At 73.7% G+C, this 108,398-nt stretch carries 110 protein-coding genes and 3 pseudogenes (1 of these 113 running past the window's edge); 62 read left to right on the top strand and 51 right to left on the bottom strand.

The window, feature by feature from the left end; translation table 11 throughout:
* Window positions 1–311, top strand: partial view of a putative quinol monooxygenase gene (locus tag ACZ7MY_RS25985; protein ID WP_499605249.1) — the 3' portion only. The gene continues 28 nt to the left of window position 1, outside the view; only the last 311 of its 339 coding nucleotides appear in the window; its start codon lies beyond the left edge, outside the window; the stop codon is at window positions 309–311.
* Window positions 312–324: 13 nt separating this feature from the next.
* On the opposite strand, the gene ACZ7MY_RS25980 is transcribed toward ACZ7MY_RS25985, so the two are convergent.
* Window positions 325–1,119: an SDR family NAD(P)-dependent oxidoreductase gene (locus ACZ7MY_RS25980; RefSeq protein WP_499605247.1), complete on the bottom strand. Its 795-nt coding sequence runs from the start codon at window positions 1,117–1,119 to the stop codon at window positions 325–327.
* A gap of 193 nt (window positions 1,120–1,312) precedes the next feature.
* Here ACZ7MY_RS25980 and ACZ7MY_RS25975 point away from each other — a divergent pair, with 193 nt between their 5' ends.
* Together ACZ7MY_RS25975 and ACZ7MY_RS25970 are read left to right on the top strand one after the other, a co-directional pair.
* Window positions 1,313–1,705 (top strand): hypothetical protein, encoded by a 393-nt coding sequence (locus ACZ7MY_RS25975; protein ID WP_499605246.1) that lies wholly within the window; start codon window positions 1,313–1,315, stop codon window positions 1,703–1,705.
* 37 nt (window positions 1,706–1,742) lie between these two features.
* Window positions 1,743–2,606 carry an alpha/beta fold hydrolase gene (locus ACZ7MY_RS25970; protein ID WP_391579787.1) on the top strand — a complete coding sequence of 288 codons (864 nt, stop codon included), beginning with the start codon at window positions 1,743–1,745 and terminating at the stop codon, window positions 2,604–2,606.
* A 94-nt stretch (window positions 2,607–2,700) separates the two neighbouring features.
* On the opposite strand, the gene ACZ7MY_RS25965 is transcribed toward ACZ7MY_RS25970, so the two are convergent.
* Window positions 2,701–3,528 carry an aldo/keto reductase gene (locus ACZ7MY_RS25965; protein WP_499605244.1) on the bottom strand — a complete coding sequence of 276 codons (828 nt, stop codon included), beginning with the start codon at window positions 3,526–3,528 and terminating at the stop codon, window positions 2,701–2,703.
* 185 nt (window positions 3,529–3,713) lie between these two features.
* A complete protein-coding gene (locus tag ACZ7MY_RS25960; protein ID WP_499605242.1) occupies window positions 3,714–4,184 on the bottom strand; it encodes a MarR family winged helix-turn-helix transcriptional regulator in 471 nt (156 codons plus the stop codon).
* A 165-nt stretch (window positions 4,185–4,349) separates the two neighbouring features.
* Here ACZ7MY_RS25960 and ACZ7MY_RS25955 point away from each other — a divergent pair, with 165 nt between their 5' ends.
* Entirely contained in the window at window positions 4,350–5,564 is a 1,215-nt protein-coding gene (locus tag ACZ7MY_RS25955) for an MFS transporter (protein ID WP_499605240.1), read from the top strand.
* 138 nt (window positions 5,565–5,702) lie between these two features.
* On the opposite strand, the gene ACZ7MY_RS25950 is transcribed toward ACZ7MY_RS25955, so the two are convergent.
* From ACZ7MY_RS25950 to ACZ7MY_RS25930, 5 genes are all read right to left on the bottom strand, one after another.
* Entirely contained in the window at window positions 5,703–8,042 is a 2,340-nt protein-coding gene (locus ACZ7MY_RS25950) for a glycoside hydrolase family 65 protein (RefSeq protein WP_499605239.1), read from the bottom strand.
* Entirely contained in the window at window positions 8,039–8,782 is a 744-nt protein-coding gene (locus ACZ7MY_RS25945) for an HAD family hydrolase (protein WP_499605237.1), read from the bottom strand. The genes ACZ7MY_RS25950 and ACZ7MY_RS25945 overlap by 4 nt, the downstream gene beginning before the upstream one ends.
* Window positions 8,783–9,050: 268 nt before the next feature.
* Window positions 9,051–9,569 carry a YrhB domain-containing protein gene (locus ACZ7MY_RS25940; protein WP_499605235.1) on the bottom strand — a complete coding sequence of 173 codons (519 nt, stop codon included), beginning with the start codon at window positions 9,567–9,569 and terminating at the stop codon, window positions 9,051–9,053.
* Between the two features lie 50 nt (window positions 9,570–9,619).
* Complete coding sequence (locus ACZ7MY_RS25935) at window positions 9,620–10,174, bottom strand: SRPBCC family protein (protein WP_499605233.1); 555 nt, start codon at window positions 10,172–10,174, stop codon at window positions 9,620–9,622.
* A 182-nt stretch (window positions 10,175–10,356) separates the two neighbouring features.
* Window positions 10,357–10,998 (bottom strand): TetR family transcriptional regulator, encoded by a 642-nt coding sequence (locus ACZ7MY_RS25930; protein ID WP_499605231.1) that lies wholly within the window; start codon window positions 10,996–10,998, stop codon window positions 10,357–10,359.
* Window positions 10,999–11,133: 135 nt separating this feature from the next.
* Between ACZ7MY_RS25930 and ACZ7MY_RS25925 the strand changes: the two genes are divergently transcribed.
* Window positions 11,134–11,871 (top strand): SDR family NAD(P)-dependent oxidoreductase, encoded by a 738-nt coding sequence (locus ACZ7MY_RS25925; protein ID WP_499605229.1) that lies wholly within the window; start codon window positions 11,134–11,136, stop codon window positions 11,869–11,871.
* A gap of 100 nt (window positions 11,872–11,971) precedes the next feature.
* On the opposite strand, the gene ACZ7MY_RS25920 is transcribed toward ACZ7MY_RS25925, so the two are convergent.
* Entirely contained in the window at window positions 11,972–12,664 is a 693-nt protein-coding gene (locus ACZ7MY_RS25920; protein WP_499605227.1) for a FadR/GntR family transcriptional regulator, read from the bottom strand.
* A 196-nt stretch (window positions 12,665–12,860) separates the two neighbouring features.
* Between ACZ7MY_RS25920 and ACZ7MY_RS25915 the strand changes: the two genes are divergently transcribed.
* The 5 genes from ACZ7MY_RS25915 to ACZ7MY_RS25895 all read left to right on the top strand — a co-directional run bounded on the left by ACZ7MY_RS25915 (window position 12,861) and on the right by ACZ7MY_RS25895 (window position 17,961).
* Window positions 12,861–13,454 carry a hypothetical protein gene (locus ACZ7MY_RS25915; protein WP_499605225.1) on the top strand — a complete coding sequence of 198 codons (594 nt, stop codon included), beginning with the start codon at window positions 12,861–12,863 and terminating at the stop codon, window positions 13,452–13,454.
* A 2-nt stretch (window positions 13,455–13,456) separates the two neighbouring features.
* Window positions 13,457–14,182, top strand: coding sequence for a DUF5987 family protein (locus ACZ7MY_RS25910; protein ID WP_499605223.1), 726 nt, complete (start codon window positions 13,457–13,459; stop codon window positions 14,180–14,182).
* A complete protein-coding gene (locus tag ACZ7MY_RS25905) occupies window positions 14,179–15,828 on the top strand; it encodes an FAD-dependent oxidoreductase (RefSeq protein WP_499605221.1) in 1,650 nt (549 codons plus the stop codon). The genes ACZ7MY_RS25910 and ACZ7MY_RS25905 overlap by 4 nt, the downstream gene beginning before the upstream one ends.
* Window positions 15,829–15,861: 33 nt before the next feature.
* Complete coding sequence (locus ACZ7MY_RS25900) at window positions 15,862–16,809, top strand: MerR family transcriptional regulator (RefSeq protein WP_499605219.1); 948 nt, start codon at window positions 15,862–15,864, stop codon at window positions 16,807–16,809.
* A gap of 174 nt (window positions 16,810–16,983) precedes the next feature.
* Window positions 16,984–17,961: an ABC transporter permease gene (locus ACZ7MY_RS25895; protein ID WP_499605217.1), complete on the top strand. Its 978-nt coding sequence runs from the start codon at window positions 16,984–16,986 to the stop codon at window positions 17,959–17,961.
* A gap of 244 nt (window positions 17,962–18,205) precedes the next feature.
* On the opposite strand, the gene ACZ7MY_RS25890 is transcribed toward ACZ7MY_RS25895, so the two are convergent.
* Complete coding sequence (locus tag ACZ7MY_RS25890; protein WP_499605215.1) at window positions 18,206–19,000, bottom strand: SDR family NAD(P)-dependent oxidoreductase; 795 nt, start codon at window positions 18,998–19,000, stop codon at window positions 18,206–18,208.
* A gap of 55 nt (window positions 19,001–19,055) precedes the next feature.
* On the opposite strand from ACZ7MY_RS25890, the gene ACZ7MY_RS25885 reads away from it, so the two are divergent.
* Both ACZ7MY_RS25885 and ACZ7MY_RS25880 read left to right on the top strand, forming a co-directional pair.
* Window positions 19,056–20,462, top strand: a complete 1,407-nt coding sequence (locus ACZ7MY_RS25885) for an amidase (protein ID WP_499605213.1) — start codon at window positions 19,056–19,058, stop codon at window positions 20,460–20,462.
* Window positions 20,463–20,467: 5 nt separating this feature from the next.
* Window positions 20,468–21,037, top strand: a complete 570-nt coding sequence (locus tag ACZ7MY_RS25880; protein ID WP_499605211.1) for a TetR/AcrR family transcriptional regulator — start codon at window positions 20,468–20,470, stop codon at window positions 21,035–21,037.
* Window positions 21,038–21,279: 242 nt separating this feature from the next.
* On the opposite strand, the gene ACZ7MY_RS25875 is transcribed toward ACZ7MY_RS25880, so the two are convergent.
* The gene (locus tag ACZ7MY_RS25875) at window positions 21,280–21,840 is read right to left on the bottom strand and encodes an ester cyclase (protein ID WP_499605210.1); all 561 of its coding nucleotides are present in this window, start codon (window positions 21,838–21,840) and stop codon (window positions 21,280–21,282) included.
* A gap of 131 nt (window positions 21,841–21,971) precedes the next feature.
* Between ACZ7MY_RS25875 and ACZ7MY_RS25870 the strand changes: the two genes are divergently transcribed.
* The 4 genes from ACZ7MY_RS25870 (at window position 21,972) to ACZ7MY_RS25855 (ending at window position 23,993) form a co-directional block, all read left to right on the top strand.
* On the top strand, window positions 21,972–22,586 hold the full coding sequence (locus tag ACZ7MY_RS25870; RefSeq protein WP_499605208.1) for a TetR/AcrR family transcriptional regulator: 615 nt from the start codon (window positions 21,972–21,974) through the stop codon (window positions 22,584–22,586).
* Between the two features lie 148 nt (window positions 22,587–22,734).
* Window positions 22,735–23,004 carry a hypothetical protein gene (locus tag ACZ7MY_RS25865; RefSeq protein ID WP_499605207.1) on the top strand — a complete coding sequence of 90 codons (270 nt, stop codon included), beginning with the start codon at window positions 22,735–22,737 and terminating at the stop codon, window positions 23,002–23,004.
* Between the two features lie 215 nt (window positions 23,005–23,219).
* Window positions 23,220–23,366, top strand: coding sequence for a hypothetical protein (locus ACZ7MY_RS25860; RefSeq protein WP_499605205.1), 147 nt, complete (start codon window positions 23,220–23,222; stop codon window positions 23,364–23,366).
* A 48-nt stretch (window positions 23,367–23,414) separates the two neighbouring features.
* Complete coding sequence (locus tag ACZ7MY_RS25855) at window positions 23,415–23,993, top strand: chloramphenicol phosphotransferase CPT family protein (protein ID WP_499605204.1); 579 nt, start codon at window positions 23,415–23,417, stop codon at window positions 23,991–23,993.
* Here ACZ7MY_RS25855 and ACZ7MY_RS25850 read toward each other — a convergent pair.
* Both ACZ7MY_RS25850 and ACZ7MY_RS25845 read right to left on the bottom strand, forming a co-directional pair.
* On the bottom strand, window positions 23,983–24,825 hold the full coding sequence (locus tag ACZ7MY_RS25850) for a helix-turn-helix transcriptional regulator (protein WP_499605202.1): 843 nt from the start codon (window positions 24,823–24,825) through the stop codon (window positions 23,983–23,985). The two genes, ACZ7MY_RS25855 and ACZ7MY_RS25850, sit on opposite strands and share 11 nt — an antisense overlap.
* 238 nt (window positions 24,826–25,063) lie before the next feature.
* Window positions 25,064–25,456, bottom strand: a complete 393-nt coding sequence (locus ACZ7MY_RS25845; RefSeq protein WP_499605200.1) for an SRPBCC family protein — start codon at window positions 25,454–25,456, stop codon at window positions 25,064–25,066.
* Window positions 25,457–25,653: 197 nt separating this feature from the next.
* On the opposite strand from ACZ7MY_RS25845, the gene ACZ7MY_RS25840 reads away from it, so the two are divergent.
* Entirely contained in the window at window positions 25,654–26,634 is a 981-nt protein-coding gene (locus ACZ7MY_RS25840) for a D-cysteine desulfhydrase family protein (protein WP_499605198.1), read from the top strand.
* A 13-nt stretch (window positions 26,635–26,647) separates the two neighbouring features.
* On the opposite strand, the gene ACZ7MY_RS25835 is transcribed toward ACZ7MY_RS25840, so the two are convergent.
* Window positions 26,648–27,409 carry an alpha/beta hydrolase gene (locus ACZ7MY_RS25835; protein WP_499605196.1) on the bottom strand — a complete coding sequence of 254 codons (762 nt, stop codon included), beginning with the start codon at window positions 27,407–27,409 and terminating at the stop codon, window positions 26,648–26,650.
* On the bottom strand, window positions 27,406–28,593 hold the full coding sequence (locus tag ACZ7MY_RS25830) for an MFS transporter (RefSeq protein WP_499605194.1): 1,188 nt from the start codon (window positions 28,591–28,593) through the stop codon (window positions 27,406–27,408). Before ACZ7MY_RS25830 ends, ACZ7MY_RS25835 begins: the two co-directional genes overlap by 4 nt.
* Window positions 28,594–28,665: 72 nt before the next feature.
* Between ACZ7MY_RS25830 and ACZ7MY_RS25825 the strand changes: the two genes are divergently transcribed.
* On the top strand, window positions 28,666–29,424 hold the full coding sequence (locus ACZ7MY_RS25825) for a DeoR/GlpR family DNA-binding transcription regulator (RefSeq protein WP_499605192.1): 759 nt from the start codon (window positions 28,666–28,668) through the stop codon (window positions 29,422–29,424).
* A 4-nt stretch (window positions 29,425–29,428) separates the two neighbouring features.
* Window positions 29,429–30,028, top strand: a complete 600-nt coding sequence (locus ACZ7MY_RS25820) for an HAD family hydrolase (protein WP_499605190.1) — start codon at window positions 29,429–29,431, stop codon at window positions 30,026–30,028.
* Window positions 30,029–30,061: 33 nt separating this feature from the next.
* On the opposite strand, the gene ACZ7MY_RS25815 is transcribed toward ACZ7MY_RS25820, so the two are convergent.
* The 3 genes from ACZ7MY_RS25815 to ACZ7MY_RS25805 form a co-directional block, all read right to left on the bottom strand.
* On the bottom strand, window positions 30,062–30,499 hold the full coding sequence (locus ACZ7MY_RS25815) for a Fur family transcriptional regulator (protein WP_499605188.1): 438 nt from the start codon (window positions 30,497–30,499) through the stop codon (window positions 30,062–30,064).
* Window positions 30,500–30,577: 78 nt separating this feature from the next.
* A complete protein-coding gene (locus ACZ7MY_RS25810) occupies window positions 30,578–30,787 on the bottom strand; it encodes a DUF2180 family protein (protein WP_499605186.1) in 210 nt (69 codons plus the stop codon).
* Between the two features lie 145 nt (window positions 30,788–30,932).
* Window positions 30,933–31,559, bottom strand: a complete 627-nt coding sequence (locus ACZ7MY_RS25805) for a TetR/AcrR family transcriptional regulator (RefSeq protein ID WP_499605184.1) — start codon at window positions 31,557–31,559, stop codon at window positions 30,933–30,935.
* Window positions 31,560–31,729: 170 nt separating this feature from the next.
* On the opposite strand from ACZ7MY_RS25805, the gene ACZ7MY_RS25800 reads away from it, so the two are divergent.
* Complete coding sequence (locus tag ACZ7MY_RS25800; protein WP_499605182.1) at window positions 31,730–32,752, top strand: aldo/keto reductase; 1,023 nt, start codon at window positions 31,730–31,732, stop codon at window positions 32,750–32,752.
* Window positions 32,753–32,827: 75 nt separating this feature from the next.
* Here ACZ7MY_RS25800 and ACZ7MY_RS25795 read toward each other — a convergent pair whose 3' ends face one another.
* Window positions 32,828–33,316, bottom strand: a complete 489-nt coding sequence (locus ACZ7MY_RS25795; RefSeq protein ID WP_499605180.1) for a carboxymuconolactone decarboxylase family protein — start codon at window positions 33,314–33,316, stop codon at window positions 32,828–32,830.
* 125 nt (window positions 33,317–33,441) lie between these two features.
* Here ACZ7MY_RS25795 and ACZ7MY_RS25790 point away from each other — a divergent pair, with 125 nt between their 5' ends.
* A complete protein-coding gene (locus ACZ7MY_RS25790; RefSeq protein ID WP_499605178.1) occupies window positions 33,442–34,368 on the top strand; it encodes a pirin family protein in 927 nt (308 codons plus the stop codon).
* Between the two features lie 57 nt (window positions 34,369–34,425).
* Here ACZ7MY_RS25790 and ACZ7MY_RS25785 read toward each other — a convergent pair whose 3' ends face one another.
* Entirely contained in the window at window positions 34,426–35,277 is an 852-nt protein-coding gene (locus ACZ7MY_RS25785) for a formate/nitrite transporter family protein (RefSeq protein WP_499605176.1), read from the bottom strand.
* Window positions 35,278–35,798: 521 nt separating this feature from the next.
* Between ACZ7MY_RS25785 and ACZ7MY_RS25780 the strand changes: the two genes are divergently transcribed.
* Window positions 35,799–36,641, top strand: a complete 843-nt coding sequence (locus tag ACZ7MY_RS25780; RefSeq protein ID WP_499605174.1) for an IclR family transcriptional regulator domain-containing protein — start codon at window positions 35,799–35,801, stop codon at window positions 36,639–36,641.
* A gap of 45 nt (window positions 36,642–36,686) precedes the next feature.
* Here the strand turns inward: ACZ7MY_RS25780 and ACZ7MY_RS25775 are convergent, their stop codons facing one another.
* From ACZ7MY_RS25775 to ACZ7MY_RS25765, 3 genes are read right to left on the bottom strand one after another with little or no spacing between them, the layout of a single operon-like run.
* Window positions 36,687–37,544, bottom strand: coding sequence for a dioxygenase family protein (locus ACZ7MY_RS25775; protein WP_499605172.1), 858 nt, complete (start codon window positions 37,542–37,544; stop codon window positions 36,687–36,689).
* A gap of 2 nt (window positions 37,545–37,546) precedes the next feature.
* The gene (locus ACZ7MY_RS25770; RefSeq protein ID WP_499605170.1) at window positions 37,547–38,392 is read right to left on the bottom strand and encodes a citryl-CoA lyase; all 846 of its coding nucleotides are present in this window, start codon (window positions 38,390–38,392) and stop codon (window positions 37,547–37,549) included.
* A complete protein-coding gene (locus ACZ7MY_RS25765; protein ID WP_499605168.1) occupies window positions 38,385–39,575 on the bottom strand; it encodes a CaiB/BaiF CoA transferase family protein in 1,191 nt (396 codons plus the stop codon). Before ACZ7MY_RS25765 ends, ACZ7MY_RS25770 begins: the two co-directional genes overlap by 8 nt.
* Before the next feature lie 314 nt (window positions 39,576–39,889).
* On the opposite strand from ACZ7MY_RS25765, the gene ACZ7MY_RS25760 reads away from it, so the two are divergent.
* The 4 genes from ACZ7MY_RS25760 to ACZ7MY_RS25745 all read left to right on the top strand — a co-directional run bounded on the left by ACZ7MY_RS25760 (window position 39,890) and on the right by ACZ7MY_RS25745 (window position 44,859).
* A complete protein-coding gene (locus ACZ7MY_RS25760) occupies window positions 39,890–41,281 on the top strand; it encodes an amidohydrolase family protein (protein ID WP_499605166.1) in 1,392 nt (463 codons plus the stop codon).
* A 46-nt stretch (window positions 41,282–41,327) separates the two neighbouring features.
* Window positions 41,328–41,855, top strand: a complete 528-nt coding sequence (locus tag ACZ7MY_RS25755; protein ID WP_499605164.1) for a DoxX family protein — start codon at window positions 41,328–41,330, stop codon at window positions 41,853–41,855.
* A gap of 107 nt (window positions 41,856–41,962) precedes the next feature.
* On the top strand, window positions 41,963–43,180 hold the full coding sequence (locus tag ACZ7MY_RS25750) for a phospholipase D-like domain-containing protein (protein ID WP_499605162.1): 1,218 nt from the start codon (window positions 41,963–41,965) through the stop codon (window positions 43,178–43,180).
* 218 nt (window positions 43,181–43,398) lie between these two features.
* A complete protein-coding gene (locus ACZ7MY_RS25745) occupies window positions 43,399–44,859 on the top strand; it encodes an amidase family protein (protein ID WP_499605160.1) in 1,461 nt (486 codons plus the stop codon).
* Between the two features lie 103 nt (window positions 44,860–44,962).
* Here ACZ7MY_RS25745 and ACZ7MY_RS25740 read toward each other — a convergent pair.
* Window positions 44,963–45,419 (bottom strand): annotated as a pseudogene (locus ACZ7MY_RS25740) (ATP-binding cassette domain-containing protein); the annotation flags it as partial.
* A gap of 261 nt (window positions 45,420–45,680) precedes the next feature.
* Here ACZ7MY_RS25740 and ACZ7MY_RS25735 point away from each other — a divergent pair.
* Window positions 45,681–46,715, top strand: a complete 1,035-nt coding sequence (locus ACZ7MY_RS25735; protein ID WP_499605158.1) for a serine/threonine-protein kinase — start codon at window positions 45,681–45,683, stop codon at window positions 46,713–46,715.
* A 3-nt stretch (window positions 46,716–46,718) separates the two neighbouring features.
* Here the strand turns inward: ACZ7MY_RS25735 and ACZ7MY_RS25730 are convergent, their stop codons facing one another.
* Window positions 46,719–47,894, bottom strand: coding sequence for a right-handed parallel beta-helix repeat-containing protein (locus ACZ7MY_RS25730; protein ID WP_499605156.1), 1,176 nt, complete (start codon window positions 47,892–47,894; stop codon window positions 46,719–46,721).
* A 230-nt stretch (window positions 47,895–48,124) separates the two neighbouring features.
* On the opposite strand from ACZ7MY_RS25730, the gene ACZ7MY_RS25725 reads away from it, so the two are divergent.
* On the top strand, window positions 48,125–48,535 hold the full coding sequence (locus ACZ7MY_RS25725; RefSeq protein ID WP_499605154.1) for a DUF3662 domain-containing protein: 411 nt from the start codon (window positions 48,125–48,127) through the stop codon (window positions 48,533–48,535).
* A 34-nt stretch (window positions 48,536–48,569) separates the two neighbouring features.
* Here ACZ7MY_RS25725 and ACZ7MY_RS25720 read toward each other — a convergent pair whose 3' ends face one another.
* Together ACZ7MY_RS25720 and ACZ7MY_RS25715 are read right to left on the bottom strand one after the other, a co-directional pair.
* The gene (locus ACZ7MY_RS25720) at window positions 48,570–49,040 is read right to left on the bottom strand and encodes a winged helix-turn-helix transcriptional regulator (protein WP_499605153.1); all 471 of its coding nucleotides are present in this window, start codon (window positions 49,038–49,040) and stop codon (window positions 48,570–48,572) included.
* Window positions 49,041–49,123: 83 nt separating this feature from the next.
* Window positions 49,124–49,843 carry an SDR family oxidoreductase gene (locus ACZ7MY_RS25715; RefSeq protein ID WP_499605151.1) on the bottom strand — a complete coding sequence of 240 codons (720 nt, stop codon included), beginning with the start codon at window positions 49,841–49,843 and terminating at the stop codon, window positions 49,124–49,126.
* 122 nt (window positions 49,844–49,965) lie between these two features.
* Between ACZ7MY_RS25715 and ACZ7MY_RS25710 the strand changes: the two genes are divergently transcribed.
* The 5 genes from ACZ7MY_RS25710 to fdhD all read left to right on the top strand — a co-directional run bounded on the left by ACZ7MY_RS25710 (window position 49,966) and on the right by fdhD (window position 57,439).
* The gene (locus ACZ7MY_RS25710) at window positions 49,966–50,523 is read left to right on the top strand and encodes a GNAT family N-acetyltransferase (RefSeq protein WP_499605149.1); all 558 of its coding nucleotides are present in this window, start codon (window positions 49,966–49,968) and stop codon (window positions 50,521–50,523) included.
* Window positions 50,520–51,488: a WGR domain-containing protein gene (locus ACZ7MY_RS25705; protein ID WP_499605147.1), complete on the top strand. Its 969-nt coding sequence runs from the start codon at window positions 50,520–50,522 to the stop codon at window positions 51,486–51,488. Before ACZ7MY_RS25710 ends, ACZ7MY_RS25705 begins: the two co-directional genes overlap by 4 nt.
* Before the next feature lie 74 nt (window positions 51,489–51,562).
* On the top strand, window positions 51,563–53,938 hold the full coding sequence (locus tag ACZ7MY_RS25700; RefSeq protein WP_499605146.1) for a SpoIIE family protein phosphatase: 2,376 nt from the start codon (window positions 51,563–51,565) through the stop codon (window positions 53,936–53,938).
* Between the two features lie 379 nt (window positions 53,939–54,317).
* On the top strand, window positions 54,318–56,612 hold the full coding sequence (locus ACZ7MY_RS25695) for an FdhF/YdeP family oxidoreductase (RefSeq protein WP_499605144.1): 2,295 nt from the start codon (window positions 54,318–54,320) through the stop codon (window positions 56,610–56,612).
* Entirely contained in the window at window positions 56,600–57,439 is an 840-nt protein-coding gene (fdhD, locus tag ACZ7MY_RS25690) for a formate dehydrogenase accessory sulfurtransferase FdhD (protein WP_499605142.1), read from the top strand. Before ACZ7MY_RS25695 ends, fdhD begins: the two co-directional genes overlap by 13 nt.
* Window positions 57,440–57,548: 109 nt before the next feature.
* Here the strand turns inward: fdhD and ACZ7MY_RS25685 are convergent, their stop codons facing one another.
* The 8 genes from ACZ7MY_RS25685 to ACZ7MY_RS25650 form a co-directional block, all read right to left on the bottom strand.
* Window positions 57,549–58,475: a LysR family transcriptional regulator gene (locus ACZ7MY_RS25685; protein ID WP_499605140.1), complete on the bottom strand. Its 927-nt coding sequence runs from the start codon at window positions 58,473–58,475 to the stop codon at window positions 57,549–57,551.
* A gap of 215 nt (window positions 58,476–58,690) precedes the next feature.
* Complete coding sequence (locus ACZ7MY_RS25680; RefSeq protein ID WP_499605138.1) at window positions 58,691–60,349, bottom strand: glycoside hydrolase family 13 protein; 1,659 nt, start codon at window positions 60,347–60,349, stop codon at window positions 58,691–58,693.
* Window positions 60,346–61,542, bottom strand: coding sequence for a Gfo/Idh/MocA family protein (locus tag ACZ7MY_RS25675; RefSeq protein WP_499605137.1), 1,197 nt, complete (start codon window positions 61,540–61,542; stop codon window positions 60,346–60,348). The genes ACZ7MY_RS25680 and ACZ7MY_RS25675 overlap by 4 nt, the downstream gene beginning before the upstream one ends.
* Window positions 61,539–62,555: a glycoside hydrolase family 130 protein gene (locus ACZ7MY_RS25670; RefSeq protein WP_499605596.1), complete on the bottom strand. Its 1,017-nt coding sequence runs from the start codon at window positions 62,553–62,555 to the stop codon at window positions 61,539–61,541. The genes ACZ7MY_RS25675 and ACZ7MY_RS25670 overlap by 4 nt, the downstream gene beginning before the upstream one ends.
* A gap of 91 nt (window positions 62,556–62,646) precedes the next feature.
* Window positions 62,647–63,540 carry a carbohydrate ABC transporter permease gene (locus tag ACZ7MY_RS25665; RefSeq protein ID WP_499605135.1) on the bottom strand — a complete coding sequence of 298 codons (894 nt, stop codon included), beginning with the start codon at window positions 63,538–63,540 and terminating at the stop codon, window positions 62,647–62,649.
* A gap of 1 nt (window position 63,541) precedes the next feature.
* Window positions 63,542–64,504, bottom strand: a complete 963-nt coding sequence (locus tag ACZ7MY_RS25660; RefSeq protein ID WP_499605133.1) for a carbohydrate ABC transporter permease — start codon at window positions 64,502–64,504, stop codon at window positions 63,542–63,544.
* A 9-nt stretch (window positions 64,505–64,513) separates the two neighbouring features.
* On the bottom strand, window positions 64,514–65,785 hold the full coding sequence (locus ACZ7MY_RS25655) for an extracellular solute-binding protein (RefSeq protein WP_499605131.1): 1,272 nt from the start codon (window positions 65,783–65,785) through the stop codon (window positions 64,514–64,516).
* 154 nt (window positions 65,786–65,939) lie between these two features.
* A complete protein-coding gene (locus ACZ7MY_RS25650) occupies window positions 65,940–66,983 on the bottom strand; it encodes a LacI family DNA-binding transcriptional regulator (protein ID WP_499605129.1) in 1,044 nt (347 codons plus the stop codon).
* A gap of 436 nt (window positions 66,984–67,419) precedes the next feature.
* On the opposite strand from ACZ7MY_RS25650, the gene ACZ7MY_RS25645 reads away from it, so the two are divergent.
* From ACZ7MY_RS25645 to ACZ7MY_RS25635, 3 genes are all read left to right on the top strand, one after another.
* Window positions 67,420–67,989 (top strand): GNAT family N-acetyltransferase, encoded by a 570-nt coding sequence (locus tag ACZ7MY_RS25645; protein WP_499605127.1) that lies wholly within the window; start codon window positions 67,420–67,422, stop codon window positions 67,987–67,989.
* Between the two features lie 305 nt (window positions 67,990–68,294).
* The gene (locus tag ACZ7MY_RS25640) at window positions 68,295–68,948 is read left to right on the top strand and encodes a hypothetical protein (protein WP_499605125.1); all 654 of its coding nucleotides are present in this window, start codon (window positions 68,295–68,297) and stop codon (window positions 68,946–68,948) included.
* Between the two features lie 296 nt (window positions 68,949–69,244).
* A complete protein-coding gene (locus ACZ7MY_RS25635; RefSeq protein WP_499605123.1) occupies window positions 69,245–70,453 on the top strand; it encodes an acyltransferase family protein in 1,209 nt (402 codons plus the stop codon).
* Between the two features lie 25 nt (window positions 70,454–70,478).
* Here ACZ7MY_RS25635 and ACZ7MY_RS25630 read toward each other — a convergent pair whose 3' ends face one another.
* Both ACZ7MY_RS25630 and ACZ7MY_RS25625 read right to left on the bottom strand, forming a co-directional pair.
* Window positions 70,479–71,282 (bottom strand): class I SAM-dependent methyltransferase, encoded by an 804-nt coding sequence (locus ACZ7MY_RS25630; RefSeq protein ID WP_499605122.1) that lies wholly within the window; start codon window positions 71,280–71,282, stop codon window positions 70,479–70,481.
* Window positions 71,283–71,332: 50 nt separating this feature from the next.
* Window positions 71,333–72,088, bottom strand: coding sequence for an SDR family NAD(P)-dependent oxidoreductase (locus ACZ7MY_RS25625; protein ID WP_499605118.1), 756 nt, complete (start codon window positions 72,086–72,088; stop codon window positions 71,333–71,335).
* A 92-nt stretch (window positions 72,089–72,180) separates the two neighbouring features.
* Between ACZ7MY_RS25625 and ACZ7MY_RS25620 the strand changes: the two genes are divergently transcribed.
* A complete protein-coding gene (locus ACZ7MY_RS25620; RefSeq protein WP_499605116.1) occupies window positions 72,181–72,849 on the top strand; it encodes a TetR/AcrR family transcriptional regulator in 669 nt (222 codons plus the stop codon).
* A 16-nt stretch (window positions 72,850–72,865) separates the two neighbouring features.
* Here the strand turns inward: ACZ7MY_RS25620 and ACZ7MY_RS25615 are convergent, their stop codons facing one another.
* The 4 genes from ACZ7MY_RS25615 to ACZ7MY_RS25600 all read right to left on the bottom strand — a co-directional run bounded on the left by ACZ7MY_RS25615 (window position 72,866) and on the right by ACZ7MY_RS25600 (window position 75,385).
* A complete protein-coding gene (locus ACZ7MY_RS25615) occupies window positions 72,866–73,708 on the bottom strand; it encodes an aldo/keto reductase (protein ID WP_499605115.1) in 843 nt (280 codons plus the stop codon).
* Between the two features lie 78 nt (window positions 73,709–73,786).
* Window positions 73,787–74,608 carry a hypothetical protein gene (locus tag ACZ7MY_RS25610; RefSeq protein ID WP_499605114.1) on the bottom strand — a complete coding sequence of 274 codons (822 nt, stop codon included), beginning with the start codon at window positions 74,606–74,608 and terminating at the stop codon, window positions 73,787–73,789.
* Window positions 74,605–74,994 (bottom strand): TraR/DksA C4-type zinc finger protein, encoded by a 390-nt coding sequence (locus tag ACZ7MY_RS25605; protein ID WP_499605113.1) that lies wholly within the window; start codon window positions 74,992–74,994, stop codon window positions 74,605–74,607. The genes ACZ7MY_RS25610 and ACZ7MY_RS25605 overlap by 4 nt, the downstream gene beginning before the upstream one ends.
* A 28-nt stretch (window positions 74,995–75,022) precedes the next feature.
* Window positions 75,023–75,385 (bottom strand): TraR/DksA C4-type zinc finger protein, encoded by a 363-nt coding sequence (locus ACZ7MY_RS25600; protein WP_499605111.1) that lies wholly within the window; start codon window positions 75,383–75,385, stop codon window positions 75,023–75,025.
* A 341-nt stretch (window positions 75,386–75,726) separates the two neighbouring features.
* On the opposite strand from ACZ7MY_RS25600, the gene ACZ7MY_RS25595 reads away from it, so the two are divergent.
* From ACZ7MY_RS25595 to ACZ7MY_RS25570, 6 genes are all read left to right on the top strand, one after another.
* Window positions 75,727–76,683, top strand: a complete 957-nt coding sequence (locus tag ACZ7MY_RS25595; RefSeq protein WP_499605109.1) for a sensor histidine kinase — start codon at window positions 75,727–75,729, stop codon at window positions 76,681–76,683.
* A complete protein-coding gene (locus tag ACZ7MY_RS25590) occupies window positions 76,680–77,345 on the top strand; it encodes a response regulator (protein ID WP_499605107.1) in 666 nt (221 codons plus the stop codon). Before ACZ7MY_RS25595 ends, ACZ7MY_RS25590 begins: the two co-directional genes overlap by 4 nt.
* A gap of 57 nt (window positions 77,346–77,402) precedes the next feature.
* Complete coding sequence (locus ACZ7MY_RS25585) at window positions 77,403–77,828, top strand: hypothetical protein (RefSeq protein ID WP_499605105.1); 426 nt, start codon at window positions 77,403–77,405, stop codon at window positions 77,826–77,828.
* 78 nt (window positions 77,829–77,906) lie between these two features.
* Window positions 77,907–80,159 carry a protein translocase subunit SecD gene (secD, locus tag ACZ7MY_RS25580; RefSeq protein ID WP_499605103.1) on the top strand — a complete coding sequence of 751 codons (2,253 nt, stop codon included), beginning with the start codon at window positions 77,907–77,909 and terminating at the stop codon, window positions 80,157–80,159.
* A 112-nt stretch (window positions 80,160–80,271) separates the two neighbouring features.
* Window positions 80,272–81,096 carry an LLM class F420-dependent oxidoreductase gene (locus tag ACZ7MY_RS25575; RefSeq protein ID WP_499605101.1) on the top strand — a complete coding sequence of 275 codons (825 nt, stop codon included), beginning with the start codon at window positions 80,272–80,274 and terminating at the stop codon, window positions 81,094–81,096.
* 30 nt (window positions 81,097–81,126) lie between these two features.
* Window positions 81,127–81,567, top strand: coding sequence for a TIGR03668 family PPOX class F420-dependent oxidoreductase (locus ACZ7MY_RS25570; protein ID WP_499605099.1), 441 nt, complete (start codon window positions 81,127–81,129; stop codon window positions 81,565–81,567).
* Between the two features lie 200 nt (window positions 81,568–81,767).
* Here ACZ7MY_RS25570 and ACZ7MY_RS25565 read toward each other — a convergent pair whose 3' ends face one another.
* Both ACZ7MY_RS25565 and ACZ7MY_RS25560 read right to left on the bottom strand, forming a co-directional pair.
* The gene (locus ACZ7MY_RS25565) at window positions 81,768–84,275 is read right to left on the bottom strand and encodes an excinuclease ABC subunit UvrA (protein ID WP_499605097.1); all 2,508 of its coding nucleotides are present in this window, start codon (window positions 84,273–84,275) and stop codon (window positions 81,768–81,770) included.
* A gap of 148 nt (window positions 84,276–84,423) precedes the next feature.
* Window positions 84,424–85,299: a LysR family transcriptional regulator gene (locus ACZ7MY_RS25560; protein ID WP_499605095.1), complete on the bottom strand. Its 876-nt coding sequence runs from the start codon at window positions 85,297–85,299 to the stop codon at window positions 84,424–84,426.
* A 257-nt stretch (window positions 85,300–85,556) separates the two neighbouring features.
* On the opposite strand from ACZ7MY_RS25560, the gene ACZ7MY_RS25555 reads away from it, so the two are divergent.
* On the top strand, window positions 85,557–86,414 hold the full coding sequence (locus tag ACZ7MY_RS25555; RefSeq protein WP_499605093.1) for an aldo/keto reductase: 858 nt from the start codon (window positions 85,557–85,559) through the stop codon (window positions 86,412–86,414).
* Between the two features lie 58 nt (window positions 86,415–86,472).
* Here ACZ7MY_RS25555 and ACZ7MY_RS25550 read toward each other — a convergent pair whose 3' ends face one another.
* The gene (locus ACZ7MY_RS25550; protein WP_499605092.1) at window positions 86,473–87,240 is read right to left on the bottom strand and encodes an NPP1 family protein; all 768 of its coding nucleotides are present in this window, start codon (window positions 87,238–87,240) and stop codon (window positions 86,473–86,475) included.
* Window positions 87,241–87,728: 488 nt separating this feature from the next.
* Between ACZ7MY_RS25550 and ACZ7MY_RS25545 the strand changes: the two are divergent.
* From ACZ7MY_RS25545 to ACZ7MY_RS25535, 3 genes and pseudogenes are all read left to right on the top strand, one after another.
* Window positions 87,729–88,031, top strand: a pseudogene (locus tag ACZ7MY_RS25545) (VIT1/CCC1 transporter family protein); the annotation flags it as partial.
* A gap of 223 nt (window positions 88,032–88,254) precedes the next feature.
* The gene (locus ACZ7MY_RS25540; protein WP_499605090.1) at window positions 88,255–88,521 is read left to right on the top strand and encodes a VIT1/CCC1 transporter family protein; all 267 of its coding nucleotides are present in this window, start codon (window positions 88,255–88,257) and stop codon (window positions 88,519–88,521) included.
* A 93-nt stretch (window positions 88,522–88,614) separates the two neighbouring features.
* Window positions 88,615–89,487 (top strand): aldo/keto reductase, encoded by an 873-nt coding sequence (locus ACZ7MY_RS25535; RefSeq protein WP_499605088.1) that lies wholly within the window; start codon window positions 88,615–88,617, stop codon window positions 89,485–89,487.
* 65 nt (window positions 89,488–89,552) lie between these two features.
* Here the strand turns inward: ACZ7MY_RS25535 and ACZ7MY_RS25530 are convergent, their stop codons facing one another.
* The gene (locus tag ACZ7MY_RS25530; protein WP_499605087.1) at window positions 89,553–89,996 is read right to left on the bottom strand and encodes a hypothetical protein; all 444 of its coding nucleotides are present in this window, start codon (window positions 89,994–89,996) and stop codon (window positions 89,553–89,555) included.
* Window positions 89,997–90,063: 67 nt separating this feature from the next.
* Between ACZ7MY_RS25530 and ACZ7MY_RS25525 the strand changes: the two genes are divergently transcribed.
* Together ACZ7MY_RS25525 and ACZ7MY_RS25520 are read left to right on the top strand one after the other, a co-directional pair.
* Window positions 90,064–90,912 carry a DUF3626 domain-containing protein gene (locus ACZ7MY_RS25525; protein ID WP_499605086.1) on the top strand — a complete coding sequence of 283 codons (849 nt, stop codon included), beginning with the start codon at window positions 90,064–90,066 and terminating at the stop codon, window positions 90,910–90,912.
* Window positions 90,913–91,017: 105 nt separating this feature from the next.
* Entirely contained in the window at window positions 91,018–91,746 is a 729-nt protein-coding gene (locus ACZ7MY_RS25520; RefSeq protein WP_499605085.1) for an HAD family hydrolase, read from the top strand.
* A gap of 148 nt (window positions 91,747–91,894) precedes the next feature.
* On the opposite strand, the gene ACZ7MY_RS25515 is transcribed toward ACZ7MY_RS25520, so the two are convergent.
* Window positions 91,895–92,740: a patatin-like phospholipase family protein gene (locus ACZ7MY_RS25515; RefSeq protein ID WP_499605083.1), complete on the bottom strand. Its 846-nt coding sequence runs from the start codon at window positions 92,738–92,740 to the stop codon at window positions 91,895–91,897.
* 322 nt (window positions 92,741–93,062) lie between these two features.
* Between ACZ7MY_RS25515 and ACZ7MY_RS25510 the strand changes: the two genes are divergently transcribed.
* Window positions 93,063–93,350, top strand: a complete 288-nt coding sequence (locus ACZ7MY_RS25510; protein WP_499605082.1) for a DUF6480 family protein — start codon at window positions 93,063–93,065, stop codon at window positions 93,348–93,350.
* 26 nt (window positions 93,351–93,376) lie between these two features.
* Here ACZ7MY_RS25510 and ACZ7MY_RS25505 read toward each other — a convergent pair whose 3' ends face one another.
* Entirely contained in the window at window positions 93,377–94,315 is a 939-nt protein-coding gene (locus ACZ7MY_RS25505) for an ion transporter (RefSeq protein ID WP_499605081.1), read from the bottom strand.
* A gap of 426 nt (window positions 94,316–94,741) precedes the next feature.
* On the opposite strand from ACZ7MY_RS25505, the gene ACZ7MY_RS25500 reads away from it, so the two are divergent.
* A complete protein-coding gene (locus ACZ7MY_RS25500; protein ID WP_499605079.1) occupies window positions 94,742–95,008 on the top strand; it encodes a hypothetical protein in 267 nt (88 codons plus the stop codon).
* 273 nt (window positions 95,009–95,281) lie between these two features.
* Here the strand turns inward: ACZ7MY_RS25500 and ACZ7MY_RS25495 are convergent, their stop codons facing one another.
* Window positions 95,282–96,103, bottom strand: a complete 822-nt coding sequence (locus ACZ7MY_RS25495; protein ID WP_499605077.1) for an SAM-dependent methyltransferase — start codon at window positions 96,101–96,103, stop codon at window positions 95,282–95,284.
* An 82-nt stretch (window positions 96,104–96,185) separates the two neighbouring features.
* Window positions 96,186–97,094 carry a Sco1979 family transcriptional regulator gene (locus ACZ7MY_RS25490; RefSeq protein WP_499605075.1) on the bottom strand — a complete coding sequence of 303 codons (909 nt, stop codon included), beginning with the start codon at window positions 97,092–97,094 and terminating at the stop codon, window positions 96,186–96,188.
* A gap of 160 nt (window positions 97,095–97,254) precedes the next feature.
* Between ACZ7MY_RS25490 and lplAB the strand changes: the two genes are divergently transcribed.
* Together lplAB and ACZ7MY_RS25480 are read left to right on the top strand one after the other, a co-directional pair.
* The gene (gene lplAB / locus ACZ7MY_RS25485) at window positions 97,255–98,319 is read left to right on the top strand and encodes a lipoate-protein ligase LplAB (protein ID WP_499605073.1); all 1,065 of its coding nucleotides are present in this window, start codon (window positions 97,255–97,257) and stop codon (window positions 98,317–98,319) included.
* A 217-nt stretch (window positions 98,320–98,536) separates the two neighbouring features.
* Entirely contained in the window at window positions 98,537–98,773 is a 237-nt protein-coding gene (locus tag ACZ7MY_RS25480) for a DUF2180 family protein (protein ID WP_499605071.1), read from the top strand.
* Window positions 98,774–98,937: 164 nt separating this feature from the next.
* Here the strand turns inward: ACZ7MY_RS25480 and ACZ7MY_RS25475 are convergent, their stop codons facing one another.
* Complete coding sequence (locus ACZ7MY_RS25475) at window positions 98,938–99,099, bottom strand: hypothetical protein (protein WP_499605069.1); 162 nt, start codon at window positions 99,097–99,099, stop codon at window positions 98,938–98,940.
* Window positions 99,100–99,710: 611 nt separating this feature from the next.
* Between ACZ7MY_RS25475 and ACZ7MY_RS25470 the strand changes: the two genes are divergently transcribed.
* The 7 genes from ACZ7MY_RS25470 (at window position 99,711) to ACZ7MY_RS25440 (ending at window position 106,951) form a co-directional block, all read left to right on the top strand.
* Window positions 99,711–100,334, top strand: coding sequence for a MarR family winged helix-turn-helix transcriptional regulator (locus ACZ7MY_RS25470; RefSeq protein WP_499605067.1), 624 nt, complete (start codon window positions 99,711–99,713; stop codon window positions 100,332–100,334).
* Between the two features lie 206 nt (window positions 100,335–100,540).
* Complete coding sequence (locus ACZ7MY_RS25465) at window positions 100,541–102,838, top strand: LLM class flavin-dependent oxidoreductase (protein ID WP_499605065.1); 2,298 nt, start codon at window positions 100,541–100,543, stop codon at window positions 102,836–102,838.
* A 68-nt stretch (window positions 102,839–102,906) separates the two neighbouring features.
* Complete coding sequence (locus ACZ7MY_RS25460; RefSeq protein ID WP_499605064.1) at window positions 102,907–103,608, top strand: TetR/AcrR family transcriptional regulator; 702 nt, start codon at window positions 102,907–102,909, stop codon at window positions 103,606–103,608.
* Window positions 103,609–103,746: 138 nt separating this feature from the next.
* On the top strand, window positions 103,747–104,283 hold the full coding sequence (locus ACZ7MY_RS25455; protein ID WP_499605062.1) for a hypothetical protein: 537 nt from the start codon (window positions 103,747–103,749) through the stop codon (window positions 104,281–104,283).
* Between the two features lie 5 nt (window positions 104,284–104,288).
* Window positions 104,289–104,987: a DedA family protein gene (locus ACZ7MY_RS25450; RefSeq protein WP_499605060.1), complete on the top strand. Its 699-nt coding sequence runs from the start codon at window positions 104,289–104,291 to the stop codon at window positions 104,985–104,987.
* Window positions 104,988–105,069: 82 nt separating this feature from the next.
* Complete coding sequence (locus ACZ7MY_RS25445) at window positions 105,070–106,065, top strand: hypothetical protein (RefSeq protein ID WP_499605059.1); 996 nt, start codon at window positions 105,070–105,072, stop codon at window positions 106,063–106,065.
* 148 nt (window positions 106,066–106,213) lie between these two features.
* Window positions 106,214–106,951, top strand: coding sequence for a hypothetical protein (locus ACZ7MY_RS25440; RefSeq protein ID WP_499605057.1), 738 nt, complete (start codon window positions 106,214–106,216; stop codon window positions 106,949–106,951).
* 19 nt (window positions 106,952–106,970) lie between these two features.
* Here the strand turns inward: ACZ7MY_RS25440 and ACZ7MY_RS25435 are convergent, their stop codons facing one another.
* The gene (locus ACZ7MY_RS25435) at window positions 106,971–107,366 is read right to left on the bottom strand and encodes a DUF2267 domain-containing protein (protein WP_499605055.1); all 396 of its coding nucleotides are present in this window, start codon (window positions 107,364–107,366) and stop codon (window positions 106,971–106,973) included.
* A gap of 293 nt (window positions 107,367–107,659) precedes the next feature.
* On the opposite strand from ACZ7MY_RS25435, the gene ACZ7MY_RS25430 reads away from it, so the two are divergent.
* Both ACZ7MY_RS25430 and ACZ7MY_RS25425 read left to right on the top strand, forming a co-directional pair.
* Window positions 107,660–108,016, top strand: coding sequence for a DUF805 domain-containing protein (locus ACZ7MY_RS25430; RefSeq protein ID WP_499605053.1), 357 nt, complete (start codon window positions 107,660–107,662; stop codon window positions 108,014–108,016).
* Between the two features lie 107 nt (window positions 108,017–108,123).
* A pseudogene (locus ACZ7MY_RS25425) lies at window positions 108,124–108,398 on the top strand (hypothetical protein); the annotation flags it as partial.

Here is a 108,398-nt window from a genome sequence, read left to right as displayed (position 1 = left end):
CGCTGGACGACGCGCGACCCGGCCAGATCGTCGTGATCGCCCGCTGGACCCCCGCCCCCGGCAACCACGAGGCCGTCCGCGCCGCGCTCGCCGAGCTGGTCGGCGCCTCCCGGGCGGAGCCGGGCTGCCTGGGCTACCAGGCCTTCCGCCCCGACGGGAGCGAGCAGGGCGACATCGTGCTGGTCGAGCGGTACGCCGACCAGGAGGCCCTGGACGCCCACCGCGGCAGCGTCCACTTCCGCAGCCTGGCGCTTGAGCTGATCGTCCCGCTGCTCCGGGACCGTCACGTCGTCGTGACGACGGTCTCCTGAGCGGGAGGCGGTCTCAGGGGAGGATGGCGTCGACGTAGCCGCCGTCGACCCGCAGGGCGCCCCCGGTGGTGGCCGACGCCAGGTCGGAGCTGAGGTAGACCACCATGTTGGCGATCTCCTCCGGCTCGATCAGGCGCTGCAGCAGCGACTGCGGGCGGTGCTCGCGCATGAAGGCCCGCTGCGCCTCGTCCCAGGGGAGGCCGGGGTCCACCAGTTGGTGGACGAAGTCCTCGACGCCCGCCGTGTGCGTGGGGCCGGCGATCACCGAGTTGACGGTGACCCCGCTGCCGGCGGCCCTTTTGGCGAAGCCGCGGCCGAGGGCGAGCAGCGCGGTCTTGGACATGCCGTAGTGGATCATCTCGGCCGGCGTCACGACCGCGGAGTCGCTGGCGATGTACTGGACGCGGCCCCAGCCCCGTTCGAGCATCCGGGGCAGGTACATCCGTGTGAGGCGGGCCGCGGCGAGCACGTTGACCTCGAAGTAGCGGCGCCACTCGTCGTCGTCGATGTCGAGGGCGTCCACGGCCCCGTAGACGCCCAGGTTGTTGATGAGGACGTCCACGTCCGGGACCTGCTCGTACGCGCGGGCGGCGCCCTCCGGTGAGGCGACGTCGGCGCCGACGGCGAGGAAGTCGCCCTCCGGGACCTCGCCGCGCATCCGCGCGACGGCCTCGTCGACCCTTCCCTGGTCGCGGCCGTTGACCGCGACCCGGGCGCCCGCCCGTGCGAGGCCGGCGGCGATGGCCGCCCCGATGCCCTGCGTCGACCCCGTCACCAAGGCGGTCCGTCCGGTGAGATCGATGCGCATGTACCGCTCCTTCGGCTGTCCCGGTCTCCGGTGGACGGCCGTCGGCGCGACCGCCCACCTCCCAGCCTTCCCGCGCGGGGCCGTGGTGAGCGGTGGGCGCGCCGTGCGGGGGACGTTCCGGCGTGCCCGCGTCCGGCACCTACCTGACGGTGTGTTAGCTGGGGGCGATGATCGGCGTCAGTGAGGAGTGGACATGACGACGGCGACGGCGCAGGGGCCCGTGGAGGAGTTCCGCCGGCTCAGTGACGGCGACGCGGAGCTGCGGGCGCACGGGGCGTACTTCAGCTGCACCTATCTGCTGGACATGGAACGGCACACCTTCCTGGTGCGCATGCACCGCGGCCGGGTGGAGGACCTGGTCGTCGACCCCGAGCCGCTCACGGCCTACGACTTCGCCATCAGGGCCGGTGCGGCGACGTGGCGGGAGTTCTGCTCGCCGGTGCCGAAGCCGATGTACCACGGCATCTGGGCCGCCAGCTTCCAGCGGGACATGCGGCTCGAGGGCGACCTGCTGGTGCTCATGCAGAACCTGCGCTGCCTCACCCGCCAGCTGGAACTGCTCCGCCTCACCGGCCCGCTGGGCTGACCACCGCTCCGGCCCCGCGCCGCCGAAAGGACCCGTCATGAGCACCGCCTCCCGCATCTCGCCGGTGACCGGCCACTACGTCACGATCGACGTGGAGGACGTCCAGTACAAGGTCTTCTACCTGGAGAACGGCCAGGGTCAGCCGCTGGTGTGCCAGCACACCGCCGGCTGCCACAACCACCAGTGGCGCGGCCTCCTGGAGGACGAGGAGATCACCGCGAACCACCGCGTCATCGCCTACGACCTGGCGCGCCACGGCAAGTCGGACCCGCCGCTGAACAAGGAGTGGTGGAAGGAGGAGTACAAGCTCACCGCCGACCACTACGTCGCCTTCATCACCGCGTTCTGCGACGCGCTCGGCCTGGAGGACCCGATCTTCATGGGCTCCTCGTTCGGCGGGAACGTGGCCCTGCAACTGGCGTTGCGGCACCCGGACCGTTTCAAGGCGGTGATCCCGGTGGAGGGGGCCGACTACTCCCCGGGCTTCTACCTCGACTGGTGGCAGCACCCGCACGCCAACGCGGCGCAGGTCTGCGCCAGCGGGGTGTGGGACCTGATGGCCCCCCAGTCGCCCGACGCGGACCGCTGGGCGACCTGGTTCTACTACAGCCAGGGTTCCGAGGCGTTCAAGGGCGACCTGTACTTCTACTCCGTCGACCACGACCTGCGGGGCAGGCTGGGGGAGATCGACGGGGAGCGCTGCCCGGTCGTCATGCTCACCGGCGAGTACGACTACCTGACCACCCCCGCGGACGGTGCCCGGACCGCGGAGCAGATCCGCGGGGCCGAGTTCATCGAGATGAAGGAGATCGGGCACTTCCCGATGAGCGAGAACTACCCGCGCTTCGCCGGTTACCTCAAGCAGGCGCTGCGGCGGATCGAGGAGCGCACCGCCTCCTGAGCCGGGACGCCGGGACGCCAGGGGGCCGGCCCGCCGGGTCGCGGGGTGCGGCCCGCGGTCCGGCGGACGGGACGGCCCCACACGCCCCCGGCGGTCAGTTGAAGGAGGAGGGGTCCGGGCCGATGCGGGCGCCGGTGTCGAGGGCGGTGATCGCCGCGATGTCGGCGTCGGAGAGCGTGAAGTCGAAGACGTCGATGTTCTGGCGGATCCGCTCCGGGGTCACCGACTTGGGGATGACCACGTTGCCGATCTGCAGGTGCCAGCGCAGGATCACCTGGGCCGGGGTCCTGCCCAGGCGCCCGGCGATGCCGGTGACGACCGGGTCCTTCAGCAGGGCGCCCTGGGCGAGCGGGCTCCACGCCTCCGTGGCGATGCCGTGCCGGGCGTGGAAGGCGCGCAGCTCGGCCTGCTGGAGCCGGGGGTGCAGCTCCACCTGGTTGACGGCGGGGACGACGTCGCTGTCGTCGATCAGCCGCTGGAGGTGCTCGGGCTGGAAGTTCGAGACGCCGATGGCACGTGCGCGGCCCTCGGCGTGCAGCTTCTCGAAGGCCCGCCAGGTGTCGAGGTAGGTGTCGCGGGCGGGCGCGGGCCAGTGGATCAGGTAGAGGTCCACGTGGTCGAGGCCGAGCTTGGCGAGGGAGGCGTCGAAGGCGGCGAGGGTGCTGTCGTAGCCCTGGTCGGCGTTCCACAGCTTGGTGGTGACGAACAGTTCGTCGCGGGCGATGCCGGAGGCGGCGAGGGCCTGGCCGACGCCGGTCTCGTTGCCGTAGACGGCCGCGGTGTCGATGCTGCGGTAGCCGCTCTCCAGGGCCGAGGTGACGGCGGCCGCGGTGTCGGCGTCGGGGACCTGGAAGACGCCGAAGCCGAGCTGCGGCATGGCGACGCCGTTGTTGAGGGTGATGTCCGGGGTGGGGGTGGTCATGGTGCTGATCCTTTCGCGTCGCGGCCGGCGGCGGGCGCCGGTGCGAGTGCGGACGGGTGACGTCCCGGGAGGGGGCGGGTGACGCGCGCCCTTCCCGTGCTCCACGACCACGTTAATTGCGTACGCGGTTAATTGCAAACGCTGCATAACCTCGCACGCGGATGCCTGGCTCGCGGATACCCGGCTCAGGAAGCCGGGACCTTCGCGCCCTGCAGGTCCTCCACCGCCTTGGCCAGGGGTGCGAGCTCCGGGACGAGCGCCGCCTCGTCCATTGCCGCGCGCAGCGCCTCGTTGTTGGTCGGGCGGGCCTCCTCCAGCAGCTTGAGGCCGGCCTCGGTCACGTCCGTGTAGATGCCGCGCCGGTCGGTGGGGCAGAGGTACCGGGCCAGCAGGCCGCGGTCCTCCAGCCGGGTGACCAGGCGGGTCGTCGCCGACTGGCTGAGCACCACGGCGTCGGCGACCTGGCGCATCTGCAGGTGACCCCCCTCGCCGTCGTGCTGGCGGCTGAGGACGTCGAGCAGTGAGTACTCGCGCACGCTCAAATCGTGATGGGTCTGCAGCTGCTTCTCGATCCGCCCCTCGATCCGTCCGTGCAGCAGCGACAGGGCGTGCCACCCCTGGGCGAGGGCGGTCAGTGCCGGATCGGTGGCGGTCATCGAAGTCCCCTTCGTGCGGCGGCTGCGGGCGCGGTCACGGCTGTTCGCCCGTACTGGCCATGGTATGCCGCCGTCCGAAGATGTCCAGCGCTTGACGTTATAGCGCGTCTGCAATTATTGTGAGCGCTCGTTAGGTGCCACTGCAACATCTGGAAGGTCTCCGCCATGCCTCTCGCGCTCCTGGCCCTCGCCATCGGGGCTTTCGGTATCGGGACCACCGAATTCGTGATCATGGGCCTGCTGCCCGAGGTCGCCACCGACTTCGGGGTCTCCGTCCCCACCGCCGGCCTGCTCGTGACCGGCTACGGACTCGGCGTCATGATCGGCGCGCCGATCATGACCCTGCTCGGCACCAAGGTGTCCCGCAAGAACATGCTCATGCTGCTCATGGGCGTGTTCGTGCTCGGCAACCTGGTCTCCGCCCTGGCACCCGCCTTCGGCGTGATGATGGCCGGTCGCATCGTCGCGTCCTTCACCCATGGCGCCTTCTTCGGCATCGGCTCGGTCGTCGCCGCCGACCTGGTGGCCCCGGAGAAGAAGGCACGCGCGATCTCCATGATGTTCGCCGGCCTCACCGTGGCCAACGTCGTCGGTGTACCGCTCGGCACCTTCATCGGGCAGCACGCCGGATGGCGCGTGACCTTCTTCGTCGTCGCCGGCCTCGGGGTTGTCGGCCTGGCCGGTGTCCTCAAGCTGGTGCCCGACATGCCGAAGCCGCAGGGCGTACGCCTGCGCCACGAGCTGGGCGCCTTCCGCAACGTCCAGGTCCTGCTGGCCATGGCCATGACCGTGCTCGGCTTCGGTGGCGTCTTCGCGGCCATCACCTACATCGCGCCGATGATGACCGAGGTCACCGGCTTCGCCGACTCCTCCATCACCTGGCTGCTGGTGCTCTTCGGCGTCGGCATGGTCGTGGGCAACCTGATCGGCGGCAGGTACGCCGACCGCGCCCTGATGCCGATGCTCTACACGGCGCTGGGCGCCCTGGCCGCCGTACTGGCGCTGTTCGCCCTCACCGCGCACAACGAGTTCACCGCCGGTGCGACGATCTTCCTCATCGGCGCCCTGGGCTTCGCGACCGTCCCGCCGCTGCAGAAGCGGGTCCTGGACCAGGCGTCCGGCGCCCCCACCCTGGCCTCGGCCGTCAACATCGGGGCCTTCAACCTCGGCAACGCGCTCTCCGCCTGGCTGGGCGGCGTCGTGATCGCCGCGGGATTCGGCTACACCTCGCCGAACCTCGTCGGAGCGGTCCTGACCGCCTCCGCCCTCGTGCTCGCGGTCGTCTCCGCGGCGCTGGAGAAGGGCCGCGGCGGCCGGCCCAGCCGGGTCGTCACCGGGGCCGCGCCCGCCGAGGAGACCGCCCTCACCTCCCGGCACTGACCGCGACGGCCGGGACCTCCTGCACCACCGGTCCCGGCACCACTTCGGGGCGATGGCAGGCCCGGGTGACGCCGAACCCGCGCCGGGCCCCGGTCACGTGACCGGGGCCCGGCGCGCCGCGGACGGGCCGGCGCCGGGTCAGCGGTGCCGGGGGCTGCGGCCCGGGGGCTGCTCCGGAGCCGTGCGGCTGGGGAGGGTCGGCACCTTACGCGTCTGCGGGTGATCGACGGCCACGCTGAACAGGTCGTCGTAGTGACGCAGTTCCAGCGGCTCCCCCTCGAGGAGGGTGTACGTCGCGGCGGCGCCGGTGATCTCCACCTTCAGCCGCCGTCCGAGCACCTGCACCGTGAAGGCGAGCCGCCGCAGCTTCTCCGGCAGCCGCGGCGCGAAGGCGGCGCAGCCGTTCCGGTACCGCATCCCGCCGAAGCCGCCGACCAGGGCGGCCCAGGTGCCGGCGAGGGAGGCGATGTGCAGGCCGTCGCGGGTGTTGTTCTCCAGGTCGTGCAGATCCATCAGCGCCGCTTCGCCCAGGTAGTCGTAGGCGAGGCGCAGATGGCCGACCTCGGCGGCCATGATGGCCTGCGTCGACGCCGACAGGGACGAGTCCCGCACGGTCAGCGGCTCGTAGTAGGCGAAGTTGCGGGCCTTCTGCTCCTCGTCGAAGGCCTGCGGCTGCTTGACCATGGCCAGTACCAGGTCGGCCTGCTTGACCACCTGCCTGCGGTACAGGTCGAAGTAGGGGAAGTGCAGCATCAGGGGGTACTGGTCGGGCTGCGTGGTCGTGAAGTCCCACGCCTGGTGCCGCGTGAAGCCCGCCGACTGCTCGTGCACGCCGATCGCGCTGTCGTACGGCACGGTCATCGCCGCGGCCGCGTCGCGCCACGCCGCGGTCTCCTCGTCGTCGACGCCGAGGGCGGCGCCCTCCTTGGTGTGGCGCTCCACGATGTCGGCGGCGGCGCGCAGGTTCGCCTGCGCCATCAGGTTGGTGTAGATGTTGTCGTCCGCGATGGCGCTGTACTCGTCGGGCCCGGTGACCCCGTCGATGTGGAAGTTGCCGTGCGGGTCGTGGTGACCCAGCGAGTGCCACATGCGGGCGGTCTCCACCAGGATCTCCACGCCCGTCTCACGCTCGAAGTCCTCGTCGCCGGTCAGGGAGACGTAGCGGATGACGGCGTCGGCGATGTCCGCGTTGATGTGGAACGCGGCCGTTCCCGCCGGCCAGTAGCTGGAGCCCTCCGAGCCGTCGATGGTGCGCCAGGGGAAGGCGGCGCCCTCCAGGCCGAGCTGGCGGGCGCGCTCCCGGGCGGCGGGCAGTGTGGCCTGGCGCCAGCGCAGGGCCTCCGCGACGGACTCCGGTGAGGTGAGGGTGAGCAGCGGCAGGACGAAGGTCTCCGTGTCCCAGAAGGAGTGCCCGTCGTAGCCCGAGCCCGTCAGGCCCTTCGACGGGATCGCCCGCTGCTCGGCGCGCGCACCGGCCTGCAGGACGTGGAACATGGCGAAGCGGACCGCCTGCTGGATCTCGGCGTCGCCGTCGATCTCCACGTCCGCCCGCGACCAGAACGTGTCGAGGTAGTCGCGCTGCTCGTCGCACAGCCCCTGCCAGCCGGTGCTGCGGGCGCCCGCGAGGGCGGCCTCCACCTGGTCGCGTACGGCGGGCAGCGAGCGGACCTGGGACCAGCTGTAGGAGACCATCTTCTCCAGGCGCAGCTTCTCACCGGCCTTCAGCGAGCAGGTGACGGTGAGCCTGCTGGTGTCGTCGCCGCTCTCGCTGAAGCTCCGGGTGGACGGCGGGCCCTCCACCGCGTGGTCGGCCGCCACCGCGACCCGCAGCCCGGTGACCGAGGTGGTGTGCACCAGGCGCAGGCGGTTGTCCAGCGCGAGGTTCTCCTCCGGTTGCAGGGGGGAGTCCAGCACGGCGGAGACCCGGGGGTCGCCCGACGTCCTCGGCAGCTGCTCGTTGGCCACCAGCTCGGACTGGACGACCAGCCGCACGTCGTCCACGGCCTCGACCTCGTAGACGACGGCCGCGATGGACCGCTGGGTGAGGGAGACCAGACGGGTCGAGGTCACCCGGACGGAACAGCCCGCGGGGGAGGTCCATTCGCAGGTACGGCGCAGCTGCCCGGCGCGCAGGTCGAGGACGCGCTCGTGCGAGACGAGCCGCCCGTAGCGCACGTCGAAGGGCTCGTCGTTGACGAGCAGCCGGATGATCTTGCCGTTGGTGACGTTGATGACGGTCTGGCCGGCCTCCGGGTAGCCGTAGCCCGCCTCCGCGTACGGCAACGGGTGGCGCTCGTGGACACCGTTCAGGTAGGAGCCGGGCAGTCCGTGCGGCTCGCCCTCGTCGAGGTTGCCCCGCCAGCCGACGTGGCCGTTGGACAGGGCGAACACCGACTCGCTCTGGGCGAGCACCTCGAGGTCCAGCTCGGTCTCGCGGACGCACCACGGCTCGACCATGTAGGAGGAGTGGCTGATCACGCGTCCGCCTCCAGCAGCTCGGCGAGGTCCTGTACGACGATGTCCGCGCCGTGCGCGCGCAGCGCGTCGGCCTGGCCCACCCGGTCGACCCCCACGACGTAGCCGAAGTGGCCGGAGCGGCCGGCGTCCATGCCCGCCAGCGCGTCCTCGAAGACCACCGCCGCCTTCGCCTCCAGCCCGAACTCGCGCGCCGCCTCCAGGAAGGTGTCCGGGTGGGGTTTGCCCGGGAGCTTGCGTTCGGCGGCGACGACGCCGTCGATGCGGACGTCGAAGAGGTCCTCGATGCCGACCGAGACCAGCACGTCGCGGCAGTTGGCGCTGGACGACACCACGGCCGTCCGCAGGCCGGCGGCCCTTACGGCCTTGACGTAGCGGACGGAGCCCGGATAGGCCTCGACCCCCTCGGTGCGGATCTTCTCCAGCAGGATCTCGTTCTTGCGGTTGCCCACCCCGTGCACCGTCTCGCGCTCGGGCGGGTCGTCCGCGGAACCTTCGGGCAGCTCGATGCCGCGCGAGGCCAGGAAGGACCGTACGCCGTCCGCGCGCGGGCGGCCGTCGACGTACTCGTCGTAGTCGGACACCTTGTCGAAGGGGCGGAAGTCCGCGCCCTCCCGGCGGCGCAAGAAGTCGTCGAACACCTCCTTCCAGGCGGCGGCGTGCACGACCGCGGTCTTGGTCAGCACTCCGTCGAGATCGAACAGGCAGGCCCGGATGCCCTCCGGGAGACCGGTCTTCGTCATGCAACGCGCTTCCCCGCACCGGACCACCGGCATGCCTTCCACGGCCGCGGACCACCGGGACGCGGGAACAATCCGGGCCGAGACGCGGTTCCCTTTGATGCGGGTGCCGTGAGTGGGCCAGTGACCCCGGGCCTCATCATTCCGCCCGTGGGGACGATCGTCCGGCTGAAGCCCCACGGAGCCCCCTGCCGGGGGCGACCGCCACCACGGCCCCGCACCGCGATCGGCGCCGGTCAGGTTTCCCCCGTCCTGGCCGGCGTCCCGGTGTTCAGGCGGAGACGGCCTTGATCACGGGCTCCCGGTACGGCACGAGCGCTTTCGTGACGAGGGCCAGCGGTCGCCGGGGAGCGGCGCTGCCGGATTGAAGGGCCGTCACGTAGGCGAGGGCCTCGGCCGGGCCGAGCGCCGGTATCCGTTCGCGCAGCTCGACCATGGCGAACACACGGCCGCGGGCGGCCGCCGACGCGCGTATGCGGTCGTCCAGCTCGTCCACCGCCGTCCGCACGGGCAGTTTGCGGACGCGGGCCCGGTACTCGTCCTCCCATCCGCCCATGAGGTAGTCGACGGGGCCGATCGTGTGCATCCGGCCGTCGGCTCGGTCCACGAGGTAGGGGCCGTTGCCGGCCAGGAGGTGCCGCGAGTCGCCCGTCCTGACGTACTCCGCGGACTGGTACAGGACGACCCACACCAACTCGTGCTCCTCCGCCTCCACCACCGCCATCCGTCCCGGGAAGTGCAGGTCCAGGTGCTCCTGGACCTTCCGGACCGCGTCCTCGCGCTCGATCATGCGGTGAGCATCTCCCAACCGGGCCGGGCCGGGCCAGTCGTCCCTTCGTCCTAGGTCCCCGCCGGTTCGGTGCTCCGGCGCTTCTCGGTGCCCCGTTCCTCCTCACTGCTCGGGCCCTCCTCGCGGCCCCGGCCCTCCTCGGCGGCGGCCTTCAGCATGCGGAGTATCTCCTCGTGGCCCTCACGGAGCCGTGCACTGTCGTAGAAGAGCGTGAGCAGCGGCCCGGAGAGCGACTCCTCGATCGTGACGACCGTGCCGCCCCCTTCCGCCGGCGCCATCCGCATCCGGTCGATCGCCTTCATCCAGCCCATCGCCACGCCCGTCCAGGTCAGCTCCCGCTCGGGCTCGACCACGGCGAAGGTGGATGTGATGGGCGTCCCCCGCAGCTTCCAGCGGAAGCGCGCGTCGGGCTCGACGGCCCCGAGTTCGACGACGCGGGCGTCGGAGCGCCACGCGTCCCAGCCGTGCATGTCGCTGACGAGCCGCCACACCGCGGCGACCGGCGCGCCCACGTGCACCGAGCTCGTCGACCTGACCGGCGCCTGCTCGTCCAGCCGGCCCTTCTTGGCGTACTCCTCGTGCAGTTCCCGCAACGGCGGGCCCATACGGAAAAGCTTCGGCGTCATCATCGTCATCCCATCCGAGAGCATTGCTTCCTTGCGAGAGCAATGCTCTCTCTTTGGCATGGGTGCAGTCAAGACCCCTTTCGGGGCATGCGTCGGCGACCCCGGTGTCTCCCGGGGCTGGGGAAGGGGGTTCGGGTGTTGGGCTGGGGCGCGCGCGTGCGCTACGGCGCCGTCGTGGGCGCCGTCATCTCCAGGCGCGCGGGCGGCGGTTCCGGCAGGGGCCCGGCGTCGGTCGCGACCAGTCCGTCGAGGGCCAGTGCGAGGTAGCGGCGCCAGGCCTGGGGCTGTACGGGCAGCAGGGGTGCCGCGGTCTGGTGGATGCCGCCGAGCAGCAGGACGACGTCGGTGCCCGTGACGTCACCGCGCACGGCGCCACGCTCGCGCGCCCGGGCGGTGAGTGCCTCGGCGGCGTCGCAAAGCAGCGCGATGCGGTCCCGGACCTCGGCGTGCTGCAGCGAGGGGCGGCCGATCACCTCGCAGAACGCCCGGTCGGTGGCGAGCACCTCGACGCCGTCGGACATGAACTCCCGCAGCGCGGCCGCCGGGTCGGCGGCCTCGAGGAGGCGGTCGGCGGAGGCGATGAGCTGGTCGAGCAACTGGAGCATGATCGCCGCGAGGAGGTCCTCCTTCGAGGCGAAGTGCCGGAACACCGTGCCCTTGGCGAGGCCGGCCCGCTGGGCGATCTCCCCGATCGGCACGTCGACCCCGTGCTCGGCGAACGCCGCCGTCGCCGCCTCGAGCAGCTGGCGTCGATTGCGCACCATGTCCGCCCGTCGGCCCGGAGTGGCCGTCGTACCGCTCATGCCTGCCTCCTCCCAGGTGTGGAGCCTACCACCAACGTGACCGGGTGGTCAGGTTAGCTGTTACGCTCAACATGACCCGGCGGTCACCTTCCGCCCGGGTCGTGAACCACGCACACGAACACCTGGGAGAACAACGTGAACAGCACCCTGGAAGGCAAGGTCGTCCTCGTCACCGGTGCGTCCTCGGGCATCGGCCGGGCCACGGCCCTCGCCCTGTCGGAGGCCGGGGCCGCGGTCGCGGTCGGGGCCCGGCGGGCCGACCGGCTGAAGGACCTCGTGCGGGACGCCCCCGGCGACATGCTCGCCCTCGACCTGGACGTCACCGACCACCAGGCGGTGCGGGACGCGGTGGCGGCGACCGTCGAACGCTTCGGGGGCCTCGACATCCTGGTCAACAACGCGGGCGTCATGCTCAGCGGGCCGATCCTCGGCGCGGACACCGAGGAGTGGACGCGTATGGTCGGGACCAACCTGCTCGGCTCGATGTACGCGGTCCACTCCGCGCTGCCCCATCTACTGGAGCGCAAGGGGGCCGTGGTGCAGGTCTCCTCGACCTCGGGGCGTACGGCGACCGCCGCGAGCGGCGTCTACTCGGCCACCAAGTTCGGCGTCACCGCCTTCGCGGAGTCGCTCCGGCAGGAGGTCACCGAACAGGGCGTCCGGGTCGTGGTCGTCGAACCGGGCTTCGTCTCGACCGAGTTGACGTCCCACATCACGAACCCGGCCATCCAGGCCATGGCGAAGAGCATGGCCGAGTCCATGCGGACGCTCCAGCCCGAGGACGTCGCCGCCGCAGTCCTCTACGCGGTCACCCAGCCCGACCACGTCGCGGTCAACGAGATCCTGATCCGCCCTACCGACCAGGCCCGCTGACCCCGCCCCCCGGCCCGCCGCCCCCGAGCCCCGCCCGGCCCGCGCGGACCGGGGGCGTCGCCGGTGCCGCGACCTGCGAGCGGTCCGGCGGGCGGTGGGCTCAGGGCGCCTCCAGTGCCTCCAGCATGATGCGCTGCGTCTCGGCGAGGTACGCGCCGGCCGCCGTGCGGGCCGCGACCGCGTCGCCGTCGGCGACCGCCGTGACGAGGGGCTCCAGGCGGGCGGCCGCCTCGCCCGGGTCGCGGAAGGGCGCGACGAGGCGGGCGCGCAGCGGCAGGTAGGCGGCGAACAGGGTGTTGGTCAGCAGCACGTAGACGCGGTTGCCGGTGGCCTGGGCGAGGGCGCGGTGGACCTCGGCGTCGGCCAGCTGGACGGCGTCGGGCCCGCCGGCCGCGGCGACGGCCTCCAGGAGGGTGCGCAGCCGGGCCCGTTGCGGGGCGGTGGCCGCGGCGGCCGCGCGCTCGGCGATCAAGGCGCCCACGCCGGCCCGGACCTCGAAGATGTCCGCCAGCCACCCGGGGTTGTGCCGGACGAGCATGGGCAGCAGATCCGCGCCGCCGAGGCGCAGGAAGTCGCGGACGCGGGTGCCGACGCCGTGGCGGGTCTCCAGGAGCCCGGCCTGGGTGAGCCGGCCGAAGGCGTGCTTCACCGTCGTGCGGGTGACGCCGTAGCCCTCGGCCAGGCGCTGTTCGGGCGGCAGCAGGCTGCCGGCGGGGTGGGTGCCGCCCAGGATGTCCTCCTGCAGGCGGCGTTCCAGTACGTCGACGATGGTCTCGCGGGGCAGTGGCTCCACCGTGGTCGTCCCCTCTCGTGCGGTCCGGCCCAAGCCCACCCGGCGACGGGGCGGCGCGTCAACACACTCAGGCAGTGGATGAGCCACTCATTCAATGAGTCTGTGTGCAACCTCTTGCCCTGACGTCACGTCAGCGGCATCCTGCGTGGTGCCCAGGCCCCGTACGCCCCGTCCCCACGACCGCCGGAGCCCGCCCATGTCCCGCTTCCGCCGTCCCTCACGCCTGCTCACGTCCGCCGTGGCCGCCCTGCTCGCCGCGACCGCGGCCACCGCCGCCGCCACGCCGGCCTCCGCGAACGCCCCCGAGCCGTACACCGAGCCGCCGTTCTCCGCCGCCTGCGACTGGCACGCCTACGGGGAGGGCGAGACGCCCGACCCCTGGCTTTGGCTGTCCGACCCGGTGTGCGTGGAGTACTCCAAGCGCGACATCACCCTCGACAACGGCGGCGCCGTCCGCTTCCTGCTCGCCGAACCGGCCCGCTTCGCCCTCGCACTGCCCGTGTGCCGCTACTACCAGCGCGACCACTGGAGCGTGCAGTCCACCACCGGCGCGGTCCCGTACGTCTCCTGGGACGGCCGCTACTGGTTCGACAAGCGGGGCCGCCGGGCGGCGATGCTCCTGACGAACCTCAAGGTCGGCGGGGTCACCGCGGGCATCGGCGACCTGGTGGCCGCGCTGCGCCCGCACCTGCCCGAACTCGCCGACGTCCTCGAGGCCTACGGCGACGAGGCGGGCGAGACCGGCCTGTCCGTCACGCTGCCCTTCAGCCTGCTCTGCGCGGGACGGTGACGATGCCCCCCACCCCGAGCCCCTCCGGCACCCCGGACGCCGCCACCCCGGACGCCGCCACCCCGGACGCCGTCACCCCCGGCATCGACCGGCGCGTCCTGCTGCGCGGCCTGGCCGCCGCCGTCGCCGCGCTGCCCACGCTGGGCACGGCCGCGGCACCGCCCGCCGCGGCCGCCGCGCTCGGTTCCTGGCCGGTCTCCACCCTGGAGGCCTTCGCCGACACCCTCGTACCGGGGGAGCGGCGTTCGTCCTCCGACCGCGCCGTCGCCGGTGCGGCCCCCGGGCCGGGCGCCGTACAGGCCGGCGCGATCGCCCTCCTCACCTCGCCCGACCTCCCGCTGGGCCCGCTCCTGCCGGGCATCGCGGTACTGCTGGACGCCCGCGCCACCGCCTACGCGGTCAGCCGGCTCATCCTGCTCCCCGTCGACCGCCCGCCCTTCGTCGGCCTCTCCTTCGACCACCGCACGAACCTGGTCGCCGGGCTCTTCCAGGCGGACGACCTCGACCGCCCCGTCTGGCAACTGCTGGCCTTCCTCGTCGGCCTGGCCTTCGACACCGCGGCCCACCGCCACACCGCGCAGGCCCTCGCCGAAGGTCACCCCGGCCTGGTCTGGACGGGCTTCCCGCCGCCCGGCGCCGACGGTCTGTGGCGCTTCCCGTCCCACTCCTACGGCACGGCCCTCGCCGAGCCGCACCCGGCCACCACCCCCTCCGGGAGCCCCGCATGAGCCCCCAGACCACCGATGTCCTCGTGATCGGCAGTGGTTTCGGCGGCGCGATACCCGCCTACCACCTCGCCGCCGCGGGTGCCCGCGTCACCGTCCTCGAACGCGGACCGCGCCTGGCCACCGAGGACTTCACCCACGACCTCAACCTGGGCGCCTACCCCCGCATCGTCGACGTGATCAAGGGCGACGGCGTCTCGGTCGTCGCCGGCAACTGCGTGGGCGGCGGCAGCGTCGTCTACTTCGCCGCGTCACTGCGCGCGCCCTCCTTCGTCTTCGGCCGGCGCGACGCGGCCGGACGGCGGCTGTGGCCCGTCTCCCTCAGCCGCACCGCCCTCGACCCCTGGTACGAGCAGGTCGAGCAGGCGCTGCCGGTGACGAAGCTCGACTGGCCCGACGTCTCCTACGCGGGCGGTGTGCTGGCCGCCGCCTGCGACCGCGCCGGACACACCTGCAACCCGGTGCCCGTCGCCGTCGACCGGGCCCGCTGCACCGACTGCAACTGGATGCTCTCGGGCTGCCGCTTCGGCGCCAAACGCTCCATGCTGCTCAACTACCTCCCCGCCGCCGAGGCCCACGGCGCGGAGATCCGACCGCTGCACGAGGTCCAGCTGATCCGCCCCTCCACGGTCCCCGGCTACCGCTACGCCGTCGACCACACCACCGTCGACCCGGACGACTACACCTGCCCGACCGGCGTGGGCACCCTCCACACCAAGGTCCTGGTGCTGGCCGCGGGCGCCGTCGGCACCCCGGTCCTGCTGCAGCGCTCGGCACTCGCCCTCGGCGGAGTCCCGCCGGCCGTCGGCGGCTACTTCTCCGGCAACGGAGACCGGGTCAGCGTCGCGGAGATGGACGAGGGCAAGGTCCGCTCCCTGCTGGGGCTGTCGCGCAGCGCGACCGTGGCGTACGAGGCGCTGCACATCGGGATGCCGATCACCGCGGCGTCCTTCGACCGCCTCGACGCGAGCGCCCCGCAGTTCTCCCGCTTCACCCTCCAGCAGATCTACTTCCCGGCCGTCACCAACACCCTCGCCCAGACCGCCGGGCAGCGCTGGTCGGGCGTCGCCAAGAAGCAGATGCGAGCCCGCTGGCGCTCCTGGCTCACCGTGCTCGCCATGACCGAGGACGAGGCCGAGGGCAGCTTCGGCGTGCCGCCCCTCACCGGCAGTTTCACCCGGCTGGCCAACGGGCTGGGCCTGGGCAGCATGCGGTTCGCGCCGACGGCCGGCACCCGGCGCGGCTGGGCCGAGGCCGACGCCCACACCCGGGCGGTGCTGGAACGGGACGGCCTCGCCACCGTCCGTCCGTGGAGCGAGGACGTCGCGGGCACGGTGACCGCCCACCCCCTGGCCTCCTGCCGGCTCGGCGACGACGCCGCGATCTCCGCGCTGACCGATCTCAACGAGCTGCGCGGCCACCCCGGCCTGTTCGTGACGGACGGTTCCGCCGTCCCCACCTCCCTCACCGTCAACCCCTCGCTGACCATCGCGGCGCTCGCCGAACGGGCCTGCCCCGCCATCGCCGCCCGCTGCGCCCAGTACGGCGTCGCGGTGCGCTACGCGCCGAGCGACCCGCTCACCGGCGCGGCCGGCCGGGGCGAGGTCGCCGAGGCGGCACGGGCCGTCGCCGGCCGCGCGGGGGCTTGAGTCTCCCTCAGGGGGAGACGGAAGAGTGGGGGCGTGAACGGCGACGCGCACCACTCGATCGGTGACCTGGCCCGGCGTACCGGGCTGACGGTCAAGACCATCCGCTTCTACTCCGACCGGGGGATCGTGACGCCGGCCGGCCGCAGTCCGGCCGGCTACCGACGCTACGACGGTGCGGCCCTGGCCCGGCTGGAACTGGTGCGGACCCTGCGCGACCTGGGACTCGACCTCGCCACGATCCGGCGGGTCGTGGACCGGGAGCTGTCCCTGCCCGAGGCCGCGGCGGCCCACGCCGCGGCCTTGGAGGCACAGATCCGCACCCTGCGGCTGCGGCGCGCGGTGCTGACGGCCGTGGCCCGGCGCGGGTCCACCTCAAAGGAGACGGAACTCATGCACGAACTGGCCAGGCTGTCCGCGCAGGAACGCGGCCGGCTCGTCGACGACTTCCTCGACGCCGTGCTCGGCGCACCCGGCGGCGACCGTGCGGACGCCCCCGCGATCGCGGGCCTGCGCCGCACCCTCACCCCGGTGCTGCCCGACGACCCCCACCCTGACCAGGTCCAGGCCTGGGTGGAGCTGGCCGAACTCTCCCGGGACCCGGGGTTCCGGGCCGTCATGCGCCGGGCGGTCGAGGAGCACGCGGCCGACCGCGCCCGTACCGGGACCGCACTGCCGCGCCGGGACGTCGTCGCCTCGGCCGGCGAACGGGCCGGCGTCGCCGTGGCCGCCGGCGTCGACCCCGCCTCCGACCGGGCGCGTCCGGTCGTGGCGGCCGTCGCCGCGGAGTACGCCGGCCTCCTCGGCGCCGCGGACGGCGCCGAGCTCCGGGGACGGTTGCTGGGCCGGCTGCGGACCGCGTCCGACCCGCGCCGGGAGCGGTACGCCCGGCTCCTCGCGGTGATCAACGGCTGGCCCCCGCCGGTGAGCCGTGGGCCCGCCCTCGACTGGGCCGTGCGGGCCCTCGAGGCCGCCCCGGCCTGACCGTACGCCCCCGCGCCCGGCACGCCGGAGTCCAGGGGGCACGTTCCGTCAGGTCGCGGGGGTGCACCACCGGCAGTAGCTTGGGCGGCGGGTTCGCCCCCGCAGCCCAGGCCGTGCAGCGACGCAGCCCGGGGCGGGGCCCGGCCGTCCGGAGGGCGCGATGAGGGTATGCCGATGACTCACCCCTCCGGGTTGTCCCGTTTCCGGCCGGCCGTGATCATCGTCCTGCTCCTGGCGGTGGGCGCGGGGCTGTTCGCCGGCTCGTACAGCTTCGCCATGGCGCATCCGACACCGCACCACATCCCCATCGGCGTCGTGGACGACTCCCCGCAGCTGCAGAGGTTCGTGGCGGGGATGGACGCGGACCTGAGCACCGAGCTGGTGCAGCGGCGCTTCGCCACGCGCGCGGACGCCGTCGACGCCGTCGACCGCCAGCACGTGTTCGCCGTGGCGCAGACGAAACCCGGGGGCGGCTCGGTCTCGTTCGACCTGGTGCCGGCCGCGGGGGCCTCGGTGGCCCGCGTCCTGGCGGCGGCTGCCCCGACCGCTGCCCAGCAGGCCGGGGTGGGGCTCAGCCTGGGCAACCTCAAGCCCCTGCAGCCCGGCGACCCGCAGGGGCTCGCGATCTTCTACATCACCTTGGCCGCGGTCATCGTGGGCTTCCTCGGCGCGGTGCAGCTGACCGTGCACGCGACGCAGCTGAGACCGCTGGAGCGCTTCCTGACGGTCGTCGTGTACTCCGTGCTCGGCAGCCTCTCGATCGTGGCAACGGTGGACTGGGGCCTGCACGTGCTGCGGCTGCCCTTCCCGGAGTCCTGGGGGATCCTCACCCTCACGATGGTGACCTCGGGGCTGGTGTTCACGGCGTTCTACATGCTGTTCGGCAAGTGGGCCATCCTGCCGACGTGGCTGCTCATGGTGCTGCTGGGCAACCCGTCCTCGGGCGGCGCGGTCTCCTGGCTGCTCCTGCCCCAGCCGCTGGGCGCCGTCGGCCGCTGGCTGCCGCCCGGCGCGTCGGTGAACGCGCAGCACAACGCGATCTACTTCGAGGGCAACCAGTACGCCTTTCCGTACCTGGTGCTCATCGGGTGGGCGGTGGCGGCCGCCGCGGTCGCGTGGACCTTGCGCCGCCGCCGCTACCCGGACATGTGAAGCGCCCGGCCTCGCCGCGGCCGCGGGGCGGGTTTCGTGGGCTGTCGAGCTGTGGTGGCTGCCGCGGGGTGTCGGTGAACGCGCGGCGCGGGGCTGATGTGTTGCGCGGACGACCAGGACGCCGTCCGGAGATGTGGAACCCCTGCCCCGTCCCTGCCCCGGGGCGCCGTCGGTTCGCGCGGCACGTTGCAGGGCGTCGTCCGGGACACGGGGCCCGGGCGCGGGCCGTCCCCAGGACGGCCGCTCAGCGGCGGTGCCGCTGGGCCGTCACGATGTCCCGCGTCGCGCGGTCCGCCGATCCGCTGAGCCGCTGGACGCGGGCGGCGAACCCCGGGAACTGCCCGGCGACGGCGGTGAGCAGGCGCAGCTCGGGCGGGGCCACGTTCACCTCGCCGAGGTTGCGCTCGACGGCCCGCACGACCCCTGACGTGACCTGGCGCGGCGTCACCGTACGGGCCCCGGCGGGCGCCCTGGCGCCGGTGTCGGCGAACATGCCCGCGTCCCTGACGAATCCGGGCTGGACCAGTGACACCCCGACGCCGGTGCCGTGCAGGTCCTCGCGGAAGCCGTGGGCGAAGCCGCGCAGTCCGAACTTGGTCGCGTTGTACAGGGAGGTGGAGCGCGAGGCGGCCTTGCCCGAGAGGGAGCCGATGAGGACGATGTGGCCCCGCCCGGCCGCGACCATGGCCGGCGCCAGCAGCCGTGCGAGCAGGACCGGCGCGCGCAGGTTCACCATCAGGGCGCGGTCGAGCTCGTCGGGGGAGTAGTCCAGCAGTTCGCCGCTGCTCGGCAGGGCGGCGTTCGCCACGAGGACGTCGACGCCGGCGCACTCGGCGGCCAGCCGCTCCACGTCCGCCCGGTCCGCCAGGTCGGCGGGGACGGCCCTGGCGTCCAAGCCCTTCGTCAGGGGTTCGAGGACGTCGGCGCGGCGGCCGCTGAGGGTCAACCGGGCGCCCCTGGCGGCGAGTTCGCGAGCCATGTCCTGGCCGAGCCCACCCGTGGCACCGGTGAGCAGAACGGTTGCACCGGCGATGCGCATCCGTCTAACCTCCCGTCTCGTTCGTTCGAACGAACAATAGGGAGAGGGGGCGGCCGTGTCCACTGCCCGTACCGAGGGCCTGGCGGCACAGGCACGTGCGCTGCGCGAGGGCGATGTCACCGCGGCGGAACTGGTGCGCACGGCGCTCGAACGCGTCGCCGCCACCCAGCCGACCGTCAACGCCTTCCGCCGCGTCCGCGCCGAGGCGGCCCTCGCGGAGGCCGAGGAGGCCGACCGGCGGCTGGAGCGCGGCGAGCGGCTGCCGTTGCTGGGCGTCCCCGTCGCGATCAAGGACGACACGGACCTGGCGGGCGAGCCCACCGCGTTCGGCTGCGCCGGGGACTTCGCGGCCAGGCCGGAGGACGGCGAGGCGGTACGGCGCCTGCGCGCGGCCGGCGCGATCGTCGTCGGCAAGACCAACACCTGCGAGCTGGGGCAGTGGCCGTTCACCGAGGGCCCCGCCTTCGGTGCCACCCGCAACCCGTGGGACCTCGGGCACACGCCCGGCGGATCCTCCGGCGGGGCCGCGGCGGCGGTGGCCGCCGGGGTGGTGGCCGCGGCGCTCGGCTCGGACGGGGCGGGCTCGGTCCGCATCCCCGCGGCGTGGACCCGTCTGGTGGGCATCAAGCCGCAGCGCGGCCGGGTCTCCACGTGGCCGGACGCCGAGTCCTTCCACGGCCTGACCGTCAACGGCCCGCTCGCCCGCACCGTGGGCGACGCGGCGCTGCTGCTGGACGCCGCCGCCGGACAGCACCCGGGCGACCTCCACCGGCCGCCGGGCATAGCGGCGGTCGAGGCGGCCGGACGGGAACCGGGCCGGCTGCGGATCGCGGTGTCCTGGCGGCCCCCGTTCGTCGCCGCCCGCGCCCCGCTCCACCCGGCCGTGCGCCGCGCGGTCGGCGACCTGGCCGACGCGCTCGCCCGGCTCGGTCACGACGTGGAGGAGGCCGAGCCGCGCTACGGCCTGATCGGGCTCAGCTTCCTGCCCCGCGCGTTCGCCGGCATCAGCCAGTGGAGCGAACGCGTACCGGACCGCACGCTCCTCGATCCGCGCACGCTTGCCGCCTCCCGGAACGGGCGCCTGCTCGCCGGGGCCGCCCTGCGCCGGGCCCGCCGTGCGGAGGGCGGCCAGCACCGCCGGATCGGGGAGGTCTTCTCCCGCTTCGACGTGCTCCTCACCCCGGCCACCGCCACCCCGCCCCCGTCCGTCGGCGCCATCGCGGAGCTGTCCGGCCGGCGGACCGACCGGGCGGTGATCGCGGCCTGCCCGTACGCCTGGCCCTGGAACGTGCTCGGCTGGCCCGGCATCAGCGTCCCCGCGGGCTTCTGCGAGGGTCTGCCGGTGGGCGCCCAGCTCCTCGGGCCCGCCCACAGCGAGCCCCTGCTGATCTCGCTCGCGGCGCAACTGGAGGGCGATCAGCGCTGGTACGAGCAGCGGGCCCCCGCCGCGGTGACAGAATGACGGACATGCCCAACCCCGCCGGCACCCGCCAGAACATCATCAGCGCCGTCCTGCGGATCATCGGCCAGGACGGTGTCGCCGCGGTCACCAACCGGCGCATCGCCCAGGAGGCCGGGGTGTCCCTCGGCTCGGTCACCTACCACTTCGCCACGCAGCACGACCTGTTGCGGGAGAGCCTGCTGCACTTCGTGGAGGAGGAGACCGGCCGCTTCACCGAACTGGCCGCCCGGGGCCGGCAGGAGGGCCTGGACGTCAAGGGCGCCGCGGCGCTGGTCGGGCAGGTCGCCGAGGGGACGGGCTTCGACAGCACGCACCTCGCGCCCTTCGAGCTGTACGTCCAGGCCGGCCGCGACCCCGCGCTGCGGGAGGCCGCGGCCGAGTGCTTCGCCGCCTACGACCGCCTCGCCGCGTCCGTCCTGACCGGTCTCGGCGTTCCGGACGCCGAGGAGGCCGCCTCGACGGTGGTGGCCCTGGTCTTCGGCATGCAGATGCGCCGCCTGGCCACCGGCAGCTCCGCCGAGAGCCTGGTCGACGCGCTGCTCCTGCTCGCACGGGGTGCCTCGGGCCCCCGCTGAGCCGGGCCGCTGAGGCCGTCCCGCCGTGCGCCACGGCGGGTCCGGCAGCAGACGACGGGCCGGGGTCGCAGCGGGTTCACCGGGGTCGTGCCGCCCGGCACGGCCTGCCGGATCGCCGGCAGGGCCCGGGCAGCGCCCCGCCCCGGTCCCGCACCCCGCGGGCGGCCTCGCGCAGCACGTACCGGCGCCGGTCCCGCCACCCGTACCGGAGGGCGCCGGCCCGCCGGTACGCACCCGCGGCGTCAGCCGCGCGCCTGCCCGGCCGCCTCGGCGGCCAGCTTCGTGACCTCCTCGGCGGCCCGCTTGGCGCGTCCGGAGACCTTCCAGGCGACCATGCGCATGGCGACGGCCGGCGACGGGGGGAAGACGCCGAGCTGGCCCAGCATCGTCACGTCGTCGCGCAGCGCCTCGTGCCGGACGACCTTGCCGTCGCGGAGGTCGAGCAGGTGCACCTGCTCGAAGTCGACCTCGCGCCCCGTGGGCGGGATCGCCTGGTCGAGGACGCCGTCGCGGAAGCGCACGAACGGGCCGGTGTGCCGTCCCTGCATGCGCAGCCGGATCCAGACCTGGTCGTCGTTGCGGGCGATGCCCAGCACCGGGAAGCGCAGGTCGGCGAAGGCCGAGCGGAGCCACGCGCCGGAGGCGAGCGTGCCCGCCGGGCCGGGTATCGAGCAGGCCGCGGGCGAGACGGCCGCCTCGCGGTTGTGGTTGTCGGGTCCCACGACCTCGGCGGCCAGTGCCGCGTCACCCGTCTCCAGGATCCGGAAGAGCCCCTCGGCCAGGTCCTTGGCGTCCATCGCCATCGTTCCCATCTTTCGCCCGCCCGCCCCGCGGGCCGGTCTCGGCGGACGTGCGGGCCGCGCGTCCGATATTGAGGTTATAGAGGACCGATTGGATAGGTCAAAGCGGCATTGATGTCCCGTAGGATGCCGCCATGTCCACCAAGCGCGCTTACGTCTCCCCGCTCCGAGAACAGGCCGCGGCGCGCACGCGTGCGCTGATCCTCGAACAGGCCGAGCTGCTCTTCGCCGAGCGCGGCTACGGCCGGGTGACCGTCGCCGACATCGCGACGGCGGCCGGGGTCGCGTCGAAGACCGTCTTCGCCAGCGTCGGCAGCAAGTCGGACATCCTGGACCGGATCGTCGACAAGGCCGTCGTCCGCTCCGGATACGAGGAGGCCGTCGCGCGCATCCTGGCCCTGAGGACGCCCGAGGACGTCCTCAAGGCGCTCGCCGGCGGTACCCGGGCGGGCAACGAGAGCCAGTTCAAGGCGCACGAGGCGATTCGCAAGGCATTGCCCGTGCACGAGAACGGCGAGGCGCTGTGGGAAAGGGCGACGGCCGACTACCGGGCGGCGCTGTGCGCGGTGGCGCGGCATTTCCTGGAAGTCGGCGCCGCCGCGCCGCGGTACTCGCCCGAGGAGACCGCCGACCTGCTCTGGCTCTGGTTCGGCCCGACCGGCTGGCGGACGCTGGTGGTGGAGAACGGCTGGTCGTGGGACCGGGCCGAGGAAGTCCTGTACCGCACCGCCGCGTCCGCCCTCGGCTGACCCCGCCGCTTCCCGGTCGCCGCGGAATTCGGCGGGAGGGGCGTGATGAGACGTCATAAAACCGGCCGGGGTGTCACTCGTTAAGGCGATCCGTGGATTGACGGACGTTCACCGGGGAATGCGTTCTTCCGAAAGGGAGTGATTCTTCATGGATTTGAAGATTCGCAGGCTCGTTTTCGGTGCGGGAATGCTGGGCGTGGTGCTGGGCGCCGTGGTCGGGGCGCTCTCGGCGGGCACGCTCTACAGCGTCTTCGTCGGTGCGTTGCTGTGCGCCACGGCCGGTGTCGTCGCGGTCCTCTACTGGGGTGAGCACGGAGGTGCCCGGCGCCGCCGTGTCCGGTGGGCGCAGCGACCCGAGCAGATCCCGCACCCGCGGCGCTTCGGGCGGCTCGACGGCCCCGACGCCTTCCGCTACTGACCCGACGGGGCGTGGCGCCCGGGACCGGTGCGCGCGAGCGCCGGGTTCCCGGGCGCCCCCATACAACGCCCGAAGCGGGGAAGGCGGGCTTTCGACGCCGAAGTGGAGGTGCCCATGTCCCCCGTGTCCGACCGTGTCCACGACCGCCGCCATCCGTACGGCGGCCCCCTCGTCCCGTGCCGGCGAACGCCCCTTCCGCACACGGAGGATCTGCGATGATCGCCGCGTTGGTGCTCGGGCTGCCGGTGTTCCTGCTCGGGCTGATGCTCGTCCTGTCCGCGGTGGAGGACCGGCTCATCGCTCCTCCCCCCACCACCCAGCCGCCGGCGCGCCCCAACGCGCCCGGCACGCAGACGCCGTAGGGCGACCGCACGCCACTGCCGCGGCGGTCCGGCGGCGGAGGAGGCACGTTGCCCGGAGCCGACGCGGCGACCGGCGCCGGTTCCGGTGGCCTCATCGTCTTCCTCAACGGGACGTCCAGTTCCGGGAAGTCGAGCATCGCCGGGGAACTGCTGCTCACCCTGGACGGGACCTGGTTCCACCTGCCCGTGGACGCCTTCCACGCCATGCGGTCCCGTCGCGGGGTGACCGCGCAGGAGCTTCCGGGCGTGCTGCGGCGCACCTGGCGGGGCTTCCACCGGGCGGTCGCGGGCATGGCCGCCGGTGGCAACAACGTCGTGGTCGACCACGTGCTCAGCGAGCCGTGGCGGTTGCGGGACTGCCTGGGCCTGTTCCCGGCCAGGGACGTGGTCCTGGTCGGGGTGCACTGCTCGCTCGCGGAACTGCGGCGGCGGGAGCGGGAGCGCGGCGACCGTCCAGAGGGTCTGGCGGCCCGCCAGTTCGGGCTCGTCCACGCCCACGGCCACTACGACGTCGAGTGCGACACGACCGCTGCCCCGGCGGCGGAATGCGCCCGCCGCATCCTTGACTTCCTGCCCCGCAGGCCCTTCCCGACCGCGTTCGAGCGGCTGGCGGCCGTCAGCCGGTGAGGGCCTGGGTGCCGAGGACGGTGAGCAGCGCCAGGCGGTCGGCGTCCTCGGTGCCGGGCTCCGCGGTGTACACCATGATGCGCAGGTCGCTGCCCGTCACGGTGAGCACGTCGCAGTCGAGGGTCAACGGGCCCACGCGCGGGTGGTCGACGGTCTTGCGGGCCGCCTCGTGCCGGCCGACCGCGCCGGCGTCCCACAACTCGGCGAACCGGTCGCTGTGCGCGCGCAGGTCGGCGACGAGCCGGCGTACCCGCTCGTCGGCCGGGTAGCGGTCGGCGGCCGCGCGGAGGTCGGCGACGAGCGCCGACTCGAAGGCGGGCAGGTACTCCGGGGTGCGCCGGACCCGCCCGGGCTCGCCGACGAAGTGGTTCCAGACCCCGTTGCGCTCGTTGCCGCGCCGGCCGGACGGATCGCCCATCAGCGCCGCGTACGGCGGGTTGGCCACCAGCAGCGTCCAGGAGGCGTCGTAGACGGCGACCGGGGTCCCGGTCAGCCGGTCGAGCAGCCGCTGCACGCTGGGGGTGATGTACGCGGGGACGGCGTCCGGCCCCGGAGGCGCCAGGCCGGCCAGCTGGAACAGGTGCCCGCGCTCGTCGGGGGACAGCCGCAGGGCCCTGGCCAGGGCCTCCACGACCTGGGCGGACGGATGGGAGGCCCGGCCCTGTTCGAGCCGGGTGACGTAGTCGACGGAGATTCCCGCCAACTGGGCCACTTCCTCGCGGCGCAGCCCCGGGGCACGCCGGTGGCCGCCGACCGGCAGCCCCGCGGCCTCGGGCGCCACCCGTTCCCGCCACCGTCGCACCGCCCTGCCGAACTCCGTCGCCGCCGCCATGCCCCCAGTGTGCTGCGCCGGAGACGAGCGTGCCTGGTACCAGGAGGGCCAGGAGGGCCGCCGGTGCCGGATGCGGCGGCATACATTTGACTCAGTCCAAACTGGGTTCTACGTTGGGTCGAAGCGGAGGCAGGGCTTCCGGGCCCGCAGGGACGTGCGCGCACCCGGGCGCCGGCCCCTCGCTACGGCGGGACGGCCCGCGCCGACAGTTGGCCCCGGCGCGGGCCGCCCCGCCGACTCACTCGGTGGCCATGCGCGACAGACGGTGCAGGCTGTCGTCCAGCGCCCGGTCGACGACGTCCTCCGGGGGCGCGATGCCCTCGTCCGCGAACGACAGGTGGATGGTCACCTCACTGCTGCGTTCGCCGGTGCGGTCCACCTGCAGCCACCCCGCGTAACGGTCGTCCTCGCTGGTGCCCCACTCCAGCCGTTTGTGCGCGCGGTCGGCCCGGAAGAGCGCGGCGGCGTCGCGGCCGGTGTCGTCGTCGTGGACGGTGACGGCGGGCGGTTCCGCGGCGCGTACGTGCAGTTCGCCGGGCAGCCAGGACTCGATGCGGCCGAGGTCCTCCGCCCGGTCGAAGACGCGGTCCGCGGGGGCCGTCATGTTCATGGAGCGCTCAAACTCACTCACGGCGATCCTCCTCAGGGGGAGACGTCGAGTGGGGAGACTTCGAGTGTCCCTCCGGCCCGTGGCCGCAGCCACCGCGCGCCGTCCGTCCTCCCGGAGCGGCGGGCCGGACGGCGGCGCCCACCACGCAGCGCCCACAATGGAGTCCACCGGTGCCCGGAGCGCCGGCAACCACCGCACAGAACCTTGGAGCGCAGCCGATGCCCGGCAAGATCACGCTGTCCGCCTGGCCCACCCCCGTCGAGCCCGCGCCGAGGCTGGCCGCCGCCCTCGGCCTGGACGCGGACGACCTGTGGATCAAGCGCGACGACCTCATGGGCCTCGGCGGTGGCGGCAACAAGGTCCGCAAGCTCGAGTGGACCGTCGGCGAGGCGCTCGACGCGGGCGCGGACACCCTGGTGACGGTCGGTGCGGCGCAGAGCAACCACGCCCGCCTCACGGCCGCGGCCGGCGCCCGTCTCGGCCTCGACGTCGTGCTCGTCTTCCCCGGCGAGGAACCCGCGACCGGGTCCGGCACCGGCAACCTCGTCCTCGACGGGCTCTTCGGCGCCAGGGTCGTCTGGGCCGGGGAGGCCGAACCGGCCGGCCTCGCGGACGCGGCCGAGGAGGTCTGCGGGCACCTGCGCCGTGAGGGCGCGCTGCCCCACCTCATCCCCTTCGGTGGTTCCAGCGCCACCGGCGCCCGCGGCTACGTGGAGGGCGGCGAGGAGCTCCGCGCCCAACTGCCCGACGTCGACCATGTGGTGGTGGCCCTCGGCTCCGGCGGCACCATGGCCGGTCTGGTGGCCGCGCTGGGGGAGGAGAGGGTGCTCGGCGTCCACTGCGGCGCCGTGACCGGACCCGCCGCGATCGTCGCGGACCTCGCCGGTGCGGTCGCCCGGCGCGCCGTCGACCCGGAGGCGCTGCGCATCCGCACCGACCAGGTCGGCGCGGGCTACGCGACGCTCCACGCACCGGTCCTGGACGCGATGCGGACGGCGGCGGCCACCGAGGGCGTCGTCCTGGACCCCACCTACACCGGGCGCGCCATGGCGGGCCTGGCCGCCGCCGTGCGCGACGGGGACATCCGCCGCGGACAGCGCACGGTCTTCCTGCACACCGGGGGCCTGCCCGGGCTGTTCGGGCACGCCGAGGCCGTCCGTCGCTCGGTGGGCGCGCTGCGCCGGTACGAACGGAGCTGACGGGAACGGGAGTTCACGCCCCGTCGTGCAGGACGGCGTCGACGAACCGGCCGCGCGGCCCGGGGTTGCCGGTGAACCACAGGGCGAGCCGGTGATCGGCGTCCGGGTAGGTGAGCCGGGTGAAGCGCGCGCGGGAGCCCCCGAGCGCGGCCGCGACGGCCTCGGTGACGGCCGGCGGGATCACCTCGTCGGCGGCCGGTGTCGCCAGCACCGCGCGGCCGGACAGGGAGCGGAAGACGTCGAGGGCGGACGAGGTGCGCCAGCTCTCCGGCGTACGGATGATCTCGGTGAAGCCCGCCCCGAACGGCACGCTCCACGCCTCGGCCGCGTACACGGCCGGTGCGCACAGGCCCACGGACGCCACCCGGGCGCCGTAGTGCCGGACCAGGTCGGCGACGGTCTGCCCGCTCATGCTGAAGCCGATGACGGCCAGCCGGTGCCGGGGCGGGACGTGCCCGTCGACGACCGCCCGGGCCTGGAGGAAGCGCTGTCGCAGGCTGGACCGCGCGAGCAGGCCGGTGCTGTCGCCGTGTCCGGAGAAGTCGAGGGACAGCGCCTGGCGACCCCGGTCGGCGATGTCGCCGAGCAGTCCCGCCAGCCGCTGGCGGTCGCTGGTGCCGGCGCCGTGCAGGACGACGGCCGTCAGCGGTTCCCCGGGGCCCGCGTGCGCCGTGCCCGGGCGGACGGAGGAGCAACTCAGGGACTCGCCGTCGCAGTTCACGGTGAAGGACCCGGTCACCACGGTGTCCGAGACGGTGCGGTCGGTGCCGGTCATGCGGTCGGGACCTCCTGCCGTGCCGGGGCGGTGCGCGCGGGCGGGCGCAGGATGCCGGCCGCCGCGGCCGCGACGGCACAGCATGCCACGGGCAGCAGGAAGGTGACGTTGAGCGGCATGAGATGGGTCAGCGGCCCGATGACCGCGGGGCCCGCGAGCATGCCCAGGTAGCCGAGCCCCGCGACCCGGGAGACGTTGGCGCCCGCGGCCGCCGGATCGGCGTGGCCCGCCGCGCTGAACAACTGGGGCACGCAGCCCGACAGTCCGGCGCCGAAGACGGCCCAGCCGGCCACCGCCAGGGGCACCCAGGGCGACAGGGCCGCCGCCAGAAGCCCAGCCGCGGCCACCACGGCGCCGACCCGCAGGACGGCCGGCGGGCCGACGCGTGCCGCCAGGCGGTCCACGACGAAGCGGCCGGCCGTCATGGCGGTGGAGAAGGCCCCGTAGGCGAGCGCCGCGGTGGCGGCCGGCGCGTCCAGCACCGTGCTCAGGTGCAGGGTGCTCCAGTCGTTCGCGACGCCCTCGCACATCATGATCATCAGCGCGAGCACGGCGAGCGCCCAGATGCGCCGCGGCGTGCCCCGGCGTTCGGGCCGGCCGGTGTCCGCCGCCTCCTGGACACGGGCGGCGGGCCGCAGCAGGGCGGGTGCCGCCGCGGCCGCGACGACGACGCCCAGCGCGCCCACGACGCCCAGCGTTCCGGCCGGGCTCCAGCCCAGGCTCAGCGTGCGCGCGCCCACCAGCGCGGCCAGGACGCCGCCGATGGAGAAGGTGGCGTGGAAGGCCGACATGACGGGGCGTCCGTAGGCGTGCTCGACCTGGACGGCGTGCGCGTTCATGCTCACGTCCAGACTGCCGTTGCCGATGCCCAGCAGCAGCAGACCCGCCCCCAGGGTCCAGGCGTCTCCCGCGAGACCCGGCAGGACGAGGGTGGCGCTGCACAGCGCCGCGCTGACCGGTACGACCGCACGGGCGCCGAGGCGGTCGGTGAGCGGGCCGACGATCTGCATGCCCGCGAAGGCCCCCGCGCCGAGCAGCAGCAGGAGCCAGCCGAGCGTGGCGTGGCCGATCCCGGTGCGGTGCTCGATCTCGGGGATGTGCACGATCCACATCCCCAGCAGGAAGCCGTTGAGCACGAAATAGGCGAAGGTGGCCATCCGCGCGGCCCGAGGTGTTCTGTTCACGCAGCGAACATAGCGAACATATTTTGGTTTCGAAACCTTGCCTTTCGAACGTCGAAGCTGTTCAATGCGGTCATGGCTGGTACCGACCGACTCAGGCAGATCACCGAGGCCGTGCAGGAGGCGGGGCGCCTCGGCGTCGCCGAACTGGCCGCCCTCACCGGCGCCTCGGAGATGACCGTCCGCCGCGACCTGGAGGTCCTGGCCGCCCAGGGCGTCCTGGAGCGCTACCGCGGCGGTGCGCGGAGCCTGTTGCTGCGCGGCGAGGAGCCGCCTTTCGGGCTCAGGTCCCAGGAGGGGCAGGAGGCCAAGCGGCGCATCGCCGCCGAGGTCGCCGGGCTGATCGCCGACGGCGAGGCCGTCGTCCTGGACAGCGGTACGACCTGCCTGGAGGTGGCCCGGGCCCTCGAACCGCGCCGGTTGACGGTGATGCCGCTGTCCCTGCACTCCGTCAACGCCCTGACCGGCGCCCCGCACCTGACGCTGCTCGTCCCCGGCGGACGGCCACGCCCTGGCGAACTGGCCCTCACCGGCCCCCTGACCGAGGCCTCACTGGCCGCGCTGCGCTTCGACACCGCGGTGATCGGCTGCTGCGGGCTCAACGCCGCCAACGGCCTCACCGCCTACGACCTGGACGACGCCGCCGTGAAGCGCGCCGCGATCGCCTCGGCCCGCCGTGTCATCGCCGTGACGGAGGGCGACAAGCTCTCCCGCACCGCCCTCGCCTTCGTCGCCCCCGCCGGCGCGCTGCACGCCGTCGTCACGGACGACTCGGCCCCGCGGGACGCGGTCGGCGCGCTGTCCGCGGCGGGCGTCACGGTACGGCAGGTGTGACCGCGTGGCCGGCGCCGTGCTCTTCGACCTCTTCGGTGTCATCGCGCGTCCCCAGTCCGCGGAGGGCAGGGAACGGCTGGTCCGTACGGCGGGGGTGCCCGCGGCCGGCTTCTGGGACGCCTACTGGGGACTCCGCCCTCCCTACGACCGCGGGGAGTTGACCGGGCCCGCATACTGGGACGGGGTGGCGGCGGCCCTGGGCACCCGCTTCGACGCCCGGCGCACCGCGGCGCTCGTCGCCGCCGACGTCGACAGCTGGAGCGCGGTCGACCCCTCGATGGTCGCCCTCGTCGGGGAACTCGCCGCCCAAGGGCGTCGCATCGGGCTGCTCTCCAACATCCCCGAGGAACTCGCCGTCCACTACGAGACCCGCCACACCTGGCTGCGGCACTTCCGGGTGCGCGCCCTGTCCTGCCGCACCGGCCGCGCCAAACCCGACCCGGACGCCTACCACGGGTGCCGGGACGCCGTGGGCGGGGACCCCGCGCGCATCCTCTTCGTGGACGACCGCCCGGAGAACGTCCGCGCGGCGGAGGCGGCCGGCATGCGCGGCCACCTCTTCACCACCCCGGGCCGGCTCAGGGAGCGCCTGGCAGTGATGTGACGTCGCGTCAGGCAGCTGTGCCGATTGGGTCGTTCACGCCTCCGCGGTCGACTTCCGGCAGTCGGCGCACAGGCCCCACCAGGTGATCTCGGCCTCGTCGACGGTGAAGCCCTTGTCGTCCACGGGCTCCAGGCAGGGGGCCGCGCCGACCGTGCAGTCGACGTCCTCGACGCGGCCGCAGCCGCGGCACACCAGGTGGTGGTGGTTGTCACCGACTCGCAGTTCGTAGCGTGCGGCGGAGCCGGCGGGCTCGATGCACCGGACGAGTTGTGCCCGGGTCAGGTCGTCGAGCACGTTGTAGAGGCCCTGCTTGGACAGTCCACCCGCGCCCGGGGAGCCGACGTTGATCCGCGCCTCGAGTTCGGAGGCGGTGGAGTGGGGATGGCCCCGGAGGGCGCCGAGGATGGCGCGCCGCTGTGCCGTGCTGCGCAGCCCCTTGCTCTTGAGCAGGTCGCCCACTGACTGCTCCATGGCGGCGTCACGCTCCTTCGGCGGCTGCGCAAGAGATTTGACGAAGTCAATTCTAGTCGGGGTGCCGTACGGGCGCGCTCAGTCGGCGGTCTCGGCCGTGTGGCAGGTGGCGCAGACGACCCGGCGCGCGGGCAGCCGGCTGGTCGCCCGGCCGAGGCCCCTTGGCTGGTGGACGGGGAGGCGGACGACGCGGGAGTGGTCCGCGCAGGTGACCAGGCCGCAGCGGGTGCAGACGCCGATGCCCTCGCTGTCGTGGCGCGCCTCCTGGACGCAGTCGTAGCACTTCACGGGAGTTCGCTCCGGGTGGGTGGGGGAGGGGCGCGGCTCTCGTCGCCCCGCCCCTCGAACGTAAGGCCGAGAATTGACTGAGTCAAATCTCGGCCGACGTACGTTCCGGCGTGGGACCGGATGCGATCCGCCCCGCGGGCAGGGTTCAGGCCGGCGGGCGGCGGAAGGTGCCGTACCACTCCGACTCGGCGAGGTCCCGGGCGACCGCCTCGTCCCGGGCCGGGTCGCCCATCGCCACCTGGCGCGCGATGACCTGCTCACCGCCCCAGGCCAGCACCTGTGCGGCGGCCTCCGCGTCGACCCCCCGGTGGAGGCGGCCGGCCTCCTGCTCCTCCTCGATCAGCGTCGCGATGTGCCGGGTGAACCGGCCGAGCTCGCGCACCATCGCCTCGCGCATCTCGGCGTCGTAGCTCGCCACCTCCGCGATGGCGGCGAGCAGGGGGCCGCGCTCTCGGTAGTAGGCCAGCTGCTCCGCGTAGATCGACGCCAGGCCGTCGGGGCCGCCGTCCGGTCCGGTCGGCCGCCAGCCGCCGCCGATCCGGAACAGCCCTTCCTTCATGTGCGCGGTGAGCCGGATCAGCAGGTCGGTCTTGTCGCGGAAGCACAGGTAGAAGGTCGACCGCGCCACGCCCGCCTCCGCGGCGATGCGCTGGACGCCGAGCTCGGTGAAGGTGGCGCCCGCCTGGAGGAGCCGCTCGGTGGCGGCGAGTACCGCCGCCTCCGATTCCGCGCGGCGTCCGGTCTGGCGGGTCGGGCGGGTGATCGATGCCATGCGTGTTGCTCCTTGGTCGGCCGGACGTGCGTGGTCTCCGCCGCAGGTCACGGTAGTGCCTCGGACATGGTGTCCGACATCATGTCGTGCATACTGTCCGATGTGCCCCCGACGGTGCACCGCTGTCCGGACCGTGCGGCAGTGACACGCAAAGGCAAGGCGACGACGACATGCGCTACACGCGACTTGGCAACACCGGCCTCCTGGTGTCCCGGCTCGGCCTGGGCACCATGTCCTTCGGCGGGGGCGACCACGAGTTCTGGAAGAGGCTCGGCGGCCTCGGGGACACCGAGTCCGGCAAGATGCTCGACGCCGCGATCGACGCCGGCGTGAACCTGATCGACACCGCGAACATCTACTCCGACGGGGAGTCGGAGGAGGTGCTCGGGCGGATCCTCGGCGGCCGGCGCGACGACGTCGTCCTCGCCACGAAGGTCTTCGCGAGGATGGGCGCCGGCCCCAACGACATGGGCCTGTCCCGCGTCCACGTCATGCGCGAGCTGGAGGCCAGCCTGCGGCGGCTGGGCACCGACCGGATCGACCTCTACCAGATCCACAGCTTCGACCAGCTGACGCCGCTCGAGGAGACCCTCCGCACGCTCGACGACGCGGTGCGGCAGGGCAAAGTGCGCTACATCGGCGCCTCGAACCTCGCGGCCTGGCAGCTGATGAAGGCGCTGGGCATCTCGGCCGTGCACGACCTCGAGCGCTTCGTCTCCCTGCAGGCCTACTACTCCCTCGTCGGCCGGGACATCGAGCGCGAGGTCCTTCCCGCCGTCCGTGACCAGGACCTCGGGCTGCTGGTCTACAGCCCCCTCGCGGGCGGCTTCCTGAGCGGCAAGTTCCGCCGCGGCACCGAGCGCGACCTGTCGACGCGCTGGGGCCAGGCCTCGAACCCGCCGGTCGACGAGACGCGCGGCTACGACGTCGTCGACCGCCTCGACGAGATCGCCGGACGGCACGGCGCGACGGACGCCCAGGTGGCCCTCGCCTGGGTGATGCAGCAGCCCGGGGTCAGCAGCGTGCTGGTCGGCGCGAGCCGCATGGATCAGCTGCAGGCCAACCTCGCCGCGGCCGAGCTGACGCTCACCGAGGACGACCTCGCCGCCCTCGACGAGGTCAGCCGGCTCGCCCCGGAGTACGTCGAGCGCGTGCAGTCCGGCCCGGGCGCGGTGCGCGAGGCGAACGGCTGACCCGCCCGTGCACGCGCGGGGCGCGACCCCGCCGTCATGTACGGCTGGGGCGCGCCCCGCGCGTACGGGACGGCCTCACTGCCTCGGGCCGGGGCGGACCGGGTGCTTGCTCAGGATGGAGACCCGGTTGAAGGAGTTGATGGTGATCGCCACCCAGATGAGGGCGGAGAGCTCGTCGTCGCCGAACACCTCGCGCGCGGCCTGGTAGGCCTGCTCCTGGGCGCCGGCGTCGGTGGGGTCCGTCGTCACCTCGGCCACCGCGAGCGCGGCGCGCTCGCGCGCGGTGAACAGCTCGGTGTCGCGCCAGGCCGGCAGTACGTTCAGCCGCTGCGGGGTCTCGCCGGCGGTGAGGGCGGCCCTGGTGTGCCGGTCGAGGCAGAAGGCGCAGCCGTTCAGCTGCGACACGCGTATGTTCACCAGCTCCACCAGGTCGCGTTCGAGGCCGGCCTCGGCGGCCACGGCCCGTACGGTCTCGGCGGCCGCCACCATCGCCTTGTAGGCGCGCGGGCTCTGCTTGTCGATGAAGATCCGCCTGCTCGGCCGTACCGCCGTGGTGTCGCTCACCAGCACTCCTTCGCCGGGCCGTCTCCGGCCGTCGCGGGATGCGCCGTCGTCCGTCGCGGGCATCGCCGTATCATCGGGACCATGATTGTTGAAGTTCGAAGCAGTCGACGTGTGAGAAGCGCGACATGAGCGAGTCCCGGGCAGCCACCACCGTGGAGATCCTGTCCGCCCGCGACGTCCCGCTCGGCGGACCCCGTGCGATGACCGTGCGGCGCACCCTGCCGCAGCGGGACCGCTCGCTGATCGGCGCCTGGTGCTTCGCCGACCACTACGGTCCGGACGACGTCTCCGACACCGGGGGCATGGACGTCGCGCCGCACCCGCACACCGGGCTCCAGACCGTGAGCTGGCTCTTCAGCGGCGAGATCGAACACCGCGACAGCCTCGGGACGCACGCGTTCGTGCGGCCCGGCGAGCTCAACCTCATGACCGGCGGGCACGGCATCAGCCACTCGGAGGTCTCCACCGAGCGCACCACCGTGCTGCACGGCGTCCAGCTCTGGGTGGTGCTCCCCGAGCGTCACCGCGACACCGCCCCCGCCTTCCAGCACCACGTCCCGGAGCCCGTGGCGCTCGAAGGGGGCGTGGCACGGGTGTTCCTCGGGTCCCTGGCGGGTGACACCTCGCCGGTGCCGACCTTCACCCCGCTGCTCGGCGCCGAACTCGTCCTCGACCCCGGCGCGACCGTCGTGCTCGCGGTCGACCCGGCCCACGAGCACGGGCTGCTCGTCGACAGCGGCGACGTCGAGCTGGCCGGCACTCGCCTGAGCCCGGCCGAGCTCGGCTACCTGGCCCCCGGCCGCGACACCCTGACCCTGACCAACCACTCCGACGCCCCCGCCCTGGCGGTGCTGCTCGGCGGGCCGCCCCTGGGCGAGCGGATCATCATGTGGTGGAACTTCATCGGCCGCACCCAGCAGGACATCGAACAGGCCCGTGCCGACTGGATGACGGGCACCCGGTTCGGTGAGGTCAAGGGCTACGACGGCGACGCGCTGCCCGCCCCCGAACTGCCGCGCGTGCCCCTGAAGCCGCGGGGGAACGCGCACTGACCGGCGCGGTCCGGCGGTGGTCCTCCGGGTACACCGCCGGCCCGCCGTCCGCGTCGCTCAGACCGGGACCGACTCCGGGGCCTCGGCGGGGGCGGGCCCGCCGGCGGGCCTCCCCGGCCTGCCGCGGCCCAGGAACGCGTACGCGGCGCCGACCAGCAGGCCGCCGCCGACGAGGTTACCGAGGCCCACGAACAGCAGGTTGCGCGCGAAGCCCGCGGCCGTCGCGTCCGGCACGTGCTCGAACATCCCCAGCGAGTAGTACGTCATGTTCGCCACCACGTGCTCGAAGCCGGAGCCGACGAACGCCAGCAGGGCCCAGAAGATCAGCGTGATCTTGGCGCCGTCCGACCTGGTCCGCGCGGCCATCCAGACGCCCAGGCAGACCAGGAAATTGCAGAGCACACCGCGGAAGAACAGCGCCGAGCCGGACTCCGCGGCCTTCGTCTCGAGGAGGGAGGTGAGCAGCGTGAGGGCCGGTGCGGCGCGCCCGGGAGCGGCACCGGCGCCGATGACCCCGCTGCCGTGCACCACCAGGGCGAAGAGCACGGAGCCGATGAGGTTGCCCACGAACGAACCCACGATCAGGGCGGCCGCGTTGGCACCGCTGATGCTGCGGACGAGGACGCCCTGGACGCTGGTCATCATGTTGCCGGTGGCGAGTTCGGCGCCGGCGAAGACCACCAGGACGAGCCCCACGGCGAACAGCAGGCCCTGGACGAGCTTCGTGAACGGCGACCCCGCGGCCGCCAGCGGTCCGGTGACCGTGAGCAGCAGCACCGCCGCGATCCCGATGAACGCGCCGGCCAGCAGGGAGCTGACCAGGTAGCGGCCCGGACTGAGGAGGCCGGCGGCCTTGTCGGCGGCGGTCTGCCCCTGCTCGTCGAGGGCCTGGGACACGGGGATCGGCATGGTGTGACCTCTTCACTGATGTACCGGAATGTCCGTCATGCGTTTCCCGATGCTAAATCCGTGCGGGCGCCGCGGAGGAAAAGGAGTTGCACGTCACAAGGGGGAAGAGGGGTTCTCTCGTCGGCGGGCAATCAGCTGCGCAAGTCCGGGTCAAAGGGAATCCAGCCGTCGGTAAAGTGGCGCTGTGTGACCGGTTGATGTGCAGGTGGGGGGCGGTGTGGGGATGTCCTCGGAGGGGATCACCGAAATGCCCGCGGATGCCGCGTAGCCTGATGGGTGGCAGATGAAACTATGTCCCGGTCGGCCCTGGCGCGGGAAAGGACTGCCGGGCCGGTGTGCTTGACGGTTGGCGGGAGGGCGCCCGACGCGGACGATCGTCCGTACAATGGCCGCCGAGAGGATGTCCGTGCGGCCGGGACCGCCGAAGGGGAACGGACGCAGGCGCGACGCCGGCTGCGGACGGTCCGCCCTGCGGTCACCGGTGGACGGGGCATCGCGGACGTGGACCCGGGAGGCATCGGATGGCAGGGCGCGGAAGCGGTCCCGACTTCGTGGAGGCGCTGGCCCGCGGCCTGGACGTGCTCGGCTGCTTCGGCGCCGGGCACCGCCGGCTGACGCTCAGCGAGATCGCCGCCGCCACCGGGCTGGCACGCCCCACCGCGCGCCGTCTGCTGCTGACGCTGGAGGAACTCGGCTACGTCCGCACCGACCAGGGCGCGTTCACCCTCACCCCGCGCGTGCTGCGCCTCGGGATGTCGTACGTGGCCTCGCTCGGCCTGTGGGACGTGGCCCGCCCCCACATGGAGGCGCTGGTCACGCGGACCGGGGAGTCGTCCTCGATGGCGCAGCTGGACGGCTCGGACATCGTCTACGTGGCCAGGGTATCCGTACCGAAGATCATCGCGCTGCGGGTGGACATCGGCACCCGGTTCCCCGCCCCGCAGACCTCCCAGGGCAAGGTGCTGCTGGCCGCCCTGGGCCCGGAGGAGCTGGCGGCCGTCCTGGCCGAGCCCAGCCGCTCCGGGCTGCCGGACCTACCGCGGCGGGCGCCCGGCGAGTTCGCGGCGGAGCTGCGCACGGTCCGGGCCCGCGGCTGGGCGCTGGCCGACGAGGAACTCGCGCCCGGCGTACGGTCGGTCGCCGTGCCGGTGCGGGACGGGGACGGCGTCGTCCGCGCCGCGATGAACGTCACCGTGCACGCCGCCGAGACCGGCGTCGACGTGCTCACCGGCACCTACCTCCCCCTGCTGCTGCGCGCGGCCGGGGAGGTGTCGGCGGACTGGGCACTGTGGCAGAGCCGCCCCCACAGCGAGGTCCGGCGGCCCGCCGCGGCGCCGGCCCCCGGCGGCACCGCCGCCGGCTGAGGCGTACGCCGGGCGGCCGCCGGCCCCGGCGCGCCGCCCGGCCTCTCAGCGGGGCTGCAGGACGAAGTCGAACTCGGCGTGCAGATGCGGCACGTCGAGCGACGTGCCGTCGGGAGCGGTGCCCGCGGGACGCTCGGTGAACCGCACCACCAGCGCCTCCTTCGTCCCGAAGACGACGTCGCTGTCCAGGTAGTCGCTGCCCTCCTGGAACAGATGGGTGATCAGCCTCTCGTAGCCCGGCTCGTCGACGAGGAAGTGCACGTGCGCCGGCCGGAAGTGGCTGATGTCGGTGGTGCCGACCAGGTCGCCGACCGGTCCGTCCATGGGGATGGCGTACCCGCGCGGGGCGATGGTGCGCACGCAGTAGGTGCCGTCCTCCCGCGCCCGGTACTTCGCGCGCAGCCGGGCCTCGTCGACCTCGGGGAGCTGCGCCTCATAGGCGCCGTCCGCGTCCGCCTGCCACACGTCGAGGACGGCGCCGGGGACGGGCTTGCCCTCCAGGTCGGTGACCTTGCCGGTGATGAACAGCGGCGTTCCGGGGACGCCGTCGGACATGTCGAAGCCGTACGGGGCGGCGGGCGACCCGTCGATGTGGAACGGGCCGAGCACGGTGGCCGGGGTCGCCCGCGGCGCGAACCTGTTGTTCAGCTGCACCACGAGGGTGCTCAGCCCGAACACGTCGGAGGCGAGGATCAGTTCCTGGCGCTTGTCGTCGCTGATCCGGCCCGCCGCGGTCAGCCACCGGATCGCGGCCATCCACTCGTCCTCGCCGAGTTCCACCTCGCGGGCGAACGCGTGGAGGTGGCGGACCAGCGCGGACAGCAGCTCCGCCTGGCGCGCGTCGTGCGAGGTCGCCCAGCGCTGGGCCGCCAGTTCGGTGAGGTTCTCCTCGTTGACGAACATGGTCACTCCTTGGTGTTCCCTGCGGATTCGGTGCCGGGCCGGGGCGGGACCGGCCGTGGCGGGACGGGCCGGTTGTTCAGGTCGACGGAGAGGAAGATGTCGTTCGCCACCGGGTCGCGCATCTCCTCGGCGAGCTGGCCGATGAGCCCGGCGGTGCGGGCGAGCAGGGCGAAGCCGCGCAGCAGCGGCAACGGCAGCCCGAGGTCGGCGAGCGCGGCACCGCACACGCCGGCGCCGTTGAGCGGCAGGGTCCGGCCGAGGACCTCGGGGTGGACCCGGCCGATGGCCGCGAACAGCGACAGGTGCGGGCCGAACAGGCCCTCCTCGGCGGCGATGCCCATCAGCCGTGGGGTGCGCGGGTCCCCGTCCTTGTGCACGTGGTGGCCGAGGCCCGGGACGAAGCCGCCGGCCGCCCGCCGCTCGCGGACCAGACGGAGCGCCAGCTCGTCCCAGCCGGCGTCGTCGCGGGGCGGTTCGCCGTGTGCGGCGAGGGCCCCGTGCAGGAACGTCCCGGTGTCCTCGGTGACGCCCAGGAAGCGGGAGCCGCCGCCGAGCAGCCCCGCGGCCAGCGCGCCCTGGACGGAGTCCGGCGCGGACAGGTAGGTGAGCCGGGTGACGATGGCCGTCGGTGTGAAGCCGTGGTCGGCGAGGGCCGCGAGGACGGCCTCGAAGACCCGGGTCTCGCCGCGGCTCGGGCGGCGCTGCGCCGCCAGCCAGAAGGCGAGTTCGCCGAAGCCGACCGTGCCCATGATGTCCCGGGCGAGGTCCTGGCCGAGCAGGGTGATGCTCCCGCGGTCCGAGGCGCCCAGCGCGGTGGGGTAGCCGCCGGGGGAGGCCGGGTCAGTCACGGGTGTCCTCCGGGTCGCGGGCCAGCCAGGCGCGCAGTTCGGCGCCGTGCTCGTCGAGTTCCGGCGGCGGCAGCCGGTACACGGCGGGAGTGGCGGAGAAGGTGACCGGGTGGCGGGTCGTGGGCACCGCGCGCTCGCCCTCGCCCACGGTGACGACCGGGTCGAGCCCGAACCGCTCGGCCAGGGCGAAGCCGCCGTCGATGGTGTTGATCGGCCCGCTCGGCACGCCGGCCTCGACCAGCAGCCCGAACCACTCGTCGGCGCCCCGCTTGACCAGCTGCTCCACGAGCAGCGGCCGCAGTTCCCCGCGGTTCGCGGTGCGGTCGGCGTTGCGCGCGAACCGCGGGTCGTCGGGGACCCCCGGGATGCCGAGGACCTCGCACAGCCTGCGGAACTGGCCGTCGTTGGCGGCGGCCACGATCAGGTCGTTGTCGGCGGTGGGGAGGGGCTCGTAGGGGAACACGCTCGGGTGCGCGTTGCCCATCCGGTACGGGACCTCGTCCCCGGCCACGTAGGCCGAGCTGTGGTTGACCAGCCCGGTGAGCGCCGACGACAGCAGGTTGACCTCGACGTGCTGGCCCTCGCCCGTGGCGTCGCGGTGCCGCAGCGCGGCGAGGATGCCGATGGCGGCGTGGTTGCCCGCCATGACGTCGAAGACGGAGATCCCGGCCCGGTAGGGCGGGCCGTCGGGCTCGCCGGTGAGGCTCATCAGGCCCGAGACGGCCTGCACCATCAGGTCGTAGCCGGGCACGTCGCGCCCGGCGCCCGTGCCGAAGCCGCTGATGGAGGCGTAGACGACAGCCGGGTTCGCGGCGCGCACCGAGGCGTAGTCCAGCCGGTACTTGGCCAGGCCGCCGGGCCGGAAGTTCTCGATGACGACGTCCGCCCGGCGCGCGAGCTCGCGTGCCGCCGCCAGGTCCGCCTCGTCGTGCAGGTCGAGCGCGACGGAGCGCTTCCCGCGGTTGATCCCGAGGTAGTAGGTGGACACCTCGCCGCGCACCGGGGGCGTCCAGCTGCGGGTGTCGTCCCCGCGCGGGCCCTCGACCTTGACGACGTCCGCGCCGAGGTCCGCCAGCAGCATCGTGGCGTAGGGCCCGGCGAGGATCCGGGAGAAATCGGCCACCAGCAGCCCGGACAGCGGGCCCGCCGGGCCCGGTCGCGCAGGCGCGGTGCTCTCTGACATCCGGTGTCACCTTTCGTCTGACCGCAGGACGGACAGCCGTCCGTGCGCCTGATTCTGTTGCCGGAGGCCGGGGGCGTCAAGGGTGATCGCCCCTGCCGTGGCCGTTTCAGGAGCGGCCGTCATGGCGGTGTCTCGTTCTGCGACAGCTTCCGTACGGGCCGGGCGCGCCTGCCTCCCGAACTGCGTCGCGAGGCTAGCGCTCGATTCGACGGCCGAATAGCGTACTCGTGTCCGTCAAGCGGCCAAGGGAGTTCATGATGGATAAGGTCGAGGCATTCACTCCGGGGCGGCCCATTGTTCTGCGCGGTGGGACCGTGCTCCCCGTCAACCGCGGGCGCGAGGTCCTCGCGGACACCGACGTGCTCGTCGTCGACGACCGGATCGCGGCGGTCGGTCCGCGACTGGCCGTGCCCGACGGGACGGCGGAGGTCGACGCCACGGGCGGCATCGTCATGCCGGGCATGATCGACACGCACCGGCACATGTGGCAGACCGCGATGCGGGGTTACGGCGCCGACTGGACGCTCACCCAGTACTTCGTCTGGTACTACCTGGAGCACGGCAGGAAGTTCCGCCCCGAGGACGTCCACGCCGGCAACCGGCTGGCCGCCGTGGAGGCCCTCGACGCGGGCGTCACCACCGTCGTCGACTGGTCGCACGGCCTGCAGACCGTGGACCACGCCGACGCCGCCGTGGACGCCCTGCGTTCGGTGCCCGGCCGCTTCGTCCTGGCCTACGGCAACATCCAGCAGGCGCCCGCGCAATGGACGGCCGCGCCGGAGTTCCGCGACTTCGTCCGCCGCCGCGTCGACGGCGACGACATGCTCGGCTTCCAACTGGCCTTCGACGTCACGGGCGACCCCGCCTTCCCCGAGAAGCCCGCCTTCGAGGTGGCCCGCGAACTGGGCGTCCCCGTCACCACCCACGCCGGGGTGTGGGGCGCCACCGACGACGACGGCATCCGCCTGATGTACGAGAACGGCTTCATGACGCCGGAGACGGTGTACGTCCACGCCTCGACGCTCAGCGCCGACTCCTACCACCGCATCGCGGCCACCGGCGGCTCGGTCTCGGTGTCGACGGAGAGCGAGCAGAGCGCCGGCCAGGGCTACCCGACGACCTGGGCCCTCCGCTCGCACGACATCCCCGTCTCCCTGTCGATGGACACCAGCGTGTGGTGGAGCGGCGACCTGTTCTCCGCCATGCGCACCACCCTCGGCGCCGACCGCGCCCGCGCCCACCTGGAGGCGCACACCAAGGGGGAGACCGTCACCCACTGCGCGCTGCGCGCCGACCAGGTGGTGGAGTGGGCCACCCTCGGCGGGGCCCGGGCCCTCGGCCGCGAGCGCGACCTGGGCAGCCTGGAGGCCGGCAAGAAGGCCGACATCGTCCTGCTGAAGAACGACCACTCGCCGGTCTCCTTCCCGCTGCTCAACCCGTACGGGCAGGTGGCCTTCCAGGCGCAGCGAGGCGACGTGCACACCGTGCTCGTCGACGGACGGGTCGTCAAGCACGAGCACCGCCTGCTGGGGGTCGACCTGGGCGCGGTGCGGCACGAGGTCGAGCGCACCGTCGAGCACCTGCGGTCCGCCATGGGCGAGGAGGAGTGGCGCAAGGGGATGAACCCCGACGTCCCGGAGACGAAGGTGCTCGACAACCCCTACACCTACACCGACTACCGCAGCTCCTCGACCCACGGCCGGTGACACGGGGGACGGGAACGACACGGGCGACACGAAGGAGGACCGAGAGATGAGCCTGGGGCTGCTGCTGCTCCGACTGCTGCTCGCCGCCCTGCTGTTCGGCCACGCCACGCAGAAGCTGCGCGGCTGGTTCGGCGGTGCTGGCCTGACGGGCACCGGAGCCGTCTTCGAGCGCTACGGCATCCTCCCCGGGCCGCGGATGGCGCTGGTCGCCGCGGTGGCCGAGCTGACCGGGGCGGCGTCGGTCGCGGCCGGACTGCTGACCCCGGGCGGCTGCGCGGTCGTCGTCGGCACGATGACGGTGGCCGCCGCCTCGACGGCGCCGAACGGCTTCTGGGCGCTGAAGGGCGGCTGCGAGGTTCCGTTCCTGTACGGCGCGGTCGCCGCGTGCCTCGGCTTCACCGGGCCGGGGGAGTGGTCGCTCGACCACGTCCTCGGACTGGACTGGCGGCCCGCCCCCGCCTGGGGCGCGGCCGCGCTCGCGGCCGGGCTCCTCGCGGCGACGGTGCCGCTCGCCGGCCGGGCCAAGGTGCTGCGCGGCAGGAAGGAGTCCCCCGGGCCCCACGGGAACGTCTAGTCACTTCCGGATAACCGCTCCCCGGCAGGGCATACGGCTGGAGTACGCCACGCGACGCCGCGGCCGGAGGGGCCGCGGCGGCACAGGAACCGGGGGGCACGACGGCCATGGGCGCATCGCTGGAGGAGACCGACCGTACGGACGGGGACCGGCCGGAGCGCTCCGCCGCCGACCGCAAGCAGGAACTCCGCCGCCGCCTGGAACGGCTCATCGGCATCGCCGCGACCGAGGGCAACCGCCTGCAGGCCCTGCGGAACGGGGACGAGATCTTCCCCGCGATGCTGGAGGCCGTCCGAGCGGCCAAGCACACCGTCGACATGACCACCTTCGTCTACTGGCGCGGCCAGATCGCGCGCGACTTCGCGCACGCGCTGGCCGCCAAGGCGGCGGAAGGGGTGCGGGTGCGGCTGCTGCTCGACGGCTTCGGCGGGCGGCTGATCGAGCAGCGACTGCTGGACGACATGGACCGGGCGGGCGTGGACGTCGCCTGGTTCCGCAAGCCCGTGCGGCTCTCGCCGTTCAAGCAGAACCACCGCTGCCACCGCAAGGTCCTGGTGGTCGACGCCGAGGTGGCCTTCACCGGCGGGGTCGGCATCGCGGAGGAGTGGTCCGGCGACGCCCGGCACCCCGGTGAGTGGCGGGACACCCACGTCCGGGTCACCGGCCCCGCCGTGGACGGGCTGGCCGCGGCCTTCGCGCAGAACTGGGCCGAGTGCCGGCGCAACGGGCTCTTCGACGAACGCGACCGCTTCGGCGAGCACGAGCAGAGCGGCGGCGCGATCGTCCAGGTCGTGCGCGGCTCGGCGAGCGTCGGCTGGCAGGACATGCGCACCCTGCTCCGCGTGGTGATCGCCTCGGCCGAGCAGCGCATCCGGCTGGCCACCGCGTACTTCGCCCCCGACCCGTACTTCGTGGGCCTGCTCTGCCACGCGGCGGCGCGCGGGGTGGAGGTCGAGATCCTGCTGCCGGGCCCCTACACCGACAAGCGGGTCTGCCAGCTGGCCGGGCAGCGCTACTACCAGCGGCTCATCGACTGCGGCGTGCGGATCTGGCACTACCTGCCGACCATGATGCACGCCAAGGTCATCACCATGGACGGGGTGGCCACCCTGATCGGCTCGACCAACTTCAACCGCCGCTCCCTCGACCACGACGAGGAGGTGATGCTGGCCGTCCTCGACGAGTCCTTCACCTCCGTCCTCGACGCCCACTTCGACGAGGACCTGCTGCGCAGCGAGCCCGTCGACGGCGACCTCTGGCGGACCCGTCCCGCGCTGGAGCGGGCCCAGGAGGTGGCGACCGCGCCCATCCGCCGCTTCCTGTGAGGATGATGGTCACGCCCCGCGGGACGGCCGTGCGGGGCGTACCGACGGCGTAGGAACCCGGTCGCGTCAGCGCACCGCTCACCCTGGAGGGCGACATCAACCTCAACACCGGTCCCGAACCGGCTGCGGCGGGCGGCACCGACGCCGCAGCCGCGGCGCAGCACGAGGCGTTCCCCGCCGACCTGGAGGTCGCGACGGTCGCCGAGCTGACCGCCTTGATGGCCGCGGGCCGCATCACGAGCGTCTCCCTCACCCGTGCCTACCTGCGGCGCATCGAGGACCTGGACGTCGGCGGACCGGCGCTGAACGCGGTGCGCCGCGTCAACCCCGCCGCGCTGGAGGAGGCCGCGGCGGCCGACGCGCGCAGGGCGGGCGGCGACCCCGGCGGTCCGCTGCTGGGCATACCGGTGCTGGTGAAGGACAACATCGACGTCCTCGGCATGCCGACCACCGCGGGCTCCGTGGTGCTCGCCGGCTCCCACCCCGCCGGCGACGCCCCGCTCGTGACGCGGCTGCGCGAGGCGGGAGCGGTGATCCTCGGCAAGGCCAACCTCACCGAGTTCGCCAACTACCTCACCGTCGGCATGCCCAGCGGCTACAGCTCGCTCGCCGGTCAGGTGCTCAACCCGTACGACCTGAGCGAGACCCCGAGCGGTTCCAGCGCCGGTTCCGGGGTCGCCGCCGCAGCCGGACTGGCCGCCGTCACCATCGGCACCGAGACCGACGGGTCCATCCTCAGCCCGGCGTCGGCCACCTCGGGCGTCGGGGTCAAGCCCACCCTGGGCCTGGTCAGCCGCACCGGCATCGTGCCCATCGCCTCCAGCCAGGACACCGCCGGCCCGATGACCCGGACCGTCGCGGACGCCGCCGCCCTGCTCACCGTCCTCACCGGTACCGATCCCGAGGACCCGGCCACCGCGGGCAACCCCCTGGAAGGCCACGACTTCACCGCCGGCCTGACCTCCGACGCCCTGTACGGCGCGCGCATCGGCGTCGTCGCGGAGCAGACCCCGCAGGACGGCACGGACGAACGGGCCCTGTGGGACGCGGCCCTGGACGCCCTGGCGCGACGCGGCGCGGAACTCGTCGACGTCGGCATCGAGGCGCGCCGCCGCTACGACGTCGCCTCCCCGGTGCTGAGCCACGAGTTCAAGCGCGACCTCAACGCCTACCTGGAGCGGCTGCCCGAGGGCGCGCCGGTGCGCACCCTCGCCGAGGTGATCGCCCGCAACGAGGCCCACGCGGACGTCGCCCTGAAGTTCGGGCAGACGCTCGCGCTCGCCGCACAGGCCAGGGACCTCGCTCCGGACAGCGCGGACACCGCCGAGTACGAGGCCGCCCGCGCCCGCGACCTGGAGGAGAGCAGGGACCGCATCGACGCCCTGATGGCCGAACACGACATCACCGCCCTGCTGTTCGTGAACAGCGGCAGTTCGTCCATCGGCGCCAAGGCCGGCTACCCCTCCGTCACCGTCCCCGCGGGCTACCGTGCGGCCAACCGGCGCCCGTTCAACATCACCTTCCTGGGACGGGCGTGGAGCGAGTCGCTGCTCCTCGGCTACGCCCACGACTACGAGCAGGCGACCCGGCTGCGCAGGCCGCCGTCCGCCGTCAACCCCACCCTTCTGCGCCGCTCCCCGGCCGTGCCCGCGCCGAGGGCGGCGGACGGGGAGCGCTGACGGCGACCTCGCACGGGACCGCCCGCGCGGGCGGTGCGGTCCCGGGGTCCGGGGTCCAGCGGTCCGGGGTCCCGGGGTCAGCCCTCCCCGGCGCCCTCCAGCACAGCAGCAGCGCGGCCAGGCGCAGCAGCACGGTCTCGCCGCCGGACATCCGGCCCACGGTGCGGTCCAGGTCGAGGCCGCCGAGCCCGAGGGAGCCCAGGGCCGCCAGGGCGCGTTCCTCGACGTCCCAGTCGTCGCCGACGGTCTCGAAGTGCTCGTCGGCGACGTCGCCCGCCTCGATGGCCCGCAGGGCGGCGCGCCGCTCCGCGATGCCGAGGGCCTGGTCGACCCGGAGCGCGGTGTCGAGGGTGACGTCCTGGGGCCACGTAGGCGAGGCTGCCGCCGACGGTCACCGACCCCGCGGCGGGGCGCAGCCGGCCGGCCAGCAGCTTCAACAGGGTGGACTTCCCGGTGCCGTTGGCGCCGACGAGCCCGGTGCGGCCGCGGCCGACGGTCAGGGAGAGCCCGTCGACCACGGGTGTGCAGTCCGGCCACCGGAAGGACAGGGGATCGTGCACCGAGGTCGCATGCGCGCGGGGTCAGGGACGGCGGCAGGGCCGGCTGTGGCGTGACCGGCGTACGGCGGCGGGGCCGTGCGCGCGATGATCGCGGACTTCAGATGAGCAACGTCCACCTCTATCGGAGACGACAGGACCCGGGAACCGTACCTCAACCCGATGCGGAAACGCGCGGCCGCGAATTGCCGGGGGCCGCTCGATACAATTCAGGAAAGGAGCGGGGGAAATCCCCGGTGTCCGGCCGCGTGGCGGTGGTGTGCGATGAATTCGGTCCCGCATGACGTGAGCGTGTACGCCGGGCGGCCCTCCGGACTCATCGGGGCCCGGATCGCCGGTTACCGCGTGGAGCGGGAGATCGGCCGCGGCGGAATGGCCGTGGTCTACTGCGCCCGGGACCTGCGGCTCGACCGCACGGTGGCGCTCAAGCTGCTCGCCCCGGAGCTGGCCCGCAACGACACCTTCCGCCGCCGTTTCACCCACGAGTCACGGGTGGCGGCCGCCATCGACCACCCCCACATCGTGCCGATATTCGAGGCCGGCGAGACCGACGGTGTCCTCTACATCGCGATGCGTTACGTCTCGGGCCTCGACCTGCGGGCGCTGTTCGACCGCCACGGCCCGCTGCCCGTGACCACCGCCCTGCGGATCGCGACCCAGGTGGCCTCCGCGCTGGACGCCGCCCACGACCACGACCTGGTGCACCGCGACGTGAAACCGGGGAACGTGCTCGTCGCCAAGGGCACCGACAGCGAGCACCCCGAGCACGTCTACCTCACGGATTTCGGGCTGACGAAGAAATCGCTGTCGCTGACCGGATTCACCACCGTCGGCGAATTCGTCGGCACGCTGGACTACGTGGCGCCGGAGCAGATCTCGGGGCGCCCGGTGGACGGCCGCTGCGACCTGTACAGCCTGGCGTGCGTCGTCTACGAGAGCCTGACCGGGGGCCTGCCCTTCGAGCGCGAGGAGGACGTGGCCCTGCTGTGGGCGCACCAGTACGACCAGCCGCCGCCCCTGACGGAGCGGCGGCCGGACATCCCGCCGGCCATGGACGACGTCATGACCAAGGCGCTGGCGAAGGTCCCCGAGGACCGCCACGACTCCTGCCTGGAGTTCGTGGGCGCCCTGCGGGCAGCCGCGGCCGGGCCGGACGAGGCGGCCCCGCGGGGGAGTTCCCCCGACCACCAGGTCACCCGGGTGACGCCCCGGCCGGCCGCGGTCCTCGTGCCGCCGGGCCCGCCGCCGGACCCGCCGGCGTGGGCCCGGGCGGTCGTCCGTCGTCTGCCGGGGCGGTGAGCGTCAGCTGCTGGGGGCGGCGCTGGGATCCGTGCTCGGTGCGCTGCTCGGTGCGGTGCTCGGCGCGCTGCTGGTGGTGCTGTTGGCCAGCTGCTTGGGCTCGGTGGTCTCCAGGGTGTTGTCGACGAAGGTGTTCCCCTTGCCCTTCAGGTCGCGGTTGGCGAGGTCGGCCGGCTTGTTGCCGCGGGCCACGTTGTCGCGGATGGTGTTCTCGGAGTTGGACGTCCCCACGACGCTGCTGAACAGCACGATGCCGCCGGACATCGGGGACTTGCCGCTGTTGTCGCGCACGTCGTTGTCGGTCACGACGGTCTTCTCGACGCCCGTGAGCAGGATGCCCGTGCCCTGGATGAACGGCAGACGGGCGCTGGGCGCGCAGTACTTGTTGTTCGCGGTCACGGTGTTGTGGGAGACGGTCAGCGCGCCGCCGCGCGGGACGCCCTCGTCGCCGACGACGAAGACACCACCGCAGTTGCCGGTGACCTGGTTGCTCTCGACCGTCACGCCCCGGACGCGGCGCAGACCGATGCCGATCCGGTTCTCCGACACCTTGTTGCCCTCGATGACGGCGCCCTTGGTGTCGAGCGCACCGCCCTCGGTGTCCATGGAGTTGGCGAGGAAGATGCCGGAATCGGCGTTGTTGCGGGCGGTGTTGTCACGGAAGACGGTGCGGACCGACTTCTCCACGAGGATGCCCTGCACCTGGTTGTCCCGTGCGGTGACGCGGAGGACCTGCAGTCCGTCGGCCCCCGTCGCGTGGATGCCGGCCTTCTTGAACCCGGCGACCGTCAGCGACTCCAGCGTCACGTCGGAGGGCTTCTTCTGCGCCGTACCGCTGACGCAGATGCCCTCGCCCGCCTTGGCGCAGGCGTTCTCGTCGCGCTTCGCGCTCGGGGAGATGACCGTGCCCGTGCCCGCTCCGCGCAGCGTAAGCCGGGGCGTGCTGATCTGGACGCTCTCGTGGTAGGTGCCGGCCGCGATGTCGATGACCTGGCCGGGCTCGGCGCGGTCCACCGCCGACTGGATGGATTCCCCTGCGCGTACGGAGATCGTCTTCTGCGCGTCCGCGGACTGCGAGGCCGTGGGCTTGGACTCGCCGCCGCACGCGACCGCGCCTCCCACGATGGTCGCCGTGGCGGCCGCCGCGGCGACGGCCCTGCGGGACCGACAGAGCTTCATGTGTGTGCACCTGCTTCCCGTGATATGTGATCAGCCGAAAACAGACGCTATGGACGGATCTGACACCTCGCCACTCCAGAGGCCACGGCGCGCGGGTGACGATGCCCGGAACGGCCGAAGGGCCCGGGAGTCACGGGGGTACCGGGTCCGGTGGCCGGGAATCGCCCAGGTACGGCTGATGGGGTGGCCGCCGCGGCATCAGGGACCGCGCCCCGGGCAGGCGCATCGTCATGGAAACGCTGAAGCGATGGGAACGGGTGATCGAGCGCTGGGAACGGGCGCTGGTGGCGAGGGTGCGGCACCGGGAGCCGGTGGAACTGCTGGACGCCCTGCGCCGCGAGTGCGACGCCCGGGCGGTGGTGTGCAGCCCGACCCGGGTGGTGGTGCCGAACGTCTTCACGGTCGAACTGGCCGACGCACCGCACCGGGAGCTGGTCCCGCACCGGGCCCGTGTGGGGGAGGTCCTGACGGATTCCCTGCTGCGGCACGCGGACCGGCGCGGCTACGAGTGGGCGGGCCCGGTCACCGTGCGCATCGTCCGCTCCGCCCAGGTACCCAACGGGCGCTACCGGGTGAGCAGCAATCCGATGAGCCGGATCCGCGCGGACGCCCTGGCCAGGATCGCGCCCGGGCTGTCCTGAGCCGGCCGCCGTGTGGAGCGGGCGGGCGCCGCGCTCAGGGTGCCGCGCCGTCCGACGGGGTGAACTCCACGTCCGCCGCCGGGAGCACGGCGCCCGCGTCGTCGACGAAGGCCACGCTGACCGGGCGGCCCCCGTCCACCGACCGCCGTAGGACCGCCGGGCCCCGTGCCGGTGTCCGGTGCGTGTCGCCCCACTGCTGGAACGCCGCGAGGACGAGCCGCAGCTCTTCGCCCGCCGCCGTCAGGTGGTAGCCGTACCGGGTGCGGCTGCCGGGCTCCCGGTAGGGCCGCCTCTCCATGATCCCTTGCTCCACGAGCGTGCTCAGGCGGCCGGTCAGCAGGTCCGGGGCGATGCCGAGCTCCTGGCGGAAGTCGGCGAAGCGCGTCACTCCGCGCAGCGCCGCCTCGCGCAGGACGAGGAGCGTCCACTTGTCGCCGACGACCTCGAGGGTCCGGGCGATCGAGCAGACGGCCTCTTCCCCGCCGGTGGCGCTGACGCTGGACATCTGCCCATGCTACCTCTGGATTGACATTCCCAATTCAGCCCTGGTCGCCCCGGTGGCCGGCGGGTGACGGGCTCCCGTCCGGGTCAGAGGGCCTTCGGCGCCGGCAGGTCGGGGTAGAGCAGCTCGAGACCGCCGGACAGGGCGGCCCGGACGCCGCGGCTCCGGTCGTCGACGACGACCTCCAGGGCCCGCTGCTCGATGCCGTCCAGGGCGAGGCCGGCCACCCACGCGGGGTCCACCTTGTCGGAGGGGTCGACGTAGTCGGCCATCTCCGTGTCCATGTAGCCCACGTGGAGCGCGGTGACGTCGATCCCGGAGGGGGCGAGCTCCCGGCGTACGACGTTGGTCATCGCCAGTTCCGCGGCCTTGGCCGCGCTGTAGCCGCCGTATCCCGGCAGGTGGATCCAGGACAGGATGGACAGGACGTTGAGGACGGCGCCGCCGCCGTTCGCCGCGATCACGGGGGCGAAGGCCCGCGTGACGCCCAGGGAGCCGAAGAAGTGGGTCTCCATCTCCAGGCGGATGTCGGCCATGTCCCCGTCGGCCAGTCCCACGTGGGTGCTGACGCCCGCGTTGTTGATCACGAGGGTGGCGTCGGAGGCCGCCCGGGCGGCCCGGGCGATCGACTCGGGGTCGGTGATGTCCAGCCGGAGCGGTTCGACGCCGGGCAGGTCGAGGGCCTCGGGGTTGCGGACGCCTGCGTACACCTTGGCGGCGCCCCGCTCGAGCAGCTGGGTCGCCAGGTGACGGCCCAGGCCGCGGCCCGCGCCGGTCACGACGGCGACGGAGTTCTTGATGTCCATGGGGGTGCTCGTTCCGTTGGGCTGAGTAGGTATCTCCAATCTAGGTCGGCTGGATTCAGAAATGCAACTCAGCTGGGGAAAACACCTTGCCACGGGGCCGGGGCTCCCGTTGGCTGGGCGGCGTGACCGAACTGAGCACCGAGCGCCTGCTGCTGCGCCGCTGGCACGACCGCGACCTCGCGCCCTGGGCCGCGATGAACGCCGACCCCGAGGTGCGCGAGCACCTGGGGGCGCCGCTGACCCGGGAGGAGAGCGACGCCTCCGTGGCCCGGTTCCGGGCCGATTTCGACGAACGCGGCTACGGCTGGTGGGCCGTCGAGGTCCGGGCGACCGGCGAGTTCGCCGGCTTCGCGGGCCTGGACCCGGTGGACGACGGGCTGCCCTTCACGGGCGTGGAGATCGGCTGGCGCCTGGCCCGCGCGGCCTGGGGCAACGGCTACGCCACCGAGGCCGCACGGGCCGTCCTGGCCTTCGGCTTCGGCACCCTCGGGCTCCCCGAGATCCTCGCCGTGACCACCGCGGGCAACCTCCGGTCCCAGGCCGTCATGCGCCGCATCGGCATGACCCGCGACCCGGCCGGCGACTTCGACGACCCCACCGCCCCCGAAGGGCCGCTGCGCCCCAACGTGCTCTTCCGGATCGGCGCGGGCGCCCCGGTCACGCCGCCGGAGGACCGGTGACGGGGTGGCGGCGGTTCGAGTCCGCCGGCGAGGGGAGGCCCGAGTACCGGGAGATCCGCCAGGAGGGGATCCGCTGCTTCCTGCGCTGGGGCCCCGTCGGCGGGACGGGGAAGTCGAGCACCTCGACGCTCGACGACGAGGAGCACGCCCGGCGCCACGCCGCGCGCAAGGCCGCCGAGTGGCTGCGGAAGGGCTTCGCGGAGGTCGACCCGCCGCCGCACGACGAGGCCGGACCCGACCCGGAGGCCAAGGTGCTCGACGTCCTGCGGGCCGGCCGCGGGCCGCACGCCCCGGCCTCCGAGTACCTGCCGGTCGAGGGCTTCGAGGAGGTGTACCGCCATGTGATCGGGCCCGGCCGGCCGATGGGCTTCCACGAGTACGTCGTCCTGCGCGACGACGGGCGCGGCGCGGTCCGCTTCACGGTGCGCCCCGACCGGAGCGACGCCGCGGCGGTGACCGCGTTCCTGTACGTCGTCGCCGCCCGCCGTGACCTGGCCTTCGACGGGCGCTCCCACCACAAGGTGCCGCTGCCGGAGCCGGTCGGGGAGTTCACCCACGCGCTGTTCTGCGCACCGGCGCTCGGCCGGGGCTGCGCCGCGTACCCCGCCGTCGCCGACCGCGTCGCGGCCGCCTTCCCCGTCTTCGACTGCGAGATCGGCGACCACGACCCCGAGGTCCTGGTCGACGCGCGGATCCACGGGCACGGCTCGCTGCCGTACGCGGACTGGGCCCGCCGCCCGCACCCGGTCGTCGACCTCCGCTTCGACGTACGGCCTTCCTCCTACCGGCCGGTGCGGACGTTCAAGGTGTTCGGCACGGCCGACCTCGACGCCCTCCTGGCGGCGCTGCCGGGCGCGGACCCCGGCAGCCGGCTGGACGTGCGCTCCTTCCGCGGCGAGATCCGGAGCCTCACACCCGGCGAGGTCCCGCCCCCGGCCGAGGTGAGGGCCTTCCTGCACGGCTGAGACCGCCCCGAGTGGTGACCGCGCCCGCCTGCGCAACACTGGGAACCGGAGGACCGGAACGTGATGGGACGGTCATGGGCACTGGGGCATCGCGAGAGCGCGGCGAAGAGCGCGAGGAGCCGGCGGAGCGCACCGCGGCGCGACTGGTGGTCGACGGCCACGGCACGGTCGTCGCGTGGAGCCCGGAGGCGGAGCGCCTCCTCGGCCGCCCGGCGGACGACGTGCTCGGCCGGCCCGTGCTGGACCTGCTCGCACCCGACCCCGGCAGCGACGACGGCGGAGCCGGGTCCGGGTGCGTGCCCCTGCGGCACGGCGACGGCCGGACGATCGCCTGCCGGCCGGCCCTGCGGGCGGTGCGCGACGACGGGACGGGCCTGCGCCTGACCGTCGACCTGCTCACGGGTGCGCCGCAACTCACCCCGGACATCGACCGCGCCCTCCTGGAAGCCCTGTTCACCCGCTCGCCCATCGGCCTGTTCGTCCTGGACCCGCAGCTCAGGCTGATGCGCTTCAACGCGGCGGCGAAGGGCATGAAGGACCACCGGGCGGCGCTCGCCCTGGGCCGGCGCCCCACCGAGGCCTGGCCCGACTTCAGCGCGGAACTCGCCGAGCGCGTGATGGGCCGGGTGCTCAGGACCGGGGAGGCCGCGATCTCGTTCGAGAAGCGCGGCCGTCCGCCCGGCGACCCCACCCGGGAGCACGTCTACTCGGCGTCCGCCTTCCGGCTCGAGGCGGAGGACGGCCGGATCCTCGGCGTGGCCGACGCCGTGGTCGACGTCACCGAGCGCCACCTCGCCGAGCAGCGCCTGGCGCTGATGGCCGAGGCGGGCCGGACGATCGGCACCACCCTGGACCCGATCCGCACGGCACAGGAACTCGCCGAGGTGGCCGTGCCAGGGCTCGCCGACTGCGTGAGCGTGGACCTGCTGGCCTCCCTGCTCGGCGGCGAGGAGATGGGAGCGGGCCCCGTCGAGGACGACACCGGCCTGCGGCGCGCCGCGACCTCGGCCCGCTGCGGCCGGACCGGCGGCTACACCACGGGCGCGGTCGGCACCCACCTGGTGGGCCCGCTCGCCCTGCGGGTGCTCGCCGACCACGAACCGCTCCTGGTCAGGCGGCTCGGCCAGGACGAGGAGTGGATCCGGGACGACCCCGTGCGGGGCGGAAGGGTGCTGGAGGAGCGGGTGCACTCCCTGATGGTGGTGCCGCTGCTGGTCCGCGACTGCGTGCTGGGCCTCGTCACCTTCCACCGGTGGGACCGCGACCTCGGGCCCTTCGACGACGACGACCTCGCGCTCGCCGTCGACCTGGCCGGCCGCGGCGCGATGGCGCTGGACAACGCCCACCGCTACGTGCGCGAGCGCAACGCCGTCCTCGCGCTGCAGCGCGGCATGCTGCCCCAGCGGCCGCCCGCGCCCAGCGCCGTGGAGTGGGCCCACCACCTGGTGCGTTCCGGTGCCGGCGGTGACTGGACGGAGGTCATCCCGTTGCCCGGCGCGCGGGTCGCCCTGGTCAGCGGCAGCACACCGGGCCGCGGCATGCGCACCGCCGCCACCATGGGCCGGCTGCGGGCGGCCGTGCACACCCTGGCCAACCTGGACCAGGCCCCCGACGAGGTCCTCGCCCGCCTGGACGAACTGGTGCGCAGCCTCGCCGACGAGCACGCGGGCACGGGCTCCGGCTCCCCGGTCGGCGCCACCTGCCTCTACCTCGTCTACGACCCCGTGACCCGGCAGAGCACCATGGCGTCGGCGGGCCATCCGCCGCCGGCGGTCGTCCACCCCGACCACACCGTGTGCATCCCCGACGCCCCCGCGGGCGAGCCCCTGGGCCGCCCCGGGCCCTCGTTCGGGATGGCCACCCTGCAACTGCCCGAGGGGTCCATGCTCGTGCTGCACACCCCCGGGCTGCTGCAGAGCCGGCCGGAGGGGACCGGCCGGGCGGAGTTCGAACGGCTGCTGGCCACCCCCTGCGACTCCCCGCAGGACATGAGCCTGCTGCTCACCGACACCCTGGTCCCCGCGGACCCGGACCGCGACGCCTCGGTGCTCGTGGCCCGCCCCCGGCCGCTCGGTCCCGACTCCGTCGCGACGTGGGACCTGCCGTGCGACCCGGCCGCGGTGGCCACCGCACGTACTCTGACGACCCGTCAACTGTCGGACTGGGCACTGCAGGAGGAGTGCTTCGCCACCGAATTGATCGTCAGCGAGCTGGTCACCAACGCCATCCGCTACGCGGCACCGCCCATCCAGCTCCGGCTCATCCGTGACCGCGCACTGACCTGTGAGGTCTCCGACACCAGCAGCGCCGCCCCCTTCCTGCGGCACGCCCGCACCACCGACGAGGGCGGCCGCGGCCTGCTGCTCGTCTCGCAGTTCGCGGAGCGCTGGGGCACCCGCTACCGGGAGCGCGGCAAGACCATCTGGACCGAGCAGACGATCGCCGTCTGAGGGCCGGCCGCTCGGTGCGGCGCGGGCGCCGTGCGCGCACGAGGCTCCGGAACGGGAGGCCGGTCCGGGAATTCCATGGGTGCTGAAACCGGTGTCCCGGGGGATTTCTCCGGATGAAGGGGCGATTTCTCTCACGTTTTCCCCGGGCTCTCCCACGACCGCGGACCGAGCCGCGCCGAGCAGCAGGTTCGCGCCCGGTTCCCCGTCGGCCCGACGGACCGAATACCCCTTCCGCCGGGAGCCGTTCGTTCATCGGCGCCGCCTATCAAGCACAAGGGACGGCCTCTTTGACGGGCCGGTGAAGCGGGTTTAGCTTTTCGGCGGATCGGTATTTCGCGGCGGTTTCCGCGGTGTCGGAAGCCGGGAAGGCGGGCCAGGCATGAGTGTTCTCGAGGACCCCACGGACGAGCACCTGGAGATCGGCCCGCCCAAGACCTCGGCGGCCGGTCTGCCCGCGGTCGCGCACGCGCTGCAGTACGCGCTGGGACAGACCTCGCCCCGCCGGACCATGCTGACCCTGCTGAACATCAACCAGGCCAAGGGCATCGACTGCCCCGGCTGTGCCTGGCCGGAGGCGGCGCCCGGCAAGCGGCACATGAACGAGTACTGCGAGAACGGCGCCAAGCACATAGCCGACGAGGCGACGTCACACCGCGTGGGGCGCGAGTTCTTCGAGCGTCACACCGTCGAGGAACTGGGCCGCAAGTCCGACTACTGGCTCAACCAGCAGGGCAGGCTGACCGAACCGATGGTCAAGCGCCCGGGCGCGGAGCACTACGAGCCCATCTCCTGGGACGAGGCCATCGCCCTGATGGCCGGCGAACTGCGGACCCTGGACTCCCCGGACGAGGCCCTGTTCTACACCTCCGGACGGGTCGGCAACGAGGCCGCCTTCCTCCTCCAGCTCTTCGCCCGCGCCTACGGCACCAACAACCTGCCGGACTGCAGCAACATGTGCCACGAGTCCAGCGGTGCGGCGATGACGGAGACGCTCGGCGTCGGCAAGGGCACCGTCAGCCTGGACGACATCCACGAGGCCGACCTGATCCTCGTCGTCGGCCAGAACCCCGGCACCAACCACCCGCGCATGCTCTCCGCGCTGGAGGAGACCAAGCGGGGCGGCGGGAGCGTCGTCGCCGTCAACACGCTGCCCGAGGCGGGGCTGATGCGGTTCAAGCACCCGCAGAAGCCGCGCGGAGTGATCGGGCGCGGCACGGTCATCGCCGACCAGTTCCTGCACATCCGCGCAGGTGGCGACCTCGCCCTCTTCCAGGCGCTGAACCTGCTGCTCCTCGAAGCCGAGGACGCCGCCCCCGGAACGGTCCTGGACCACGACTTCATCCGCGAACACAGCACGGGCTTCGAGGAGTTCGCCGAGCATGCGCGCAAGACGTCCTGGGACGACGTGCTCACGGCCACCGGCCTGACCCGCGAGGAGATAGAGCAGCTCCACGAGCGTGTGCTGGCCGCGAAGAGCGTCATCGTCTGCTGGGCCATGGGCGTCACGCAGCAGAAGCACGGCGTACCGACCATCCGCGAGATCGTCAACTTCCTGATGCTGCGCGGCAACCTGGGCAGGCCCGGTGCCGGGGCGTGCCCGGTGCGCGGCCACAGCAACGTCCAGGGCGACCGGACCATGGGCATCTGGGAGAAGATGCCGCAGAGCTTCCTCGACTCCCTGGAGAAGGAGTTCGGCTTCGCACCCCCCACCAAGCACGGCCACGACTCCGTCGACGCCATCCGCGCCATGCGCGACGGCGAGGCGAAGTTCTTCCTCGGGGTCGCGGGGAACTTCGTCCGGGCCACGCCCGACAGCGACGTCACGGAGCGGGCGATGCGCCGCTGCCGGCTGACGGCGCACATCTCCACCAAGCTCAACCGCTCGCACACCGTGTGCGGTGACACCGCGCTGATCCTGCCCACCCTGGGCCGCAGCGACCGGGACGTCCAGGCGGGCGGCGAGCAGTTCGTCACCGTCGAGGACTCCATGAGCATGGTGCACGCCTCCCGCGGCAAGCTGGCGCCCGCCTCCGCCCACCTGCTGAGCGAGGTGGCGATCGTCTCCCGGCTGGCGCGGGCCACCCTCGGCGACACCCCGGCGATCGGCTGGGAGGAGTTCGAGGCCGACTACGGCACCGTCCGGGACCGCATCTCCCGGGTCGTCCCGGGGTTCGAGGACTTCAACCGGCGCGTCGCGGAACCGGGCGGCTTCCACCTGCCGAACCCGGTGAACGCGATGACCTTCCGGACGCCGAGCGGCAAGGCCGTCTTCACCCGCAACGACTTCGAGATGCCGCATGCGCCGAAGGGCCACCTCATCCTGCAGTCCCTGCGGTCGCACGACCAGTGGAACACCATCCCGTACGCCATGGACGACCGCTACCGCGGCATCCGGGGCGGCCGCCGGATCGTCATGGTCAACCCCGAGGACATCGAGGCCCTGGGGCTCGCCGGGACGCAGATGGTGGACCTGGTGAGCATCTGGACCGACGGCAGCGAGCGCCGCGCCGAGTCCTTCCGCCTGGTGCCCTACCCCACCTCCCGGGGGTCGGCCGCCGCCTACTACCCGGAGACCAACGTCCTGGTGCCGCTCGACAGCGTCGCCGACGTCAGCAACTGCCCCACGTCCAAGGCCGTCGTCGTACGACTGGAGGCGGCGGCATGGGCCGGGTGACCGCGCGGCGGCGGGTGCTGCGGATCAGGGAAGGGGTGCCCGGGCACCGCTCCGACACGCTGGCCGCCGAGGAGCCGATGGAGATCCGGGTCGGCGGCCGCGCGCTGACGATCACCATGCGCACCCCGGGCAGCGACTTCGACCTCGCGGTCGGCTTCCTCGTCAGCGAGGGCGTCGTCCACGGCCCGGACGACGTACTGGGCATCCGCTACTGCGCCGGTGCCACGGCCGACGGCGGCAACACCTACAACGTCGTCGACGTCGCCCTGGCGCCCGGCGTGCGCCTCCCCGACCTCTCGCTGGAGCGCAACTTCTACACCACCTCCTCCTGCGGTCTGTGCGGCAAGGCGAGCCTGGACGCCGTGCGGACCACGCAGCACTGGAGCGTGGCGGACGACGACACGGTGATCGACAGCGAGGTGCTCTTCACCCTCCCCGACCGGCTGAGGGCGGCGCAGCGGGTCTTCGACAGCACGGGCGGGCTGCACGCGGCCGGGCTGTTCACGACGGACGGCGAGATGCTGTGCCTGCGTGAGGACGTGGGCCGCCACAACGCCGTCGACAAGGTGATCGGCCACGCGCTGCAGGAGGGGCTGCTGCCGCTGCGGGGCACCGTCCTCATGGTCAGCGGGCGGGCGTCCTTCGAACTCGTACAGAAGGCGGCCATGGCGGGCATCCCGGTGCTGGCCGCGGTGTCCGCGCCGTCGTCCCTCGCCGTGGACCTGGCCGACGAGACGGGGACGACCCTGGTGGGCTTCCTGCGCGGCCGCTCGGCGAACGTGTACACCGGCGCCGAGCGGTTGCGTGTGGCCCAGCCCGCCGTCTGACCCCGGGGCGGGCGCGGTCTCCCCTGCTCCGCGCCCGCCCCGGACGCGGAGCGTCTGCCCGGGAGCGCGCCCAGCGCCCCCGGCCGGTGTCCCGCACCGGATCCCGGCGTCAGCGGTCGCGCTGCATCCGGGGAAGCGACTCCAGCGGCCTGAGGTCGGCGTGCTGCGCGGTGGCGACCAGCGCCTGCACCATGACGGACTCGGGGTCCCGGCGGAAGGCGGCCAGCCCTATCTCCGCGGCCCGGGCGGCCTCCACCATCGGGACGGCCCGCACCCCCGGCGGCACCCCCAGGGCGTGGATCCAGGCCAGCGGGACGATCCCGGCCCACCGGCCGGGCACGACGTGCGCGATCAGCGAGGCGAACGAGTCGGTCTCCACCCTCGCGACCGGTTCCGCACCGGCCGCCGCGAACAGCGCGTCCATGGTGCGCCGTCCGCGCATGGTCGGTGTGAGCAGGCACAACGGCAGTGCCGCCGCCTCGGCCCAGGACACCGTGGCGCCGCCGACCGGAGCCCACGAGGCATCGGTGAGCAGCGCGTACTTCTCGCGGTACAGCGGCACGGTACGGAAGGCGGCGCGGACCTCGTCGTCCAGGTACGTCACGGCGGCGTCGAGGGTGAAGTCCCTGAGCCTCGCGAGGATGTCGCTCGACGTGAGGTCGTTCACGATGTCCGCGGTGAGCAGCGGGTGCCGCGTGCACAGCGGGTCCACCAGACGTGGCACGGCGGTGGCGGCGCTCGGCACCACGCCGATGCGGATGCGGCCGCTGAGCCCGGTGCGCATGGCGGCGACCTCGCCCTCCATGGCGTCCCGGTCGGCCAGGATCTGCCGCGCCCACACCACGACGCGTTCGCCCTCGGCGGTCAGGCCGTCGAACCGCCGGCCCCGCTGGATCAGCGGGACGCGCATGTCCTCCTCCAGCCTGCGGATCCCCTCGGACAGCGAGGGCTGGGACACCCCGCAGCTCTCCGCGGCACGGGCGAAGTGCCCCTCCCGCGCCAGGGCCACCAGGTATTCGAGCTGCCGGAAGAGCACGACTGAGCACCTCTCAGGATCACCGGCCGGGAGACGCGTCGGACCGCTTCCCGGTTCCGAGCTGTATACCAAGCCGCTCCCGGCGGGCCTGCGGCACCCGCCCCGTGACGTGCGCGGCGCGCTCGTGTTCCCCGCGAACAGCGCAGCGCCGCGTTCCGCGGGCCGCCGCCGGACGGGACGTGGACGGCCCGCACTGTCGTCGCGGAACCGCTGCCTCAGGACGCGGGCGTGCCCGCGCCGGTGCGGAGCCAGACGGTGGTGTCCGCGGGCACCGAGCGGCCGTCGAGCGCGGCGCTGGAGAGCAGCACCTCGTCCCCGTCCGCGAGCGGCAGCGGATCCGGGCCGAAGTTGGTCAGGCAGCGCAGCCCCGGCGCGCGGTCGAAGGCGAACCAGGAACCGTCGGCGGGACCCTCCGGGACCGGCACCGCCGCCGCCGGGACGGGTACGGCGCGCCGCAGGCGCAGCGCGGAGCGGTAGAGGGCGAGCATCGAGGAGGGATCGTCCTCCTGGGCGCGGACGGTGAGGTCCGCCCAGTCGCCGGGCTGCGGGAACCAGCAGGCCTCCGGGGCGGCGGTGCTGAACCCGTACGGTGCCGACGCGCCCTCCCAGGGCAGCGGCACCCGGCAGCCGTCGCGGCCGCGCTCGCGGTGGCCGGAACGTTCCCACAGCGGGTCGCGCAGCCGGTCGTCCGGCACGTGGGCCTGCGGCAGGCCCAGCTCCTCGCCCTGGTAGACGTAGGCGGCGCCGGGCAGCGCGAGCATGAGCAGCGCGGCGGCCCGGGCACGCCGGCGGCCGCGCGGCCCGCCGCCGTAGCGGGTGACGGGTCGGACCGCGTCGTGGCTGGACAGCACCCAGGTGACGGGTGCCCCCACCGCGCGCATCGACGCGACGGACCGCTGGACGACCCCCCGCAACTGCGCTCCCTCCCAAGGCGACTCCAGGAAGGCGAAGTTGAAGGCCTGCTGCATCTCGCCCGGGCTGACGTACCGGGCCAGGCGGGCGGGTTCGAAGACGGCGGCCTCCGCCACCATCACGCGCTGCTCCGGAGGGACCGCGCCGGGCGGAGCCGGATGGGTGTCCAGCAGCCGGCGCCAGGAACGGAACAGCGGATGCAGCTCCTCCTGGTCGTGGTACGGCATCAGGTGGTTGCGCAGGATGTCCTGGTGCTGTCCGGGCCCGGCGTCGGGCAGGCCCGGGGCCTTGAACAGGGTGTGGGCCACGTCGATGCGGAAGCCGTCGACGCCGCGGTCCAGCCAGTGCTGCAGGATCCGCTCGAAGTCGGCCACGACCTCGGGGTGGCGCCAGTCGAGGTCCGGCTGCTCGGGCGCGTGCAGGTGCAGGTACCACTCGCCCGGGCCGCCGTCGGGCGCGGGGACACGCGTCCACGCCGGGCCGCCGAAGGCCGACTGCCAGTCGTTCGGGGGGAGTTCGCCGTCCTCGCCGCGTCCCGGGCGGAACAGGTAGCGGCCCCTGGCCGCGCTCCCCGGGCCCGCCGCCAGGGCCTCCCGGAACCAGGGGTGCGTGTCGGAGGTGTGGTTGGGGACGAGGTCGATCAGGACCTTCAGCCCCAGGCCGTGGGCGCGCGCGACGAAGGCGTCGAAGTCCGCTTCGGTACCGAGGTCGGGGGCGACGCCGGTGTGGTCGGTGATGTCGTAGCCGCCGTCGGCCAGCGGGGACGGGTAGAACGGGGTGAGCCACACCGCGTCCGCCCCGAGCCGGGCCACGTGGTCCAGGCGGGCGGCGGCCCCGGCGAGGTCGCCGACGCCGTCCCCGTCGCCGTCGGCGAACGCGCGCGGGTGGATCTCGTAGCAGACGGCGTCCCGCCACCAGGGCGTGTCCGGTGCGGGATGGGTGGTGCTCACGGTGCTCCTCATGCTCCTGTCGGGCCGGACGGGACGGGCAGGGTGCGGCCGGTCCGCGCCGAGCGGGTGGCGGCCTCGGCCACCGCGACGGCGGTCCGCCCGGACCGCGCGTCGGCCACCGGGGTGCCGCCCCCGGCCGCGCAGCGCAGCAGGTCGGTGAAGGCGGCGCGCACGCTCTCCGCGTACACGTGCTGCTTGCGCGCCTCACCGCCGAGGTCGACCACGCAGGTCACCTTGTGCGGGACGGCGCGCTCCGCACCGCGGCCGCGGGCGGGCGCCGCCGGGCCCGCGTCGCGCTCCACCGTGACGGTGACCCGCTCCTGGCCGTGCGGCCGGAGCCCGGGCACGGCCAGCAGATCGGCGGCGCGTGCGGGCAGTTCCTCCCAGCGGCGTGCGCCGTGCTCGTCCGTCCAGGCCGTGACCGTGGCGTGGACCGGGATCCAGCCGGTGACCCGGGCCTCGGCGAAGCCGTAGTCCAGGCGCATCAACTGCCGTTCGGCGCGGTGGGCGTGGGTGAAGGAGTGGGTGTGGGTGGCGACGGCGCCGCCGGGGTGGGTGGCGGTGGCGACGACGATGTCGACCGGGCCGCCGTCGCGGCGGACGTCGGTGCCCTGCACCTCGACGGGTTCGCTGCCCATGAGGGCGCGGGCGGCGTCGAAGAAGTGCACGCCGTGCTCGACGTGGATGCCGCCGCTGTGCGCGGGGTCCCAGAACCAGTGGCCGGGGCTCAGGTCCTCGTCGGCGGCGTCGTTCTCGAAGGCGAAGCGCACCAGCGGGTCCAGCAGTCCCTCCTCGCGGAGCCGCAGGAGCATCCGCAGGACGGGGTTGTAGCGCAGGACGTGGTCGACGACCAGGACCCCGGCGGAGCGTTCGGCCTCGGCCTCCACCCGCAGGGCGTCCTCCAGCGTCACGGCCAGCGGCTTCTCGCAGAAGACGTGCCGGCCCGCGCGCAGCACGCCGACGGCGAGTTCCGCGTGCGTGGCGGGGGGAGTGGCGATCGCCACGACGTCCACCCCGGGGAGGCCGGCCAGCGCGGCGGCGTCGGTGAGGACGGCGGCGCCGTGCCGCCGCGCGAGGGCGGTGGCACGGTCACCGTCGGGGTCGGCGCACGCCACGAGGCGTACGCCGGGCAGGTCGGCCACGGCGTCCAGCAGGTAGGCGCCGAACGCACCGCAGCCGGTCAGGCCCAGACCGAGCGGAGTCACTCGGCACGGTCCAGGCGGGCGACGCCGATGTGCGCGTCGGCCATGCCGTAGAAGACGTAGCGCACGCCGTCGATCTCCTCGATCGCGGTAGGGAAGACGACGTTGGGCACGGTGCCGGAACGCTCCTCCTCCGTTTCCGGCTCCATCAGCGGCTGGTCGGTGCGGGCCAGGATCCGGGACGGGTCCCGCGGGTCCAGGATCATCGCCCCCGCCGCGTAACTGACCTTCTGCTGCTGGGCGAAGGGGTCGTCGATCGTGCCGGACACGCCGTGGTGGATGAGCAGCCAGCCCTCCTCGACGCGGATCGGGGCCGGGCCCGCGCCGATCTTGAGCTCCTCCCAGGGGTGCTCGGACAGCGCCACCAGGCGGTGGTTCCGCGGGCGGACCAGGGCGCCGAGGTCCTTCTCGACCTCGGCGACGGGCACGTAGGAGATCCAGATGCCGGGGCGCTCGTCGGTCACACCGGCCGGCAGGTGCACGCCCTCGCCGGGGCGGAACCAGCCCAGGTCCCACATCGGGCGGTGCAGCATCGCGAAGCTCGGCTCGCCGTCCGGGCCCGGGACGGGCTCGGGGAAGTGCACCACGTCCTTGTTCGGGAACAGGTTGAGGTCGGTGTCCAGGTCGGCCTGGTAGGCGAACTGGATCGGGCCCAGGCGCTCCCAGGTCACCAGGTCCTTCGAGACGGCCAGCGCCGGCTTGGGGCCGAGCGGGCCGTAGGCGACGTACGACATGACGTGCAGCCCGAGGGCCTCGATCCACGTCGTGCGCGGGTCCTCCACGCCGGCGTTGTTCTTGCCGCGCTCCCAGCCGGCGTCGGGGGCGAGGACGACGCCGCGGCGCTCGACGCCGGTGGGCACGCCGTCCTCGACCACGACCTCGGCGAGGCCCACGCGGGAGACGTTGCCCTCCGAGACGAGGCGGGGCAGCAGGTGCAGGGTGCCGTCCGGGGTGCGGCCGGACGCGGGGTTGAGCACGCCCTCGGCCTCGTTGGCCTCGCCGGGCAGCGGGGACATCACGACGCCGACGCGGGTCAGGCGGTAGGGCACGGAGCTGTTGGAGCCGGTGGTACGGGCGGTGCTGGTGGTGCGGTCGTTCACAGCGGGTTCAGCCCTTCGTGGCGGAATCGAGGTCGGTGGAGGTGAAGCGGCTCTGGAAGACGAGGTAGAGGGCCACCGCGGGCGCGGCCAGTACGCAGGCACCGGCGAGGATGGCGCCGAACGGGTTGGCGGCGGCGGAGGAGACGGTGCTGATGTAGTTCGCCAGGGACACCGCCAGGGGCTGCATGTCCTGCTCCTTGGTGACCAGGAACGGCCACAGGAACTCGTTCCATGGCCCGGTGAAGCTGAGCAGCACCACGGAGGCGAGCGCCGGCTTGCACAGCGGGATCGCGATCCGGAACAGGATCTGCAGCTCGCCCGCGCCGTCGATGCGCGCGGCCTCGAACATCGCCTGCGGCAGTTGCAGGAAGAACTGCCGGAAGATGAAGACCGCGCTGGTGTTGATCGCGAACGGCAGGATGATGCCGATGTAGGAGTCGGCCAGGCCGTAGTCGCGGACGATCAGCACGTAGAGCGGGATCATCAGCAGCTGGAACGGGATGACCTGCACCAGCAGCACCAGGGCGAAGGTGGAGCCCTTGCCGCGGAAGTGGAGCCGCGCCAGGGCGTACCCCGCCAGCAGGCCGAAGACGGTGGTGCAGACGATGACGCCGCCGGTGAAGATCCCGGAGTTGATCAGGGAACGGCCGAGCGAGATGGCCGAGTTGATCTCCGCGTAGTTGTGCAGGGAGAGGTTCCCCGGTTGCGGGAAGGCGCCGGCGGGGCTGCTGTCGGGCTCGCGCTGCAGGGAGCCGATGAGCATGTAGTAGAAGGGGAAGAGGAAGGCGAAGGCCCCGGCGAGCAGTGCCAGCCGCGACAGGATCCGGCGGGCGCGCGAGTGCGTGTGCGGCCTGTGGTGCGCCGAGCGGCGCGGGAGCGAGGGGGCGTGTGCGTCGGCCATGTCAGTCCCTCTCCAGCAGACGGCGGTAGAGGAGGGAGATCCCGGTGATCAGCACGACGAGGATCACGCCGATCGCCGCGGCCTCGTCCGGATGGCCCTGCTGCAGACCGCGCTGGTACATCAGCAGCACCGGCGAGGTGGTCGCGCCGTCGGGCCCGCCGCCGCTGGTCAGCAGGTAGGGCTCGGTGAACAGGTTCGCGCCCGTCACCGTCGCCATGACCAGCACCAGCAGCGTCGCGGTGCGCACCGCCGGCACCGTGATCGACCAGAACATCCGCACCTTGCCCGCGCCGTCGAGCGCGGCCGACTCGTACAGCTCGCCGGGCACGTTCTGCAGCGCCGACAGGTAGAGCACGATGAAGAAGCCGAGCTGCTTCCACGCGACGAACAGCGCGATGGTCGGCATCGCCAGGTGCGAGTTGACCAGCCACGACGGATCGGGCGCGAGCGGCCCGAGCGCCTTGTTGACCAGGCCGTTGGAGTTGAACAGGAAGAGCCACACACCGACGACGGCGACGCTGGCGGTGATGTACGGGACGTAGTAGGCGGTACGGAAGAACGAGCGCGCCCGGATCTTCGAGTTGAGCGCGGTGGCCAGCACGAGGGACGCCGCCACCGTCAGCGGCACGTTGATGACCAGGAAGACCGCGATGTTGCCGAAGGACCGCCACACGTCCGGATCGGTCAAAACCGACGTGTAGTTGGCCAGCCCCACGAAGGGGCGGTCCACCTGGGCGCCCGGCGCGGCGAAGAAGTAGTCGTGGAAGGAGATCCACACCGCGAAGCCGAGCGGGTACAGGAAGATCGCGGCCAGGTAGACCAGGTACGGGGAGACGAAGGCGAGGCCGATCGGCTGCCGGCCCGCGAAGCGCAGCTTGCGCGGGCGTGGCCCGCGGCCGGCCCGGGGGCGGGCCCCGCCCCGGGCCGGCCCGGGGCGGAGGACGTCATGGTGCGTGGTGGACATGGCCGTGACTCACTGCTTCGCCAGGCCGTCGACCTTGCCCGCGGCCTCGCGGAAGGCGCTCTCGACGTCGCCCTTCCCGAAGATCACGGACTTGGTGTAGGCGTCGCGGAACGTCTGCCAGATCTCGACGGAGTTCGGCACGTTCGGGGCCTCGACCGTGCGGTCGGCCTGCTCGGCGAAGGTCTTGTAGTCCGGGTGCGAGGCGAAGTAGTCGGGGTAGGCGGCCGCGAGGTCCTGCCGCATCGGCATCTGGCCGGTGGCCTCCAGCAGCTTGCCGTCCTGCTCCTTGCCGGTGGCGAACTTCAGCACGTCCCAGGCCGTGCCCTTGTTCTTGCACGCGGTGAACATGCCGATCGACTTCTCGTCGCTGAAGGTGCCCTGGGCCTCGGCGCCGGTCGCGGTGGGCACCGGCACGGCGCCCCACTTGACCTTGTCGCCGTAGACGGAGACGGCCCAGGGGCCGACGATCGCCATGGCCGCCTTGCCGTCGGCGAAGGAGTCGCCGTTGTACTGCTCGTTGGGGGCCAGGCGGTCCGCGTACATCGTCTTCCAGAACTCGGCGGCCTTCACCCCGTCCGCCGAGGCGAACTGTGCCTTGCCGTCCTCGACGAGCTGCTTGCCGGTCTGGGCCGCGAAGAGCGGGTAGAAGTCGAACCAGGACTGGTAGAACTCGGAGGTGGGCGCCGGCCAGATGGCGGCGTGTGCCCCGCCCTTGACCAGGGCGCGCGAGGTGGTGAGGAAGTCCTGGTAGCTCGCGAGCTTCGGCTTATCCGGGTCGAGCCCGGCCTTCTTGAACAGGTCCTTGTTGTAGAAGATCATGACGGGGTTGCTCTTCCAGGGCATCTGGTAGTACTTGCCGTCGGGCGACGCGTACTGGGAGAGCCGGTCACCGGTCCGCTCCTCGAGGTACTTCTTCCCGCCGGGGAAGTCGTCCAGGGCCACCAGGCCGCCCTGCTTCTGGAAGCCGGGCACGGCCGCGGGGGCGGTGTTGAGGATCAGGCACGGCGCGTTGCCGGCCGTGATGGCCGCGCCGATGACCTCCTCGGAGCTCTTGCCCGCCGGTATCTCCTGCGCCTTCACCTTCTCGTCGGGGTGGGCGGCGTTCCAGGACGCGACCATGCTCTTGCCCCAGGCGACCTCCTGGGCGTTGTTGGAGTACCAGACCGTGATCGGCCCGTGGGCGTCGCCGCCGGAGGCGGAGTCCGAACCGCCGCTGCCGCAGGCCGCGAGCGGCACGGTCAGGGCGACGGCGGAGAGGACGGTCAGGAGGGTTTTCTTCATTGCGGTGGCTCCGTGTTCTCAAGGGGTGGGGAGCGGCCGTTCCGGGGCGTCGTCCTGCCTCGGTGACGGCCCTCCGGGGAGCGGAGAACGTCGTGGGCGCGACGGGCGCGCCGTTGGGGGGTGGTTGTTCGGGGGCGTCGCGTCCGGGACGCGTTCAGGGGCGGGCGTTCGGGCGCGCGGCCTCCGTGGGGGCCGGGCCCGTGGAGCCGCGCACCATGAGCGCGGCCGGGTCCAGTTCCACGTGCGGGGTGGTCCCGTGCTCGATGGTCTCGATCAGGGCGCGTGCGGCGGCCCGGCCCCAGCTGGCCGCGTCGGCACGGCAGGTGGTGAGCGAGGGGCGGGTCCAGGAGGCCAGCGGTACGTCGTCGAAGCCGACCACCGACAGGTCGTCGGGCAGCCGCAGGCCGGCCTCTTGGGCGACGGCCATGCCCGCGGTGGCCGACAGGTCGTTGGCGTACACGATGGCGGTGGGCCGGTCGCCCCGCGTGATCAGCGCCTGCGTCGCGAGCGCGCCGCCCTCGGCGGTGAAGCCGCCCGGCAGCACCGGGCCCTGGGGCAGGCCCGCCTCCGTGAGCGCGTCCCGCCAGGCGCCCAGCCGCCGCTGGGCGTGCAGGTACTCCTCGGGGCCGGCGACGTAGGCGATGTGGCGGTGGCCGAGCTCCACGAGGTGACGTACGGCGCCCGCGACCACAGGACGGTCGTCCATGTTGACCGTGGCGATCCCCTCGACACCGTCGTCGGCGCCGACGGCCACGGCCGGCAGTCCCATCTCCCGCAGCAGCTCCGGGCGCGGGTCGCCGACCCGCAGGTCGGTGAGGAACACCCCGTCCACGCGCTGGTCGTCCACCAGGCGGCGGTAGGTGTCCATCTCGTTGCGGGGGCTCGTCACGTGCAGCATGAGGCCGTCGCCGGACTCGGATATCACCGACTCGATGCCCGCCATGAAGGCCGGGAAGAAGGGGTCGGTGCCGATCAGGTCGGGCTCACGGGTCAGGACGAGCCCGACGGCCCGGGCCCGCCCGGTCGACAGGGCGCGGGCGCTGCGGCTCGGTGTCCAGCCCAGCTCCCCGGCCGCCGCGCGCACCCGTTCCTGGGTCGCGGCGGCCACGCCGGGGCGGTCGTTGAGGACGAAGGACACGGTCGCCCGGGACACACCCGCCAGCTGGGCGACATCGGCGATCGTGGGGCGTCGGGCCATGCGGACTCTCCGTGTACGGCGGCGGCAGGAAGGGGGCGGCGTCCGCAGCCGCGGGTCCCGTCGACCGGCGTGCCCGTGGGGGCACGCCGTCCGGCGGCACCTTCGGCGCCGGAGGCAGCACGTTCTGGCACTCGCATACCGGGGCAACCCACGCGAAGGGATGGCTTCACCTCGCGTTTGAACCGGTTTAAACGAGCGATGTGAGGAACCATGAACCCCAGGGGGCGGAGTGTCAAGGGGCCGCTTTCGGTTGTGGAGTTGTATATGCCAAGTGTGTGGATAAGTCCGTAATGTCGCGCCGTCCGGCCGTCACGACTCGACGCACGGCCCGTGACGTTGCGTCACCGCGCGCGGGGGTGCGGTGCGCCGCGGCCTACTGCTACCGTCTGCCCAACCCCCCGGCCTGCGGCGGACGGAGCGAGCGACGGAACCGGATGTGTTCCCCGACACGGTCCTGCGCACCGAGCGGCTCCTCCTGCGCCCGTTCACCCCGGACGACGCCCACGACACCTGGGCGAGCTGCACGGACCCCGACACCCAGCGGTGGCTGCCCCTGCCCCGTCCGTACACGCGGGAGGCCGCGACGGCCTGGTGCACGACGGCCTCCCACGCCCTGCGCGCCTCGGGCGACGGCATCCACTTCGCCGTCGCCGCCCCTGACGGCGGGCGCCTGCTGGGAACGGTCGGCCTCAAGCGGACCGACTGGCGGGCGCGGATCAGCGAGGTCGGTTACTGGGTCGCGCCCTGGGCGCGCGGACGCGGCATCGCCACGGAGGCCACCCGCACCCTCGCGACCTGGCTGCTCGCCGACCGGGGTTTCCACCGCCTGGAACTCCGCGCCGCCACGGGCAACACCGCCTCCCAGCGCGTGGCCGTGAAGGCCGGCCTGCGCCGCGAAGCCGTCCTGCGCAACGCGGGCTTCGTCCACGAGGGCCGCGTCGACCTCGTGGTCTTCTCCCTGGTGCGGGGCGACCTGGCACGCGGGACGTTCACCGCCGCTGAGTGATCGCCGCTGAGTGATCATCAGTTGGCCGCCTGTGGCCGTGCCTTGACGTCGTCTCACCCGGATACGTGGTGGGGTCCGCCGGCACGACGCCCGGCCGCGGATCAACGGGTGCGCACCACCGCGCTGCGCGCGAGCCGGTCGTGCATCCCCTGCTGGTGCGCGTGCGTGCTGATCGAGGTGACGTTCGTGATGAGGATCACCGGAGGGCGTTTGCGGGGCCCGGTGGAAAACCGCTGGACCCGCCGGCGGGGGCGCGGCATAGGGTTCGGGGCGCGGGAAGCGGTCGGTCGGCGAGGGAATGGTGGATGGCGGGGCTGTACGAGATCTGGCAGCGGGCGGCGGTGTCGCGCAGGCTCGACGTGATGTCGGGTTTCATCGCGATGTGCGTGGCGGGGGACGGCGATGCGCGACGCCGTCTCGCCGGGCTGGTCGCCGGCGCGGACGCGGCCCTCTCCGCATCGCCCCCTGATCTCGGGGCCGCCTCCGCGTACCTGGACGACATCGTCCGGTGGGCTGACACGGACTGGGCCGATCACCCCCACCGCCCCGTGGAGGCCCGCCCCGACGAGGCCGACCGGCAGACGCGTGACTACGCCAAGGACCTCCGCCACGCGGCGATCCCGGCCTGGGTCCGGGACGAGATGGGCCGTATCGAACTCCGTCTCGAGGTAGGGTTCCTGGCCCTGTGCGGGCAACCGGGGCTGGACTGCCGGATCCGCCAGGACATCTCCTACGTCGCCGGGCGCGCCGCGATGGCCCTCGACCTCGGGCACCTGGAAGCGGCGGAGCGGGAGGTCCGGCGCATGGAACAGCTGGGTTCGGGGGAGCGCCGGGAGGACCGCTGCGGGTCGTCCCGAGCTCAGGAGGTGCTCACCCGTGGTGATCAGGCCCACAACGACCGCATGACCTTCGGCTCCGCGGCCGTGCACGCCGACCCGGGCAATCCGTTCCGCTCCTGACCTGGGGCGCCGCTCCGGGCGCGTCAGACGCCGCAGGCCCCCGCCGCGCCTTTGCGGCAGGGGCCCGACTCATGGCGATGAGGGCCCAGCGGGGGAGAAGCGGAGCCCTCCGACTGCACCGTCCAGCATGGTCGCCCCGGTGCGGGCCCGCACCTCGCGGTGGGCCGGACGGGTGACGGGGCCCCCAGGGCGTGTATCGAGAGTTGCTCTCCGGTGTGAGCTGAGTCCGTCGCGGGGGTGGCGTCCGGCGGCCGCCTTTCCAACACTGGTGACCTACAGGCGACGGGGGGACGGACATGGCGACGCGCGCGGAACCGGCGCAGGCACCGCGGCCGGAGCGGCGGCCGGAACTGGACGCGATCCGGATGCTGGTCGTGATCGGGCTGGTCTTCTTCCACTCGGCGCTCGTGTTCGCCGCCGACGACGACTTCTACGTCAAGAACTCCGAGACCACCGAAGCCATCATGATCATCGCCGGGTTCGGGGTCGTGTGGGCCATGCCGCTGCTGTTCCTCATCTCCGGCCTCGGTGCATGGCACTCGCTCCAGCGCCGCGGTGCGGGCGGCTTCGCCAGGGAGCGGCTGCTGCGGCTCGGCGTTCCACTGCTCTTCGCGACCCTCGCTCTGAACCCGCTGCCGCAGTGGCTGCGGCTGCGCGCGGCCGACGCCGGCTACCACGAGTCCTACCTCGGCTTCCTGCCCCGCTTCTACGACGTGCACCTGGAGCCCGAGGAGTTCCCCTTCGTCGTCCAGGGCGAGCACTTCGAGACCGGTCATCTCTGGTTCGTCGTGCTCCTGCTGGCGTTCTCGCTCATGTTGGTGCCGCTCCACCGGTGGTTGCCGCGCGAGCGCGTCCGCCGCATCGGCGACCGGGTGGCGGAGGCGACCTTGCGCCGGCGGGGCGTCGTGTTGCTGCCGGCCCTCGCCTTCGCGGCGATCTGTGCCTTCGCACGGCTGGAGGAGGAGTACGCAGGCTGGCACCGCTGGTCGTACCTGCTGTTCTTCGTCGCCGGGTTCGCGCTCGCCGGCGACGACCGCTTCCGCACCGTGATGCGGCGCGACGCGGGGACCGCGGCCTGGCTCGGCGCCCTGCTGTTCGCGGCGGCGGGCCCCGGATTCGCCCTGGCCGACGAGCCCTTCACGGAGACGACCGCCCTGGCCACCGTCTCACGGGCGCTGTTCGGCGCGGCCGGATGGTGCCTGGTGGTCGCCATCCCGGGCCTCCTCGACCGTCGGCGGCCGGCGCGACCGCCGGCGGAGCCGATCCCGGCCCCGACGACGCGGCGGCGCGTCTACGGCTATCTCGCCGCAGCCGTGCTGCCGCTGTACGTCCTGCACCAGCCGATCGTGGTCGCCGTCGCGTACTTCGTCGTCGGCTGGTCCGCGCCGATCCTGGTCGAGTACGCCGTGCTCGTGGCGATCGCCCTCGTCCTCACCCTCACCGCGTACGAGCTCCTGGTCCGCCGCACGCGGGCGACCCGTTTCCTGTTCGGGATGCGACCGTAGGCCGTGCCGTCACACGCGCCGTCGGTCAGCGCACGCCCTGCTGCGGCGACCGGCCCCAGGCCATGAGCAGGCCGGGGGACAGGTCGGCGCAGTCCGGGGAGTCCAGGTAGCGCACGGCCTCGTCGACCAGGGCGTCGTCGACCAGGCCGGTGGCGGTGATCGACGGCCGCGCCCGTTCCCACGTCTCCGCCCAGAACCGGCTGATGGCGCTGCCCGGCAGGAGCGGGGGTACGTGGACCTCCGCCGCCACCGACCGGAGCCCGGCGTCCCTGAGCATCCCCGGGTAGCGGGGGACCCGGGTGACGTCGGTGCCGATCGTGTCGCGCAGCCCGCGCCACATCGCCCGCATGACCCGCGTGTACGGGGTGTCGGGGGCGGACGCGGTGGTCAGGTCCACGGCGTCGCCGACCACCAGCACACCGCCGGGGGCGAGCAGCCGGCCCAGCGTGGCGATCATCCGCTCGGCGGACGGCAGGTGCATCAGCACGAACCGCGCGTGGACGAGGTCGAACCCTCCTGGAGAGAAGTCGGCCTCGGTCACGTCTGCCTGACGTACCGTCAGTCCCGGCACGGGGTGCGCGGCCAGGAACCGTACGTCCCGGTCGACGGCGACCACCTCGCTGACCCCGGCCTCGCGGAGCAGCCTGCGCGCCACCGTGCCCGTGCCGGCGCCCACGTCCAGGCAGCGCATGCCGGGGCCCGCCCCGAGCCGCCGCAGGCGGGCGAGGGTGGTGTCGTCGTACGTGGCGGCGGCGAGGTCGACGCGGTCGCCCTCGCCGGCGTCCTCCGGGCGGAAGAAGCGCTCCCCGTAGCGGCCGGCGCCGGTCATGCCCTCATTGTGGCAACGCGCGGGCCGGGCCACACGTCGGCGGCCGGTCGTCAGACCGCGGTGTACCCGCCGTCGACGGTGAGCGTGGCGCCGTGGATCTGCGAGGCCTCGTCGCTGGCCAGGAAGACGACGGCCGAGGCCACCTCCGCCGGGAGGCCGGCGCGGCGCGCGGGCATGCGGGAGATGATCGGGGTCAGGTGCTCGCCCATCGCGGCCACCTTGTCCGTCAGGGTCGGGCCGGGGGCCACGGTGTTGACCCGGACCCCGTGCGGACCGTACTCGTCGGCCCACGACGTGGTCAGCGAGTGCACGGCCGCCTTGGTCATGCTGTAGAGCGCCGAGTTGGCCGAGCCCCGCATGCCGTTGATGGAGCCCAGGTTGACCACGGCGCCGTGGCCGCGCTCGGCCATGGGCGGCGCCAGCAGGCCGGTGAGCAGGAACACCGACCGCACGCTCACCGCCAGCGCCTGGTCCACGGTCTCCTGCGGGACGTCGGCGGTCGGCGTGGGCGTCAGCAGGAGCGCCGCGTTGTTGACGAGGACGTCGATGCGCCCGCCGGCCGCCGCGAGCGCGCCGGTGGCGAGGCGTCCTACGGCCTCGGCGCCCCCCGACAGGTCGGCGCCGACGAACGCGGCCGAGCCGCCGTCCTTCTCGATGCGGGCCACCACGTCGGCACCGCGGGCCTCGTCGCGTCCGCTGACGACGACGAACGCGCCCTCCGCCGCGAGGGCGGCCGCGATGGCGGCGCCGAGGCCCGTGGTGGAACCGGTGACCAGGGCCGTCCGCCCGGTGAGTCGCTGTGTCATGTTCCGCGCCTTTCTCCGTGAACCGGCTGGGAACGGCCAAGGTGCCACCCGGAGAATGGACCCGCAAGTCCAAAAAGTGGCACGATGGGGGCATGGCATCACGACTCACGGCCAAGGGACTCACGGCCAAGGGCGCCGCCACCCGGCAGCGCATCGTCGAGGGGGCCGCGGAGGAGATCCGCGAGCGCGGCGCGGTCGACACGACCCTGGACGACATCCGCGCCCGCACGGCCACCAGCAAGAGCCAGCTCTTCCACTACTTCCCCGGCGGCAAGGAGGAACTGCTGCTCGCCGTCGCCCGGCACGAGGCCGGCCGGGTGCTGTCCGACCAGCAGCCGTACCTGGGCGCGCTCACCTCGTGGCAGGCCTGGTACGACTGGCGGGACGCGGTCGTCGACCGCTACCGGCGGCAGGGGCGGCAGTGCCCGCTCGGCACGCTCGTCGCGCAGCTGAACCCCGCCACGCCCGGCGCGCAGGCCGTGACGAGGGAACTCCTCGCGTCGTGGCAGGCTCAGATCACCAGCGGCATCCGGGCCATGCAGGAGCAGCGGGAGATCGCGGCGGAGCTGGACGCCGACCGGGCCGCGGCCGCGCTGCTCGCGGGCATCCAGGGCGGTGTGTCGATCCTGATGACGACGGGCTCGCTCACGCACCTGGAGGTCGCCCTGGACCTCGGCATCGAACGGTTCCTCGCCGCTCCCGGGCCCGCATCCGCACCCGCTTCCGGGCCCGGACCCGCTTCCGGGCAGCCGGCCCGCTGACACGGCGGGGCGCCGCTCAGAGCACCTCCAGCGGTACGGGTCCGCGGGGCGGCGGGAACGCCGCGTCGAGCGCCGCCAGCGCGTCCGCGGGGAGCCGCAGGTCGGCGGCGGCACGGTTCTCCCGCACGTGCTCGGGCCGACCCGTGCGGGGGATCGCCGCCACGCCCTGCTCCAGCACCCACGCCAGCGCCACCTGGGCGGGCGTGGCACCGAGGCCGTCCGCCACGGCCCGCAGCGGTGCGGAACGCAGCAGCCGGCCCTGCTCGACGGGGGAGTACGCCATCACGCCCGCCCGGTTGCGCCGGCACCAGGGGAGCAGGTCCCCCTCGATGCCGCGCCGGGTGAGGTTGTAGAGCACCTGGTCCACCGCCACCGCCGACCCGCCCGGCAGGGCGACCAGCTCGGCCATGTCGGCGGCGTCCAGGTTGCTGACGCCCCAGGTGCGGATCTTGCCGGCGGCCATCAGTTCCGTGAAGCCGGCGAGCGTCTCCTCCAGCGGATGCGGGCCCCGCCAGTGCAGCAGGTACAGGTCCAGGATGTCGGTGCGGAGCCGTCGCAGGCTCGCCTCGCAGGCGGCGACGACACCACGGCGGTCGGCGTGGTGCGGCAGCACCTTGCTGACGAGGAACACCTCGGCACGGCGTCCCGCGACGGCCTCCCCGACCAGTTCCTCCGCCGCGCCGTCGCCGTACATCTCGGCGGTGTCGACGATCGACATGCCCAGGTCCAGCCCGAGCCGCAGGGCCGCGATCTCCTCGCGGCGGCGCCCCGGGTCCTCACCGAGGTACCAGGTGCCCTGGCCGAGCGCCGGCACGTCCCTGGAGGACAGCCGGACCGTACGCATCGACGCTGTCGCCATCCCTGCCTCCCCGGCACGACACCTCTTCAGGCCACCATCCCGCCCCCGGTCGTGCAACCCGGTGGACGGCGACGGAGCCTACCCCACCACGGGCGGGCGGACGTTGCCGGTGAGCGACGGGTGGAGGCGGGCGGACGCGAGGAGTTCGGCGGCGCCGCGCACCGCGGCGGTGTGCGGGGCCGGCACGACCTTGACGGGGACGTCCAGCCGGCGCGAGAGACGGAGGACGACCTCGGGGCGCAGCGCGCCCCCGCCGGCCAGGAGGACGCCGTGCGCCAGGGCGGCCGGCGCGGCCGCCGTCCGGTCCTCCGCCAGCACGGTCGCCACCATGGCCACCAGCGAGTCGACGACGCGTGCGGCGGCCCCGGGGCCGCCGTCGAGGTCGGCGGTGCCGAGCGTCGCGCGGTGCGCGTCGGTCACCAGGCCGTCGACGAGCAGGACCGTCTCGCTGACGTGGGCGCCGGCGTCCACCACGAGCAGCGGGCGGGACGGGTCCTCGCGGGCCGCGACCGCCACCGTCCGCGCCGTCGGCACGGTCAGTACGGCATGCGGCCGCAGGACCTCCACCGCGGCCCTGGCCGCGGTGGAGAAGGCGACGCCGTCCAGGACGGGCGCCGTCAGCACGACCAGCGGACGGCCGAGGCGGGGCAGCCGGTGGCGGAGCAGCCGGTCGAGCATCCGCGCGGTGCCGGGGACGTCGATGACACGCCGGCGGACGGGGTGGAGGGTGCCGGGACCGCCGGCGGTGCCGGTGCCGGTGCCGGTGCCGGTGCCTGGGAACGTCACCGTGGGGACGTCGAGCACCATGCCCCCGCCGACCGCCCAGACCCGCGTACGGGTGCTGCCGAGGTCGATGGCGAACCCCGCCCGCCGGCGCGCGGGCAGCCGCGGCGTGCTCATGCCCCGGTCCCCCTCGCCTGCCGGCAGCGGCCGCAGTAGCGGGCCTGGGGGACGACCACCAGGTGGTTCAGCGGGATGGGCTCCCGGCACAGCGGGCAGATCCCGTACCGCCCCGCGCGCATGCGTTCCAGGGCCGCCTCGACGTCGGCGAGCACCATCCGGGCGGAGGCGGCGAGCGCGGCGCGCACCTCCTCGCGGGCCGCCGCCCGTCCGCCCGCCGCTCGTCCGCCCGCCGCCCGGTGCGCGGGGGCCGGGACGGCCGCGGCGACCTGCCGCAACTGCTCGCGGCGGAACAGCCGTTGCTCGAGGAGGCTCGCACGCAGCGCGGCGAGGTCCTCGGCGGACAGATGCGCGGCGCGGTCGCCCGCGGTCCGGTGGTTCACCACGTCACCTCCCTCCGGCCGGTCCACGGGGTCACGCGGCACGGCGCCCGCACGCCACGCAGCAGCGCGCGTAGGGGAGGATCTCCAGGCGCTCGGCCGGTATGGGCTTGGCGCAGTCGGGACAGACCCCGTAACTGCCGTCCTGGAGGCGCGCGAAGGCGGCCTCGATCTCGCCCAGCACCCGCTGGATGGCCTCCTTCTGCACGATCATGACGTGGTCGTCCGCCGCCCAGCCGGCCTCGGCGACGGCCCGCAGCTGGGTCAGCCGGGTGTCGCGTTCGTGCTCGAGGCGCCGGTGGGCGTCGGGCACGGACACGCCGACAGGACGGGGGCCGGGCCGGGGATCGGGCAGCGGACCGGGCGAGGGATCGGGCCGGGCGGTGTCGGGGGTCACGGCGGGGCTCCTTCCGGGGAGCGGATGCGCGGGCGGCCGGCGCCGAGGGCGACGCCGGCCGGGACCACGCGGGGGGCGTCTCCCACCATGGCGGGGCGGGCGGCGTCCGCCCATCGGCCGTGACACCCATCTCCTGTGGGTCCCGGACCCCATCCGCCGGGCTCCCGTCCATCCCGGAGATGGGGGTCGCACCCCATCGACCAGGGCACCCGTGCCGGGCAGGCTGGACGCAGGCCGTCCCGACGACGGCCGCGCCCGCCTGCCGGAACCCGCGGAGGCGGGCGCCAGGTGTGCGCGCGTGGCGCGACGAGGGAAGAGCGGGAGAAGGAGGCCGACGTCAGGTGTCCCTGTTCTGGCGGATCTTCGGGCTGAACGCGGTGGTGCTCGGCGCGGCCACGGCACTGCTGCTGTGGGCCCCGGTGACCGTCTCCGTACCCGTGGTGCTGGCCGAGGCGGTGATCCTGGTCGGCGGCCTCGCGGTGATGCTGGTCGCCAACGCCGTACTGCTGCGGGTCGGCCTGGCCCCGCTGGACCGGCTGACCCGGCTGATGACCACCGTCGACCTGCTGCGACCGGGGCAGCGGCTGCCCGCGGCCCGCGGCCACGGCGGCGTACCCGAGCTGATCCGCACCTTCAACGCCATGCTGGACCGGCTGGAGGAGGAGCGGGCCACGAGCAGCGCCCGCGTCCTGTTCGCGCAGGAGGCCGAACGCCGGCGGGTCGCCCAGGAACTCCACGACGAGGTGGGGCAGAGCATGACCGCCGTCCTGCTCGAACTGAACCGGGCCGCGGGCCAGGCGGCCGAACCGCTCCGCGGCGAACTGCACCAGGCGCAGGAGATCACCCGGGAGAGCCTGGACGAGGTCCGCAGGCTCGCCCGCCGGCTGCGCCCCGCGGTGCTGGACGACTTCGGCCTGGTCAGCGCACTGACCTCGCTCACCGGCGACTTCGCCACGCACACCGGGCTGGGGGTGCGCCGCCGCTTCGACACTGACCTGCCCTCGCTCGACCGCGAGACGGAACTCGTCCTGTACCGCGTCGCCCAGGAGAGCCTGACGAACGTCGCCCGCCACGCCGAGGCCGAGCGCGTCGAGGTCAGCCTGCGCCACAGCGGCGACCGCGTCGTGCTCGGCGTCAGCGACGACGGACGCGGCACCGGCATCGTCCACGAGGGCGCCGGCATCCGCGGCATGCGCGAACGGGCGCTGCTCCTCGGAGCCGCGCTCGACATCACCTCCACCCCACGGGCCGGCACCCAGGTCCGGCTGACCGTGCCCGCCCCCAGGGACCGCTCATGACCCCGACCCGACCGACCCCGATCCGCATCCTCCTCGCCGACGACCACGCTCTGGTGCGCCGCGGCGTGCGGCTGATCCTCGACCGCGAACCGGACCTGGAGGTCGTCGCCGAGGCCGGCGACGGCGCGGAGGCCATCGCGCTGGCCCGCGCCCAGGACGTCGACCTGGCGATCCTGGACGTCTCGATGCCCCGCATGACGGGCCTGCAGGCGACCGGCGACCTGGTCGCGCTCAAGCCCGGGCTGCGCATCCTGATGCTGACGATGCACGACAACGAGCAGTACTTCTTCCAGGCGCTCAAGGCGGGTGCCTGCGGCTACGTGCTGAAGTCGGTCGCCGACCGCGACCTGGTCGCCGCCTGCCGGGCCGCCATGCGCGACGAGCCGTTCCTCTACCCCGGCGCGGTCACCGCCCTGATCCGCAACTACCTCGACCGCGCCCGCCAGGGCGAGCAGACCCCGGACCACGTGCTGACGGCGCGGGAGGAGGAGGTGCTCAAGCTGGTCGCCGAGGGGCACTCCTCCAAGGAGATCGCCGAGACGCTGGTGATCAGCGTCAAGACCGTCCACCGGCACCGCGCGAACCTGCTGGGCAAGCTCGGCCTGCACGACCGGCTGCAGCTCACCCGTTACGCGATACGGGCCGGCCTCATCGAGGCGTGAGCCCGGCGCCCGGAGCACGTCCCGTCCCACCCCCGACGACCGGCGAGGAGGTGCCGCATGGCGGTGCGCCGTGCCCTCGCGACCCGCCCGCGCGGGCCCCGCCGGCCGGCGACGGCGGTCGCGGGGGCGGTGCTCGCCGCCCTCCTCGCCGTCCTCTGGCTCCTCGTCCCGGCCGCCGCGGCGGGCCCCGGGGACGCCCCGCCGCCGACCGCCGCCACCGGCGACCGGGGCCCCGGGCCGCACGCCACCGGTGCGCACGCCGAGGGACCGTACGCCCCCTGTGCCGCGCCCGCCCAGGCGTGGCGCGACACCCCGGGCGAGCGGCACGCACCCCCGTCCGGCGCCGCGGTCGCCCCCGGCCGGACCGCCCTCACCGGTCCGGCGTACGCCGCGACACGACCGGCCCCGGACCGCCAGGCCCGCCCGACCGCCCACGCGGCGCCCTGCCGCGGGCGCGCCCCGCCCTCCTCCACAGGCATCTGACGCCCCGTCACATTCTTGTCACATCCCTTGCGCGGACCGCCCCTTGTGCGGCTGCGCCATGCCTGCTGGAGGCCCCCCGTGTCACGCGCCACGCGCGTACGGGCGTTGCTCGCCCTCGTTGCCGTCGCCCTGTCCCTCTACGTCGCCGCCACGGTCCCGGTCCGTCTCGGACTCGACCTGCGCGGCGGCACCCAGATCGTCCTGGAGACCCGCTCGACCCCCACGGCGCCCGCGGACGCCGAGGCCACCGCCCGTACCGTCGAGGTGCTGCGCGGCCGCGTCGACGCCCTCGGCGTCGCGGAACCCGCCATCGTGCAGTCGGGGGACCACCGGATCATCGTCGAACTGCCCGGTGTGGAGGACCCGGAGCAGGCCGCGGCCGTCCTCGGACGCACCGCGCAGCTCACCTTCCACGCCGTGCTCGGCACCGCCGGCGACGGCGGCGAGCCCCCCGCCCCGCCGCCCGGGCGCCCCGCGGAACGCGTGCTCGCCGACGAGTACGGCCAGTCGCTCCGGCTCCGCGCCGCCTCGCTGACCGGCGGGGACGTCAAGGGCGCGCACGCCCGCTTCGACCAGGACACCGGCGCGGGCTGGACCGTCGACGTCGACTTCAAGGGCGAGGGCCGGGACAGGTGGGCGCGCCTGACCGGAGAGGCGGCCTGCCGGCCCGACGGCGACCCGGCCCGGCGCGTCGCGATCGTCCTGGACGACAAGGTGATCTCCTCCCCGCAGGTCGATCCCTCCGTCGCCTGCGGGACGGGCATCACCGGCGGCTCGACCCGGATCACGGGCACCTTCGACGACGCCGGGGCACGCGAACTGGCCCTGCTGATCAGCGGAGGCGCCCTCCCCGTCCCCGTGGAGACCGTCGAGCAGCGCACCGTCGGCCCCACGCTCGGTGCGGCGGCCGTCACGGCCGCCGTGTGGGCCGCGGCCATCGGCACCGTGCTGACCTCGCTGTTCGTCATCGCCGTCTACCGGCTCGTCGGCGCCCTGGCCGTCGTCGCGCTCGCCTGCTACGGCCTGGTCTCCTACGCCGCGCTGGCCGCCCTCGGCGCCACCCTCACCCTGCCGGGGCTCGCGGGCTTCGTCCTGGCGATCGGCATGGCCGTGGACGCCAACGTGCTCGTCTTCGAACGGGCCCGGGAGGAGTACGCGGCGCGGCGCCGCGCGAGCCTGGGCTCCGCGCTGACCGCGGGCTTCCGGAACGCCTTCAGCGCCGTCGCCGACACCAACGTCACCACCCTCATCGCCGCCGCGCTGCTGTTCTTCCTGGGCTCCGGGCCCGTACGCGGCTTCGGCGTCACGCTCGGCATCGGTGTCCTGGCGTCCATGCTCAGCGCCCTGGTGATCACCCGGGCCCTCGCCGGCCTGGCCGTGGCCCGCCCGTCCCTGCGCCGGCGCCCGCACCTGTCCGGCATCGCGGGCATCGGCACCGTACGGCAGTGGATCACCCGGCGCGACCCCGACCTGATGCGGCGCCCGAGGCGCCGGCTCGCCGTGTCTGCGGCGGTCCTCGTCCTGGCGGGCTCCGGCCTCCTCGTGCGGGGTGCCGACCTCGGGGTGGAGTTCACCGGCGGCCGGCTCATCGAGTACGCCACGGACCGGCCGGTGAGCGCCGACCGGGCACGCGAGGTCCTCGCCCGGGAAGGATTCCCCCGGGCGGTGGTGCAGACCTCGGGCGAGGACCGCCTCACCGTGCGCACCGCGGAGCTGACCGAGGCGGAGGAGGACCGCGTCGCCGCCGCGATCGGCGGCCTCGGCGGCCACGTGGAAGAACTCCGCGACGAGTCCGTGGGTCCGGGCATCGGCGAGGAGCTGCGCCGGGGCGCCGTCATCGCCCTCGTCGTGGCGCTGGCCGCCCAGCTCGTCTACCTGGCGGCCCGGTTCCGCTGGACATTCGGTGCGGCGGCGGTGGTCGCCATGGCGCACGACGTCGTCGTCCTCGTCGGGGTGTTCGCCTGGCTCGGCAAGCCCGTCGACGGCGTCTTCGTCGCGGCCCTGCTCACCGTCATCGGCTACTCCGTCAACGACTCCGTCGTCGTCTTCGACCGGGTCAGGGAACTGGCCCGGCGCGACCGGGGACGCCCCTTCGCCCGCGTCGTCAACACGGCAGTCCTGCAGACGGTGCCCCGCACGGTCAACACCGGGATGGGAGCGGCGTTCATCCTCGCCGCGCTCGCCGTGCTGGGGGAGGGGTCGCTCGCGGACTTCGCGCTGGCCCTGCTCATCGGGCTCGCCGTGGGCACCTGGTCCTCGGTGTTCACCGCCGCGCCGCTCGCCGTGGAACTGCACCGGCGCGTGCGGGCGCCGAGGGCGGCGCGCCGTTGAGCCGCACCCAACGCGATGCTCCTCCCGGGTGGTCGTGGGCGCACGGCCACCGGGGAGGGGTAGGGAGCACAGCGGGGCCCACCCCCTCGCCGCCGCAACCCACGGAGCCGTCGTGAAAATCGGGATCTCGACCTTCATCACCGACCAGGGCGTCCGCCCCGCCCCGCTCGGCACCGCGCTGGAGGAACGGGCGTTCGACTCGCTCTTCATCGCCGAGCACAGCCACATCCCGGTCCGGCGCGAGAGCCCCTACCCCGGGGGCGGCGAGCTGCCGGACATGTACTACCGAACCCTCGACCCCTTCGTCGCCCTGTCCGCGATCGCCGCCGTCACCCGGCGCCTGCTGCTGGGCACCGGGATCGCCCTCGTCCCGCAGCGCGACCCGATCCACACGGCCAAGGAGGTGGCCTCCCTCGACCTGGTCTCCGACGGCCGCGCCGTCTTCGGCGTGGGTGTCGGCTGGAACCGCGAGGAGATGCGGAACCACGGGGCCGACCCCGCCTCGCGCGGGCTGCTCACCGACGAACGCCTGCGCGCGATCCGCGAGTTGTGGACCTCGGACGAGGCCGAGTTCCACGGCCGGTTCGTCGACTTCGACCCCGTCTTCGCCTGGCCCAAGCCCGTGCAGCGGCCGCACCCGCCGATCTACGTCGGAGGCGGCGAGGGCGGGTTCCGCCGGGTCGCCGAGTTCGGCGACGCCTGGCTCGCCAACAGCAACGCGCCGGACGACCTCGGCCCGCGCATCGAGCGGCTGCGCGAGGTCGCCGGGCGGGACGTGCCCGTGACGGTGTACGGGGTCCGGGGCGGCGCGGAGCAGCTCGAGGGCTACCGGCGGCTCGGCGTCGAACGGGTCCTGCTGTACCTGCCGACGCTGCCCGAACCGGAGACCCTGACGCACCTGGACCAACTGGCGTCACTCGCCGACGCGTTCCGCTGACCGGGCCGCCCGCGACGAGGGGAGGGCCCGATGCCGGCCCTGACGGACGGCGAGGCGCGCGAGCGCTTCGCCGCGGCACGCGTCGTCCGCCTGGCCACCGCCGACGCCGCCGGCACGCCGCACCTGGTGCCGGTGGTCTTCGCCGTGGACGGCGACACGGTCGCGCTGGCCGTCGACCACAAGCCCAAACGGACGACGCACCTCAAACGCCTGGCCAACATCGAGGCCAATCCCTCGGTGTGCCTGCTCGCGGACCACTACGACGAGGACTGGGACCTGCTGTGGTGGGCCCGCGCGGACGGCACGGCCCGCGTCCTCCCGCCGGCCGGCGGCCCGGGCGGGGGATCGCCCGCGGCCGCCCGCATCGTCGACCTGCTGACCGCCAAGTACGGCCAGTACACCGGTCGTCCGCCCGCGGGACCCGTGGTCGAGATCTCCGTACGGCGCTGGAGCGGCTGGCGCGCCGTCTGAGCCCACGGGCGACGGGGGCCGCCGGAGGACGGGCGGTGCCGTCGTTCGGTGTGCCGCCGCCGTCCGGCGACCCCGCGCGCGGGCGTTGGTCACCGGCAGGGCCGGACCGCCGAAGTCCCGGGCCGCCGCGGGCGGTTCCACCCGGCGGCCCGGACCGGTCGGCCTCGCCCGTCCGCACAGGCCGTCAGGCCGTCAGCCCGTCAGCCCGTGAGCCGGCGTGCCAGGTAGGGCGCCGTACGGCTGCCGTCCGCCCGGGCCACCTGGCCGGGACGTCCGGTGGCGACGATCCGCCCGCCCGCGTCCCCGCCGTCGGGGCCCAGGTCGATCACCCAGTCGGCGCCCGCCACGACGCCCATCTCGTGCTCCACCACGAAGACCGAGTGCCCGGCGTCGACCAGCCCGTGCAACTGCCGCATCAGCAGCTCCACATCGGCCGGGTGCAGCCCCGTCGTGGGCTCGTCCAGCAGGTACACGGTGTGCCCGCGGCGGCCGCGCTGCAGCTCCGAGGCGAGCTTGATGCGCTGCGCCTCGCCGCCCGACAGTTCGGTGGCGGGCTGCCCCAGGCGGAGGTAGCCCAGCCCGACCTCCTGCAGGGTGCGCAGGCTCCGGGCGACCGGGGGGACGTCGGTGAAGAAGCCGGCCGCGGCGTCCACGGTCATGCCGAGCACCTGGGCGACGTTCCGCCCCCGGTAACGGACCGCCAGCGTCTCCTCGTTGTAGCGGTCCCCGTGGCAGGTGGGGCACGGGGCGTACGTGCCGGGCAGGAACAGCAGCTCGACGGCGACGAAGCCCTCGCCCTGGCAGGTCTCGCAACGGCCGCCTGCGACGTTGAAGGAGAACCGCCCCGCCCTGTAGCCGTGCCGCCGGGCGTCGTCGGTGGCCGCGAAGAGCTTGCGCACCGCGTCGAACAGGCCGGTGTAGGTGGCCAGGTTGGAGCGCGGCGTGCGGCCGATGGGCTTCTGGTCGACCCGCACCAGGCGGTCGACCGCACGCAGTCCCTCCGCCACGACGCCCGACGCCGGCCCGCCTCCGGCACCGTCCCACGCGTCGCCGTCCCCGGGGGCGTTGGCGGGGTCCGGCGCGTCGTCCGCGGTGGCGGCCGGGCCCAGGTGTTCGGTGAGCACCCCCGCGAGCACCCCCACCAGGGTGGACTTGCCGGAACCCGACACCCCCGTGATCGCCGTGAACACCCCGAGGGGCAGCTCGACGTCCACACCGCGCAGGTTGTGCCGCGTGATGCCGCGCAGGCCCAGCCACGACGACGGCTCCCGTGCCGCTCGCCCGGCGGCCGGATCGGGGCCCGAGGCGAACAGGAAGCGGCGCGTGGCGGACTCCGCGACCGCCTCCAGCCCGTCCACCGGGCCGCTGTAGAGCACCCGGCCGCCGTGCTCGCCCGCGAGCGGCCCGACGTCCACGATCCAGTCCGCCCGGCGCACCACGTCCATGTCGTGCTCGACGACGAACACCGAGTTCCCCGCGTCCCGCAGCCGTACCAGCACCGTGAGCAGCGCCTCGCTGTCCGCCGGGTGCAGCCCGGCCGAGGGTTCGTCGAGCACGTAGACGACACCGAACAGGCCGGAGCGCAACTGGGTCGCCAGGCGCAGGCGTTGCAGCTCGCCGGGGGAGAGGGTGGGGGTCGTGCGGTCCAGGCTCAGGTAGCCCAGGCCGAGTTCGGCGACGACCTCGATCCGGGCGACGAGATCGGCGCAGAGCGTCCGGGCGATCTGCCGCTGCGGGCCCTCGGGGAGGTCGTCCACCGTGCCCCGCGCGGCCGGGCGCAGGACGTCGGCGAGCCGCGCGAGCGGCATCGCGTTGAGCTCGGCGATGTTCCGTCCGGCGAAGGTGACGGCCAGGGACTCCGGGCGCAGCCGGCTGCCGCCGCAGGCGGGGCAGAGCGAGCTCTCCAGGAACCGTTCCGCGCGGGCCCGCAGCGCCGGGCTCTTGGAGTCGGCGAAGGTGTGCATCACGTAGCGCCGCGCGCTCTGGAACGTCCCCTGGTACGGACGCTGGATCCGGCCCGCCTCCCGCACCGGGTGCACGGTCACCACCGGCTGCTCGTCGGTGAACAGGATCCACTCCCGGTCACGCGGGGGCAGGTCGCGCCACGGCCGGTCGACGTCGTGGCCGAGGGTGCGTGTGACGTCCCGCAGGTTCTTCCCGTGCCAGGCGCCCGGCCAGGCGGCGATGGCCCCCTCCTGGATGCTCAGCGAGGGGTCCGGGACCATCAGTTCCTCGGTGGCCCGGTGCACCCGGCCGAGCCCCTGGCACACCGGGCAGGCGCCGGCGGCCGTGTTGGGCGAGAAGGCGTCGGAGTCCACGGGGTCCGCCCCCTGCGGGTAGCGGCCCGCGCGGGAGAAGAGCATGCGCAGCGTGTTCGACAGCGTCGTCACCGTGCCCACGTAACTGCGGGAGGTCGGTGCCCCGCGGCGCTGTTCCAGGGCGACCGCCGGTGGCAGCCCCAGGACGTCGTCGACCGCGGGGGCGCCCACTTGGTGGATGAGGCGGCGGGCGTACGGGGCGACGGACTCGAAGTAGCGGCGCTGCGCCTCCGCGTAGATCGTGCCGAACGCGAGCGAGGACTTGCCCGAGCCGGAGACCCCGGTGAACACCGCCAGCGCGTCCCGGGGCACGTCCACGTCGACGTCGCGCAGGTTGTGCTCGCGGGCGCCGCGCACCCGGACGTACGGGTCGTGGGCCGAGTTGTTCATGCCCCTCCGGGGAACGGCGTACCGGTACGGGACGGACGCGCGGCGCCGCGCCGCCCCCGGCACCAGTGTGCGCGCCGGCCGGGGCGCCCGCAGGTCAGCGGCGGGGCCGCCGGCCGGGGCGCGGCAGGCGAGGTCACGGCAGGCGAGGTCACGGCAGGTAGGACAGCAGCGTACGGGCGGCGGGGGAGACCCGGTCCTCCTGGGGCAGGGCGGCCGACACCTCCCAGACGTGCTCTTCGGCGCCCGCCAGCGGCACGGTGCGCAGCCCCGCGGCGTGTTCCTTGCGCGCGATGGGCCGCGGCACGACGGCGATCCCGAGCCCGTGGTGGACGAGGTCGATCAGGCTGTGCACGTCGTTGACCTCCAGGGCGACCCGGCGCTGCACGCCGTTCGCGGCGAAGGCCCGGTCGGTGAGCCCGCGCGCGCCCCAGTCGGGGTGGAAGTCCACGAACTCCTCGCCGCCGAGGTCCGCCCAGCCCGCCGTCTCCGCCCCGGCCAGCCGGTGCCCGGGATGGCACAGCAGGACCATCGGGGCCCGGGTGATCGGCCTCAGCCGCACCCCCTCGGGCGCCTCGCCGCTCAGCGCCGTGAACGCCACGTCCAGCCGGCCGCTGGTGATGTCCTGGACCAGGGCGGCCGACCCGGCCTGCCGCAGCCGGACCTCGACGCCCGGGTGCCGGGCGCGGAAGCGGGCCAGCAGCGCCGGCACGTCGACACCGGCCAGGCACTGCTCCGTGCCGATGGTGAGCACACCGCGCATCAGTCCCTGCACGGCCGCCACCGCCTCCTTGGCGGCGCGTACGCTCGCCAGCGTCCGGCAGGCCTCGTCCAGCAGGGCCCGGCCCGCCGCGGTCAGTTCCACGCTGCGGGTGCTGCGCACGAACAGCGGGGTCCCGAGCTCCTGCTCCAGGGCGCGCACGGAGGCGGACAGGCCCGACTGCGAGATCATCAGACGCTCTGCGGCACGGGTGAAGTGGTGCTCCTCCGCGACCGCGACGAAGTACTCGAGATGGCGTAGCTCCATGATTCAGAAGCCTAGCTCCTGAATGTGTTCGCTTTCTTCTATTGGACGTGTGGCCGCAGCTCCGGCGAGGCTTGGCCCGTGCCCGCACGGCCGCGGCCCGTTCCCGTCCGTGCCGGCACGCCAACAGCGCTCCATCCGTACGCGATCGGTACGCCTTCCGTACGCGGGCCCTACGCGTTCCTCACGCGGGCCGCGCGGGATCCGTACGCGGTCGGTACGCGAGAGCCGAGACGCAAGCCGAGAAAGGCCACGGACACATGCAGACTCGACGCATCGGCGACACCGAGGTCAGCGCGATCGGTCTGGGCGGCATGCCCATGTCCATCGAGGGCCGGCCGGACGAGGCGCGGTCCGTCGACACCATCCACGCGGCGCTCGACGCCGGTGTGACGCTGATCGACACGGCGGACGCCTACCACCTGCACGCCGACGAGGTCGGCCACAACGAGACCCTGATCGCCAAGGCCCTCGCCTCCCACGGGCGCGGTTCCGAGGTCCTCGTCGCCACCAAGGGCGGCCACCTGCGTCCCGGCGACGGCAGCTGGACCCTGGACGGCTCGCCCGAGCACATCAAGCGGGCCTGCGAGGACTCGCTGCGCCGGCTGGGCGTCGAGGCGATCGGCCTGTACCAGTTCCACCGCCCCGACCCCAAGGTCCCGTACGCGGAGTCCGTCGGCGCGGTGCGCGACCTGCTCGACGAGGGCAAGATCCGCATGGCCGGCGTCTCCAACGCGAACCCGGAGCAGATCCGGCAGGCCGGCGAGATCCTCGGCGGCCGCCTGGTCTCCGTGCAGAACCAGTTCTCCCCGGCCTTCCGCTCCAGCGAGCCGGAGCTCGAGCTGTGCGACGAGCTCGGCATCGCCTTCCTGCCCTGGAGCCCGCTCGGCGGCATCTCCCGGGCCCACGAACTCGGTTCGGCCTACGCGCCGTTCGCCCGGGTCGCGCAGGCCCACGGGGTCAGCCCGCAACGCGTGTGCCTGGCGTGGATGCTCGCCAAGTCCCCGTACGTGATCCCGATCCCGGGCTCCAGCCGTCCGGAGACCATCCGCGACTCGGTGGCCGCGGTGGAACTCGTGCTCACCGCCGAGGAGATCGCGGAACTCGACGCCGTCTGACGGATGTCCGTGCCCGGGACGGGGCGGGGCGGTGCGCCGCCCCGTCCCGGCGCACGCGTCAGGCGTTCGGGTCGAACGGGATGCCCGCCGGCTTGGCCTTCGCCAGGTGGGCGTTGAAGTTGCCGTCCTTCAGGCCGAACACCGCGCTGCCGAAGTCGGCCTGGCTCAGCTTGTCGCGCAGGCCCGCGGGGTAGCCGTTCCAGCCGATCAGGTCGGGGAACTGCCAGCCGTGGTAGTGGTTCTCCGGCGGCTCGTCGTTGGTGTTGGCGGGACGGAAGCAGTGCGTGCTCGCGCCGTCCTTGTGGTACACGACCTTGGGGTGCGTCCCGTCCCAGCGGATCTGGTCGCGGCCGTAGACGTTGAAGTTGCCGTGCGCCGACGTGGACACGTACTGCGCCTGGTTGTCCTTCACCCAGACCACGACATGCTCCCAGTCGTGGCGGTGGCCCCCGAGACTGATGCCGGGTATGGCCTGGTCCTTCTCGAAGTACAGGCCGTAGATGATGGCGCACCAGCCGTTGTTGCACTTGTAGCGGGCGTAGCCGTTGGTGTTGTCCAGGTCGGACTGGTCGCGGCAGTTGCCGTTGAGGGCGCCGGTGGGGTTCAGGCCCGGGTTGATGGTCCCGTCGGGGCCGATGGCGGGGGTGGCGTAGCAGCCGTCCGTGTCGTAGTCGAACGCCGGCTGGAACGTCTGCTCCAGGCCGTCCGCGTTGGCGGGCAGGGCGGTGGGCGGGGCGGCGAACGCCGGACCCGCAAGGGCGATCACCAGCGCGACCGCGCTGCCGACGACAGCCGGGATCCTGCCGAGACGCGAGCTTCTCTTCACTTGCTTCCTCCTGGTCGACCGCGGTGGGGGTATGCACGGCCTGATTGACATGCCCGGATCACCCTGGCCGAACCGCGTTGACGCGTCGAGCCTCGCCGGATGTCCCCTTGATGAAGCGTCAACCAATAGCGGGGGCAAGCCCCGTCGGCCGCCGTATCCCGGGGATCGTGTCGAAGTACGCAGCGCTCACTGCCCTGTTGCTGCTGCTTCTGACCGCGTGCAGCGCCGGACTTCGATGCCGCCGCGCAGGAGGGCCCCCCGAGGTCCGCGAGGCGATCCTCGACGCCACGGGTCACGGCAGCCTCGGGGATGCGGTGGGCGGCCGGGCGGACGAGTACGGCAGGACGTGGGCACCGACTGCGGGCCCGGGGACCGGGGCCGCGACGGGACCGACCCGGCACACTCCACCCGGCACACTCCTCCCGGCACCGCCCCGGCGTCGTTCGGCGCCCCGCACCTGATGCGACGAGGGGCGAGGAGGCTGTGGCATGGCGTCGACGGGGCCGGACTGGTCGGTGCTCGCACCGCGCTGGGACCCCGCCGGGCGCAGCGCGGAGGGCGACGCCGCCGCGGAGGCCGAACTCGCGGCGCCGGCCCGCACCGCCCATCGCGTCACGGGCGGCAGAATCCGGGCGGTCCTGCTGGGCGTCAACGACGGCCTGGTCACCAACCTCTGGCTGATCCTCGGCATCGCCGGCGCGAGCGCCGCTCCCGGGACCGTACGGCTGACCGGCATCGCGAGCCTGCTCGCCGGCGCGCTGTCCATGGCCGCCGGGGAGTGGGTCTCCGTACGCGGCCGGCGGGAGATCGCCGGCGGCATGGAGGACGCGCTCCACCGGGCGTGGACCCTGTCGCCCCGTCGTGCCGGCGCACATGACGCGCCGCATGCGTGCCGCGGCCTCGACAAGGAGACCGCGGTGCGGGCCGGCCGGGGCATCGTCGCGGCCCGGCGCACCACCCGGCAGACGACCCCGCATCCTGTTCGGCGTCAGCGCCCAGGAGGCCGGATCACCCATGGTCGCGGCCGTCAGCTCGCTTCTGCTCTTCGCGACCGGGGCCTTCGTGCCGCTGGTGCCGTGGTTCCTCACCTCGGGAACGGGCGCGGTGGCCGCGTCGGCCGCCGTGACGGCCCTCGCATCGCTCCTCGTCGGCGCCGTCCTCGGCTCCGGCGCCGGCCCGCGCAAGGCGGCCTGGACCGCGGCACGCCAACTGCTGATCGTCGCCGCCGCCTCGGCCGTGACGTACTTTCTCGGCGTCCTGGGCGGGCACGCGGTGAGCTGACGGCGGCCGGTCGGCGTACTCCGCCGCGCGCGGAGCGGGCGCCTCGCCGATGCTGGTGAGCAGCCGTCCGCGGCACGACGCGAGGAGACCCCCATGACATCCATGAGCGCGGAGGCCGGCGCCCAGGACTCCGGCACCTTCCACCTCGGCGGCGACCTGCCCGTCCACCGGCTGGGCTACGGGACGATGCAGCTCACCGGCGAGGGGGTGTGGGGCGATCCCCAGGACCCCGAGGAGGCCGTACGCGTCCTGCGCCGCGCGGTCGCGCTCGGCGTCACCTTCATCGACACCGCGGACTCCTACGGCCCCTTCACCGCCGAGCTGCTCCTGCGCAAGGCCCTCCACCCGTATCCGCCGGACCTGGTGATCGGCACGAAGGCGGGCTTCGTACGTCCCGGCCCCGGCCGGTGGGTCGCGGTGGGCCGGCCCGCGTACCTCAGGCAGCAGGTCGAGCTGAGCCTGCGCCACCTGGGCGTCGAACGCATCGACCTGCTCCAGCTGCACCGCGTCGACCCCGAGGTGCCCGTCGCGGACCAGGTCGGCGAACTGGCCGCCATGCAGCAGGAGGGCAAGATCCGCCACATCGGGCTCAGCGAGGTGAGCACCGCCCAGATCGAGGAGGCCTCGAGGACGGCCACCGTCGTCTCCGTCCAGAACCGCTACAACCTCGCCGACCGCGCGTCCGAGGACGTCCTCGCCCACGCCGAGCGGCACGGCATGGCCTTCATCCCCTGGTACCCGCTCGCCACGGGCGGACTGGCCCGCGAGGGCGGCCCCCTGGACCGCATCGCCGAGGCTCACGGCGCCCACCCGTCGCAGCTCGCCCTCGCCTGGCTGCTCAGGCGCTCACCGGTCATGCTCCCCATCCCGGGCACGTCCAAGGTCGCGCACCTGGAGAACAACGTGGCCGCCGCGGGCATCCGGCTCACCGACGAGCAGTACGAGCAGCTGACGGCAGCGGTCTGACGCGGGCACGGCTCCCCGGGACCGAGGGCGTACGCCGCCACCGGGCCAGGGACGCACCGGCGCCGTCAGGAGCCCTGGGTCTTCCGGCACTGCTCCCCGGGGTCGTGGGCGTCGACCTCGCCGCCGAGGTTCAGGACGCGGCTCTGGAGTTCGTCCGCGTCGTCCGTGCCCTCGGAGGCGGTACCGGCCTGCAGGTCGGCGAGTTCGAGTCGTGCCGAGGTCTGCTCCGACACCCGGGAGAGCCCCAGGGCGAGTTCCTGCCAGTCCGAGTCGAGGCGAGCGGCCTGGGCCGCCTGGCGCGCGCTGTCCTGGAGAGCCGGTACGACCCTGCTGCGGATCGTCTCACGGCCGTCGGGAGTGTCGAAGTCGGACGGGAGGAACATCTCGTACCTCATGCACGCCTCGGCTGCGAGTTCGCGCGCCCGGTCGGCGTCGCCCGATCCGCAGGCGCCGAGGGAAGCCGTCATGGCGAGGACGAGGGCGCAGACGCCCAGGGATGATCTTTGCATGGTCACATCATCCCGGAGCCGGGGATACCGCGTGCGGACGCCCCACCCTCCGCGGGACACTGCGGGGATGACGCCCGAAGCCGCCCCGACACCGCGCGAGCGGGCCCTGCGCCATGTGGCGGGGCTGTCGTCGGGGCCTCCGGTGGATCCGGCACTGCGGGTGACGCTGAACTTCCACCCCGACCGGGCGGCGCGCGGCGAGCCGTTGCTCGCGGCCCTGGCCCAAGGCGGGCTCTACCTCTCGCAGTTCGCCACGGGGACGAGCAACGGCGGACTGACCGCACGCCCGGGAGGCGACCGTTGGCGGTGGGAGAGCCGCATCTTCGCCGGCGCGTACGACGCCGCGCCCGCCGCCGATCGCCCCGTGTACGGGGCGCTGAACTTCCGCCGCAAGGCGGTCGGCGCCGCACCGCGGTTCGGCTCCGCCCACCTCCGCCTGACCGCCCGGACCCTGGCGCGGACGACCTTCTGCTACCCGGACAGCTTCTTCGAGCCGACGGACTTCGGCGTCCGCGAGCGCATGGGCCTGATCGCGCTCGCCCTGGCCGACTCCAAGGACGCCCTGGACGACTACGTCGAGGCGCAGGTCCACGGGCCGCTGCGGCTGGACCGCGACGTCGAGGCGCTCGTGCTGGACCCGTGCTACCGGGGCACGGCCGTCGAGGACGCCGCCCGGCGGCTGCCGTGCCCCCTGGAGTGGCACGGCGGCTTCCGGCTCACCGTCGAGGAGCTCAGGCTCCGACCCGCGTACCGCGGTCAGGAGTACGTGGACCTGGGCGCCGCGATCGCCGTCGACGGGGCGCTCGACCCGCGCGTCGTGGGGGCGGCCGCCGCCACCGGCCGCCACGACCCGCAGGCGCTCAAGAAGGTCTGGCACTGCCTCGCCCGCTTCGGCACGGCTCCCGACGGCACCTGACGACTCGCCGGGCGTCCGGCGGCTGCGGAACCCGGTCCCGCCTCGGAGCACCGGCCCGTGAGCCCGGGTGGCCTCGTGCCCGCCCCGATGCGATAGGAAGACCGAATGACACACCCTATCGTCCACGGTCCCGAAGGTCCCCTCCGTGCCACGGCCGCCGACCGTGAGCCCCTGCCCGTCCGCGCCGTGCTCTTCGACTTCTCCGGCACCCTGTTCCAGATCGCCTCGTACGCGGACCGGATCCGCGCGGCGCTCGGACGGCCCGTGGACGAAGCGGAGATGGACAGGCTGCTGGACGGGCTGGCGGCGGGGCTCACGGATCCCGAGGTCGTGCGTGCGCAAGCGGGCCGGGACGTCTCCTCGGAGGCGCACCGTCACGCCTTCACGACCTGGTACGCATTTGTACCGGAACTCGCGCCCCACGCCGGCGTGCTCTACGACCAGCTGCGGTCACCCGGGCACTGGCTGCCGTACGACGATGCGGGCACCACGTTGGAGGCCCTGCGGGGCGCGGGCATCGCCCTGGGAGTCGTCAGCGACGTGGGCTGGGACCTGCGGCCGACCTTCACCCACCACCGGCTCGACCACCACTTCACCGCGTGGGTGCACTCCTACGCCTACGACACCGAGAAGCCCGACCCCGTCCTGTTCCACCAGGCGTGCGGCGTGCTGGGCGTCGACCCGTCCGAGACGCTGATGGTGGGCGACCATCCTGCCAAGGACGGCGGCGCGGCAGGTGCGGGGCTGCGCTCGTACGTCCTGCCGGCCGGCGCCGCCCCCGGTGCGCGCCGAGGCCTGGACGCGGTCCTCCGGCTGGTCGGGGTGCGTTTCTGAGCCGGTGTCGGCAACCCGGATCGGGTACGTCACACGAGGGGCCCTCGTCGCGCGCCGGACGATCGGCAAGGGGCGGTCTCCGCGCGGGGGTGTTGCGCGGGTTCACCGGCGACGGCGTTCGCGATGCCGCGGGCACAGGCCCCGGTGGTCATGTGCGGCTCCACTCGAGCCGCAGCTCGCGGCCCTGGGCCCGACCCGCTTCGGCGGCGGGGCGGCGGGTGGCGGGGTCGAGCGGGTTCGTGCCGATCGCCGCCACCGACGCCTCGTCCGGTCCGACCATGGCGACCTCCGCCCCGGCGGCCCGCAGTTGGGCCACGGCCTGCTCCAGCGGCCGCTCGCTGGGGAACAGCTCGGCGGTCCCCATCGGCAGGATCGCCAGCACACGCGACGCTCCCGCGGCGTAGTCGGCGTTCGATGCCGACCGCACACCGCCGTCGACGAAGCGGCGCCCGTCGATCGTCACGGGCGGCCAGATCCCCGGCACCGCGCAGCTCGCGGCGACGGCGTCCACGAGGTCCACCCCGGACGAGGCGTCGAAGACCTGCGGCCGGCCCGTGTGGGCTTCCACCGCCACGATCCGCACCGTCCGGGACGCGGGCCAGACGTGGGAGGGGAGCCGCGACGCGATCACACGTCGCCGTTCGGCCTCCGGCACGGTCTCGGCGCCGAGGGCGTACTCACCGACCGCGCGCCGCATGTCGGGGACGGAGGCGGCGCCCTGCAGCACCTCGGCGATGCCCGCGCCGAAGTCCGTCAGGTCGACCTCCGCCATGATCTCGGCCGACTGGAGTCCCGGCTCGGTCTGCCGGGCGTAGAGCTCGTCCAGGGACAGCCCGCTGCCCAGTTGCGCCGCGACGGTCGCCCCCGCCGACGTCCCGACCAGCACCTCGGCGCCCGTCACGTCCTGCCCCGCGTCCGCGAGCCCCGCCAGTAGTCCGGTGGTCCAGGCGATCCCGGCGACGCCCCCGCCGCCGAGCACCAGTGCGTCGGTCATCTTCCGTCGTCTCCCTCGGTGTTGTCCGCGCGAGCCCTCGCCCCATCCTCTCCCATGCCGCCCGGATCCTCCGGTTGCGCGAGGGGGCAGGGTGCCGCCGGCGACCGTGGGTGACCGGACGCTCACCGACGTCGCCCGGGGTGCCGGGTTCCCTGATCGTGGATCCCTTCGGGCGGATATACGATGAATTGCCCGGGCAGTGGGCAGCGGAGACCACCGCGGACCGAGCCGAGGACCCTGAGGGTGCCGGCTGCCGCCGCCCGACGTGACGCCGTGCGGAGCGGGTTCCCCGCCCGCCAGAGGAACGTCCGGAGTGGTGAGCATGTCCGACACACTGATGACCCCCCGGCCCTTGACGGGCCCCATGATCGGCCCGGCCTCCGGTGCCACGGCCGGCACCGCGGCCCGGTCCGCACCCGCCCTGCACCCGCACCGCGAGCGGACGGATCCCACTCCGACACCGGCCTGCGAGGAGAGCACCACGGCCGGCATCTCGTTCACCGAGCCCCCGGAGGTCCCGAAGGCGTGGGAGGTCGTGGCCCTGGTGGCGATCTTCGCCGTCACACTCCTGATCGCCGTGGGGTTGTTCGCCCGGATCTTCTCGCTCTGACTCCCCCGCCGGCCCCGTGGGGGGCCTCAGGTGGGGGACGGCGACGTCTCCGCACGTCCGCCGACCGCGGCGGGGGCGGGCGCGGGGGCGGCCTCCGGGCCGTCGCTCCGCGCGCCGGCGAGTGCCAGCCCCGCCTCGAGTTCGTCCAGGGCCCGCCGGGCGGTGGCGATGCGTTCGCGCAGGTGGTCTGACGTCCCGCCGTCGGGCGTGCGTTCCTGTGCCTCCCGCTCGTGCTCCAGCTGCCTGGCCTCCTCCAGCGAGCTGATCACCACGCCGATGAGCAGGTTGACCAGCACGAACGAGCCGAGCAGTACATAGGAGGCGTAGTAGAGCAGGCTCCAGCGCGAGATCTCCAGGCCGCCGCGGACCGCGTCCCCGATGCCGTCCAGGGTGATCAGCAGGAAGAGCGACAGGGCGGCCCGTCCGATGGAGCCGTAGTGCTCGGGGTCGGCGTCGGCGAAGAAGACCCAGCCGGTCATGGCGTAGACGTACAGCAGCAGCGTGCCCACGAGCAGGAAGCTGAACGTGCCCGGCAGGCTCTTGCCGACGGCGACGATGATGATGCGCAACTGGGGCAGGAAACGAGCCGCGCGCACGACCCGGGCCAGCCGGAGCAACCGCAGCACCGTGGCGTTCTCGCGGGCCAAGGGCAGGTAGGCCAGGGTCACGACGGCCAGGTCGAAGACGTTCCACGGGTCGCGGAGGAAGTCCCGGGGGCGGTCGGCGTGCGCGCAGGCCCGTAAGAGCACCTCGACGGTGAAGACCGCCAGGAAGCCGTGCTCCACCAGTTTCAGGGCGCCGTGCCAGCGCCCGGTGATCCCGTCGTACGTCTCGACGCCGAGGACGGCCGCGTTCGCCAGGACGAGGACGAAGACGGTGACGCCGAACCACTCGGAGTCGACGACGCGGCGGCAGCGCACGGCGAGCGCCGCTCGGCCCGGGGGAGTGGCAATGTGTTCTGCCATGTGCGTGTACCCGGTCCTCCGCTGCCGCCTGCCCTGCCGATCCGACTGAAGTCGATCTTATGCCGGGCGGGCACGCCGGAGGGCCCGCTCCGGCACGGAACTACCCTTCGGACGTGGGTGGTTCGGCGCACGGCGCGTCGACCGGAGGGCCTGGGGCGGAAGCCGGGAGGCCCGCACCGTCGCGGACCCGCCGCCGGGGCGGGAATGACCGCCTCCGCCCGGCGGTTGCAGCGGGAAGCGGGTGACCGGTGGCGGGAGTACGCCGCCTGGCGCCGTGGGGGCCGTGACAGCGGTCGGGTCCCCGCGCGGCCGCCGGCGAGCGGCGACCGGCACCCGCCTGCTTCCCGCGCCGGTCCGGCGCCCTCCGGACCGGCGCGGGCTCCGCGTCCCGGGGGATTGTCGGTGCCGGGTGACACCGTGGAGCACATGGACGAGCTGATACGACCCAGGGTCTACGGTGCCGACGTCGACGACCCGGATCCGGGCCCGCGGCCCGGGCACGTCTACCGGGAGCTGGTCGGCGGCCCGCTGGACGGGCTGCTGCTCGACGTGACCGGCTGGACGGGGCCGCAACACCTCGCGGGTGCCGAGCTGCGCACCGACATCGGGCGTTTCGGCGCGGGCGGGCGCGCCCGGTACGCCCCGCGGGAAGGGGACCCCGTCCACTGGGACTGGTGCGGTGACAGCCGCTGACCACGCGCTCGTGCCCGGCGTCCCGGACGTCCCGTCACACAGGTGTCCACCGCGCGGGGTTGCGCATCGGCACGGGCGGAACACCGTGCGGCACCCGGGTGGAACGCGCGCGGAACCCGGGTGGGTCAGTCCGGCTCGCCGGATCACGCCGCGGGGTGTCTGATGAACACAGCGGTCCCGGGGCCCCGGAGTGGCCCCCGGCGGTCCCGGGCCGCTCCTCTCGTCGCGCACGGCCGTGTTCGGGACCCGCCCGGCGCGGCAGGCGCCCCGCGGCTACGGCTTCCGGGCCATCCCGGCGGCGATGAGGCGCTCCCAGACGGTGAGTTCACGTTCGGCGTCGCCGATGCGCGCGACACCGTCGTCCGGGTCCGGGCGCCACAGCGACGCGGCGACGATGCCCGGCTCCAGGAGCTCGAGGCCGTCCAGCAGGTTCTCGATCTCCTTGTCGGTGCGCCACCGGCCGCGGCCGAAGGTCTGCTGCAGGATGCGCTCCGACTCGGCGGTCTCCGGGTTGTTGCCGGACCGGAAGTGGCTCACGAAGAAGTAGCTGCCGGAGGGCACTTGGTCCCGCCAGTAGCCCACGATGCCGGCCGGGTCCTCGTCGTCGTTGACGTGGTGGAGGATCGCACTGAGGATGACGGCCACGGGCTCGTCGAAGTCGATCACCTCGAGGGTGTCCGAGTGGTGCCGGATGACGTCGGGCTCGCGTATGTCGGCCTGGATGACCCGCGTGTCGTCGTTCTGCTCCAGCAGCGCCCGGCCGTGGGCGAGGACGATCGGGTCGCTGTCCACGTACACCACCGTGGAGCCGGGCGCGTGCCGCTGGGCGACCTGGTGGACGTTGTCCGCGGTCGGCAGACCGCTGCCGAGGTCGACGAACTGCCGTACACCGGTCGTGGTGGCGATCTCCCGGATCGCGCGGATCAGCGCGGCGCGGTTGGCGAAGGCGATCGCCACCGAGCCGGGCAGGTCCTTCTTGAACACGTCGCCGATCTCGCGGTCGACGGCGTAGTTGTCCTTGCCGCCGAGCAGGTAGTCGTAGACGCGCGCGATGCTTGGTCTGGTCTGGTCGACCCAGGAGACGTCGTCCGTCATGACAACCATCCTTCTCCGCGATGACGCCGGGCAACCGTCATCCTAGGGAAGAGCGCGCGTGGTTCACCCCCGGCGGCGGTGCTCAGCCCATCCGGTCGATGAGCCGGGTCAGGATCCGTCCGGTGTTGCGCGGCGGCTGCGACTCGGCCGCGAGCCGGTCCATGACGGTCAGGTAGTGCTCCACGTCGTCCTGCTTGTCCAGGTAGAGCGCGCTCGTCAGCTGCTCCAGGTAGACGATGTCGGGCAGGTCGGGCTCGGAGAAGCGCAGGATGGTGACGGGTCCGCCCGCGGCGGCCAGGCCGCCGATGTCGAACGGGGCGATCTGCAGCGTCACGTTGGGGAGGGCGGCGACCTTCATCAGGTGCTCCAGCTGACCGCGCATCACGTCCACGCCGCCGAGCGGCCGGTGCAGGCAGGCCTCGTCGAGCACGACCCACAGCTGCGGCGCGTCCGGCCTGGCGAGCAGGTCCTGACGGGTCATCCGCAGGTCGACCCGGCGGCTGATCTCCCGCTCGGTCGCGCGGGGATGGCCGAGCCGGGTGACGGCCCGGGCGTACGCCTCGGTCTGCAGCAGGCCCGGCACGAACTGCACCTCGTAGGTGCGGATGGTGTGCGCGGCCTCCTCCAGGCCGATGTGCGTCTCGAACCAGCTCGGCAGGACGTCGGCGTACTGGTGCCACCAGCCGGGGTTGTTGGCCCGGCGGGCCAGCGCCAGCAGGTCGGCGCGCTCCTGCGCGTCGGTCACTCCGTACAGGGTGAGGAGGTCGGCGACGTCGCGCTCCTTGAAGCCCACCCGCCCCAGCTCCAGGCGGCTGATCTTCGCGTGCGACGCGCGGATGGCCTCGCCGGCCGCCTCGCGGCTGATCCGCCGGGACTCGCGCAGCCTGCGCAGCTGCGTTCCCAGGACGATGCGCAGCACGGTCGGTCCCCCGCGCTGCACGGCGAGCGGCGAACCGGTGGCGGGCTCGTGGCCCGGCCGGGCGGCAGTCATGTCGGATCCCCCTGAACGACTGGTTGCGGACTCAGTGTTCCATCGCGGGCGCCCTCAGTACAGGCACATCGGCACCACGGCCGTGCGCGCCGCGCCCGCCCCGTCCGTGCCCGGGGCAGCGCCCGGGACTAAAGAGGCGGCCGGGACGGTTGTCGTCGGCATGCACGGTGAGTACAAGGTGCCCGGCGGGAAGCTCGTGGTCGTGGACCTCGACGACCACGACGGGATCCTCCGCAACGTCCGCGTCGCAGGCGACTTCTTCCTCGAGCCGGACGAGGCGATCTCCGCCATCGACCGCGCCCTCGAGGGCGCTCCCGCCGACACCGACGCCGCCGGCCTCGCGACCCGGATCGAGGCCGCCCTGCCCGAGGGAACGGTCATGTACGGCCTGACCGCGGAGGGGATCGCCGTCGCCGTACGGCGGGCCCTCGCCCAGGCCACGGACTGGACCGACTACGACTGGCAGCTGATCCACGAGGGACCGCAGTCCCCGGCCCTGCACATGGCCCTCGACGAGGTCCTGACCGCGGAGGTCGCGGCCGGCTGCCGCCCGCCGACCCTGCGCGTGTGGGAATGGGGTGCCCCGGCGGTCGTGATCGGCAGCTTCCAGTCCCTCGCCAACGAGGTCGACGCGGACAATGCCGCGCGCCACGGTCTGACCGTCGTCCGGCGGATCTCGGGCGGCGGCGCGATGTTCGTGGAACCCGGGAACACCATCACCTACTCCCTCTCGGTCCCGGCCTCCCTGGTGTCGGGGCTGTCGTTCGCCGACTCCTACGCCTACCTCGACGACTGGGTCCTCGACGCCTTGGGCGACATGGGCATCAAGGCCTGGTACCAGCCGCTGAACGACATCGCGACCGAGGCCGGCAAGATCGCCGGCGCCGCGCAGAAGCGCGTGGTCGCCCCGGACGGCGGGGCGGGGGCGGTCCTGCACCACGTGACGATGTCCTACGACATCGACGCCGGCAAGATGCTGGAGGTGCTGCGCATCGGGCGGGAGAAGATGTCCGACAAGGGCACGCGCAGCGCGCAGAAGCGCGTCGACCCGCTGCGCCGCCAGACCGGGCTGCCGCGGGAGGCCGTCATCGACCGCATGATCGAGTCCTTCCGCGCCCGCTACGGCCTCACGGACGGGAGCGTCACCGCCGAGGAGCTGGCGCGCGCCGAGGAACTCGTCGCCGCGAAGTTCGGCTCCCCGGAGTGGACCGCCCGGGTGCCGTGACACCGGGTGCGGTGGCGGCGCGTGCCGCCTCCCGGCTGCGTGCCGTGACCTGCCGGGACGCAGTGGCCCAGGCGGGTGCCCCGAGCCCGTCGGTGCCACGTTGACATTGCTCACTTTTGCACTGGGCAATGATATTCTGGAAGCAGGTCCCGGTGCGTAAGTCCCCGTGGAATCGCGGGGCGGGGCCGGGTTGTCGCACGCGAAGGGAGCGTGCCCGATGTACTGCTTCGACTGTCTCCTGGGCGACCGGCCCGCCACCGCGGTGGCGGTGTGCCGGCAATGCGGCGCCGGCGTCTGCGCGGAGCACGCCCGCGTCAAGGGTGTCTCCGTCGAACGTCTAGCGGCCATGGGGATGGCCACCTCCCACAAGGCGGCGCGCGAGATCACCTGCTTGACCTGCGCGGCCGCGCGGGAGAGCGCGGTGGCCGAGACGGCGCGCTTCGAGGTCACCTGACCCCGGGGCGGGTGGCGGTCCGCCCGCCCCGCGCCGCGCCCGTTCCGGGGCGCGGAGCGCCTGCCTCCGCTTGTGGCTTGGTCCGGGTGCCGGCTCGGGTTCGCGGGCGTCGACTTCGGCACCCCGTTGGTGCGCCCGGCCGCGTCCCCCCGTCGCCGTGGGGCTCAGCGCACGGCCCGGAAGTCCTGCCGGTCGGTCCGGGTGCCCGGACGCGACTCCGTGCGGACGCCCTGTCCCGCGAGCGGGGCACGCCACAGCGGGACGACGACCAGGGTGCCGTCCGTGCTGCCACCACTGTCGCCCGAAGAGGGGAGCGGGCCGTTCATTTCTGCCTCCGGTTCCGTTGTGATCGAACGGAGGGAAACAACCGGAAGTTATCCTTCCGGTATTCCGGTGAACAGCGGTGGGGAAGGTCACAGGAATGCGCCGGGCGTCGGAGCGGTGTCCCCGCATGGGTGGCGGCGGGAATCCGGACGCTTTTCCTGTCTGCGCAGTGTTATGTGACGGCGCGTTCGTTATCGCTGGTCCGGCGTGGTGAGACCAGGTTGAATTTGACAGGACGCGTCGTCCCGTGTCCACGCGGCGACGGCTTCCCCGCACCGTCCGGGTGATTTCCGGAACGGAATTCCCGGCAGACCCGCCGCGGGCTTCCCAGGCGCTGAACTCACCGTTTTCGGCGCGGAATTCACCGTCACCCCCCTCCGCGGCCGGCGCGGCACCGATGCGCCGATATCCAAATCCGCTCACCCACGCCGTCCCGGCCGCCCCGCGTGTCCCGAAGGCGCGTCCCGTCAGGGACGTGCGGCGACGGCGTCCTCCAGCGTGGTGGACGCGGCCGCGACCCGGGAGGGCAGCAGTCGTGTAGCCAGACCTTATGCAGGCAAGATAGTCTGTTAAGCAGACTGTATGTCGTACCGAAGTGAATTAGGGTGTGCTCGTGACGTCACAGCGCAGCCTCGGTGCGGAGGCCCCGGAGCCCGGCGCGTCCGGCGCATCCGGCCCGTCCGGCCCGTCCGGTTCATCGGTCCCGTCCGGCCTGGACGACGACTTCGGCTTCGCCATCGGTGCGGTCTTCCGTGCGTACGCCAAGGCGGTCGACGCCGCCGTCGGCGACATCCCGGGCGGCCCGCGCGGCTACTTCGTGCTCGCGGCCGCGGCCACCGGCGAGGCGGGTAGCCAGAAGTCCCTCGCCGAACGCCTCGGCGTCGACCGGACGGTGATGACCTACCTCCTGGACGACCTGGAGGCCGCCGGCCTCGTGGAGCGCAGGCCGGACCCCGCCGACCGCAGGAGCCGGCACGTGTTCGCCACCGAACGCGGTGCCGAGCACTGGGAGGAGCTGCGCGCCCGCGTGGGCCTGGTCGAGCGGCACCTGCTCGGCGTCCTGCCGGAGGGATCGCGGGAGGCGTTCCGCGGCATGCTGTGCACCCTCGCCCGTCATGTGACCGGGCGCGACGCGATGACCGACCCGTGCCAGGTCGTCGTCGAGTTCGGGATCGCCGAAGAGGCGCCCCGCCCGTCCCGTTCGCCCCGCCGCGGACGGCGCGGCTCCGCGAACTGACCGCCGGGGTGCCGTGGAGGCGCCCCCGCGCTTCCCGCCGCCCCGGCCGCACCGCCGGCGACCTGGCGTGCTCGCGCACACCCGTGGTCCCACTCCATGTCCGCCCCGAGCCGGCCGAGGAATACGTGGGTCCACAGATGTGCTGTGATCTATATTATTTGCGAGGCAGATAAGCTGCTCGACAGCAGAACCAGAGGAACGACGTCATGCCCGACCACGGTCACGAACTCCTGCTCGGCACCTTCATCACCCCGACCGCCCACGACCCCGCGCAGGCCGTGGCCCTGGCCGAACTCACCGAAGCCGCGGGCCTGGACGTCGCGACGTTCCAGGACCACCCCTACAACCCGGACTTCCTCGACACCTACACGCTCATGACCTGGGTCGCGGCGCGGACGAGCCGCCTGCGCGTCGCGGCGAACGTCACGAACCTGCCGCTGCGCCCTCCCGCGATGCTCGCCCGCACGGCGGCCGGCCTGGACCTGCTGTCCGGGGGACGCTTCGAACTCGGCCTCGGAGCGGGCGCGTTCCCCGACGCCGTGCACGCCATGGGCGGCCGGCGCCTGACGCCGGGCCAGGGCGTGGAGGCGCTGGAGGAGGCCCTGGACGTCATCCGCGGTGTCTGGGCCGACGACACCCCAGGACCGCTGCGCCACGAGGGCCGGTACCACTCCGTCCCCGGGATGAAGCGCGGCCCGCGTCCCGCCCACGACATCGGGGTCTGGCTCGGTGCGTACAAGCCGCGGATGCTGCGGCTGACCGGCCGCAAGGCCGACGGCTGGCTGCCCACGCTCGAATACCTGCGGAGCCCCGGGACGGCCGAGGCCGGCAGGACGATCGACGAGGCCGCCCTCGCCGCGGGCCGCGACCCCGGCGAGATCCGGCGCCTGCTCAACATCCTCCGGGTGGACTTCTCCCCGGTCCGGCGCGGGCACCTCCAGGGGCCTCCCGCGCAGTGGGTCGAGGAACTGCTCCCGCTCGTCGTGGAGGACGGCTTCTCGGGGTTCTTCATCGGCGGGGACGACCCACGTGTGATCCGCACCTTCGGCGAGGAGGTGGCGCCCGCCCTGCGCGAGGCCGTCGCACGCGAACGCGCGGCCGCCGGCACGAGCACCGCCCCGCGCCGCCCGGCGGCCGTGCTCGCCGCCCGGCACGGCACCCTGGACTACGACGCCCTCCCGGAGTCCCTGGCCGGGAAGGCCGTCGAGCCCGGCGACCGCGGCTACGAGGACGTGCGGCACACCTACACCCGCACCGGATCGCCCGCCCTGGTCGTCCGCGCCGAGAACGCCGACGACGTCGTGGCGGCCCTCGGCTACGCACGCGCCCAGCACGCGTCCGTCGCGGTGCGCAGCGGCGGCCACGGCATCAGCGGCCGGTCGACGAACGACGGCGGGGTCGTCATCGACCTCTCCCGGATGAACGCGGTCGAGGTCCTCGACCCGTCCACCGGACGCGTCCGCGTGGAGCCCGGCGCGCGGTGGGGGGACGTCGCGCGCGCACTCGCCCCGTACGGACTGGCCATGAGCTCCGGCGACTACGGCGACGTGGGCGTCGGCGGGCTCGCCACCGCCGGCGGCATCGGCTACCTGGCCCGCAAGCACGGCCTCACCGTCGACCACGTCACCGCGGCCGAGATCGTCGTCGCCGACGGCCGCAGGCTCCGCGTGGACGCCGCCCACCACCCCGGCCTGTTCTGGGCGGTACGCGGCGCGGGCGGCAACTTCGGCATCGTGACGGCCTTCGAGCTGCAGGCCTACGAGGTCGAGGACGTCGCCTACGCGACGCTGGTCGTCGACGCCACCGACACCGCGGACTTCCTGGTGGAATGGGGCCGCCTGGTCGAGGCCGCCCCGCGGGAGATCAGCAGCTTCCTGTCCCTCTTCCCCGGACGGCGCGGCGCCCCGGTGACCGCGCGGATCACGCTGGTGTACGCGGGGGACGACGTCGAGGAGGCGCAGAAGGCCCTCACGCCCTTCCTGTCCACCGGGCCGGTCCTCGACCAGCAGGCGCAACTCGCCCCGTACCACGCGATCGTGGCGCCTCCCGGGAACCGGCACCGCGGGCAGGGCCTGGAGGACACGCGCAGCGGACTCCTCCCGCACATGACCCGCGAGGCCGCGGAGACCGTCGAGGCGATGATGAGGTCCGGCGACCTCCTGATCATGCAGTTCCGGTCGATGGGCGGCGCCGTGCACGACGTCCCCGCGGACGCCATGGCCTGGTCGCACCGTACGCAGGAGTTCTCCGTCCTCGGCGCCACCGCCCCGGACCTCGTCCCGCGCATGAACGCCCAATGGGCCCGGCTGCGGCCGCACCTGGACGGCATGTACCTGAGCTTCGAGACGGACACCGACCCGGCCCGCCTGACGGACGCCTTCCCCGAGCCGGCGCTCACTCGGCTGCGCCGGCTCAAGGCCGAGTGGGACCCGCAGAACGTCTTCGACCGCAACTTCCCCATTCCGCCCGCGACTTCGCCCGGAGACGGCGTCGCCGAGCGGTAGGGACGCGGTCCGCGCCGCCCCCGTACGACGGCATCCGGAGGAGACTGTCCACTTGGTAAACTGGGGCCATGGCAGCGACCGAGAGCCCCCGATCCGCCGAACGGGGACTGCGTGCGGACGCCGCGCGCAACAGGCGGCGGATCGTGGCGGCCGCGCGCCAGATCTTCGAGGAACGCGGCCTGGACGCGCCGCTGGACGAGGTCGCCGAGCGCGCGGGTGTCGGCGCGGGCACGCTCTACCGGCGCTTCCCCTCGCGCGAGGAACTCGTCGAGGCGGCCTTCGAGGAAGAGCTGGCGCGGGTCGGCGCCATCGCCGAGGAGGCGCTGCTCTGCGAGGACCCTTGGACCGGCTTCAGCACGTTCGTCGAGCGGCTGTGCGCCGCCATGGCGGCCGACCGCGGCATCAGCGACCTGCTCGTCCTCAGGCTCCCCAACTCTCCGGTGGCCGCGGGCTCCTGCGAACGCCAGAGCCGGGCCCTGGCCGAACTCGTCGGCCGGGCCCAGGAGGCGGGAGCCCTGCGCGAGGACGTCGTCCCGGAGGACGTCCTGCTCTTCCTCATGGCCAACGCCGGCGTCGTCGAGGTGACCCGGGACGCCGCGCCGCACGCCTGGCGGCGCCTGGTGGCCTTCCTGCTGGAGGCCTGCCGGCCGGTCCACACCGGCCCCCTGCCGGCCGCGCCGACCCCGCTCCAGACCCGGCGCGCCCTTCTGGGGAACGCCGAGGCCAAGGGCCTGCGGGGGCCGGACCGCGAGCGGCACGGCCTCAACTGACCGCCGTGCCGGCGGGCGCGTGCGCTGTTAGCTGCGTCACGGTGGAAATAAGCGGAGAGCCAAGTCCGGTTGCCTGATCGGAAGACGATGTCGACGCGCCGCCGTGGCGACGCGGACCCGGCTGATCAGGAGACCGCCGTGAACCCACCCCCCTCCGCGAGAGACGGCTGGACGGCGCTGGGGCAGGACGTGGCACACGTGCTCGACCGGATCCACTCCGTGGCCCCCTGGCCCCTGATGGCGGTGACGCTGCTGTGGCTCGCCCACCGGCACCCCGCGGTCTACGTCCGCGTCGCCGTGGCGCTCCTGCTGTCCAGCGGTGCCGGGCTCGCGCTCTCCGCGTCGATGGGGCGGGTGCCGGTGCGCGGGACGTCCCCGGCCCGCGACTACCTGGCGGACTACTTCGCGCTGCCCGGTGCGGGAGCCGGCTGGTACCTCCTGACGGCGTTCGCGGTCGTCGCCACCGTGCCGGCCGCCTGGGCGCGGATCGCCGTCGCGGCGGTGGCCCTCTCCTCGGTGGCCGCGGCCGTGGCCACCGCCGACGACCCGGTGGCCGGCGCCCTCCTGGCCGCGGGCGTGCCGGTGCTCGCCTGGTTCACCGCACGCCTCCTGCCCCACCGGCGGCGCTCGCGAGGCTCCGCACCCGACGCGGCCCCGCTGCGGCAGGCGGGCTGACGGCCGTGCACGTCGACGGTCTGATCGAGGCGGCCGGTTGGTGGACGTACATCGTCGTGTTCGCCGTGACGGCGGGGGAGACCAGCGCGTTCGTCGGACTCCTGCTTCCCGGCGAGACGGTCATCCTCCTGGCGTCCGCCGTCGCCGGCCGCGGTGACCTGGACCCCCTGCTCCTGGCCGCCGCCGTGGTCACCGGCGGCATGGCCGGGGACAGCCTCGGTTACGCACTGGGCCGGCACTGCGAGCGACACCCGGGTACCCGGCTCCACCGCATACGGCCCGACAGCCGGGTCGGACGCGCCCAGCACTTCCTGGTGCGGCACGGCGGCGCGGCCGTGTTCACGGGCCGGTTCGTCGGCTTCGTCCGCACCTTCCTGCCGTTCGTCGCGGGGGCGTCCGGCATGCCGTACCGCCGCTTCTTCCTCTACAGCAGCGCCGCGTCGCTGGTCTGGGGCGTCGGCAATGTGCTGCTCGGCTACTTCGCCGGTGCGGCCGCCACCGAACTGCTGCACCGCGCCGGGCTCTTCGCGATCCCCGTGCTCGTCGCCGCGGGCGCGGCCGCGCTGGTCGTCACCCGCCTCCTGTCCCGGCGCCGCCACGGGACGGCGCGGGCCGCGTCGCGCGTCGTGGCGAAGGGCGGAACCGCCCGACGCACGCCGGAACAGGCCCCGACGGACGCCTACACCTCCGCCCGCGAGTCCTGACCCCCGGCCGGGGCGACCCGGCCCGGGCGAACCGCCCGGTATTCGTTCGCCCGGCGTTTCCCCGGCCGCGTACGGTCGGGGCATGACGAGGACGACAACGGCCAGACCAGTGTCCGTGGAAGCGGTGTTCCCCGAACTGGCCGCCCACCGGGGTCGTACGACCCGGCTGCACCCCAGGCCGGGGCGGCCCGGCCGGTACGACAGCCATGTCGGCGGGCCCGTGCTGTGGCCCGAGGGCGAACCCTGGCCGGTCTGCCCCGAACCGCACCGGCCCGGGACGAAGGGCTACGCGCCGGAGGACATCCGCAGGGCCCGGGCCGCGGACACGTGGCCGCCGCAGCGGCCGTGGCCCGGCACGGCAGCTCCCGGCGAGGACGGACCGGTGCCCTTCGTGGGACTCGCCCAGATCTTCCGCCGGGACGTCCCCGCTCTGGCCTCCGGCCCCGGCGGCGCGGATCTCGTGCAGCTGTTCCGCTGTCCCTTCACCCACGGCCCGTACCTGGAACGCCGTTACCACTTGCGGTGGCGGCGCTCCGCGGAGGCCGAGCGCGCCGGACAGCACCTGAACACCGCCCCCGAAGTGCCGCTTCTGCCGTGGGAACACGAACTCCCCGAACCCTGCGTCCTGCATCCCGAGGAGGTGGACACCTATCCCTGGGCGGAGGGCGACACCCTTCCCGCCGCGCTGATCGCGCGCATCGACGCGTGGGACGACGCCCAGGTGCCGGAAGGCGGCCGCGAGGCCCTCAGTTACCAGTCCGACTTGTCCGTACCACCCGGCTGGCGTGTCGGCGGCTTTCCCAGCTGGGCGTCGACGGGCCCGATGACCGTCGACTGCGGGTCCTGCGCGGCCCCGATGCGGTTGCTGCTGACCGCCGCGGGTCACGAGACGGAGGCCGCCCCGCACAGCTGGGTGCCGCTGGAGGACCGTGAGCCGACGACGCACGGGACGGGCCCGATCCGCGGCGGGCGGGCCGTCGTGAGTCCCACCCGGCTCCGCTTCGGCCGTGACCGGGACCTCCACGTGTTCATCTGCCCGGCCGGTCCAGCGCACCCGCCCCGGTGGGTGCTCAGCTAGCGCCGTGACGGGCAACAGCCGCCCCACGGCGACGGGGTGACGGCGCCACCGCCGGCGGACACGGCTCGGTACGGGACGACGACTTCCCTCGTCCCGGGTCCTCAGCCCGTGGTTCGCCCCCGCCGCGCGACGGGGCTAGGCTCCCCGCGTGCCCGAGACGGAGATCGTGACAGCCGGCGAGCGCCCCGACCTCCGTGCGGAGGCGAGGGCCGCACTCTGGGGCGGGTGGCCGGAGTTCATCCTGCACGCGCCGTCCTCGGCGGAGTACCGGCGCCGGGCGCTGGAGTACTTCCCGCGGTTCGACGTGCTGCTGCTGGACGATGGTGAGGTGGTGGCCGGCGGGGCGGGGGTCCCGCTGCGCTGGGACGGCGAGGCCGGGACGCTGCCCGGCGGTTACGACGGCGCCCTGGCCGCGGCGGTGACCGGGCACGAGGCCCGCGTGGTGCCGGACACCCTCTGCGTCATGGTTGCGGCCGTCCGTCCGGACCGCCTCGGGGGCGGGCTCGCCGGCGAGGTGCTCACCGCACTGCGCGAGCGCGCCGTGGAGGCCGGACTGCGGCGTGTGATCGCACCGGTACGGCCCACCCTCAAGGCGCGGTACCCGCTGGTGGGGATGGAGGACTTCGCCGGCTGGACGCGCCCCGACGGGCTGCACCTGGACCCCTGGATCCGCACCCATCAACGGCTCGGGGCCACCGTCCTCGCGCCCGCGCCGCGCTCCATGGTGATCCCCGGCACCGTGGCCGAGTGGGAGGCCTGGGCGGACATGGCCTTCCCGCGCACCGGCGGTTACGTCGTGCCGGGCGCGCTCGACCTCGTGGAGATCGACCGCGAGCGGGACCTGGGCGTCTACGCCGAGTCCAACCTGTGGATGCGGCACCTGTAGCCGCCCCGGGGCGGCCGGCTCAGGCGGCGCTGACGAGGTCGTCGCGGCCGAACAGCGGGGCGTAGTCGCAGGGCAGCTGGTGCAGGACGCGCGTGGTCAGGTCGCGGCCGGCCAGCCGGGCCACCACGGCCAGCACGGTGCAGCTGTCCCAGCGGGCCGTGGCCGGGGTGCCGCCGGTGCGGGCGGCCAGGTCCTCGACGAAGGCGCCGCAGGTGATGGGCCGGATCTCCGGGATCTCGGCGGTGAAGACCAGGGCCGCCTCGACGGGGAGGCACGCGGCCAGGGCGACGCGTTCGTCGCCGATGAGCCGCCTGCCCAGGGCGGCGAGCACCGCCCGCACGGCCTCCTCGGCCCGTTCCCGGGTCGGGTAGACGCCGTCGTACCGCACCCGCTCCAGCATGTGGTCGAACGTCATGGACACCGTGGGCCGACCCGTTCGGGGCTGGGGGGACATCGGTGGACCTCCGCTGTGGGTGTGCGTGCCGGCCGGTGGGCCCGGCCGTTCGCGCCCCGTCTACCCCCGAGAGCGCGGAGTATGACCGACGGCCCGCCACCCGGACGGCAGGACCGCACCGTCATGGAGCGGACCGGGCTCCTCCACCATCGGATTCCCGCCGAATGTCTTGACTTGTGCACTACAAAACCGTACATTCCGCCTGCTCGCCCGCTCCGGACGGGCATCGGGTCGTCGACCTTGGGGGGTTCCGCATGCACTGGTACCTGGACGTGCTCAGGAAGTACGCCGTCTTCGGCGGGCGCGCGCGCCGCACCGAGTACTGGATGTTCGCGCTGGTCAACCTGGTGATCAGCATCGTGCTGCTGTTCGTCGGCCGCGCCATCGGCTTCGACTACCTGCAGTCGGTCTACGCGCTCGCGGTGCTCCTGCCCACGCTCGGCGTCTCCGTCCGCCGCCTGCACGACACCGGTCGCTCCGGTTGGTGGCTGCTGATCGGCCTCGTGCCGTTCCTCGGCGCGATCGTCCTGCTGGTCTTCTTCTGCATCGAGGGCGGGCCCTCGGAGAACGAGTACGGCGCGAACCCGAAGTTCAGCGGCGCGCCCGCCTGATCGCCGCGCGCCCCGCGTGGACCCGCTCCCGGCCCACCCGGCCGGGAGCGGGTCCACGCTGCCCGGGACGTGCGGTGTTTGATTCGCCGGTCGGGGGGTGTGGGGGGATGCTGGTGTATATGGGTACGCGTGTTCCTGCGGGGTCGGTGGCTCGGTCGGATCTGCCCGCGTGGTCGCCGATGCTGGCGGTGGCGGGTCCGTTGCCGGGGGCGGGGGTGGAGGCGGAGTACGGGTTCGAGCCGTTGTTCAACGGGGCGCGGGTGCTGGTGTATCTGCCGGGGGACGGGCAGGTGCGGTTGGTGTCGGGGATCGGGCAGGACGTGACGGGGGGGTATCCGGAGTTGCGGGGGTTGGCGGGGGTGTTGCCGCCGGGTCTGGTGGG

This window comes from Streptomyces sp. NPDC111520, from assembly GCF_055635295.1.
The sequence above is the reverse complement of the archived record's forward strand: the minus strand, read 5'-3'. Positions and strand labels throughout refer to the sequence as shown.

What these genes read in the sequence shown, in the direction of transcription:
- ACZ7MY_RS25980 (WP_499605247.1), bottom strand. Translation starts at nt 1,119, where the DNA reads ATGCGCATCGATCTCACCGGACGGACCGCCTTGGTGACGGGGTCGACG.
- ACZ7MY_RS25975 (WP_499605246.1), top strand. Translation starts at nt 1,313, where the DNA reads ATGACGACGGCGACGGCGCAGGGGCCCGTGGAGGAGTTCCGCCGGCTC.
- ACZ7MY_RS25970 (WP_391579787.1), top strand. Translation starts at nt 1,743, where the DNA reads ATGAGCACCGCCTCCCGCATCTCGCCGGTGACCGGCCACTACGTCACG.
- ACZ7MY_RS25965 (WP_499605244.1), bottom strand. Translation starts at nt 3,528, where the DNA reads ATGACCACCCCCACCCCGGACATCACCCTCAACAACGGCGTCGCCATG.
- ACZ7MY_RS25960 (WP_499605242.1), bottom strand. Translation starts at nt 4,184, where the DNA reads ATGACCGCCACCGATCCGGCACTGACCGCCCTCGCCCAGGGGTGGCAC.
- ACZ7MY_RS25955 (WP_499605240.1), top strand. Translation starts at nt 4,350, where the DNA reads ATGCCTCTCGCGCTCCTGGCCCTCGCCATCGGGGCTTTCGGTATCGGG.
- ACZ7MY_RS25945 (WP_499605237.1), bottom strand. Translation starts at nt 8,782, where the DNA reads ATGACGAAGACCGGTCTCCCGGAGGGCATCCGGGCCTGCCTGTTCGAT.
- ACZ7MY_RS25940 (WP_499605235.1), bottom strand. Translation starts at nt 9,569, where the DNA reads ATGATCGAGCGCGAGGACGCGGTCCGGAAGGTCCAGGAGCACCTGGAC.
- ACZ7MY_RS25935 (WP_499605233.1), bottom strand. Translation starts at nt 10,174, where the DNA reads ATGGGCCCGCCGTTGCGGGAACTGCACGAGGAGTACGCCAAGAAGGGC.
- ACZ7MY_RS25930 (WP_499605231.1), bottom strand. Translation starts at nt 10,998, where the DNA reads ATGAGCGGTACGACGGCCACTCCGGGCCGACGGGCGGACATGGTGCGC.
- ACZ7MY_RS25915 (WP_499605225.1), top strand. Translation starts at nt 12,861, where the DNA reads ATGTCCCGCTTCCGCCGTCCCTCACGCCTGCTCACGTCCGCCGTGGCC.
- ACZ7MY_RS25910 (WP_499605223.1), top strand. Translation starts at nt 13,457, where the DNA reads ATGCCCCCCACCCCGAGCCCCTCCGGCACCCCGGACGCCGCCACCCCG.
- ACZ7MY_RS25905 (WP_499605221.1), top strand. Translation starts at nt 14,179, where the DNA reads ATGAGCCCCCAGACCACCGATGTCCTCGTGATCGGCAGTGGTTTCGGC.
- ACZ7MY_RS25895 (WP_499605217.1), top strand. Translation starts at nt 16,984, where the DNA reads ATGACTCACCCCTCCGGGTTGTCCCGTTTCCGGCCGGCCGTGATCATC.
- ACZ7MY_RS25890 (WP_499605215.1), bottom strand. Translation starts at nt 19,000, where the DNA reads ATGCGCATCGCCGGTGCAACCGTTCTGCTCACCGGTGCCACGGGTGGG.
- ACZ7MY_RS25880 (WP_499605211.1), top strand. Translation starts at nt 20,468, where the DNA reads ATGCCCAACCCCGCCGGCACCCGCCAGAACATCATCAGCGCCGTCCTG.
- ACZ7MY_RS25875 (WP_499605210.1), bottom strand. Translation starts at nt 21,840, where the DNA reads ATGGCGATGGACGCCAAGGACCTGGCCGAGGGGCTCTTCCGGATCCTG.
- ACZ7MY_RS25870 (WP_499605208.1), top strand. Translation starts at nt 21,972, where the DNA reads ATGTCCACCAAGCGCGCTTACGTCTCCCCGCTCCGAGAACAGGCCGCG.
- ACZ7MY_RS25865 (WP_499605207.1), top strand. Translation starts at nt 22,735, where the DNA reads ATGGATTTGAAGATTCGCAGGCTCGTTTTCGGTGCGGGAATGCTGGGC.
- ACZ7MY_RS25860 (WP_499605205.1), top strand. Translation starts at nt 23,220, where the DNA reads ATGATCGCCGCGTTGGTGCTCGGGCTGCCGGTGTTCCTGCTCGGGCTG.
- ACZ7MY_RS25850 (WP_499605202.1), bottom strand. Translation starts at nt 24,825, where the DNA reads ATGGCGGCGGCGACGGAGTTCGGCAGGGCGGTGCGACGGTGGCGGGAA.
- ACZ7MY_RS25840 (WP_499605198.1), top strand. Translation starts at nt 25,654, where the DNA reads ATGCCCGGCAAGATCACGCTGTCCGCCTGGCCCACCCCCGTCGAGCCC.
- ACZ7MY_RS25835 (WP_499605196.1), bottom strand. Translation starts at nt 27,409, where the DNA reads ATGACCGGCACCGACCGCACCGTCTCGGACACCGTGGTGACCGGGTCC.
- ACZ7MY_RS25825 (WP_499605192.1), top strand. Translation starts at nt 28,666, where the DNA reads ATGGCTGGTACCGACCGACTCAGGCAGATCACCGAGGCCGTGCAGGAG.
- ACZ7MY_RS25815 (WP_499605188.1), bottom strand. Translation starts at nt 30,499, where the DNA reads ATGGAGCAGTCAGTGGGCGACCTGCTCAAGAGCAAGGGGCTGCGCAGC.
- ACZ7MY_RS25805 (WP_499605184.1), bottom strand. Translation starts at nt 31,559, where the DNA reads ATGGCATCGATCACCCGCCCGACCCGCCAGACCGGACGCCGCGCGGAA.
- ACZ7MY_RS25800 (WP_499605182.1), top strand. Translation starts at nt 31,730, where the DNA reads ATGCGCTACACGCGACTTGGCAACACCGGCCTCCTGGTGTCCCGGCTC.
- ACZ7MY_RS25790 (WP_499605178.1), top strand. Translation starts at nt 33,442, where the DNA reads ATGAGCGAGTCCCGGGCAGCCACCACCGTGGAGATCCTGTCCGCCCGC.
- ACZ7MY_RS25785 (WP_499605176.1), bottom strand. Translation starts at nt 35,277, where the DNA reads ATGCCGATCCCCGTGTCCCAGGCCCTCGACGAGCAGGGGCAGACCGCC.
- ACZ7MY_RS25780 (WP_499605174.1), top strand. Translation starts at nt 35,799, where the DNA reads ATGGCAGGGCGCGGAAGCGGTCCCGACTTCGTGGAGGCGCTGGCCCGC.
- ACZ7MY_RS25775 (WP_499605172.1), bottom strand. Translation starts at nt 37,544, where the DNA reads ATGTTCGTCAACGAGGAGAACCTCACCGAACTGGCGGCCCAGCGCTGG.
- ACZ7MY_RS25765 (WP_499605168.1), bottom strand. Translation starts at nt 39,575, where the DNA reads ATGTCAGAGAGCACCGCGCCTGCGCGACCGGGCCCGGCGGGCCCGCTG.
- ACZ7MY_RS25755 (WP_499605164.1), top strand. Translation starts at nt 41,328, where the DNA reads ATGAGCCTGGGGCTGCTGCTGCTCCGACTGCTGCTCGCCGCCCTGCTG.
- ACZ7MY_RS25750 (WP_499605162.1), top strand. Translation starts at nt 41,963, where the DNA reads ATGGGCGCATCGCTGGAGGAGACCGACCGTACGGACGGGGACCGGCCG.
- ACZ7MY_RS25745 (WP_499605160.1), top strand. Translation starts at nt 43,399, where the DNA reads ATGGCCGCGGGCCGCATCACGAGCGTCTCCCTCACCCGTGCCTACCTG.
- ACZ7MY_RS25735 (WP_499605158.1), top strand. Translation starts at nt 45,681, where the DNA reads ATGAATTCGGTCCCGCATGACGTGAGCGTGTACGCCGGGCGGCCCTCC.
- ACZ7MY_RS25730 (WP_499605156.1), bottom strand. Translation starts at nt 47,894, where the DNA reads ATGAAGCTCTGTCGGTCCCGCAGGGCCGTCGCCGCGGCGGCCGCCACG.
- ACZ7MY_RS25725 (WP_499605154.1), top strand. Translation starts at nt 48,125, where the DNA reads ATGGAAACGCTGAAGCGATGGGAACGGGTGATCGAGCGCTGGGAACGG.
- ACZ7MY_RS25720 (WP_499605153.1), bottom strand. Translation starts at nt 49,040, where the DNA reads ATGTCCAGCGTCAGCGCCACCGGCGGGGAAGAGGCCGTCTGCTCGATC.
- ACZ7MY_RS25715 (WP_499605151.1), bottom strand. Translation starts at nt 49,843, where the DNA reads ATGGACATCAAGAACTCCGTCGCCGTCGTGACCGGCGCGGGCCGCGGC.
- ACZ7MY_RS25700 (WP_499605146.1), top strand. Translation starts at nt 51,563, where the DNA reads ATGGGCACTGGGGCATCGCGAGAGCGCGGCGAAGAGCGCGAGGAGCCG.
- ACZ7MY_RS25695 (WP_499605144.1), top strand. Translation starts at nt 54,318, where the DNA reads ATGAGTGTTCTCGAGGACCCCACGGACGAGCACCTGGAGATCGGCCCG.
- fdhD (WP_499605142.1), top strand. Translation starts at nt 56,600, where the DNA reads ATGGGCCGGGTGACCGCGCGGCGGCGGGTGCTGCGGATCAGGGAAGGG.
- ACZ7MY_RS25680 (WP_499605138.1), bottom strand. Translation starts at nt 60,349, where the DNA reads ATGAGGAGCACCGTGAGCACCACCCATCCCGCACCGGACACGCCCTGG.
- ACZ7MY_RS25670 (WP_499605596.1), bottom strand. Translation starts at nt 62,555, where the DNA reads ATGTCCCCGCTGCCCGGCGAGGCCAACGAGGCCGAGGGCGTGCTCAAC.
- ACZ7MY_RS25665 (WP_499605135.1), bottom strand. Translation starts at nt 63,540, where the DNA reads ATGGCCGACGCACACGCCCCCTCGCTCCCGCGCCGCTCGGCGCACCAC.
- ACZ7MY_RS25660 (WP_499605133.1), bottom strand. Translation starts at nt 64,504, where the DNA reads ATGTCCACCACGCACCATGACGTCCTCCGCCCCGGGCCGGCCCGGGGC.
- ACZ7MY_RS25655 (WP_499605131.1), bottom strand. Translation starts at nt 65,785, where the DNA reads ATGAAGAAAACCCTCCTGACCGTCCTCTCCGCCGTCGCCCTGACCGTG.
- ACZ7MY_RS25650 (WP_499605129.1), bottom strand. Translation starts at nt 66,983, where the DNA reads ATGGCCCGACGCCCCACGATCGCCGATGTCGCCCAGCTGGCGGGTGTG.
- ACZ7MY_RS25640 (WP_499605125.1), top strand. Translation starts at nt 68,295, where the DNA reads ATGGCGGGGCTGTACGAGATCTGGCAGCGGGCGGCGGTGTCGCGCAGG.
- ACZ7MY_RS25635 (WP_499605123.1), top strand. Translation starts at nt 69,245, where the DNA reads ATGGCGACGCGCGCGGAACCGGCGCAGGCACCGCGGCCGGAGCGGCGG.
- ACZ7MY_RS25630 (WP_499605122.1), bottom strand. Translation starts at nt 71,282, where the DNA reads ATGACCGGCGCCGGCCGCTACGGGGAGCGCTTCTTCCGCCCGGAGGAC.
- ACZ7MY_RS25625 (WP_499605118.1), bottom strand. Translation starts at nt 72,088, where the DNA reads ATGACACAGCGACTCACCGGGCGGACGGCCCTGGTCACCGGTTCCACC.
- ACZ7MY_RS25620 (WP_499605116.1), top strand. Translation starts at nt 72,181, where the DNA reads ATGGCATCACGACTCACGGCCAAGGGACTCACGGCCAAGGGCGCCGCC.
- ACZ7MY_RS25615 (WP_499605115.1), bottom strand. Translation starts at nt 73,708, where the DNA reads ATGGCGACAGCGTCGATGCGTACGGTCCGGCTGTCCTCCAGGGACGTG.
- ACZ7MY_RS25610 (WP_499605114.1), bottom strand. Translation starts at nt 74,608, where the DNA reads ATGAGCACGCCGCGGCTGCCCGCGCGCCGGCGGGCGGGGTTCGCCATC.
- ACZ7MY_RS25590 (WP_499605107.1), top strand. Translation starts at nt 76,680, where the DNA reads ATGACCCCGACCCGACCGACCCCGATCCGCATCCTCCTCGCCGACGAC.
- ACZ7MY_RS25585 (WP_499605105.1), top strand. Translation starts at nt 77,403, where the DNA reads ATGGCGGTGCGCCGTGCCCTCGCGACCCGCCCGCGCGGGCCCCGCCGG.
- ACZ7MY_RS25570 (WP_499605099.1), top strand. Translation starts at nt 81,127, where the DNA reads ATGCCGGCCCTGACGGACGGCGAGGCGCGCGAGCGCTTCGCCGCGGCA.
- ACZ7MY_RS25565 (WP_499605097.1), bottom strand. Translation starts at nt 84,275, where the DNA reads ATGAACAACTCGGCCCACGACCCGTACGTCCGGGTGCGCGGCGCCCGC.
- ACZ7MY_RS25560 (WP_499605095.1), bottom strand. Translation starts at nt 85,299, where the DNA reads ATGGAGCTACGCCATCTCGAGTACTTCGTCGCGGTCGCGGAGGAGCAC.
- ACZ7MY_RS25555 (WP_499605093.1), top strand. Translation starts at nt 85,557, where the DNA reads ATGCAGACTCGACGCATCGGCGACACCGAGGTCAGCGCGATCGGTCTG.
- ACZ7MY_RS25540 (WP_499605090.1), top strand. Translation starts at nt 88,255, where the DNA reads ATGGTCGCGGCCGTCAGCTCGCTTCTGCTCTTCGCGACCGGGGCCTTC.
- ACZ7MY_RS25535 (WP_499605088.1), top strand. Translation starts at nt 88,615, where the DNA reads ATGACATCCATGAGCGCGGAGGCCGGCGCCCAGGACTCCGGCACCTTC.
- ACZ7MY_RS25530 (WP_499605087.1), bottom strand. Translation starts at nt 89,996, where the DNA reads ATGCAAAGATCATCCCTGGGCGTCTGCGCCCTCGTCCTCGCCATGACG.
- ACZ7MY_RS25525 (WP_499605086.1), top strand. Translation starts at nt 90,064, where the DNA reads ATGACGCCCGAAGCCGCCCCGACACCGCGCGAGCGGGCCCTGCGCCAT.
- ACZ7MY_RS25520 (WP_499605085.1), top strand. Translation starts at nt 91,018, where the DNA reads ATGACACACCCTATCGTCCACGGTCCCGAAGGTCCCCTCCGTGCCACG.
- ACZ7MY_RS25515 (WP_499605083.1), bottom strand. Translation starts at nt 92,740, where the DNA reads ATGACCGACGCACTGGTGCTCGGCGGCGGGGGCGTCGCCGGGATCGCC.
- ACZ7MY_RS25510 (WP_499605082.1), top strand. Translation starts at nt 93,063, where the DNA reads ATGTCCGACACACTGATGACCCCCCGGCCCTTGACGGGCCCCATGATC.
- ACZ7MY_RS25505 (WP_499605081.1), bottom strand. Translation starts at nt 94,315, where the DNA reads ATGGCAGAACACATTGCCACTCCCCCGGGCCGAGCGGCGCTCGCCGTG.
- ACZ7MY_RS25500 (WP_499605079.1), top strand. Translation starts at nt 94,742, where the DNA reads ATGGACGAGCTGATACGACCCAGGGTCTACGGTGCCGACGTCGACGAC.
- ACZ7MY_RS25495 (WP_499605077.1), bottom strand. Translation starts at nt 96,103, where the DNA reads ATGACGGACGACGTCTCCTGGGTCGACCAGACCAGACCAAGCATCGCG.
- ACZ7MY_RS25490 (WP_499605075.1), bottom strand. Translation starts at nt 97,094, where the DNA reads ATGACTGCCGCCCGGCCGGGCCACGAGCCCGCCACCGGTTCGCCGCTC.
- lplAB (WP_499605073.1), top strand. Translation starts at nt 97,255, where the DNA reads ATGCACGGTGAGTACAAGGTGCCCGGCGGGAAGCTCGTGGTCGTGGAC.
- ACZ7MY_RS25480 (WP_499605071.1), top strand. Translation starts at nt 98,537, where the DNA reads ATGTACTGCTTCGACTGTCTCCTGGGCGACCGGCCCGCCACCGCGGTG.
- ACZ7MY_RS25475 (WP_499605069.1), bottom strand. Translation starts at nt 99,099, where the DNA reads ATGAACGGCCCGCTCCCCTCTTCGGGCGACAGTGGTGGCAGCACGGAC.
- ACZ7MY_RS25465 (WP_499605065.1), top strand. Translation starts at nt 100,541, where the DNA reads ATGCCCGACCACGGTCACGAACTCCTGCTCGGCACCTTCATCACCCCG.
- ACZ7MY_RS25460 (WP_499605064.1), top strand. Translation starts at nt 102,907, where the DNA reads ATGGCAGCGACCGAGAGCCCCCGATCCGCCGAACGGGGACTGCGTGCG.
- ACZ7MY_RS25445 (WP_499605059.1), top strand. Translation starts at nt 105,070, where the DNA reads ATGACGAGGACGACAACGGCCAGACCAGTGTCCGTGGAAGCGGTGTTC.
- ACZ7MY_RS25435 (WP_499605055.1), bottom strand. Translation starts at nt 107,366, where the DNA reads ATGACGTTCGACCACATGCTGGAGCGGGTGCGGTACGACGGCGTCTAC.
- ACZ7MY_RS25430 (WP_499605053.1), top strand. Translation starts at nt 107,660, where the DNA reads ATGCACTGGTACCTGGACGTGCTCAGGAAGTACGCCGTCTTCGGCGGG.